Origin of the sequence: Pseudoalteromonas ostreae (genome assembly GCF_018069805.1) — a bacterium.
GTDB lineage: Bacteria > Pseudomonadota > Gammaproteobacteria > Enterobacterales > Alteromonadaceae > Pseudoalteromonas > Pseudoalteromonas ostreae.
This window is the reverse complement of the sequence record NZ_JAGPYN010000006.1, coordinates 1-115,343: the sequence shown is the minus strand read 5'-3', so window position 1 is coordinate 115,343 and position 115,343 is coordinate 1. Positions and strand designations below refer to the sequence as shown.

General features: G+C 40.0%; 91 protein-coding genes, 1 other RNA gene and 4 pseudogenes. 47 read left to right on the top strand and 49 right to left on the bottom strand.

Annotated elements, in window-relative coordinates; translation table 11 throughout:
- Nucleotides 1–173: 173 nt before the first annotated feature.
- Nucleotides 174–678 (top strand): annotated as a pseudogene (locus J7338_RS06680) (ACP phosphodiesterase).
- 532 nt (nucleotides 679–1,210) lie between these two features.
- Here the strand turns inward: J7338_RS06680 and J7338_RS06675 are convergent.
- From J7338_RS06675 to J7338_RS06645, 7 genes and pseudogenes are all read right to left on the bottom strand, one after another.
- Nucleotides 1,211–1,636: a hypothetical protein gene (locus tag J7338_RS06675; protein WP_210796313.1), complete on the bottom strand. Its 426-nt coding sequence runs from the start codon at nucleotides 1,634–1,636 to the stop codon at nucleotides 1,211–1,213.
- 17 nt (nucleotides 1,637–1,653) lie between these two features.
- Entirely contained in the window at nucleotides 1,654–2,433 is a 780-nt protein-coding gene (locus tag J7338_RS06670) for a hypothetical protein (RefSeq protein WP_210796312.1), read from the bottom strand.
- 252 nt (nucleotides 2,434–2,685) lie between these two features.
- A complete protein-coding gene (locus J7338_RS06665) occupies nucleotides 2,686–2,994 on the bottom strand; it encodes a hypothetical protein (RefSeq protein WP_210796311.1) in 309 nt (102 codons plus the stop codon).
- A gap of 381 nt (nucleotides 2,995–3,375) precedes the next feature.
- On the bottom strand, nucleotides 3,376–5,565 hold the full coding sequence (locus tag J7338_RS06660) for a TonB-dependent siderophore receptor (protein WP_228732931.1): 2,190 nt from the start codon (nucleotides 5,563–5,565) through the stop codon (nucleotides 3,376–3,378).
- A gap of 257 nt (nucleotides 5,566–5,822) precedes the next feature.
- Complete coding sequence (gene yghU, locus J7338_RS06655; protein ID WP_210796309.1) at nucleotides 5,823–6,665, bottom strand: glutathione-dependent disulfide-bond oxidoreductase; 843 nt, start codon at nucleotides 6,663–6,665, stop codon at nucleotides 5,823–5,825.
- A 235-nt stretch (nucleotides 6,666–6,900) separates the two neighbouring features.
- Nucleotides 6,901–7,497 carry a rhomboid family intramembrane serine protease gene (locus J7338_RS06650; RefSeq protein ID WP_210796308.1) on the bottom strand — a complete coding sequence of 199 codons (597 nt, stop codon included), beginning with the start codon at nucleotides 7,495–7,497 and terminating at the stop codon, nucleotides 6,901–6,903.
- Nucleotides 7,498–7,600: 103 nt separating this feature from the next.
- Nucleotides 7,601–7,873 (bottom strand): annotated as a pseudogene (locus tag J7338_RS06645) (type 1 glutamine amidotransferase family protein); the annotation flags it as partial.
- On the opposite strand from J7338_RS06645, the pseudogene J7338_RS20770 reads away from it, so the two are divergent.
- Nucleotides 7,873–8,037 (top strand): annotated as a pseudogene (locus J7338_RS20770) (LysR family transcriptional regulator); the annotation flags it as partial. The pseudogenes J7338_RS06645 and J7338_RS20770 overlap by 1 nt on opposite strands.
- An 8-nt stretch (nucleotides 8,038–8,045) precedes the next feature.
- Here the strand turns inward: J7338_RS20770 and J7338_RS06640 are convergent.
- From J7338_RS06640 to J7338_RS06620, 5 genes are all read right to left on the bottom strand, one after another.
- Nucleotides 8,046–8,780, bottom strand: coding sequence for a dienelactone hydrolase family protein (locus tag J7338_RS06640; protein WP_210796307.1), 735 nt, complete (start codon nucleotides 8,778–8,780; stop codon nucleotides 8,046–8,048).
- Between the two features lie 71 nt (nucleotides 8,781–8,851).
- Complete coding sequence (locus J7338_RS06635; protein WP_210796306.1) at nucleotides 8,852–10,177, bottom strand: glycerophosphodiester phosphodiesterase family protein; 1,326 nt, start codon at nucleotides 10,175–10,177, stop codon at nucleotides 8,852–8,854.
- Nucleotides 10,178–10,246: 69 nt separating this feature from the next.
- On the bottom strand, nucleotides 10,247–11,092 hold the full coding sequence (locus J7338_RS06630) for a DMT family transporter (protein WP_210796305.1): 846 nt from the start codon (nucleotides 11,090–11,092) through the stop codon (nucleotides 10,247–10,249).
- 88 nt (nucleotides 11,093–11,180) lie between these two features.
- Nucleotides 11,181–13,313: a M3 family metallopeptidase gene (locus tag J7338_RS06625; RefSeq protein ID WP_210796304.1), complete on the bottom strand. Its 2,133-nt coding sequence runs from the start codon at nucleotides 13,311–13,313 to the stop codon at nucleotides 11,181–11,183.
- A 250-nt stretch (nucleotides 13,314–13,563) separates the two neighbouring features.
- On the bottom strand, nucleotides 13,564–13,773 hold the full coding sequence (locus tag J7338_RS06620; RefSeq protein ID WP_210796303.1) for a hypothetical protein: 210 nt from the start codon (nucleotides 13,771–13,773) through the stop codon (nucleotides 13,564–13,566).
- 180 nt (nucleotides 13,774–13,953) lie between these two features.
- Between J7338_RS06620 and J7338_RS06615 the strand changes: the two genes are divergently transcribed.
- Nucleotides 13,954–14,826: a mechanosensitive ion channel family protein gene (locus tag J7338_RS06615; RefSeq protein WP_210796302.1), complete on the top strand. Its 873-nt coding sequence runs from the start codon at nucleotides 13,954–13,956 to the stop codon at nucleotides 14,824–14,826.
- An 86-nt stretch (nucleotides 14,827–14,912) separates the two neighbouring features.
- Here the strand turns inward: J7338_RS06615 and J7338_RS06610 are convergent, their stop codons facing one another.
- Nucleotides 14,913–15,464 carry an HdeD family acid-resistance protein gene (locus J7338_RS06610; RefSeq protein WP_228732930.1) on the bottom strand — a complete coding sequence of 184 codons (552 nt, stop codon included), beginning with the start codon at nucleotides 15,462–15,464 and terminating at the stop codon, nucleotides 14,913–14,915.
- 494 nt (nucleotides 15,465–15,958) lie between these two features.
- Between J7338_RS06610 and J7338_RS06605 the strand changes: the two genes are divergently transcribed.
- The 5 genes from J7338_RS06605 (at nucleotide 15,959) to yegD (ending at nucleotide 21,641) form a co-directional block, all read left to right on the top strand.
- On the top strand, nucleotides 15,959–18,187 hold the full coding sequence (locus J7338_RS06605; protein ID WP_210796301.1) for a TonB-dependent receptor: 2,229 nt from the start codon (nucleotides 15,959–15,961) through the stop codon (nucleotides 18,185–18,187).
- Nucleotides 18,188–18,308: 121 nt separating this feature from the next.
- Entirely contained in the window at nucleotides 18,309–18,608 is a 300-nt protein-coding gene (locus J7338_RS06600; protein WP_210796300.1) for a hypothetical protein, read from the top strand.
- Between the two features lie 61 nt (nucleotides 18,609–18,669).
- A complete protein-coding gene (locus J7338_RS06595; protein ID WP_210796299.1) occupies nucleotides 18,670–19,326 on the top strand; it encodes an HAD family hydrolase in 657 nt (218 codons plus the stop codon).
- Nucleotides 19,327–19,360: 34 nt separating this feature from the next.
- On the top strand, nucleotides 19,361–20,209 hold the full coding sequence (locus J7338_RS06590; protein ID WP_210796298.1) for a DNA ligase: 849 nt from the start codon (nucleotides 19,361–19,363) through the stop codon (nucleotides 20,207–20,209).
- 64 nt (nucleotides 20,210–20,273) lie between these two features.
- Nucleotides 20,274–21,641, top strand: a complete 1,368-nt coding sequence (gene yegD / locus J7338_RS06585; protein WP_210796297.1) for a molecular chaperone — start codon at nucleotides 20,274–20,276, stop codon at nucleotides 21,639–21,641.
- Nucleotides 21,642–21,647: 6 nt separating this feature from the next.
- Here yegD and J7338_RS06580 read toward each other — a convergent pair whose 3' ends face one another.
- The 3 genes from J7338_RS06580 to J7338_RS06570 are packed head-to-tail and all read right to left on the bottom strand — an operon-like array spanning nucleotide 21,648 to nucleotide 23,964.
- Entirely contained in the window at nucleotides 21,648–22,112 is a 465-nt protein-coding gene (locus tag J7338_RS06580; RefSeq protein ID WP_210796296.1) for a methylglyoxal synthase, read from the bottom strand.
- Nucleotides 22,113–22,129: 17 nt separating this feature from the next.
- Nucleotides 22,130–22,765 (bottom strand): LysE family translocator, encoded by a 636-nt coding sequence (locus J7338_RS06575; protein ID WP_210796295.1) that lies wholly within the window; start codon nucleotides 22,763–22,765, stop codon nucleotides 22,130–22,132.
- Nucleotides 22,766–22,770: 5 nt separating this feature from the next.
- Nucleotides 22,771–23,964, bottom strand: a complete 1,194-nt coding sequence (locus J7338_RS06570) for a multidrug effflux MFS transporter (RefSeq protein WP_210796294.1) — start codon at nucleotides 23,962–23,964, stop codon at nucleotides 22,771–22,773.
- A 160-nt stretch (nucleotides 23,965–24,124) separates the two neighbouring features.
- Here J7338_RS06570 and J7338_RS06565 point away from each other — a divergent pair, with 160 nt between their 5' ends.
- Nucleotides 24,125–24,598 (top strand): hotdog fold domain-containing protein, encoded by a 474-nt coding sequence (locus J7338_RS06565; protein ID WP_210796293.1) that lies wholly within the window; start codon nucleotides 24,125–24,127, stop codon nucleotides 24,596–24,598.
- A 16-nt stretch (nucleotides 24,599–24,614) separates the two neighbouring features.
- Here J7338_RS06565 and J7338_RS06560 read toward each other — a convergent pair whose 3' ends face one another.
- From J7338_RS06560 to J7338_RS06500, 13 genes are all read right to left on the bottom strand, one after another.
- On the bottom strand, nucleotides 24,615–25,106 hold the full coding sequence (locus J7338_RS06560) for a bactofilin family protein (protein WP_210796292.1): 492 nt from the start codon (nucleotides 25,104–25,106) through the stop codon (nucleotides 24,615–24,617).
- A complete protein-coding gene (locus J7338_RS06555; protein ID WP_210796291.1) occupies nucleotides 25,096–26,247 on the bottom strand; it encodes a M23 family metallopeptidase in 1,152 nt (383 codons plus the stop codon). The genes J7338_RS06560 and J7338_RS06555 overlap by 11 nt, the downstream gene beginning before the upstream one ends.
- A gap of 153 nt (nucleotides 26,248–26,400) precedes the next feature.
- Complete coding sequence (fahA, locus tag J7338_RS06550; RefSeq protein WP_210796290.1) at nucleotides 26,401–27,714, bottom strand: fumarylacetoacetase; 1,314 nt, start codon at nucleotides 27,712–27,714, stop codon at nucleotides 26,401–26,403.
- A gap of 153 nt (nucleotides 27,715–27,867) precedes the next feature.
- Nucleotides 27,868–28,914, bottom strand: a complete 1,047-nt coding sequence (gene hppD, locus J7338_RS06545; RefSeq protein ID WP_210796289.1) for a 4-hydroxyphenylpyruvate dioxygenase — start codon at nucleotides 28,912–28,914, stop codon at nucleotides 27,868–27,870.
- A gap of 474 nt (nucleotides 28,915–29,388) precedes the next feature.
- Nucleotides 29,389–30,819, bottom strand: a complete 1,431-nt coding sequence (locus tag J7338_RS06540) for a peptide MFS transporter (RefSeq protein ID WP_210796288.1) — start codon at nucleotides 30,817–30,819, stop codon at nucleotides 29,389–29,391.
- Between the two features lie 434 nt (nucleotides 30,820–31,253).
- Entirely contained in the window at nucleotides 31,254–32,468 is a 1,215-nt protein-coding gene (locus J7338_RS06535; protein WP_210796287.1) for a hemolysin-type calcium-binding protein, read from the bottom strand.
- A 313-nt stretch (nucleotides 32,469–32,781) separates the two neighbouring features.
- On the bottom strand, nucleotides 32,782–36,894 hold the full coding sequence (locus J7338_RS06530) for a poly-gamma-glutamate synthase PgsB (RefSeq protein ID WP_210796286.1): 4,113 nt from the start codon (nucleotides 36,892–36,894) through the stop codon (nucleotides 32,782–32,784).
- A gap of 1 nt (nucleotide 36,895) precedes the next feature.
- Nucleotides 36,896–41,131 carry a hypothetical protein gene (locus J7338_RS06525; RefSeq protein WP_210796285.1) on the bottom strand — a complete coding sequence of 1,412 codons (4,236 nt, stop codon included), beginning with the start codon at nucleotides 41,129–41,131 and terminating at the stop codon, nucleotides 36,896–36,898.
- A gap of 89 nt (nucleotides 41,132–41,220) precedes the next feature.
- The gene (locus J7338_RS06520; protein WP_210796284.1) at nucleotides 41,221–41,991 is read right to left on the bottom strand and encodes a hypothetical protein; all 771 of its coding nucleotides are present in this window, start codon (nucleotides 41,989–41,991) and stop codon (nucleotides 41,221–41,223) included.
- Nucleotides 41,975–44,248, bottom strand: coding sequence for a hypothetical protein (locus J7338_RS06515; RefSeq protein ID WP_210796283.1), 2,274 nt, complete (start codon nucleotides 44,246–44,248; stop codon nucleotides 41,975–41,977). Before J7338_RS06515 ends, J7338_RS06520 begins: the two co-directional genes overlap by 17 nt.
- Nucleotides 44,235–47,351: a poly-gamma-glutamate biosynthesis protein PgsC/CapC gene (locus J7338_RS06510; protein ID WP_210796282.1), complete on the bottom strand. Its 3,117-nt coding sequence runs from the start codon at nucleotides 47,349–47,351 to the stop codon at nucleotides 44,235–44,237. The genes J7338_RS06515 and J7338_RS06510 overlap by 14 nt, the downstream gene beginning before the upstream one ends.
- On the bottom strand, nucleotides 47,351–49,336 hold the full coding sequence (locus J7338_RS06505) for a hypothetical protein (RefSeq protein WP_210796281.1): 1,986 nt from the start codon (nucleotides 49,334–49,336) through the stop codon (nucleotides 47,351–47,353). Before J7338_RS06505 ends, J7338_RS06510 begins: the two co-directional genes overlap by 1 nt.
- Nucleotides 49,337–49,360: 24 nt before the next feature.
- A complete protein-coding gene (locus J7338_RS06500; protein WP_215909024.1) occupies nucleotides 49,361–51,586 on the bottom strand; it encodes a CapA family protein in 2,226 nt (741 codons plus the stop codon).
- Between the two features lie 251 nt (nucleotides 51,587–51,837).
- Here J7338_RS06500 and tyrR point away from each other — a divergent pair, with 251 nt between their 5' ends.
- Entirely contained in the window at nucleotides 51,838–53,394 is a 1,557-nt protein-coding gene (gene tyrR, locus J7338_RS06495) for a transcriptional regulator TyrR (RefSeq protein ID WP_210796280.1), read from the top strand.
- Between the two features lie 27 nt (nucleotides 53,395–53,421).
- Here tyrR and J7338_RS06490 read toward each other — a convergent pair whose 3' ends face one another.
- Complete coding sequence (locus J7338_RS06490) at nucleotides 53,422–53,910, bottom strand: hypothetical protein (protein ID WP_210796379.1); 489 nt, start codon at nucleotides 53,908–53,910, stop codon at nucleotides 53,422–53,424.
- 111 nt (nucleotides 53,911–54,021) lie between these two features.
- Between J7338_RS06490 and J7338_RS06485 the strand changes: the two genes are divergently transcribed.
- The gene (locus J7338_RS06485) at nucleotides 54,022–54,558 is read left to right on the top strand and encodes a thioesterase family protein (RefSeq protein ID WP_210796279.1); all 537 of its coding nucleotides are present in this window, start codon (nucleotides 54,022–54,024) and stop codon (nucleotides 54,556–54,558) included.
- A gap of 46 nt (nucleotides 54,559–54,604) precedes the next feature.
- On the opposite strand, the gene J7338_RS06480 is transcribed toward J7338_RS06485, so the two are convergent.
- Entirely contained in the window at nucleotides 54,605–55,258 is a 654-nt protein-coding gene (locus J7338_RS06480) for an OmpW/AlkL family protein (RefSeq protein WP_210796278.1), read from the bottom strand.
- Nucleotides 55,259–55,495: 237 nt separating this feature from the next.
- On the opposite strand from J7338_RS06480, the gene J7338_RS06475 reads away from it, so the two are divergent.
- From J7338_RS06475 to J7338_RS06465, 3 genes are all read left to right on the top strand, one after another.
- Complete coding sequence (locus tag J7338_RS06475) at nucleotides 55,496–56,914, top strand: MATE family efflux transporter (protein WP_210796277.1); 1,419 nt, start codon at nucleotides 55,496–55,498, stop codon at nucleotides 56,912–56,914.
- 281 nt (nucleotides 56,915–57,195) lie between these two features.
- On the top strand, nucleotides 57,196–58,383 hold the full coding sequence (gene dapE / locus J7338_RS06470) for a succinyl-diaminopimelate desuccinylase (protein ID WP_210796276.1): 1,188 nt from the start codon (nucleotides 57,196–57,198) through the stop codon (nucleotides 58,381–58,383).
- Between the two features lie 227 nt (nucleotides 58,384–58,610).
- Complete coding sequence (locus J7338_RS06465; RefSeq protein ID WP_210796275.1) at nucleotides 58,611–59,282, top strand: hypothetical protein; 672 nt, start codon at nucleotides 58,611–58,613, stop codon at nucleotides 59,280–59,282.
- A gap of 123 nt (nucleotides 59,283–59,405) precedes the next feature.
- Here J7338_RS06465 and J7338_RS06460 read toward each other — a convergent pair whose 3' ends face one another.
- The 3 genes from J7338_RS06460 to olsF all read right to left on the bottom strand — a co-directional run bounded on the left by J7338_RS06460 (nucleotide 59,406) and on the right by olsF (nucleotide 63,874).
- The gene (locus J7338_RS06460; RefSeq protein ID WP_210796274.1) at nucleotides 59,406–60,113 is read right to left on the bottom strand and encodes a response regulator; all 708 of its coding nucleotides are present in this window, start codon (nucleotides 60,111–60,113) and stop codon (nucleotides 59,406–59,408) included.
- A gap of 19 nt (nucleotides 60,114–60,132) precedes the next feature.
- Nucleotides 60,133–61,746: an ATP-binding protein gene (locus J7338_RS06455; protein WP_210796273.1), complete on the bottom strand. Its 1,614-nt coding sequence runs from the start codon at nucleotides 61,744–61,746 to the stop codon at nucleotides 60,133–60,135.
- A gap of 415 nt (nucleotides 61,747–62,161) precedes the next feature.
- Nucleotides 62,162–63,874, bottom strand: a complete 1,713-nt coding sequence (gene olsF, locus J7338_RS06450; protein WP_210796272.1) for a bifunctional ornithine lipid synthase OlsF — start codon at nucleotides 63,872–63,874, stop codon at nucleotides 62,162–62,164.
- 169 nt (nucleotides 63,875–64,043) lie between these two features.
- On the opposite strand from olsF, the gene J7338_RS06445 reads away from it, so the two are divergent.
- A complete protein-coding gene (locus J7338_RS06445; protein ID WP_210796271.1) occupies nucleotides 64,044–64,964 on the top strand; it encodes a 2-hydroxyacid dehydrogenase in 921 nt (306 codons plus the stop codon).
- 99 nt (nucleotides 64,965–65,063) lie between these two features.
- Entirely contained in the window at nucleotides 65,064–65,195 is a 132-nt protein-coding gene (locus tag J7338_RS20925) for a hypothetical protein (protein ID WP_257325490.1), read from the top strand.
- An 85-nt stretch (nucleotides 65,196–65,280) separates the two neighbouring features.
- On the opposite strand, the pseudogene J7338_RS20920 reads toward J7338_RS20925, so the two are convergent.
- The 3 genes and pseudogenes from J7338_RS20920 to J7338_RS06435 form a co-directional block, all read right to left on the bottom strand.
- Nucleotides 65,281–65,406, bottom strand: a pseudogene (locus tag J7338_RS20920) (Smr/MutS family protein); the annotation flags it as partial.
- 147 nt (nucleotides 65,407–65,553) lie between these two features.
- A complete protein-coding gene (locus J7338_RS20765) occupies nucleotides 65,554–65,799 on the bottom strand; it encodes a hypothetical protein (RefSeq protein ID WP_145237284.1) in 246 nt (81 codons plus the stop codon).
- A 99-nt stretch (nucleotides 65,800–65,898) separates the two neighbouring features.
- Nucleotides 65,899–66,339 (bottom strand): hypothetical protein, encoded by a 441-nt coding sequence (locus J7338_RS06435; protein ID WP_210796270.1) that lies wholly within the window; start codon nucleotides 66,337–66,339, stop codon nucleotides 65,899–65,901.
- A 109-nt stretch (nucleotides 66,340–66,448) separates the two neighbouring features.
- Here J7338_RS06435 and J7338_RS06430 point away from each other — a divergent pair, with 109 nt between their 5' ends.
- Nucleotides 66,449–66,832, top strand: a complete 384-nt coding sequence (locus J7338_RS06430) for a response regulator (protein ID WP_210796269.1) — start codon at nucleotides 66,449–66,451, stop codon at nucleotides 66,830–66,832.
- 92 nt (nucleotides 66,833–66,924) lie between these two features.
- Here J7338_RS06430 and rpsT read toward each other — a convergent pair whose 3' ends face one another.
- Nucleotides 66,925–67,185, bottom strand: a complete 261-nt coding sequence (gene rpsT, locus J7338_RS06425) for a 30S ribosomal protein S20 (protein ID WP_145237275.1) — start codon at nucleotides 67,183–67,185, stop codon at nucleotides 66,925–66,927.
- Between the two features lie 297 nt (nucleotides 67,186–67,482).
- Here rpsT and murJ point away from each other — a divergent pair, with 297 nt between their 5' ends.
- From murJ to J7338_RS06360, 13 genes are all read left to right on the top strand, one after another.
- Entirely contained in the window at nucleotides 67,483–69,021 is a 1,539-nt protein-coding gene (gene murJ / locus J7338_RS06420; RefSeq protein ID WP_338109878.1) for a murein biosynthesis integral membrane protein MurJ, read from the top strand.
- 109 nt (nucleotides 69,022–69,130) lie between these two features.
- Nucleotides 69,131–70,057 carry a bifunctional riboflavin kinase/FAD synthetase gene (gene ribF, locus J7338_RS06415; protein WP_210796268.1) on the top strand — a complete coding sequence of 309 codons (927 nt, stop codon included), beginning with the start codon at nucleotides 69,131–69,133 and terminating at the stop codon, nucleotides 70,055–70,057.
- A gap of 25 nt (nucleotides 70,058–70,082) precedes the next feature.
- Nucleotides 70,083–72,911 (top strand): isoleucine--tRNA ligase, encoded by a 2,829-nt coding sequence (ileS, locus tag J7338_RS06410; protein WP_210796267.1) that lies wholly within the window; start codon nucleotides 70,083–70,085, stop codon nucleotides 72,909–72,911.
- Nucleotides 72,912–72,920: 9 nt separating this feature from the next.
- A complete protein-coding gene (gene lspA, locus J7338_RS06405; RefSeq protein ID WP_145237265.1) occupies nucleotides 72,921–73,421 on the top strand; it encodes a signal peptidase II in 501 nt (166 codons plus the stop codon).
- Nucleotides 73,418–73,876: an FKBP-type peptidyl-prolyl cis-trans isomerase gene (fkpB, locus tag J7338_RS06400; protein WP_210796266.1), complete on the top strand. Its 459-nt coding sequence runs from the start codon at nucleotides 73,418–73,420 to the stop codon at nucleotides 73,874–73,876. The genes lspA and fkpB overlap by 4 nt, the downstream gene beginning before the upstream one ends.
- Complete coding sequence (gene ispH, locus J7338_RS06395; protein ID WP_210796265.1) at nucleotides 73,876–74,805, top strand: 4-hydroxy-3-methylbut-2-enyl diphosphate reductase; 930 nt, start codon at nucleotides 73,876–73,878, stop codon at nucleotides 74,803–74,805. Before fkpB ends, ispH begins: the two co-directional genes overlap by 1 nt.
- A 38-nt stretch (nucleotides 74,806–74,843) precedes the next feature.
- A complete protein-coding gene (locus J7338_RS06390; protein ID WP_210796264.1) occupies nucleotides 74,844–75,884 on the top strand; it encodes a sensor histidine kinase in 1,041 nt (346 codons plus the stop codon).
- Nucleotides 75,881–76,591, top strand: coding sequence for a LytR/AlgR family response regulator transcription factor (locus J7338_RS06385; RefSeq protein WP_210796263.1), 711 nt, complete (start codon nucleotides 75,881–75,883; stop codon nucleotides 76,589–76,591). The genes J7338_RS06390 and J7338_RS06385 overlap by 4 nt, the downstream gene beginning before the upstream one ends.
- Nucleotides 76,592–76,715: 124 nt before the next feature.
- The gene (gene pilV / locus J7338_RS06380; RefSeq protein ID WP_210796262.1) at nucleotides 76,716–77,279 is read left to right on the top strand and encodes a type IV pilus modification protein PilV; all 564 of its coding nucleotides are present in this window, start codon (nucleotides 76,716–76,718) and stop codon (nucleotides 77,277–77,279) included.
- 1 nt (nucleotide 77,280) lies between these two features.
- The gene (locus J7338_RS06375; RefSeq protein WP_210796261.1) at nucleotides 77,281–78,276 is read left to right on the top strand and encodes a PilW family protein; all 996 of its coding nucleotides are present in this window, start codon (nucleotides 77,281–77,283) and stop codon (nucleotides 78,274–78,276) included.
- A complete protein-coding gene (locus J7338_RS06370; RefSeq protein ID WP_210796260.1) occupies nucleotides 78,264–78,746 on the top strand; it encodes a pilus assembly PilX family protein in 483 nt (160 codons plus the stop codon). Before J7338_RS06375 ends, J7338_RS06370 begins: the two co-directional genes overlap by 13 nt.
- A gap of 10 nt (nucleotides 78,747–78,756) precedes the next feature.
- The gene (locus tag J7338_RS06365) at nucleotides 78,757–81,969 is read left to right on the top strand and encodes a pilus assembly protein (RefSeq protein WP_210796259.1); all 3,213 of its coding nucleotides are present in this window, start codon (nucleotides 78,757–78,759) and stop codon (nucleotides 81,967–81,969) included.
- Nucleotides 81,970–81,976: 7 nt separating this feature from the next.
- Nucleotides 81,977–82,393: a type IV pilin protein gene (locus tag J7338_RS06360; protein WP_210796258.1), complete on the top strand. Its 417-nt coding sequence runs from the start codon at nucleotides 81,977–81,979 to the stop codon at nucleotides 82,391–82,393.
- 22 nt (nucleotides 82,394–82,415) lie between these two features.
- Here J7338_RS06360 and J7338_RS06355 read toward each other — a convergent pair whose 3' ends face one another.
- Both J7338_RS06355 and J7338_RS06350 read right to left on the bottom strand, forming a co-directional pair.
- Entirely contained in the window at nucleotides 82,416–82,949 is a 534-nt protein-coding gene (locus J7338_RS06355) for a pilus assembly FimT family protein (protein ID WP_210796257.1), read from the bottom strand.
- A 73-nt stretch (nucleotides 82,950–83,022) separates the two neighbouring features.
- A complete protein-coding gene (locus tag J7338_RS06350) occupies nucleotides 83,023–83,568 on the bottom strand; it encodes a GspH/FimT family pseudopilin (protein ID WP_210796256.1) in 546 nt (181 codons plus the stop codon).
- 195 nt (nucleotides 83,569–83,763) lie between these two features.
- On the opposite strand from J7338_RS06350, the gene glnB reads away from it, so the two are divergent.
- Entirely contained in the window at nucleotides 83,764–84,102 is a 339-nt protein-coding gene (gene glnB / locus J7338_RS06345) for a nitrogen regulatory protein P-II (protein ID WP_169020616.1), read from the top strand.
- 86 nt (nucleotides 84,103–84,188) lie between these two features.
- On the opposite strand, the gene J7338_RS06340 is transcribed toward glnB, so the two are convergent.
- Entirely contained in the window at nucleotides 84,189–84,950 is a 762-nt protein-coding gene (locus J7338_RS06340; protein WP_210796255.1) for an outer membrane protein assembly factor BamD, read from the bottom strand.
- Nucleotides 84,951–85,091: 141 nt separating this feature from the next.
- Between J7338_RS06340 and rluD the strand changes: the two genes are divergently transcribed.
- From rluD to clpB, 3 genes are all read left to right on the top strand, one after another.
- A complete protein-coding gene (gene rluD, locus J7338_RS06335) occupies nucleotides 85,092–86,069 on the top strand; it encodes a 23S rRNA pseudouridine(1911/1915/1917) synthase RluD (RefSeq protein WP_145237221.1) in 978 nt (325 codons plus the stop codon).
- A gap of 9 nt (nucleotides 86,070–86,078) precedes the next feature.
- A complete protein-coding gene (gene pgeF / locus J7338_RS06330; protein ID WP_210796254.1) occupies nucleotides 86,079–86,804 on the top strand; it encodes a peptidoglycan editing factor PgeF in 726 nt (241 codons plus the stop codon).
- A gap of 97 nt (nucleotides 86,805–86,901) precedes the next feature.
- Nucleotides 86,902–89,478: an ATP-dependent chaperone ClpB gene (clpB, locus tag J7338_RS06325; protein WP_210796253.1), complete on the top strand. Its 2,577-nt coding sequence runs from the start codon at nucleotides 86,902–86,904 to the stop codon at nucleotides 89,476–89,478.
- Nucleotides 89,479–89,589: 111 nt separating this feature from the next.
- Here the strand turns inward: clpB and J7338_RS06320 are convergent, their stop codons facing one another.
- A complete protein-coding gene (locus J7338_RS06320) occupies nucleotides 89,590–91,137 on the bottom strand; it encodes a methyl-accepting chemotaxis protein (RefSeq protein ID WP_210796252.1) in 1,548 nt (515 codons plus the stop codon).
- Between the two features lie 478 nt (nucleotides 91,138–91,615).
- Here J7338_RS06320 and gshA point away from each other — a divergent pair, with 478 nt between their 5' ends.
- A complete protein-coding gene (gene gshA / locus J7338_RS06315; protein ID WP_210796251.1) occupies nucleotides 91,616–93,193 on the top strand; it encodes a glutamate--cysteine ligase in 1,578 nt (525 codons plus the stop codon).
- A 142-nt stretch (nucleotides 93,194–93,335) separates the two neighbouring features.
- Nucleotides 93,336–93,944 (top strand): transglycosylase SLT domain-containing protein, encoded by a 609-nt coding sequence (locus J7338_RS06310; protein WP_210796250.1) that lies wholly within the window; start codon nucleotides 93,336–93,338, stop codon nucleotides 93,942–93,944.
- A gap of 46 nt (nucleotides 93,945–93,990) precedes the next feature.
- On the opposite strand, the gene J7338_RS06305 is transcribed toward J7338_RS06310, so the two are convergent.
- The 3 genes from J7338_RS06305 to J7338_RS06295 form a co-directional block, all read right to left on the bottom strand.
- Nucleotides 93,991–94,827, bottom strand: a complete 837-nt coding sequence (locus tag J7338_RS06305) for a mechanosensitive ion channel family protein (RefSeq protein WP_210796249.1) — start codon at nucleotides 94,825–94,827, stop codon at nucleotides 93,991–93,993.
- A 136-nt stretch (nucleotides 94,828–94,963) separates the two neighbouring features.
- Complete coding sequence (locus tag J7338_RS06300) at nucleotides 94,964–96,232, bottom strand: HlyC/CorC family transporter (RefSeq protein ID WP_210796248.1); 1,269 nt, start codon at nucleotides 96,230–96,232, stop codon at nucleotides 94,964–94,966.
- Nucleotides 96,233–96,293: 61 nt separating this feature from the next.
- Complete coding sequence (locus J7338_RS06295; protein WP_210796247.1) at nucleotides 96,294–97,100, bottom strand: cytochrome C assembly family protein; 807 nt, start codon at nucleotides 97,098–97,100, stop codon at nucleotides 96,294–96,296.
- 271 nt (nucleotides 97,101–97,371) lie between these two features.
- Here J7338_RS06295 and ffh point away from each other — a divergent pair, with 271 nt between their 5' ends.
- The 6 genes from ffh (at nucleotide 97,372) to tyrA (ending at nucleotide 102,488) form a co-directional block, all read left to right on the top strand.
- Nucleotides 97,372–98,751, top strand: a complete 1,380-nt coding sequence (gene ffh / locus J7338_RS06290) for a signal recognition particle protein (protein ID WP_210796246.1) — start codon at nucleotides 97,372–97,374, stop codon at nucleotides 98,749–98,751.
- Between the two features lie 259 nt (nucleotides 98,752–99,010).
- A complete protein-coding gene (gene rpsP / locus J7338_RS06285) occupies nucleotides 99,011–99,259 on the top strand; it encodes a 30S ribosomal protein S16 (RefSeq protein ID WP_016708927.1) in 249 nt (82 codons plus the stop codon).
- A gap of 17 nt (nucleotides 99,260–99,276) precedes the next feature.
- Nucleotides 99,277–99,813 (top strand): ribosome maturation factor RimM, encoded by a 537-nt coding sequence (rimM, locus tag J7338_RS06280; protein WP_210796245.1) that lies wholly within the window; start codon nucleotides 99,277–99,279, stop codon nucleotides 99,811–99,813.
- Nucleotides 99,813–100,580 carry a tRNA (guanosine(37)-N1)-methyltransferase TrmD gene (gene trmD / locus J7338_RS06275; RefSeq protein ID WP_087530755.1) on the top strand — a complete coding sequence of 256 codons (768 nt, stop codon included), beginning with the start codon at nucleotides 99,813–99,815 and terminating at the stop codon, nucleotides 100,578–100,580. The genes rimM and trmD overlap by 1 nt, the downstream gene beginning before the upstream one ends.
- A 33-nt stretch (nucleotides 100,581–100,613) precedes the next feature.
- Nucleotides 100,614–100,973 carry a 50S ribosomal protein L19 gene (gene rplS / locus J7338_RS06270; protein WP_002962189.1) on the top strand — a complete coding sequence of 120 codons (360 nt, stop codon included), beginning with the start codon at nucleotides 100,614–100,616 and terminating at the stop codon, nucleotides 100,971–100,973.
- A gap of 384 nt (nucleotides 100,974–101,357) precedes the next feature.
- Nucleotides 101,358–102,488, top strand: coding sequence for a bifunctional chorismate mutase/prephenate dehydrogenase (gene tyrA / locus J7338_RS06265; protein ID WP_215909023.1), 1,131 nt, complete (start codon nucleotides 101,358–101,360; stop codon nucleotides 102,486–102,488).
- A gap of 70 nt (nucleotides 102,489–102,558) precedes the next feature.
- On the opposite strand, the gene J7338_RS06260 is transcribed toward tyrA, so the two are convergent.
- Entirely contained in the window at nucleotides 102,559–103,716 is a 1,158-nt protein-coding gene (locus J7338_RS06260) for a chorismate mutase (RefSeq protein WP_210796243.1), read from the bottom strand.
- A gap of 372 nt (nucleotides 103,717–104,088) precedes the next feature.
- On the opposite strand from J7338_RS06260, the gene J7338_RS06255 reads away from it, so the two are divergent.
- Nucleotides 104,089–107,097 carry a bifunctional diguanylate cyclase/phosphodiesterase gene (locus tag J7338_RS06255; protein ID WP_210796242.1) on the top strand — a complete coding sequence of 1,003 codons (3,009 nt, stop codon included), beginning with the start codon at nucleotides 104,089–104,091 and terminating at the stop codon, nucleotides 107,095–107,097.
- 70 nt (nucleotides 107,098–107,167) lie between these two features.
- Here the strand turns inward: J7338_RS06255 and J7338_RS06250 are convergent, their stop codons facing one another.
- Complete coding sequence (locus J7338_RS06250; RefSeq protein WP_210796241.1) at nucleotides 107,168–108,370, bottom strand: aromatic amino acid transport family protein; 1,203 nt, start codon at nucleotides 108,368–108,370, stop codon at nucleotides 107,168–107,170.
- A gap of 387 nt (nucleotides 108,371–108,757) precedes the next feature.
- On the opposite strand from J7338_RS06250, the gene J7338_RS06245 reads away from it, so the two are divergent.
- Nucleotides 108,758–109,660, top strand: a complete 903-nt coding sequence (locus tag J7338_RS06245; RefSeq protein ID WP_145237168.1) for a DMT family transporter — start codon at nucleotides 108,758–108,760, stop codon at nucleotides 109,658–109,660.
- Nucleotides 109,661–109,700: 40 nt separating this feature from the next.
- Here the strand turns inward: J7338_RS06245 and J7338_RS06240 are convergent, their stop codons facing one another.
- A complete protein-coding gene (locus tag J7338_RS06240) occupies nucleotides 109,701–110,579 on the bottom strand; it encodes a flagellar protein MotY (protein ID WP_210796240.1) in 879 nt (292 codons plus the stop codon).
- A 218-nt stretch (nucleotides 110,580–110,797) separates the two neighbouring features.
- On the opposite strand from J7338_RS06240, the gene rnt reads away from it, so the two are divergent.
- Entirely contained in the window at nucleotides 110,798–111,493 is a 696-nt protein-coding gene (gene rnt, locus J7338_RS06235) for a ribonuclease T (protein ID WP_210796239.1), read from the top strand.
- On the opposite strand, the gene J7338_RS06230 is transcribed toward rnt, so the two are convergent.
- Complete coding sequence (locus J7338_RS06230; RefSeq protein ID WP_210796238.1) at nucleotides 111,477–113,102, bottom strand: DUF342 domain-containing protein; 1,626 nt, start codon at nucleotides 113,100–113,102, stop codon at nucleotides 111,477–111,479. The two genes, rnt and J7338_RS06230, sit on opposite strands and share 17 nt — an antisense overlap.
- 284 nt (nucleotides 113,103–113,386) lie before the next feature.
- On the opposite strand from J7338_RS06230, the gene ssrA reads away from it, so the two are divergent.
- Nucleotides 113,387–113,743, top strand: a transfer-messenger RNA (tmRNA) gene (gene ssrA, locus J7338_RS06225).
- Nucleotides 113,744–114,587: 844 nt separating this feature from the next.
- Nucleotides 114,588–115,343 (top strand): hypothetical protein (locus J7338_RS06220; RefSeq protein WP_138621807.1); only part of this gene is annotated, 756 nt, incomplete at its 3' end.

Here is a 115,343-nt window from a genome sequence, read left to right as displayed (position 1 = left end):
TACTTGAAAAAATTATAACGCAGTTAGCGCTTTATTTAGCTCGCTAGAATGGTTAAATATTTAAGTCGATTGGTATAAAAGGTGGGCTTGTTCACTTTAATGATTTAACTCGCCTGTTAGGAGAAATGAGTGAAGAAGGTCTTAATGTTATGAAATATAAAAATAATATTACTTTGAACTACTTAGCTCATCTTTATTTAGCACAGCCTACAGTAGACTCGCACTTTGGCAGCTTGCTTGGTGGGCTTGGCGGCAATAGGCATGTAAAGCAATTGCCAATTACGGTAAAAAATGCACTAGATAACCACTATTTAGTCGACAAGTTTACAGATGCAACCCTTTAGTGAAAGAAGCTAAACAGTATTTTTCTTTAAGCAAATCAGTTATAGGCTTTTGGGTAAGCGTACACCCGTTATGCCGCCAAGAATGCAAAGTGTTGTAAAACATATGACGCAGAATGATTGGTTTAAAGAATACGAAACCGTCGAAGGGGTCGGGGTTGCACTTGATAATATTGCTGCGCGGATTCGCTTTACTAATACGTTTTCTGGCGCTGCTGCTGATATAGCCCGACATTACACTGAATTAGATGCTATGTTTTTAGCGTTTTTCCCTGAATTGATTAAGCATGTGAATAAGCTTGACCTAGAGGGCGCTCACCGGTTGAGCCATAAATAGCGTTTATGTAGGTTAGGCTTTAGTTTAAAAGATAAATAAAGTTAGCATAATAAGCTCAGTCCCCTATAGGCAAGTTGCGACTGATTATCGAGGTAGTATTCTGAGTGTGACTAACTTTTCTTCATTGCAGATTTAACTAGTATAAAACTAATGTAAAACATTAATGAAGACGCACCGAATAACAATAAAGAAACGGACCAACTGAATGGACCTGTTTCGCATCCTGTATTGTACTTGCAAGCAATTGAAAATGGATCTAAAATAAATTCATAGGATAACCACGTCATAAATAAAGAAGTAGAGAGTAATAAAGAGGCTACTAATAATTTTGATAATACTGAATTTAAAGCTTTTGGTTCAGATTGTTGCGGATTTTTTTTTATAATATGCAAAATATAAAAACATCCAAAAGAGAATATGGTAATTATTAAACTATATAGTACATTAATTACTATGGGACTAAGAATCGAAAGAAGAACACATACGGCAGCAATTAGTGTTATATAAATTAGTTCTGAACGCAAAACTTTAATTACTCGCGTGCGCTGCATGAAATAAGCAATTCGCTACTTTCCTCAGAAGAAATAACAAAATAAATATTCATCTTTTCACTGTCGTTAATTCTTGGAGAGCTTCTAACGCGAACTGTGTCTTTGTTCTTTTGTGAAACGATTAACTCGAAAGAGCTAATCCATGGCTTTTGTGGGGCTGTTTGAACAACTGTTGCTGCTTTTGCCATTACAGCAATTTGATTGTTTTTATAAAGTAGAGCATCTTTATTAATGTTAGTAGATAGCTCAACTAAATTACTTTTTAGGATATTAGAATCATTGTTTAAGTACCCTTCATTAATCAGTGTACAACCAATTTTATTTAAAGGAAAAGATTTCGAAAACGAATGACTACTAAATAGTAATAATGACAGCACTATAAAAGTATTAATTTTTTTTAAAAGCATGATTAAAGCCAATAATGTTAAGGGTAGAAGATCCCTTTTCCTGGTCGAATATCGTTTGCAATTTGCCAACGTAGAATTTTTTCTAGCTCCCAGCCTTTTCTACTTATTTCACCAATAGTTGCATCTTCTATTTCTCTTAAAATTAGACCAAGCTTTTCAGTAATACTAAAATGTTCATCTAATTTATCTAAAGAGTAAGCTACCGCAAGACCAATAAATATAGCTACAGCCAATGGCAGCGCAGCTATCGTAGTTGTTGTTCCTATTGCAACGGCTGCCACAGCCGCAGCTATACTGGATATACCTATTTTTATTAAGGATACGGCTATATCTGCAAGTAAGTTACTAAGTAATATTTCATCCTCTAGAACATGTTCAAGTATCACAAGAGGAACTGTAAAAAAGATAGTAAGTCTTGCGCCTGAACGAACATGTTTTACTATAGCTGAGGTTTTACCTATTGCCATGTCAACGACACGGGCATTTTGTGCTGTTTTAGTAAATATTGTTCTAAATTCAAGTTTTCCTTTGAAAATAATGTATTTTTCGCCTCGAATATACTTCTCATAAACTTGACCATTAACTCCAAGGTCACGAACCATTTGAATGAGAATTCTAGTATCTAAAGCTGCTGAAGCATTACCCGCGACAACTCGGCTGTTGGATATAGCACTATTTTTAGTGATTTTATCATGCATCTCTACAAGTTCATCGGCCTTTAATAGATAAAGTACATGATGATTTTTGCGTATGGCTTCGACTAATTTTTTATTATCCTTAACTTGTGAACTATTCATGTTTTATCCTTTTAACATTATGTATTGATGAATGTACCCAATGTAGAGTTAAAAATCAAGGGCCAGATAGTGAGCCGATTTATAAACTCTGAGGTTAGATGGCCATAATTTATAAAGCTTGAAAGCGGACGGCTAAGGTAAAAGTTTTATTTCAATTTAGGTCAAACTTTAGTCTTGTAATAATTCTGCGCTAACTGAATCGATTCTAACTGTAATACGTTAAAAATACACGGAAGGTGGCAAAAACCTGACTTAATCATCAGGCCCTTTGAGGGTAAACACTAAATGTTTGCGCATGTCTTTTAAAATAACGCCTTTTTTAAGCATTGCACCACTTAAACGTTTTTGCCACTTTAATAAGTCAGGCTCTGCCGCTGTTAACGCCTGCTGATTCTCAAACTGAAAACACATTAGTAAAGAGCCTGGAAATAAGTGATATTCCACGTCAAACCAGCATTGCAGCATGCCAGTGAGTTCATTACGGCCTTGCTCTTCTATTGCATCAGCAACATTCAGCACCAGTGCTTGTTGTTTTATTTGCACCGCAGAGAGTTTTTTCATCGTTTTAATCCAATTAGAGGCCAAAGATATAGCCAGAAGCGCAGATTATAACCGAGCTTGTCGACTGCCAACAACTTTGAATGGAGAGTTAGCCGAAACCATTTTGTTATTTGATGTAAAAGTGGCAATAAATACACTATCGTTATGAGTAACAATAGTGCCAGAGACTGAGCAGGCATTGCATCGTTGATGGTTTAGCTCAATGTTAGCTAAACAGGCGTTATATATGATCTGTACGTACGGTTCTGTAAGAGGGATGAGGAAAAAACCTCATCCTACTCGATGCAAGCTAGTGTGACCTATCCAACCACTTGAAAAATAATAAGTTAAAGCACTTTAAGTATTAAGCGCGCTTTTAAATTGAAGTTATTAGATGTTTAATTACAAACTGTAACGTATCCCTAATTGCCAACTCACAGGCTCTCCATGTAAAACATAACCATTCCAAGACGAAATGCTGTTGTAATAATGTTTATCTAGTAAGTTATTAATATTTAATGAAATACTGGTTTTATTATTTATTTCATAGCGAGCCATAAGATTGATAAGCGTGATAGATGATTGCTCAATTCTATGTGCTTCACTTTGTCTATTTGATAATGGTCTTTGTGGTGTAGCATAGAAGCTATTTTGCCAATTAACACCAACTCCAGCGGTAAAGCCTGCTAAATAATGATTAAAGTCATATGTCGTATAAATATTTAATAATTTGTTTGGTTCATCGGTATCAAGTTGATCACCTTCTTTAGATTGGGTTTTATGCTGAGAATAACCCGCACTTAGATTCCAGTTTGGGTTTATCGAACCTGTAAATTCTATTTCAAAGCCTTTTGTCGTGTCGCCTTCGCCTCTTTGGACATATGGGCGGTTACCATTAGGTGTTAAATATTTTTCAGAAAAATTGGGGTCAGGCTCAGCAAGACCATTTTCTACATTTTTATAAATGGCAGTAGTAAAATTAAGGGTGTCTTTGAGCAGTTCACCTTTTACGCCTATTTCGTAGCTTGCGCCAGTGCTTGGAGCAAGCATTTTATCATTTTCATCAAAGTAGGCTTGTGGTCTAAATGCCTCAGTGTAGCTCGCATATAAGCTGTAGCGCTCATTTATATCAACAACCAATCCAGCATAAGGTGTTATTTCATCTGTAACAGTTTCTTGGTACTGCATTTTTTTAAACTCACCTGTTATTGTATCGTAACTATCGCTATGATAATCCCAGCTGCTTATTCGAGCTCCCATGATGACTTTTACTAAATCATGCGGATTAATACGAACTGCGGCAAAACCACCATTTGATTTAGTGATACTAACATTCTGCTTAGCAAGATCTTTGAATGGGTAGCGAGGGACGTCACCAGTCCATTCATGGAAGTTGAGGTTTTGTAATGAAATTGTTGTTTGGTCGGCATCTTTACCATACGAAGTTCGTTCACGATTAAATTTGTTATAGCTAATAATTACTTCATGGGTGCGGTTGAATAATGTTATGGGACCCTGTAATGAAATATCAAATGTTGATTGTTGATCTTTCGAGCTGCTAATAACTGCGCTATAATCAAAACCCAAATCACTTGTCCCGTCAGGGTTTATGGGACTTTGTGGGTACACGAAAAATAGTTCGCCACCTTGCATTTCAATGGTGTTATACGTTGCAATTACATTCAATTGCCAGTCATTGTCAAAAGCGTGATCAAGGCCAATAAAATAAGTATATTCTTCTAACGGCCAGCCACTCCATTTAGCAGTCATTCCTGTATCACCACGCTTTCCATTATAGCGACTCCCATCAGAGAAAAAATAAGGCTGAGAATGTGAATTTATTGCCCCTTCAGATGCTGTATCTGCATACTCGACACCTAAACGAAGTAGGGTGTAATCGGTTAAATCGGCTTCAACAGTGGTGTAAATTGAGCTTTTCTGCTGTCCATAACGTTCAATATACGATTTTTTGTCATAATGTGCTGCTACAAACCGAGCGCGAATCGTACCGTCATCTACTAATGCACCAGAAAGATCAATGTCACCACGGTAATTGTCCCAGCGTCCTGCTGATAGGCCAAAATTTGCTTGAAAATCAGTGTTTGTGGCTCGTTTACGGACTAAGTTAACGGTGGCTGTGGGATCACCAGCTCCTGTAAGTAAACCATTTGCACCTCGGACAATTTCCACTCGTTCGTATGCAGCAGAGTCGCCATTTACGTTGGGTCTGCGGCCACCTGGAAACTGCTGAACACCGTCAATTTGGATCAAGTTAACGTTACCACCACGCACAGAAAAGCGAGGCCTATCTAAGCTAGCTGAGCGTCGTGCATAAAAACCTGTCGCATGTTCTAAAATCTTGTCTATATTGATGGTTTGCCAATCTTGCATCATCTGATTCGTTATAACTGTAATAGCTTGTGGCGTTTCTCGCTGTGAAAGAATCATTTTTAAGGCGGCTTTATTGGTTGATCCTGAGTAATCGTTAATACTAGTGCCAGTAACGTAGATGTGTTCAAGTTCTTGAACGCGCTGCTTATCAAATTCTTGGAAAGATTCATTAGATTTGTTTAGATTATGTTGATTATCCATATTTTGATCTGCAACACTATGAAATGTGGCTAGAATCATAGCCAAACAAGTTGAGAGTTTAAATTGACTGCAGGGATGATATTTTTTATGGGAGTGCACAATACGTCCTTAATTGCTTTAATAATGAAGATGAAAATCATTATCAATTAAGTGTTTGTGATATTCAAGTACCTAATTAAGGTTTTTATCAAGTAATTGTTTTTAAAACCTTGGTTGAAGCTCGTTGTGAAAATAGCAACGAGCAGTATGTATGTGAGTTAATCTAAATCTTTTTTGCTATGACGTTCGGCGAGTTGCTCGTCTTCAGCCCCCCAGACACAATTAACCTTTTTACCGCGTTTTACAGCGGGGCGGCGTTCGACTTGTTTAGCCCAGCGGATCACATGGGTATAAGATTCAACATCTAAAAACTCAGCAGCATCATATGAGTTGCTAAGGACTAAATTGCCGTACCATGGCCAAATAGCGATATCTGCTATTGAATACTCACTGCCAGCCATATAATCGTGGTCGCTTAAATGACGATTCAATACATCTAATTGACGTTTAACTTCCATGGTAAATCGGTCAATAGGGTATTGCATTTTGTGTGGTGCATAGGCATAGAAATGACCAAAACCACCGCCTAAATAAGGTGCTGATCCCATTTGCCAAAATAACCAATTACGGCATTCGGTTTTACTGGTGTGGTCGCTTGGCACTAGCGCATCAAACTTCTCTGCTAAGTATTGTAAAATAGCACCTGACTCAAACACCCGCGTTACAGGGGTCGTACTGTGATCCATCAACGCTGGAATTTTTGAATTAGGGTTAACACCCACAAAGCCTGAGCCAAATTGATCGCCATCGCCGATTTTAATTAAAAACGCATCATATTCGGCTTCAGTGATGCCAAGCTCTAATAGTTCTTCAAGCATGATGGTGACTTTTTGGCCATTAGGGGTTGCCAGTGAGTAAAGCTGCAGAGGGTGCTCACCAATGGGTAAATCTTGCTGGTGCGTAGCGCCTGCAATTGGGCGATTTATTTTTGCCCAGTCACCGCCACTTTCCGCGTCCCACTGCCATACTTTAGGCGGGGTATAGTTTTCGCTGTTACTCATTAAAACTCCTTAAACGTTAGTTACTTTAATTAAGGTTACGAACAACCCATCCTAGTTGATCATTTAGAGCAAGGGAAGCAAAGATAACTTTCATTGGTAATATGAAGATCATTTAGATGGGGTTATGAATGGCCTTATCCTCGTGGGTATAAAGCGCTAACCGAAGTTGAGAAAGCGCAAATTGATTTAATCCGAGATAATGACGGTTAATATTTTATCTTTAACCTTGCTCACTTTAAAGTTTGTAACTTGCGCTTTTCTTATCTTGTTTTGCTAAATAATAGCCAATAAGAATACCAGCGAGTGCGCCAAACAAGTGGCTTTCAAATGACACATGGGGACGCTGTGGCAAAACGCCCCAAATTAAACCACTATATAAAAATACCACCGCGACACTAATAGCAATGGCCTTAAATGACCGATGCATAATGCCGTAGCAAATTAAAAAGCCCCACAAGCCATAAAGTACACCGCTTAGGCCAACGTGAATATTAGCGCGACCAAATAGCCAAACCAGTAATCCTCCAACCACAGCAGTAAAGATAAATACAGCCCAAAACCGTTTGACGCTATATTGGCAGACTAGCCAGCCAAGCACTGCAAATGGGATTAAGTTACTAAGCAAATGTGCCCAGCTGCCATGTAAAAAAGGCGCGAAAAAAATACCCGTTAAGCCACTTAGACTACGAGGGTAAATACCTAATCCATTTAAGTTAACGCCCGGTAAGCTATTAATAATTTGCAGTAAAACACACAATAAAATAATACCAATAAGCGTAAAGCGTTTACTGACTAGAGGAGGAATGCTCAAAGAGCTTTTTTGGTTTGCCATACATTACTTAATTTTAAATATGTTTGACTGAGTATACCTATCCTGATGCTTAATTGAAAAGCCTTGCTGGGTTAAGCAAGGCTTTAGTTACAATATTAAAGAATTAGCCTAATTGGGTTAGCAGTTTTTGCGCTGCAAGCTCAGAGCTGGCAGGATTTTGACCGGTGAGCAATAAGCCATCGACTAATGCGAGCACACCCCAATCATCCGTTTTTTGGTAATCACCGCCTTTTTTGATTAGCTCATATTCTACCAACAATGGAATAATGTCAGTAAGTTACACTGCGGCTTCTTCACTATTGCTAAAGCCAGTTACTTTCTTACCTGCAACCAATGCGCTGCCATCTGAATTTTTAGTATTTAAAAACACGGCACTTATTGGAAATTGTACTCGATGACTATAAAAGTAAAGATATAGAACTTTACGGCGTATTTCCACTCGGCGGTGCCGATTCTAAGAAGCTGCGCTTATTTATCGATTATTTAAAAGATTATTTTATAAAAAGGCATACCGCATTGGGTATGCTTAAAAATGTCTAATTTATGGCTTACAAAGTACGGTTAAACAATGCAATGGCTTGCTGGTACATGGTGATTGCTAGTGCGCCGTCGTATCGCTCCCCCTCATCGCGCATAAAGGCATGTTGGGCGTTAACTTCTTGCCATTGGTAATTGATGCCAGTGGCAACTGCTTGCTGGTAGATTTTAGTACGGCCTTGTTGTGGCACATGGGGGTCTTGTTTTCCCCAAATAAAGTGTATTTCACCTTGAATATCAGCCATACGCTCAAACGAGTTATTACCGGCTTGTGCGGGGAGAGTATCGCTATGAATGTCGGTGGCATATAAGCAAAATGCGGCTTTTATGTGTGGGTTTAATGCGGCTCTATAAGCTAAGTGACCGCCAATACAGACACCCATAGTACCTACAGAGCCAGTGCAATAATCTTGTGTTTGTACAAAGTCGATCAACGCTTGGGTATCGCTATCGTGGGATTCAAGTGGTTTTGCCCACTTATCGTTATTACCTTTATCTTTACCCGCATCATCATAAGCAAGCACTGTCCCGATAGGGTTTAGCTCATGAAACACTTCTGGCACAAGTACTACAAAACCATGGCTTGCTAAAAGTGCAGCGCTGCGAGCAATAGGCGCAGTTTGCTGAAATATTTCAGAATAAAAAATAATCGCGGGAAATTGCCCTGACATTTCGGGGCGGTAAACCGTGGTGCGCATTAAACCTGTAGGGGTAGGCAAGTCAGCATGGTGGTGTTGGATGATCATAAAAGCGCTCAGTTAAATAATATATAAAATATATGGTAACTGAGCGCGATAAAATAAACACGCCACAAAGTTTAAATACTTGCAGGCATTTTATTACAGCTAGCATAGTAACTTACGGTTGCAGGCCAATCGGAAAATACCCCCATGACCCCCACTTCTTGTGCTAAAACATCAAGCACAGTGAACATGTCGCCATCGTTATCTATAACATCACTAATAGATTGATAATAATAACCGCCGCCTTCATTTAGAGGGCCAGAGCGTTCAAGGCTCCATGCAATAATATTAAGCCCTGCGGCTTTAGCATCTATAGCGTACTGTGAGGGTACAATATTACTGTCGTTATCTATGGTTAGCAGCATCCAAATAGGGGGCGCTATAATTTTAACGCCATCAGTAGCTAACTCAGCCATGCTTGGCTGCCATGTTGCTGCGTTATTAGGATCAAACCCTGCATTGCTGTCGCGGCCATCTAAATACACACTTTGCGCTGCAAATTCAGGATTAGTGTTAATCCAATACTCTACGTCGGCTAGGTTAAATGATTGCGGATAAACATGGTTTGCGGGTACGTCCATTTGCGTGTATTCATCCAGCATTTTTTGTGCATATTGCGCTTGAGTCATACCATTAAAAGGCATGCTCACTTGAGGCGATTTAAGCTCTGGAGTCATTTTTACACCCAGCTCTTTAAATAGCGTAATACTTTGTTTATGGGTCATGAGTGTACCAGAGGTGGCGTATAGATCAGTGCGCCAACTCGGTGTTCCATTCATATAATCGCTAACATTGGTAGCATTGGTGTTCGCGCCATCCATTTTACCCTCAAGGGTTAAAAATTCCGCCAGGCTAATATCGCTGGTGCAACATTTAGCTGCAGCAGGCGTGCCACTGTTAGGATCCGCAGGTGTAAATGGCTCACTACATTTAACAGCAAGTTCTGGGATTGCTAAAATATTAGTGGTGGTATGTAAATCACATTGTGAATGGCGGCATACCAGCTCTTTATCATTTGTAAATGTCACATCGCACTCGATAATACCTGCGGCCATACGAGCCGCTGCAATATAAGATTCTTTTGTGTGCTCAGGGTATTGCATAGGGGCACCGCGGTGACCAATTGAAAAATCAGTACGATAAAAAGGGCCATCTTTGCACGATTCTAATTTTGTTTTTAGTGCGCTGGTGGCCATATCGTCAATTAAGTAGTCTGGGCGAGTACCGAGTTGAATATTCGTACCTTGCGCTACTTCAACAATAACCGGGGTAGGAACTTTAACAATTTCAACCTCTGTATTGGTAACAACTACTTCTTTCTCGACTATCTCTACATCGTCGTCGCAGCCAGCGAGTGTAATTAATAATAAACAACTAGTTAGTAAATGTATGTGCTTCATTATTTTTCCTTAAAAATCAAAGTGGGCGCTACCATACTAATTATTAGTGACAATTTCACTACAGAGTAATTAATTCACTCTTTTAGCCATTATTTGGTTTACTACTAAGGCAAAAAGCATAACTCCCGCGCCAATGCTTAATCTGAGTATGTTCGCGTCCCTATTCCAAATAAGCACATTAACAACAATGCCCGCAGGAATAAGCAAGTTGTTCATCACCGCCAGTGCGCCCACATTGACAAGCGTGGCGCCTTTATTCCACATAAAATAGCCAACACCAGATGCCACAGTTCCTAAATAAATTAGTATGCCCCATTGTGTTGAGGTGCTTGGTAATTTGTTTGAGTTACCAAATAAGGCATAACAGCTACTTGCAATAATGAGTGCGCCAATAAAAAACCAGCCAAATACGGTTTTATCATCAAGCTGCTTATTGAGCATTAAGCGTTTGTAGGTTACTTGTCCTACAGCAAAGCTAATATTAGCGCCTTGAACCAGTAATAATCCGACTAAGAAGTTACTGTCTAAGTTTTCATAGCGAATAGTAATGGCACCCAACACGGCAATAAAAGCGACTATAAAAAATGGCGGATTAAAATATTTGTTGCACGCATCATTTAATAACGTGATGTAAAGCGGGGTCATTACGGTAAATAGCAGTACTTCAGGTACACTTAAGAACAAAAATGAGTGGTAGTAAAAGCTATACATAATGCCCAGTTGTACAGCGCCTATCAGCATGAGCTTGCAAGCAAGTGGGGGAGGTGTTCGTTTTAAAAACGGTAAAAATAACAGTGTGGCTAGGGCTACGCGAATTAATACACTAAACCACGCATCAACTTGACCGGCTAAATAGACGCCAATTAAACTAAATGAAAAAGCCCAAAGTAGGGTCGTTGCTAATAAGTAATACATCGTTTTTATAATTAATAATTCTAAAGTTTTACTATAACAAAAAAGCCCGCAACAATGTGCGGGCTTTTAGTGTTAGTGAGTTTTAAGCTTATTTAACTAAACCGCGACGCTTAAGTAGTGCGTCTGTCGTTGGCTTTTGACCACGGAACTCAATATAGCTTTGCATTAAGTCGCGGCTGTTACCTTTTGATAAAATCTCTTTGCGGAAGCTATCACCGTTGTCACGAGTTAAGCCGCCTTGCTTTGTCATATGCGCAAAGGCATCAGCTGCAAATACCTCAGTCCAAAGGTACGCGTAGTAACCTGCTGAATAGCCACCAGCAAAGGTGTGGCTAAAGTAGCAAGACTTATAACGCGGTGGTACAGGGTAGTAAGCAATGCCGTGTTTCTCTAACGCGTTATGCTCAAATTTTTGTACATCAGTTATTTTCTTATCAACACCAAATGAATGCCATTCCATATCAAGTAATGCTGCAGCTAAATACTCAGTGGTGCCAAAACCTTGGTTGAAGTTTTGTGACTTAAGTACTTTTGCTAGTAGCTCTTTTGGAATTGGCTCTCCTGTTTTGTAATGCTTCGCGTAGTTAGCAAGTACAGTTGGTTCAATGTTCCAATCTTCATTCGCTTGTGACGGGAACTCAACAAAGTCACGAGCTGTAGCAGTGCCAGCAAGGCTTGGGTATTTTACGTCTGAGAACAAACCGTGTGCCGCATGACCAAACTCATGGAACATAGTCGTAACTTCGTCAAAAGTCATTAGTGTTGGCTGACCGTCTGCAGGTTTAGGAATGTTTTGCGCGTTATAAATTACAGGTTTAGTGCCTTTTAAGCCACTTTGGCTAACATATGCACTCATCCAAGCACCACCACGTTTACCCTCACGAGCATAAGGGTCCATGTAGAATAAACCAATAGCACTACCATCGGCGTTGAACACTTCAAACGCCATTACATCTTCGTGATAAAGTGGTAAATCTTTACGCTCTTTGAAAGTAATGCCGTATAGTTTTTCCATCGCAAAGAATAAACCGTTATGGATCACTGATTGCATTTCAAAGTATGGCTTAACTAAAGCAGGATCTAGGTCGTACTTAGCTTGGCGCACTTTTTCAGAATAGAATGCCCAGTCCCATGGTTGTACAGCAAACGTTTCGCCTGATGCATCAATTACTTTTTGAATTTCAGCAGCTTCAGCTTTTGCTTTATTTACGGCTTTTGGTGCCAAGTCATCTAGTATGCCATAAACGTTTTCAGTGGTTTTAGCCATACGTGTGGTCATTACATATGAAGCCCAATCTTTGTAGCCAAGTAGTGCTGCTTTTTGAGCGCGCAAATTGGTTTCTTTGATAATGATAGGGCCATTGGTATTTTGTGCACGAGTCGTTGATGCTTTAAAAATACGTTCACGTAACTTACGGTTTTCTAGACTGCTGAGAATCGGCTGTTGCGTGGTGTTCACTAACGTGATCATGTAGCCTTCTTTACCTGCTTTTTTAGCGGCAGCGGCAAGGCTTGCTATTTCAGCATCAGAAAGTCCAGCAAGTTCGCTTTTATCGGTTACTAATACCACGTCCTCTTTAAACGATTTTAATACATTTTGTGAGAAGGCTGTTGATAACTTAGCAAGCTCTGCATTGATTTCACGCATTTTGGCTTTTTGTGCTTCATCTAATTTTGCACCAGCGTTAACAAACTTAGTGTAGTAAAACTCAACTAAGCGCTGGTCTTCGGCATTTAACTTCGCTTTATTGTCATTAATGGTTTCAACACGTGAAAATAATGCTTTGTTAAGATAAATGTCATCAGAATGCGCAGATAACACCGGGGCCATTTTTGCTGCAATACGTTGATACTCATTATTAGAGATCAAACCAGACAAGTTATAGAAAGCGGTTGAAACGCGATCAAGCAATTCGCCCGATAGTTCTAATTCAACTAGGGTGTTTTTAAATGTAGCTGGGGCTGGATTGTTAGCGATAGCCGCGATTTGCGTTTTTTGCTGGGCAATACCTGCATCAAATGCCGGTTCATAATCACTGGTACCAAATTTATCAAATTCTGGTGCCATATATTGTAATGGACTTGGTTTCATTAATACGTTGTCTACATTGACTGTTTGTACTTGAGTCGTTTGCTCTTTTGTATCTGCATCGTTTTGCGAACTACAAGCAGATAATAATAATGCACTAGCAATTGTAGTTGCTATAAGGGTCTTACGCATGAGAACTCCATAAAATAGGTGAGCCTTGAAAACAGGCGAGACATAAAACACCCATAACTTAGCAAATTTTCATGTATATACAACTAAGTTTATCGGTTTAAGGTGGGGATTGAGCGCAAAAAGCGTGTTTTTAGGTAAAGTAGTGTAAATCGAAAAATAGTAGCCTTAAACAATTAGGCGTATTAAAGCTACTACAGGTTGGTACTTAATTGGGAATTTTGGTTTATATTGCATGTGCGAAGTAGCAAAATTAGTTGTAACCTAAAACAAACTTTTTTTCGCTACCAAAGCTAGCCGGTAGCTGATGACCAAACTCTTTGTTAATGCAATTAAGAGTATGTTCTTGCTCTGCAAGTACAGACAAAATTTTATTGCGGTATCCAATACTTGATTCAAACAGTTGCAAATCAACTAAAGGTTGTAGCGTGGCTAATTTTTGATTTAAGGTCAGTTGTGACATTATTCGTTCCTCGTGCTTTATTTAAGCTTACAGTACTTATATAGCATTGCCTGTAAGAAAATGTTAATGATTTGTTCATAAAAAACATATTGAACTTTAACTTCTCCGTAAATGCCATTATGGCGTGCTAAACTTACTTAACCCTGAATAGCTATTTGTTTTATTGATTCTGGAAAAAGTATGACGTTAGAGTTAATCTCTCATTATTTATCGTATGTAATTTTTAGTTATAACAATATCGAAATTACTGTAGCTAAAGTTATTCAAGTGCCTTTGATACTCTTTGCTATGTGGTTTGTGGTTAAATGGATTGGTCGATTAATACGAAAAACTCTTCTCGCACGTAACATGAATCCTGATGCGGTGCATTTATTTACTCGTATTTATTTAGTGTTAAGTATCGCAATTTTAATATTTACCTCCCTTGAAGTGTTAAATATTCCGTTAACAGCATTTGCCTTTGTTTCTGGCGCTATAGCTATTGGTGTAGGATTCGGGGCACAAAATATCATTAATAACTTTATTAGTGGCTGGATTTTAATGTGGGAGCGGCCAATTCGTATTGGAGATTTCTTAGAAGTGGGCAACGCCAAAGGGGTGGTTGAAACGATTAATACCCGCTCCACACGCATTCGTCGCAACGATGGTGTGCACATGCTTATACCAAACAGTCAACTACTCGAAAACACAGTGACGAATTGGACCTTGATTGACCGCAATGCCCGTTCGTCAGTCAGTGTTGGTGTGGCATATGGATCAGATGCATTGCTAGTTGAAAAATTGATCAAACAAGTGTTGAGCGAGCATTCTGCAATACTCCCGACGCCGGCATCGTCAGTGTTATTTGATGATTTTGCTGAAAGCTCTTTAGTGTTTAATGCTATTTTTTGGGTCTGCGCAGAATCAGAAACCATGTTGCGCCAAGTTCGTAGTGATATTCGTTTTAGCGTGTATAAAATATTTGCTGAGCATAATGTCGTTATTTCTTTCCCACAACGGGATATACATATTGATGGTGAAATTGCATTAAGGCGGGGACGAGCAACGAAATAAATCCAGCGATACCGACTTGTAGGGTATCGTCTTGCAGAAGTAATTTGCTGCAACGAGTAGCAAATTACTTCGTTTTTATTGATGAGTTATTGCTGTTGTGCCATCTTTTTTAGCTTTAATGAAAATAATACAATTAAAGCACCAAATAGTACGGCGTAAGTGGCGACTAACCAAAGTAAAGTATGGATCCCTGCGCTAGGATTAAAGATTAAATATAAACCAAACAATACTGATATTGCCCCAGTAATAATTAATATCCACTCATTAGATATCTCCGCTCTTAATTTAAGCGCAATTAAAATTTCAACAGCGCCAATCGCTATGGCCCACGCAGCGACATAATAAAGTAATAGTATCGCGGTAACGTTTGGTGCAAATAGGGTAACTAGTCCTGCGATGATTGATAACACCCCACCGGCCAATAACCAGCGCCAATAGGGATTGTGTTGCTTAGAGTTCCAAGCAACCCATGTTCTTAGTATGCCATCAAATAAAAAATAGCCCGCAAAAAATAACAACAAAATATTGAGTGATGTCTCAGGGGCAAACCAAGTAATAACGCCAAAAATAATTGCAATGAGGCCGCGCACAAACAGTACTGACCAGTTCTTTGATAGTGTGGTGGTTAGATCCATCATTAACCCTTAATGATTAGCTCTGTCGTGTTTATATACATTAGCACAAGGTATGATTTATCAAAAAATATATCGATTAACTTTGCCGAAGCATTGTATAGCAGAATTAAATTTGGCTACGCTAGGTTTACTCAATGATCATTACAGCCAATTAGCGGCTCCCAATTGTGATGCTAAATACATTTTCAATGCGATTATTGACAGGACAAATGTCCGCATAAAATAAATATAATTGCATAAAATCTCTCAAGTTCGCTTATCGTGCCGTTATTTGTTGTAAAAAGTTTATATTCTTGTACATATTTATGCAGCAAAAGTGTCACACAATGCTATAATCTTCAGCGTTCGTTCAGCCTCTTTACTTCGTTTTGCACTCTCGACAAAGAGGTCCGCGCAGCTTAACTTAAGGCGCGAAAAATTGGCCGAGCCCGCCGAGTGAACTTGGCGCAACACATCAACCGTTGAATAAGAGTGCACTAAAAAGGTTAAACCCCGACATGAAAGCAATGAAAAGATCTACGTTAGCAACCCTAATCAATGCAACGTTGTTCTCTGCCGTAGCAGGTACTTCATTTACAACTCTTGCTGCTGATGAGCAAGCTCCAGTTGCAAAAAGCAAACAATTAGAAGTTATTCAAATCACTGCGCGTAAGCGTGTAGAAAACGCACAAGAAGTACCTGTTGCGGTTTCTGCTTTACAAGGTGATAGCTTAGATGCATACAGCTCAGCTGGTATGGATATTCGTTTTATGAACGCGAAAATCCCAAGCTTATCGATTGAATCTTCATTTGGTCGTTCTTTCCCACGCTTTTATGTTCGTGGCTTAGGTAATACCGATTTCGATTTAAACGCCTCACAACCAGTGTCACTAGTGGTTGATGAAGTTGTTCAAGAAAATGCAATTTTAAAAGGCTTCCCAGTATTTGATGTTGCACGCGTAGAAGTGTTGCGTGGTCCTCAAGGTACGCTATTTGGTCGTAACACGCCTGCGGGCTTAGTTAAGTTTGACACAGTTAAACCAAGCCAAGATTTTGATGGCTATGGTTCTGTATCTTATGGTAGCCGCGGTGCAGTTGATTTTGAAGGCGCGGTAGGTGGTGCATTAACAGACCGTTTATCAACACGCGTATCAGTACTTTGGCAAGACAAAGACAATTATATTGATAATCGTGCGCCAGGCTTTGAGCAAAAAAATGCTCTGGGTGGTTACACTGACCAAGCCGCACGTATTCAATTCTTGTATGAAGGCAATGATTTTACTGGTTTATTTAATTACCATGTGCGTGATATGGACGGTAAGCCAATTCCATTTTACGGTAATGCAATTAAGTCAGGCACAAATGACTTAATTGCAGGATTTGAAAATGACGTGGTATATCACGATTCGGCATCTCGCGCGACACAGCAAGTAGAGTCACAAGGTGCCAGTCTTAAGCTTGAGTGGGATTTAGCTAACCACACAGTGACTTCAATTTCTGGTTGGGAAAGTGCAGAAATTTATTCTCGTGCCGATATCGATGGCACGGAGCTTAGCTTGGCTGAAAGTGCTGATGGTATTCCAGATCAAGACCAATACACACAAGAGCTACGTTTATCGAGCAACTATACAGGTGATGTGAATTATCAAGTGGGCGTTTTTTACTTTGATGAAGCGTTGACTATTGAGAACTACAGCTACAATGCGGCTAATAACGGTTCATTAAACGGTTATGTTATTCAACAGCAAGACACTAAAGCGTGGGCTGTGTTCGGCTCAGTTGATTACACGGTTAATGATGATTTAAAACTAACCGCTGGCTTACGTTATTCTGATGACGAAAAAGAGTTTTCAGCAAATCGTGCATTTGGACCACTTTCGGGTGATTCAGGTGCTCCATTATCTATTGAGCGTGATGTAAGTGATGATCACGTTAGCTGGGATTTATCTGCTAACTACAAAATTAACGATGACGTAAACTGGTATGCTCGAATAGCTAATAGTTTCCGTGCACCGAGCCTTCAAGGTCGTATTTTATTTGGTAGCGAAGTAACTGTTGCTGATTCAGAAACTGTCACTTCGTATGAAACCGGTATTAAGTCGGATGTACTTGATGGGCAAGGTCGAGTGAATGCAACAGTATTCTACTATACAATGGATGACCAGCAGTTAACTGCTGTAGGCGGCGGTGCTAACTTCAATCGATTGCTAAATGCAGATAAAACAACTGGGTATGGTTTTGAGCTTGATACTGAATGGGTGTTAACTGATGAGTTAAATGCGACCTTTAACTTAAGCTATAATAAAACAGAGCTTAAAGATAACGACTTAGCCGTTGCAGTTTGTAAGCAGTGTACAGTTACAGATCCAATCAATGACAGTGGCTTAGCTGTACTGGATGGTAATAGCCTGCCGCATGCGCCTGAGTGGATCTCAAACTTAACGCTTCGTTATACTAAAGAGCTGGCTGGTGGCGACTTCTTCGCTTATACAGATATATCATACCGCAGCGAAATTGACTTCTTCTTGTATGAATCAGTTGAATTCGAAGGTAAATCACTATTAGAAACTGGCCTACGTGCTGGTTATAACTGGGCTGAAGGTGATTATGAGTATGAAGTATCTGCGTTTGTACGTAACTTATTTGACAAGCAACAAGTAATCGGTGCAATCGACTTCATTAATAACACGGGTATGGTAAATGAAGAGCGCTATATCGGTGCAGAATTTAAAGTGAAGTTTTACTAAATTCCATTTTAGTTAAGTAGATTAAAGCCCGCATTATTTGCGGGCTTTTTGTTTTACGCTAGTGAAAAGCCCTATTAGAGCTGCTAAAGTAGCGATAATTAAATTTAACAAGAGAAGAGCAATGGCTGGATTTTGGAACTACCGAGTGATTTTTTGTGATGCAACCAACGATGAAGCGGCGCAATATCAAATACATGAGGTTGAATATAACCTAAATGGTAAAGTAACGAATTGGTCTGAAACGGGCGCAGCGCCTTTTGGCAACACCTTAGATGCGTTACGAGATGACGCAGAGCGTTTAAAAACAGCATTTGAAAAACCAGTACTAAAAGTTGTTAGAAAAGAACGTGGCTACGAGTTGGTAGATGTTGAAACGGGTGAAGAAGCATTTGCAGAGCCACCAGCAGGTTTAACAGCATAAGTATTAACCCAAAAAGGTGCTATGAGCGCCTTTTTTGTTGCTAAAAAATAAAGGAATGAGGATGACATTAAAAGCAGTATTATTTGATATGGATGGCACTTTAGTTGATTCAGAAAGTGTCCACTTTAACTGTTGGAATGATGTTTTAGCACCGTTTGGCGTGCGCTATGAAGAAGATGATTTTTGCCAACGTTTTTCAGGTCGATCGACCTTAGATGCGGCAATTGAAGTGGTTGAGCAATATAACTTATCGGTTTCACCGCAGTGGTTAGCGCAGGCTAAATATGATGCATTCGAGCAATTTGTTACCACTAATTTACCTCCTTTAATGCCCTTTGCCCAAGAAGTATTAGAGGCAGTGAAGCAAAGCGATCTTAAGATGGCATTAGTGACGGGTAGCGCACGCCATGAGGCCTTACCTATCTTAAAAGGCTATGGCTTTTATGAATGGTTTGACTGCGTAGTGACTAAAGACGAGGTGCAAAATCCAAAACCTGCGGGGGACCCCTATTTACTTGCACTGACAACATTAGGGATTTCAGCAGAGCAAGCAATTGCTGTTGAAGATACACACACCGGCGTTACAGCTGCAACTAATGCAAACGTACCTGTGGTTGCAATACCGAATAAACACACCCTAGGCCACGATTTAAGTTTAGCTGTTTCTCGCATGGATAATTTACAGCAGCTATGGCAATGGGTACAAATTAAGCTATAGTTTAGTCTGCTTGGTGATAAACAAGGAGACCAATATGCTTAAAGGACTAACAGTATTATGGTTGCTGATCAGTACTTTTACTTGCTCAGCAACTGATACACAGATCACCGCAGATGCCCAACTTGCCAAGGTTTACCAACAAGATCAAACGCTTGCTATTGAAAACTATCTCGTTAGTGAGAAGTTTGATGGGGTCCGTGCGATTTGGACGGGAGCACAGTTGATAACCCGTAATGGCAATGCCATTCATGCGCCAGGCTGGTTTATTGCTGATTTACCTAATTTGAGGTTAGATGGTGAGTTGTGGACCAAGCGCGGTGATTTTGCAGACCTCAGTGGTATTGTGCGCACTTTACAGCCGCTGGATAGTGACTGGCAAAAAGTCACCTATCAGATATTTGACATGCCAGATCAACATAATCCCTTTGCAGTACGCTATGAAAATTACCTACGTTTAGTAAAAACATTAAATAAGCCTCACATCCAAGCAGTACAGCAGTATCAATTTACTACAGAGCAGGCATTATCTGCGTACTATGATAAAGTAACTCAGCAAGGTGGTGAAGGTGTAATGCTGCATTTAGCCTCGGCAATGCATAAAAGTGGCCGTTCTGATGCGCTGTTAAAGTTAAAACCTTATTTTGATAGTGAAGCGGTCGTCATTGCTCATCTTCCAGGAAAGGGCAAATTTACTGGCATGCTAGGGGCGTTAAAAGTAGTTACACCACAAGGAAAAGAGTTTTCAATTGGTACTGGCTTTAGTAACGCACAGCGCCAAAATCCACCCGCAATAGGAGCGACGGTGACATACCGATACCATGGTTTTACTAAAAACGGTTTACCACGATTTGCCAGTTTTTTACGTCAACGCGAACCTGATTAACATTTAAAAAAAGCCGTAAGTATGCTAAATTGCGCGGCCTTTTGATGTTAGTTGTGGTGAAGTAATGGTAGTTGGTTTTGATTATGGTAGTTCTAATTGCGCAATGGGTGTAATGAATGCTCAAAATACTGTTGAGCTAGTGCCCCTAGAGCAAGGTAAGTTTTACCTCCCTTCAACCTTATACACACATCACAGTGCTTTAGTTGTCGATTTTGTTGCTCAGCATCTAACAGGTACAAATTATGAAACTGACTTTAAAACCCAGCGCCAAGCCCTGCTTAATAGTATGGTGCGGATCAAGTCTGACTTAGATCTAGCCCCTAGTGATGAAAGTCTTTTTATTGGCCGTGAAGCAATTAACGAATATGTGCAATTTCCTGAAGAAGGTTATTTTGTTAAGTCCCCTAAATCGTTTTTTGGGGCAATAGGCTTAAAGCAAGGACAAATCAACTTCTTTGAAGATATTGCCACCGCGATGATTTTAAAAATCAAACAGCGAGCTGAAAAATCACTACAAAAAGAGTTAACACAAACGGTTATTGGCCGCCCGGTAAATTTCCAAGCCGTGGGTGGAGAGCAATCAAACCAACAAGCAATTGGTATTTTAGAGCGTGCAGCAAAACGAGCGGGCTTTAAAGATGTGGCTTTTTTATATGAACCACTCGCAGCGGGAATTGATTATGAAAGTGACTTAAATCACGATCAAAAAGTATTGGTTATTGATATTGGTGGTGGTACCAGTGACTGCTCATTTGTGCAAATGGGACCTAGCTTTCGTGATAGTAGTGACCGTGATCATGACTTTTTAGCGCATACAGGTAAACGTGTTGGCGGTAATGATTTAGACATTGCTTTAAGCTATCACGCATTAATGCCATTGCTTGGTTTAGGCAGTCAGTTTAAATCAGGTTTACCACTGCCTAATCAAGCATTTTGGCAAGCATGTAAAATTAACGATGTGAACTTACAAAGCCAGTTTTATAGTCAAAGCCATCACCGAGAGTTACTAACACAGTTACGTGAAGTACAAGCACCTGAGTTATTTCAACGACTGATCGATTTGCAGCAAAATAAGCAAGGTCATCAGCTGGTACAGCAAGGGGAGGCGGCAAAAATTGCGCTTTCGTCAGTGACTGAGTATGACTGTGAATTAGGGTTTTTAGCACCACAATTACATAAAGTGATATCACGCGCTGATTTAGCTGTGGCGGTTGATGATTCTATTATGCAAATAGTAAGTTTAGCAAAACAAGCGATTAAAGATGCGGGGAGCGTTCCTGATGTGATTTACCTTACCGGTGGCAGCGCGCAATCGCCACTAATAAAAGCTGCATTAGTCGAGCACTTAGGTGATATTAAAATGGTAAATGGCGATCACTTTGGTAGTGTAACCGCAGGACTCACTAAATGGGCAAGCATGCTTTATCGTTAAAGGGGCTTATAGTATGACTTGTCGGGTTGCGAGGTATTTTTCGTAATCTGGCAATGACCGTTTAAGCTCGTTATGCATCAAAGGCGAGCTTAAAATCATATCTGCGCTGACTTCATTACACGCCACTGGAATATTCCACACAGCTGCTAAGCGCAATAATGCTTTAACATCAGGATCATGAGGCTGAGAGGCGAGGGGATCCCAAAAGAAAATCAACATATGAATTTCATGTTCGGCAATTTTAGCGCCTAATTGCTGATCGCCACCCATTGGGCCGCTAAGCAATTTGATCACATCGAGCCCGGTATTTCTCTCTATTAAATGACCTGTAGTACTTGTGCCATACAAAGTGTGCTTACGGAGGTTATCACTATGTTTATTACACCACGCTAGCAATGCTGCTTTTTTACCATCGTGCGCAACTAAAGCAATGTTTTTTTGAGCTGGAAGGGTTTGTTGTTTTTGTTCCATACTAACTCTTTTTCTTTTTAGATGAGTAGATTAACCGCAAGAACTACAAATACTACACCTGTTATACGATCAATCCAAATTTGACTTTGCGGGTGTTCTCTAAAGTAGCCTGCAATTTTATCGCCAAAGTAAATATACGTGCAGTCAATCGGAAACGCAAAAAGTGGATACAGTAAGCCAAAGAAAGCTAATTGAAATGTAGTTGATGATGACAGGGTTGGATCAACAAACTGCGGAATAAACGCAATAAAAAATAACGCTACTTTAGGGTTAAGCACTTCAGTCATCATAGCCTGAAACATAACATTCGTTTTTTTCTTGGTGCTCATATGGGGTTTATCTTCGCTACTGCACTGAGGCTGGATAAATGTGCTTTTAAACATCATTATACCTAAATAACATAAGTAGGCAGCACCAGCGTATTGTACGCAGTTATAAGCCACTTCTGAGGCTTTTAGGATAGCCGTAAGACCGACTACGGCAAAGAAAGTATGCGCCACTGCGCCCAAAGCAAAACCACATGCGCTTTGTAAACCTGCTGCGCGGCCATTGGCAAAAGTTTGTGCCATTAAAAAAGCATTGGAAGGACCAGGCGCAACAGCGATTAAAAAACTCGCGGCTAAAAATGACAGTAAAAATTCAAAATTGATCATTGTTTTTATGTATTTTTAGGGTGATAAGCGTGCGCTTTATTACTGAGCAGTATAACCCATAGTGGCAGCAATAATAATAAGTGAAAAGCAATAAACTCGGGCGCATTGAAAGGAAGTACTTGGGTGAGCATAACCAACGCTCCTGCGCCGCTCATTTGCATTAAACCGATTAGCGCAGATGCTGTACCTGCTTGTTTAGCAAAATGTGACAATGCCATTCCAGCCGCTGAGCCTAAGCTAAGTGCAAAGCCTAGCGCAGCAATCAACACTGGCAGCATAAAAGCAAAGGCACTTTTAAACTGGCCGAGAATTAAAATCAGTACACCAGAGAAAATTAATAAACTCATACCTATGCGTAACGCTTTTTGACTATGGCGTTTGATATACAATGGTGCAATAAAGCTGGCTACAATGCTAACAATGGCATTGAGAGTAAACCAAAAAGTAAAATCGCTGACCGATCCACCTAACTCGGTCATGATCCATCCCGGTGCTAATGTTACAAAAGCTAAAATAGCCGACATTGCCACCATACAAATTAGGCTATTAAAAAGAAAAATAGGCGTGCGAATGATTGGTATAAAACGACGTAAATCGAGTATGTGGCCCTCATAGTGGCTATCCGTAGGGCGTGTTTCTTTAAAATATATGGCAGTGATCATTAGTCCAACACAAGCAAACCCCGCCAAAAATAAAAAGTTCATCCGCCAGCCAAATTGCACAGTCAGCCAAGCGCCTAAAATAGGTGCTAACGCAGGAATAAAACACACAATACCATTTAGGTAAGTGATCATTTGGCCGCTTTTAGCACTGCCGTAGGTATCACGAACAATCGCAAATGCAACCACAAAAGTGGCACAAGCCCCAAAACCTTGCAGTGCACGTGCAAGCATCAGAATGCTAAAACTAGGTGCTAAAAAAGCCAACATCCCAGCCAATCCATACAGTGTGATGCCAAATAGTGCGACTGGACGGCGGCCAAACTTGTCGGCTAAAGGACCTGCTATAAGCTGACCTAAGCCAACCGTCAGCATAAAAATAGCGACGGTAAGTTGCACTTGCTGCTCATCAATAGCCAATGCTTGCGCTATAGCAGGAAATGCGGGTAAATAAATATCAATCGCTAATGGGCAAAATATAACCAGAAGAGCGAGAATTAAAATAACACTAAGTTGATTGCGGCGATCGGTTGTTGGCATGAGTGCTCCTTTTGCCGCGTATTTTAGGTCTGCAAAGATAAAAAAGAAAGGGCATATGGCCGACCAGACCGAATATTATTAGTGAGATAAATAAATACGCTTCTATCATCTGGTCGGATGTGTTAATTTGATGTATCTGTCATTTTAATTAAGAAAAGTTATGAGTGATAAATCTGTTGTTTTGAAAACATGGTCAAAATTAAAAAATTTACCATTTGGCAATTGGTTATTTACTAAAGTAGTGTGTTTTAAAGCGCCTTATTTTGGCTCAGTTAAACCTACAATTTTAGCTGTAAAGGAAGGGCATTGTAGCGCAATGGTTAAAAACCGCCGTAATGTGCACAATCATATTGGGACTATTCACGCGATTGCACAATGTAATTTAGCTGAGTTATGCGCCGGTGTGATGGTTGATGCAACGGTGCCGTATAAAACTCATCGCTGGATCCCTAAAGGAATGACGGTAGAGTACTTAGCGAAGGTTGATACAGATGTCACAGCTGTGGCAGAAATTGCAATGCCAAAACAATGGCTAGATAAAGAGGATTTAGTGGTGCCAGTAAAGCTTTACAATATTCGCAGAGAATTGGTCTTCACTGCTGATATTACGATGTATGTTACGAAGAAAAAATAAAAGAAAAATAAAGCAATTATTTTTTATCTGTGGCTTGTTTGTTGAAAAACGACAAGTCATTATCACCTTCAGTGAGCGCAGATGTAAGCTCCGGTTTTGATTCAGCGTTACTGGTAATTAATTCGACTGTTTCAGCTTCATGGCGTTGTTTTAATTTACCTTCAATAATTGCACCAGCATCAATACTTAAAGTATCTTGATAAACATCCCCGTGTACTTGTGCCGAACGTTCAATAACCACTTTGCTGGCGTTCAGTGAGCCGATTACTTTACCTTTTACAATCACGCTTTCAGCAACCACTGAACCTTCAACACAACCGGTATTACCAATAACTAAATGATTAACACGTACATCACCATCTATGCGACCATCTAGCTGTACTTCACCTTGACTTACTAAGCTGCCCGTTAAGCGAACATCTTCAGAAATGATCGACGGAGTGTGGTTGGTTCTTTTTAGTTGAGGATTTGCAGAACTACTTACTGCTGATTTTTTTTTACCGAACACGTGAAAGCGCCTTTGTTATTTTAACCGGATTGACATGTTTGTCGTTAAGTAATACTTCATAGTGTAGGTGGGTGCCAGTACTTCTGCCAGTACTGCCCATTAATCCGATGACATCATTTTTAGCTACTGTTTGGCCTTTTTTAACGTTGATTTTATTTAAGTGACCAAACCGAGTTACAAAGCCGTTTTTATGTTTCAGTTCGATAAAGTTACCATAACCACCGTTGCGCCCTGCGCGTAATACAATGCCATCAGCGGGAGCAAATATTTCGGTTTTATGCCAACCAGCTAAATCAACGCCTTTATGATAAGCATGACGATTATTCACTGGATCTTTACGCAGTCCAAAACTACTTGAAATATAGTAATTTGCTGCAGGCAGGGTTTGTGGTAACTCACTGAGTAAATTTTCAAGCTTATTCAACGCCAACAGTTTATCGGCGATGATTAAAAACTCAGTCGGGATCTTTGATTCATCAAATAAATCCAGTGGACCACCTTGTGCGGTTTCTGTCATGTCACCATCAAAATTACGCGCCAAGGCACTATCAAGCCCTGCACCTTTGAGCATAGTTAAAATATCGTGCTGGCGGCGTTCTATTTGTTGCTCAATTTGTAGAAAGCTTTGTAGATAATGAGCGTCGAGCTGTGCAAAGCGTTGTTCAACTGAAAGTAAATTGGCTTGTGTGCTTTCAGGGGAAGGGTCGTCAACGAGCGGCTCATGAAAATCATTTTGTTGTTCTTTTGGGGCGATATTTTCAATTGTTGCAGCATCTTCTAGTGGATTGCTCATCGACTCAGGTAAAGAATCGATCATGCTTTGTAATAAAGCCTGTTTTTGTTCCAATTCAGCAAGTTGTGCGAGTTGTTTTTCGTATTGCTGTTGTTGCTGCTTTTTTTGCTGCTGCCACTGTTGTTGTTTTGATCGTTGGTTTTGTTCAATATCGGAGATTTTGTTGGTTTGTGAATAAATTTGCAGGGTAGATACGCTTAACCAAGCTAAAGCAATTAAAACAACTGCTATAGCTGAAACTTGTAACCAAGGCGCTAATATCACATGTTTAACCTCACCATTTTGGCGGATCAACAGTTGTCTAGCTGGAAATAATTTGTGATAAAAAGACTTAATAAATGCTGACATGGCTTATAAATACTGGCTATTAACCGAGTTAAGATAGCAATCTGAGCTGAAAAAGCCAGTAAAAAATTGTAATTGCATAGAATAAAAAGAAAAAAAGGTACTTATAAAAGCACCTTTGCTATTAACGTTCTGTTAAAAGTAGTGATGATTTAATCACTTAGCAGGAAGAACTGTTCCTTCAACGCTGCCGAAACCGATGCGAGCAAAACCGGCTTTTTCACACCAACCACGCATAATAACGTTGTCACCATCTTCTAAAAAGCTACGTTGCTCACCGTTATTAAGGGTGATTTTTTCTTTACCACCACGAGACAGTTCAAGTAATGACCCTGCTTCTTCGTGAGTCGGACCTGATTGTGTACCTGAGCCTAGCATATCACCTGGCATAAAGTTACAGCCATTTACAGTGTGGTGAGTAACCATTTGCGCGACTGTCCAGTATGAATGCTTGAAACTTGATTTAGAGACTAATGAAGGCGCAGCACCTTGTTCGCGCATTTTAGCGGTCTCAATTTGCACGTCCATTTTTATATCAAAGGCGCCAAGCTCACGGTTTTGGCTTGATTCTAAATAACCTAGTGGCTGAGGGTCATTTTCATCACGAGTCCATGATGTTCTATAAGGTGCTAATGCTTCGGTAGTGACAATCCACGGTGATACGGTTGATGCAAAGTTTTTCGCAAGGAATGGACCTAATGGTTGGTATTCCCATGCCTGTAAATCACGTGCTGACCAGTCATTGAATACACAAAAACCAAATACATGGTTTTCAGCGTTTTCGATAGCAATGGCATCACCTAATTCATTACCTTTACCTAAATAAATGCCTAGCTCTAACTCATAATCTAAACGTTTACACGGACCAAGCGATGGTACTTCAGCGTCTGGCGCTTTAGTTTGACCATTTGGGCGATGAAAGGTTTGACCTGACACATCAATTGATGAAGAACGGCCATGGTAACCAATGGGTACCCATTTATAGTTAGGCAGTAACGGGTTGTCAGGACGGAATAAGCTACCGACTGCTGTTGCATGATAGATAGATGTGTAAAAGTCAGTGTAATCGCCAATACGACATGGTAACGAAAACTCAATGTCTGCTTGGGCAATTAATGCGTCGCTTAACTTAGTTTGTTCAGCGGCGCCTTCGCGTAATGCTTTAGATAATGCTAAACGTAGCGCTGACCAATATCGCTGACCAAGGCCCATAAATTCATTTAATGTTGCTTGGCTTGCTGCTGCTACGGCTGTTTGTGCATCGCCTGAGAAAATAGCTAACTCGTTTACTTTGGCAAGGTCGATAACGTGGTCGCCAATGGCAACGGCACCGCGAAAAGCTTCGTTAGAATTCTTACGACGTACAGCTGCAAATGGTAGGTTTTGGATTGGGAAGTCACAATTTGCAACGTTCGCTGAGGCAACCCAGCTAGTTAAATTTATATCATGGGTTTCGTTAATTAAACTCATTACATTTCCTTTGGTTTAGTCTGTCGCGCTTTACAGTGGATATGGTGATGAATAGCGTGATTTAAACAGTGAAATTCAGATTGTTATTTATAATATTGATGAAACGACAAAAAGCAGCGAAGTACGCTGCTTTTTAAATTTACAATACGGTGCTTATAAAACGCCGCGGCGCTCTTGGTCGCGCTCGATTGATTCAAACAGTGCTTGGAAGTTACCTTCACCAAAACCGCCGTCATCAACGCGCTGGATCATCTCGATAAAGATTGGGCCAAATAAGTTTTTCGAGAAAATTTGCAATAAGTAGCAATTTTCACTTTGGCTATCGACTAAGATCTGATGTTCACGGATCTTTTCTTTATCTTCTGCAACCCAAGGTACACGATCGAAAATTGTATCGTAGTATTCAGGAATAATATCAAGCGTGGCAATGGTTGATTTATCAAGCTTATCTAGTGAGCTTACTAGGTCATCAGTTAAAAATGCTAAATGCTGCACGCCTGGGCCATTGTATTCACCAAGGTATTCATCGATTTGGTTGTTATCGTTGCCTTTACCTTCATTGATTGGAATCGAGAAGGTGCCGCACGGTGATTTAAGTGCATAAGAGATCAAGGCTGTTTTTTGGCCTTTGATATCAAAGTAACGCACTTCAGTAAAACCAAATACGTCTTTATAAAAGTTAGCCCATGTTTCCATAGTGCCTTTATAAACGTTATTAGTTAAATGGTCGATGCGGATAAAGCCTTTATCATCAACAATGTTTTGTTCGCTTAAGTCTTCAAAGTCTTGCTCATAGATTGAACCTTTGTCACCAAATTGCTCAATGAAATAAATTAAGCTGTCACCAATACCGTAAATTGCCGGGTATGGTAGGTCTTTATGAGTTGAATCAGTTGCTGGTTTTGCACCACGCTCTACTGCGGTGTCAAATGCCTGTTGAGCATTCTCAACACGCCAACCCATAGAACAAATTGCAGGACCATGACTTTTTGCAAACTCTGCAGAGAAACCATCACGTTCATTATTTAGTAAAAAGTGAATATCGTTTTGGTTGTAATAAACAATGTCTTTACCTTTAAATGTTTTGAGCTTTGAAAAACCAAAATCGGTAAATACTTTATCCATATAATCTGCATCAGGTGTAGCGTATTCAGTAAACTCGATACCTACCAAACCTAAAGGGTTAGTTACTTCACTCATTATAATTCTCCCGCAATAAACACTGCGTCTTGTTGTGTCTGATGCGCAGATAATTAACCATAACTAGTAAAAGGGGAAGAGCTCAAGGCTATTTAGCCAAATGGTTATTTGTAAATTAAATGGGACGATCATTTTAAAACGAATGAGCATAAATGCTTGGTTTTGATATTTGTATTCAAAGACCTCGTATTAAGTAACTCGGAATTTAATTAACTATTTGATAAATTTGTTTAATTTGTTTTTATTTGAGGAGGAAAGTAATTAAGTAAAGGAACTATTCACTCTTTATTAAATATACGTGTTGTAATGAATTGTTTACGATAGGGCTGTATTTGTTAAAAAACTCACCGTTTTCGCTAAACGAAGATTGATAAGCTCAACGAAATAGGCAGCAGTGGTTACTATCCCAATATAAATAGAGGAATTAAAATCCCCACAAGTATCATAGCTTGTGGGGAGATAATGAACACAGAGTTACGGTTTTTCAGCAACGACTTCAAGCTCTTCAGCTAAAATGTGTTCTTGCGTGTGTGGTTCGTGCTGACCTTCAGCACCGTGCATCCACTTAACGAGCTTATCGCTTAGTAAGTACATGATCACAGCAGAAAGAACAGCAGTAGCGCCTAAACCAATAAAAATGCCTAATGCGTTATCTAGCGCTTCTTCGCCTTCACCTAAGAATGAACCTACGAAACCAGCAATCTTATTCGCAACAGCAGTACATAGGAACCAAATGCCCATTAGCATTGATGCTAAACGCAGTGGTGCTAGTTTACTCACCATTGATAAACCGATAGGCGATAAACATAATTCACCCAAGGTATGGAATAAGTAAAATAATACTAACCACATCATGCTGATCTGTAGTGGCTCACCTTGACCTTGGGTCATAAGTGCTAAAATCATAGTGATAAAGCCAAGCGCTAAGAATATCAACGCAATGGCAAATTTAACTGGAGAATTAGGCTCTCGTTTATCAAGTTTCAACCATACTATGGCAACCATAGGCGCAAAAATAATGATGAAGATTGAGTTTAATGATTGGAACCAAGACGCTGGAATTTCAAAGTTGAACAACATACGGTCTGTGTAATCATTAGCGAATAAATTCATCAAGCCACCGGCTTGCTCAAAACCCATCCAAAATATGATACTAAATACACTCATAGTGAAAATAACTTTTATACGGTCAGTTTCCACTTTTGTGAGCGGCTCTTTGGTATTTGAAGTTGATTGTGATTGCGCTAATTTAGCGGCAGGAACAACACCAATATCACCTAAGTACTTATTACTAAGTACTACTTGCATCGCTACCGAAATTAGCATACCAATACCAGCAACAACGAAGCCATATTGCCAACCCATAGATGCCGCTGCGAAACCCGCAACAAGTGGACCAAGCGCACCACCTAAGTTGATACCCATATAGAATATTGTGAAGGCGCCATCACGACGTTGATCACCTTCTTTATATAAGTCGCCAACCATAGTTGAGATATTAGGTTTAAATAAACCGTTACCCATACATAATAATGCGAGGCCAACATAAAATACGTTTTCTTCTTGGCCGGCTAACATACCGTGGGGGATACCCATAGTAAAATGCCCCGCAGCCATTAGCAAGCCACCGATAATTATGGCTTTTCGTTGACCAAGTACATTATCGGCTAACCAACCACCAAATAATGGAGTGATATAAACTGCCATTGTGAACGTACCATAAAGGCTTAGTGCGTCTGCATTACTCCAACCAAAACCACCGTCTTGGACAATAGCAACAAGATAAAGTACTAAAATGGCACGCATGCCGTAATAACCAAATCGTTCCCACATTTCTGTGCCGAACAACAGAAATAATCCTTTAGGATGACCTAAAAAATCACCTGCTTTAGGTAATGAACTCATATTTACTTCCTAACTCAACGTTAATTATTGCGGCCTTATATTTTTTGCTTTGGTCGTTCATATGCTTTAACACAAGCAGAACGGGTGGCCATGAATATTATTATTAATGCAGCTAAGGTAATGGTTTGCTCATTAAGCTTTTACTTAGAGGGTAAGAGCACACCCTTATCCTAGCTGCAATTGCGGCTAAGTATACATATACGGGCAGTGCAGGGGAAGTGCTTGCGATAGTTAGCTTACTGATGGCTTAGAGCCTTAATTAAGAGGTGGCGCAATGCTCTACAGGACTTAAGGGCAATAAGCACAATGAAAAGACTCTTTCATTATTTTGTCTGGCAGGTAAATAAGATGGTACACAGAATGTGTCCACCGGCAATAAAAGCCGAGTAATAAAATTACTCGGCTTTTAAATAAATATTTATTCACTATGTAGATTAGTTACAGTAGTTACTATCGACAAACGTTAAATCATTAACATGCGAAGGGCCATTCATAACGAATGCCGCCGCCGCAGTATTTTGATCTAACATGTAGATTTTAGCATTCTCACCTTTTACACGTCCTGATACATAAATAGTGCCATCTGCAGCAATCGCGATACCAGATGCTTGATTAATGCCGTGCTCACCAATTAAAGACAACTCCATTGAACCTTGGTCAATAGTATAAAGTGCTTTACCGGTGAGAACGTAAAGAACATTATTATCAGCTGAATAAGCAATATCACCATCAGCAAACGAATCACCTGGAAAAGCCAATTTACCAAGTACAGTTTTATCACCTGTCGTTAGGTCAAAATCGTACATGTATGTTTTGCTTGTGGTACGTAGTGTAGTGCCATCAGCGTTCATCGCAGAGCGGTAAATCGGGTACGAAGTTGCTGATGTAACTAATGCCTGCTTATTCGTAGCAAGATCAAGTGATAAAATTTGCGATGCTTTAGTCGAGCTATTTAATTGTTCCATGAAATATAGAGCACCATTATGTGATGCAATATTTGATGCCGTGTTACTTAAACCTGTTACTTTAGAGTATGTGTTTGTGTCAGTATTAAAAAAGTAAACAAACCCTTCTTCATTTGTACCAAAGTTATTAATGCCGTATAAACCTGATGCACATTGACTAGTTACTTGAACATCATCAATTAATGCACCATATGAATCAGATTTACCTGCGCCGATAAATTTAAGCTCTGTCGATGTAGAGCTCGCTTTTACAGTGTACGTAAACTTTTGCCAGCCTTTGGTGCTTGAATTTAACGTATCGAGTAACTCACCATCCCAATATACTTCTGCCTTATTCGTATCTGCATCGCCATTTACACGTGCTGAATAATAAAAGCTCACTTCATAGTTGTGATCAGCGTCAGTATCCAATGTTTGAAAAACACTATAATTAGCTGTTGAATCTAATTCTAAATACTGACTGCCTTGTTGAGCATTGATGAGGCCAAGTCGATTGGTTTGGATTTCAAACTTAGCATTGTTTGAGCGTTGCCAACCAGATACTTGATTTAATAACCCCCATGTTCCATAAATTGTTGCAGTATTTTCAAAAGAACTATTTGTTACTAGGTTCGTTGATGCTGCTACAAAGCCTGAAGCAATTAATAAAGGTAATGTTGCAAGCTTAAACAATGAGTTTTTCATAGTACTTCTCCTACAAAGTAATCTTCTTTGTTTTTGTTAACATTGTTGTTAACAAGTAATGGTACTATTTTGCTATGTTTTGCGTGTTCGGTCAAATGTTGAGCATGCTTGTTTTTGCAATAATTCACAGCTTTGTTTGCCTTTGTTAAATAATTCATTAGCAAACATTGACTTGCTGCATGTAATTCTTTAAAAAAAATTTTACTTATTTTATAACTAAAATTTCAGTTGAAAATTAAGTTAATACATTCGTTTATGTAGGCATGTCTTAATTAGTAATTAAGGCTTTGTTGGTTTTTGCGGTGTAATTAACTTAGTTGTTATCTTTATTTGAAAATGTTAACCAACCGGGCTTTTGATTGCGATTTAGCTTTCCTAAGACCGTAATAGCTTTTTCAAGAGTTATACGCTGGGTTGCAATATCTTTATAAACTTGGCTGGCAATTTTTTTGCGTTTAACGGCAGCCCCGGCATCTAAAAATGACTCAGCCACTTGTATGGCAAATCTTTTTAATGAGCCTTGTTGTTGGTTATCGGTTTTATTGTTTAGCTGTTGTTGATGTTTATTCAAACGTTCATGAATATGCACAAGCTCAGCTTGGCTGTATTCATTTTGCGCATGATACATTTTTTTTATCTCTAATAACGCATTGCTTAAATAAGCATGTTCAAGCTGACTGAATGTACTGATCAGTGATAGGCGCGTTAAGGTTTTTTTGAACTGTTCAGCTGAGCAATTGCCATCTAAAAGCATACTAATGCTATCGTAAATCTTTTGCCATTTTTGCCAGCCGTAAACATAGCCTAAGCCAGCTCCTTTAATGTTTTGCATACCAATGATTACTTGGTGGCAGTGAGGCCTCGCAAGTGTTGCTAACATCAGCGTTAATTGATCGGGGGTTACCTTGGAGTTAGTAATTAATATGCATTTACTTTTGACTAATTCCAGTAATATTGTTTGTAAATTATGTTGATTCTTTTTTAAATCACTCAACAAAGGCTGCATGTGTTGATAGCTTAAATAGTGATTAAAAACATCTTGCAAACTTATCTGCTGCTGTTCACTTAATGTTTGTGTCTGTTCATTGAGCCAATCAGTAAATTGCTGTGCATTATTTAAGACGGTAAATTCTTTTGCCTGATAGCTACTTTTAAGTGCCTTGTTTATTATTTCGGCAACTGTATCAGCTTTTTTTATACAGTGTAGCTGAGTGCATAACGATTCTAATTCCTGTAAATCGTTATTGCTAATTATTCGCTCAAAGCGCTCAGCAAAAGCGTGTAAGTAATAGCTGTAAAAGCCATCAACATTGGTACCAATGACAACCATTTTATCAAATGGTAAATCTTCAGCGAGAATATGGGCAAACACTTTTGAACGTGCTACACGGTCGTTTCGGTTGTTGATCAAGGCGACGGTTTGTTTGCTAGGATCTTTACTTAGACTAAATAAATCTAAGCGTCGCCAGTTCTCTATGGTCGCTAAGCGTTCATTGGCTGACATACTATTAACGAATGACATGCTGAACTGTGCAAAAGGTACGGGGCTAAAGTGTTGTAAAACACCAATGTCAGGTATTATACGCTGTGCTGTTTCTTTAAATGCAAAGTCTTTTTCTAAGCCAATATATGCGGCCATCTTACATACTAAAGCAATATTATCTGGGTGTTCATCATATGGGTAAAGCGCTCTAATATCAGGAGTTATCTGATAACCATCGCCCCAATGTGCTTGAATTAAGGTACTGTTTTTTTGTGTAGCGTCTTTATCTAAAATAGGGAACATGGTTTGTTCGCTAGTAAACAGCTGACTTTTAGGGCCGATAAAGTTCGTCATTTCTCTAGCCACATCAATACCTGTTGGTCCTAATATATCTTCATGATCAGGATAGGCATTGGTAATGGTTGAAAAGCTATCTTGCATCCACTGCCTGAGTATTTTCACGTAGCGAGGTGTTAAGCCCATGCATTCCCATAAAAAGACATCGGCTTTGACATTTTTAGCAAAATGTAAAACATCACTTTGCTCCCAAATACTGGCTTTATCAAATGGGCGGAATAAAGGCACTTCAAATTGTTCACCATTGGAGCGAGCATAAATAAGGGTAGCTTCACAGCCCGTTGTTTTCGTTATTACTTTTAACGCAAGACTGCTGAACAGCGCGGCTTTTAAGCGTTCAGTGCCAGATTTACCTCGGGTGCCCCAACCACCAATACAGACTGGAATTGCTTGACGGTCGGTTTTTATGCGTCGGCTTATGCGAATATGACGTCCCCAAAAATAGACCATAAAACCAACTACAAAAAAGATAAGCTGACCTATACTGTTTTGATAGATTGAGTAAAGATACTCTTTAAAATTCAGCCAAATATTTACCAGTAATGGAGAAACACTTAGCTTGTTATAAAGCTTACTAATATTTGGCTCTACATCAAACGTACAACCGAGTTGTTCCCCATAGGCTTTAAATTCAAAACTAAAACCGCGCTTATTGAGTGCTGTCAGGTAATTGTTTTGCTCTATTTCGTTACCTTTGCGTTGCGTATCTAAACTATCAATATTAATACTTAGCCAAATATAACTACTAATGCGCTGAAATAATGACTTTGGTGGGGTAACTAATAAAATACCATCTGGCGTATAGGTCTTTGCTGGCTGTTTCAGATTGTCTTGGCTCAGTACTGAGAGTAAGAAATCAGGTAACGGTAAATGTGGCCGCGCTGAGTATTCATCAGTATCAAATAACGGTTCGCCAGGAACATTAGTAGTGCTTATCTCTGCTACGGAGCAACTAGGCACATGCATAAAGGCAGATGGTTTTCGGGCTTTGCTATGATTAAAGCTTTGACGTTTGTCTGTGCTTGGGTTACGCCATTCATGTATAAAACGCCACAACCTAAACGCATAACGATAACCACTGCGGATCTGCCAGGTTAGCTTGTTTTTACTAACATTGTAGCCTTCGCTTTGCTGGGCTTTACGACTGAGTAAGCGACCAAGTAACTCTTCATCTAATGCTTTATCATGCTGGTATAGGGCGGTAGAGTTTGGTAATACTTGCTCTAACTCAGCCATTAAATTTTGATGTTCAAATGCAACTAATTGCTCTGTGGTACGGCTGATAAAACGGCGAATAGCCAGCACCGGCTCGCTCTGCAATCGTTCATTTAAACAATTGATATAAGTTTTGAAAACGCTATTTGGTTGGTTTGTCTCTAATTGTTGATTGAGCATCATACGCGCTGTGAGCTCTAACGTTAAGCGTTTAATGGCAAAGCTTTCATTACCACTTAATAGTTGCCACCAGAGTTTAAATGCAAAGTTGTCAGTATCTAAACGCGGACTACTTAGTTGTTTAACTAACGTAAAGCGCACAGCATCGACGGTTTCTGTTTTTAATCGTTCGGTTAATAAATTTTGTAAAAAGCTGACAGAAAAATTACCTGCTTGCTCTATAACACTTTGCCTGACTCGTGGATAACTGTGTTCGGCTAACTGCATTAGCAGGTGTTCACATAAGTGACTCAATGTGCTTTGGCTAGTTAAAATTTTTGGTAATGCGGCTAAAATAAATAGCCGTTGCTCAGCATTAAGTTGGCACTCATCAGTATGTAGGATCAACTGCTGGATAAATGCGCGAATGTAGGTTGGCCGTTGATGGATCAAAATTTCTAATATATCTAAACGGGCTAAATATGGTGTTTTCACTTCTTCTAATGCTAATACTAAGGTTTCAATTAAATTTGCACTTAGCTCTGGATCGCCATCATGGTTATGCATCAGTTGTACTTGATTCGCCAGGGCACGGTATAGCGCATTTCTTACATGTTCATTATCGGTCTTGGTTAATAATTGTAAAAAGAAGCTCTCTAAGTCCAGAGTTTGCCACGCTTTTTCTATATCGTTAGAAGATTTTTTTAAATAGCGATTACTTAAGTCGCCAAGCTTGCCAATTAAAAACTTAAGAGTTTGTTCAATATCAGCGACTATATCTTGGTAACGGTTGATCACTGCGCCTTCGTCAAACCAACGATTAAAGGCAAGTTTATCTTGGCGTAGTTGTTCAGACGTGGCGCCTAGTTGCTGAGCGTAATCTAAAATATGGAATTCACGTTCGGCGCTGATTTCTGCATGACTGAGTCTTTCAATAAAAAGCAGATAACTGGCATCCAACTTTTGTAAACTTTGCTGTTTATGCTCTACACGATGACGTAAAAAAGCAATTGCTTGGCGCAATAGCCAAATATCCTGAACTTCGCCATCGGGCATATTTTGCAGCAATTCCCACTGCGCAAGTTCATCAACAAGTTGACGGTATTTTTGGCGATAAAGGTCCAGCCAAAAATTAGCAATATCAGCAAACAATAGATGTTCTAAGCGATCTTTTAATTCGCTAGAGGGAGTAACTTTCTTGGTGCTTGCCATATTAATTCTGCTCTAAAAAGTGATTGAGTTGCAGTGACTCAAAAATAATTTCGTCGTGAGAGAAAACACCCAAACCGGTGCCAGCTATATTGCCAGTCGAAAACTCAAGGCTGATGTTATGGTCATTTCTAAACCAATCTTGATCCCAACGTACTTTGATCCACCCTTGTGAAAAGTTACCTAATGGCAGCTGTTTTCGCCAACCGACACTGGTGATGTATTGCCATGTGCTATTAGGGCGATGTTTATCAGCAAACTTATAGTAACTGGTTAATCCGGCTTGGAAGATTTGCCCTTGATAATATTGATGCCAAGATGCGCCAAAACGCAAAATATCTAGGCTTGTCCAATCGGCATTGGACGTGCTGCCAGCGAGAAAATTAAAGTAACTATCAACCCACGGTTGATAGCGATATTGGTATTCGCCTCGCCAACCATGAGGGTGATCTTCGCGATAAAAATTATAAATGTCTGAATTGAGTTTAGGATCAAATAAAAAATCTTCAATATTAGCACTGCTGTAGCTGTAGAACGGACTTATTTGCCATTGATGACGATGACTTTCATCAATGCGCCAGATCTGACCAACCTGCACATAGGTATTAAATGCATATTGGTTATCAGTGCCTGCTTGGCTTGGTTGCCATGTGGTTTGCAAGGCGCTGTCGACGTACCAAGGACTGTCATGATCTTGCCAAGAATGATAGCCATCAATCGAAAATAGTTCGCTATCTTGTTTGCTCAAAGAGTAAGTAAGATCAAGACGATACCAATTCTCATCGTCACTTAATCGAAACCTAGCACCTACATCCATGCTATGACGAATAGGGACGTTTTCGCTAGATTCAAAAATACCTCGGCGGTCATAATTAATAAATGCTTGCCAGCTTAAGTCGTCTGGATGAAACTGTGCGACCTCAGTTTGCAGGGCACGCTGAGCAACGGGCAGTTGGTAAATTACGGTGTTTGCTAAGCTGTTTTGCTCGGCTTCAAAATTAGAGATTTTATGATTGCTTTCACTCAATTGCCAAGTATATAAGCGAACGTGCTTGATGGTGTCGGTGCTGACTTCTATTTTACCTGCTGGGTGGAAAAAGCTGCGTTCAAGGCGTTGTTTAAATTCACCAGCAATACTGCTTGGGAGCATTTGCTCGAGCTTAACTAAGCGATCGGCTGGTAATTGTGCGATTAAATGCTGCTCTGGCAGAACTGTGTAAAATAACAAGTTATTGCTAAGCGGTAAGTCATACCAGCGACTATTACGATACTCTTGTGCGCTGATTGTCATCATTTGTGATAAATAAGGATTAAGCCATTGCAATGAGAGTACATTATTAGTTAGCTCAGTTTTATTAAAGCCAAATACAGCTGGTTTATCAGATTGTATAGACCAAACTTTTTCTGATGTGGCTAATTTTATTGCAACGTTCGCGACATTCCCTTGGGATAAGTCAGCCACTGCCGATAACTCTGCAACCGAAAAATGAAAGTTTAAACGAATTTGTTCTGAGCGGGTTTGGCTCAAGTCAATATGTAAATCATGATGTGGGCGTAAGGCTAATCCTTGCGTAAAACCGTCTTGGCTACTGGTACGCAGCAATTGGTCGCTATAGCTACTCTCATCTTGAGAATCCACTTCAATGAGTTGCGTGCCAGCAAAGTCAGTATAGTCTTGTAGAGGAACCCACTGGCCATAACTTTGTATACGTGAAAATAACTGCGTGAGTTGTGGAGGTAAGCTCAGGGCATTTACTTTCGCTAAAACTTGCGTGTACTCATTGATGGTTAGCGTTTTATCCGCCAACTTAAATAAGGTGTTATTCAATAACGTCTGCATGTTGATATCGGTGTCATATAGCAACGCCATAAATGGTGTTTGCCAAAAATAGCGGGTTGCCATATTTTGATAATGATACGTCGTCGTCAATGGCTGCGAGAGTATTTTATAGGAAATAAATGTTTGTTGATCACTGTATAAGCGAACTGACTCACCCGCTTGTAATGTGAACAACGCGTCGCTGGAGATCGATAGTGGTTGAGCATCACTTCGCAATAGGGTTTGCGAGTTAATATCAGAGAAAATTGGTAGTACAGTGTGTTGTACTGATTTTGATGATTGCGCTGTCTGTTGCGCAAACAACCAACTCATTTTATATTGACCATTTTGAACACTAGTACTGCGCGCTCTTAGGGCAATCATGAGCGGTTGACTTTGTGCTTTGAATGTTACTTTTTGACCTTTATTAACCACTAGTGCTTGTATTAATCCGGTTGGGCTGGCAAGTGTTTGTGTGCCTGGGTAATTAAGTTCGTAGTTGGGCTGTTGAATATCTGCTTTGCTGTAATTGCGCCAATTTAATTTTGCAAAGCTTGTTTGCAGTGCAGTTTGGTCAGGTAAGTCATGACTTAACCATAATGCGAGTAGGTTTTTTTGTTGTTTGATTGCAAGCGCAATCAAAATGTTCCTACATGGTGCTAATAAATCTAAAGCATCGGCACATAAACCTTGCAGTTTATAGTCTTGCTCTAATGCTTGATATTGTTGTATCAACTGATTGCCAGCATAGGATTTGATAGCCACTTCTTGGCTGCTTTTGTAGAGCCCTTCAAGGTAGCTTTTGGCTAAAGAAGTGCGCCCTAGCGCCGTCAACACAGTGAGACGCAATTGCCACGCTTTAATTACAATATCTGTATTGGGCACATTGACTAATTTTTTAATTATTTGCAGTGCCTGAAGTGGCTGCTCTGCCATTAAATACTCAGCTTCACCGAGTTGATGTTGCCAATGTAGAGTATCTGTGGAAGTTATTGCCGCAGTTTTTGTTATCTGTGGTTTATAAGGGATCAGTGCGGCAGTAAACTCATCACCGATTTGGCTAATTTGTTGAGCCAATAAGTTATGAATAAGCTTACTTTTTTCTTTTAGCGTACCTGCTTGTGCAAAGAGCAATTCATTATTTGGTAAATCTAGTAATTGATCACTTTGCAGTACGTATTCAATTGGTTGGCGCTGTTGCTGAAGATTCTGAATGCTTAATTGAGTTGTTGTTAAAGGCACGTTTAACTCAAAGGCGGCAAAACTTTCGCTTTTTAGCAAGGTTAAATGCCATTTCAAGTTACCACTGCGAACTAACAATTGGCTATCGACATTGCTGCGCGCATACAGTGTTATCGTCGTTCTCACTCGCTGTTTATTATTTAGAGAAAATTGATGCTGTTGCGGGCCTAATTGATGTATTTGCGCATAGTGCTCTGATAGTACCGGGTAGCCAGTGTTATCAACCATCCGCAGTCCACTAAAGCTATCAAACTGCTTAAATTGACTATTAAAGTACGCTTTATCTTGCGACTTCGGAACAAGAAAATCGCGAGATGAAATCGTGCTAAGTAAATCTTGATAACGACGTTGCGAAAGTAATTCACCGCTTTGATAAGGTGTATTGTTTAGCTGTGATAAGTCGTGTTGCGAGTAGATAGCACGCAGCGTGCTGTCTAAATTATTAACCCAATATGGTTGAAACAAACGTTCTTGTTGCTTATCCATTGCTTGATCATCAAAAATTGCTCTGTGATTTTGCTCAAGTTTAATATAAGCGTCTGTTTCACTACGTATAGTTAGGTATTCACCTTTATCTATTGCTAAGTAATCGGTATTGGCCAAACCAATGTGTTGGTCACTATACTCACTGGCGCGACTGGCAATAACACCGATCACACTGATCGGTTGCTCATTTACATAGGTATAGACTTTGCCGTTAATATCTTTATTTAGTAAATCTTTGCGCACAGTTAGTTTTAATTTTTTAGCGTGTTGAAAGTACAGTTTTACTTTTTCGCCCGCTTTAAAGTGATAATAATGCTCAATATTTTGACCATATTGTAAACGGGTTACCGCTCGTGGTAGCTTTACGGCGCGACGGAAACTATCACGGTGACGGTTTGTTTCACCGACCATTGCCGTTAAGGTTGCACCTTCATCAAGGTGATTGGTGATTTTTAAAATGCGGTTATATGATGCAATGGGTAACTGACACTTTGCTTGTTCACAGATAAAATCGCGACTCACATTGAGTCTCTGCTGGGCAAGGTGGCTGATCCCCGAGCTGTAAATAAACGAATTAAACGTTGTACTATCCAGCTCCAGCCATTGACCTTTTGCCAGCCAAAGATAACGACTTTGTTTAGCTTCAAAATACATCGCTTGCTGAGATTTATCTAAATGCACGTGAGGTGTCACATTTAGCCACATAGGCGAACTTAAAATATTGTCATTACTGGCTAAGCCGTGTGGGCTCAGAGTAAGCAATAGGCTGAAAATAATAGCAGTTATAGCGTAATGCATATTTTAAATTGACTCATCAAAGTAGGATGTTGAACAAGTTGCGCGCGTAATGTATCACTTAATTCAATATGGAAAAATTCGCCATTACTTGGCAGAATTTTATTTAAAATATTCTTTGTGCCGCCAAGCTCTGTAACTTCTAACGGATATACATAACTGACAAGTTGTAATTTGTCAGTTAAACACTGGCTTATTTGCTGTAATTTAGCTGTAGCTGGCTTGGCACCATGACTGATTATTACATCACTATTACGTGCTTTTTTAGTGTGTCGTTTTTTTGGGTCAAAGCCGTGAATCTGATAAATAACAAATTGATCGACGGTATTGGCGTAGCTTTGAATGAACGCATTGGTAACACTGTGGTGGTATTTACCTAGATCACTTTTTTGTCCATCAGCTGCAAGTGTATTGCGATGTATGGTATTGGCTAAGAAAACCTGACAATCAGTGAATAGAGCCATTGCAATAAAGTAGCTGTGCTTGTCAAAATAGCGGTGCGGGGCATAGGCAATGCACTGACTGCCACTCGATTGGTATTTTATTTCTCCTGCTATAACGTGTTCATCTTTCGCAGCTAAAGTTAACGATGATGTCAGTGCTTTTCCTTGTGCCAAGTTTTTTTGCGTGCTTAGCCATTGTGCGAGCTGGGCTTTTGTAACCGCATAGGTATCACTTAGTGGTGTTGAACTTGCGTAATTTGCGCAAGTTAATAACAGTAATATTATCGCAAGTAACGGCTTAGCGGGCATCATCATTCCACCACCTTATTTTCACTTCTTCGTTAGCGTATTCTTCTAAGACTGTGATCCAGACGGTTTTATTACTTGTTATAGTTAAACTGTTGAGTGCACGAACATCAGCATTGAGCTGTTGAGTAATTGTCGGGTAAGCAAATAGTTGACTGTCTTTTGGGTGGATCAAAAAGGCATCACTTAAGCGGCTCGGCTGAAGCCCATATCGCTTGTTTGCAATACTATAATCATGAGTTAAGCCACGTTGGTATTTAGCACGTTGAGCAATATCGAGGATAATGCTCTGCCCAGCATGATGGCTATACGCTTTTAATACCACACTGTATGGGCGTTGCGTTGGATATGCTAATTTTAGTGGCGTATTTGCAGTAAGTTTATACAGTCGTTGTTTGAGCCACGGGCGTTGCCCTTGCCAGTTTTGATAAATATGTTGGGCATTTTTTTCAATATTTGCCAGTTGTTCAAAGTCAGTGTTTGTTAAATTTACTTCTCTGGCTGTTTTGTTGCTTAGTTGATAAACCACACTGGCTGGATCTGTACTTGGCGCATTAGCCGTTGCTTGCAGCAGTTGCTTATTTTGCAATGGTGCAAAATTAAAAGGGCTGGGCTCAGTAACTGGGGTAAAATATTTTGTTGGGCTATTGACCAATGCGACATTAGAGATCGGTAATTGTTTAAACAGTTCTCTTGATTGATAGAAACTGTCTTTAATTAGGATCTCTGGTGGCTCTTGGAAAACTCGAATATTGACGTAACGATCTTGTTCAGTAAAGTCGTAATGGTTATCAGCTTGTTGCTCATACCAAGCGGCAATATCATGGAAGTTTGGATCTTCAATACAGTGTGTATGGCATACCGTACGTTGATAGTTAAACTGGCTATTACGTGATTTGACACGCACAAGAGTCGGTTGCTCAGTTGTAATTGCCAATGCCGCAGCACGTTCGTTTAGACGTAAATAAAAGCTATTTGCTTTAGGGATTTTTTCTCGTTGTGTGGAATCTAGAATAACTCGATCAAATTCAGATAATTCATCGTTATAAGAAATAGTAAAGGTATCAATAGGCTGATTATTTTGATCATAAACAATCACAGTCGCATGACCTCGACTAGATGATCTGAGATCGATGTTAATATCGCTACTTCCTTCAAACGTGAAGCGAGCAGTTAATAAGTTACTTATTTGATAGTAACCATCTTGTGCGGTCGTTAACGGTTGTAGTGAGCTAAAAGACCAATTACTTAACAGTGGCTCGGTGCTGCATATGGTTACTAAGCCAATATCTAATGGTTCGGTAATAAAGCTCAGTGGCTGCGCTGTATTTGCGTGATAAAGCACAGTATGTGGTGCAGTAAACTGACTTAAATCATACCAAGTTAAATTGATTTCAGCTGATTTGTCCAGACTGAAAATAAGCGAATCTGGCTGTTTTAGTTCAATGCTCGCACACAGTGCCGCATCGGTGTAATAGTCATTTAAATTAAGTTGTTGCTGCGAAAAGTCATAAGTAACAACATTGTAGGGCAGTGTTTCATATAAAATGTCGGCTTTAAAATCGATCCCAGGAATACCTTGTGGAGCAAGTTTTAGCCATGAATAGGTAACTGCATTGTTTATTTCAGTGGTTGATAGCGCATTACCCCCAATACTGTGATATGCGCTGCTTCGTTCTCTTCTCTCTAATGGTAACTTGAGCCACGCGCTGTATTGATCATCATTATCGTTATGTGTTTTTGCATGGACTCGCACTACCACCCCCATAACTTGGCTATCTTCGCTAATTAACTTTAATGATACGCTGGTAACGTTCTTTAATTGTTCTGGGCTAAGATAAAAAGATTGCCCAGATGAGACCAGTAAAGCGTGGCGATTTTCAATAATTTGCTTTATTTGTTGCTCATTGTCGGTTGGTGTTAGTTTTGACGCATGGTGATAGATATGACTACTAATTACTTGTTTTTTTTCATTTAAGAATGCGTATTCAATGGCATAGTTTATCGGTTTATCTAAATCCTGTGGTTCAGAAAATATCGCATTTGATAATACTCGGATCGAGTGTGTTCTAGTGCTAGAAAACGAAAAAATCAATGGTTTTTCAGTGCTTAGCCATTGAACGTTAGAGCGAGTTTCTTCACCTGAACGGCTAGTTATGGGTTCAGCTGACTGTATCCACAGATAAAAATTAAACAGCGTAACACTGAGTCCAGCAAGTAATAGGATCAATATGAGTATTTTTAAGAGTCGTTTAATAAATAGCATACGATCCCTCAATCATCATTGTGTTAAAACGGTTTTGGTCAGTGAGACGGTTTGTTATCGGATTAAAAATTGCCAACAGCTTACCTTTTTGTCTGATCGCGAGGGCATACTCTTGGCGGCCTTCAAACTCAATTGTTTGTAATTCACAGTTAGCGAATGGCTTACATAGTTGTGCCAGTGCCGTTAAGCGTTGCGTGCTGGCATAATGTTCAATCGTTTTTAAAAAATGAGTTTGCTGTTGTGGACTTACAGCTTGCCAATTGGCAGGCGATAATGTGGTTATATTCATTATTTTAATTGTTGGTTGCGCTGAAATCGCGAGCAAGCGTTGTAAAAGACTTTGCTGGTTAACAGAAAATTGCTGTTTAAAATCTGATGCAAGCCATAGGGTTGCAAGTTCGCTGTGGGGAGCAAATATTTGATAGCCAGATTGCGGCGACGTACCAAGCTCTAAACCTCTTGTCGCGGTTTGGCCTTGCACAACGTGGTGATTAACGGCCAAATCTTGCAAACTGTGATTAAGTGTTTGTAAAAGATGCTGGTGGGCGTTATTTGATTGCGTATATTCAAAAGCCAGGGCGGTGGGTCTGAGCCATGATGGTGCACTGTGACTACGAATTTGTAAGTTTAAAATGGCATTATTTTGTGCAAACCGTAAATAGCTTTGATGAACCACATTAAATAATGAATCAACGTTATTGGGTAATAATACATTCGCTTGTGGATGCGCATACGGATGGGCTCCGGCGATCAGTAAATGCTCTGCTTGGCTATTGACAAATAGTTCAGTGGCAAACTTTAAAGTATTACTTTCAAATAATGGTCGCGGTACTTCAATATTAAGTTGGGTACTCGATGTCAGATTGATGACATAGAAACCTTGACCATAGGCTTTTGCTGCCCCATCTACGTAAGGGGCGATAAGTAAAAAGCGGCCTTGTTTGTTATTGAGTAATGTTAGCTGATAACCCATTAGCCTGGCTGTGGCATTAATTTGGTTTAGTTGATTAATGATATTTTCATCTACATCTTGATCTGTCAGCTTGGTTTTTAAACGATATAGAGGGTGTAATATTTCAAATTCCCACAAGGCGGCTTGATTTGCCGTTAATGGTTTATAAGCCCCACTGCCTTTAGCGGTAATGTTGTCAGCAAATAGAGCTACCACTTCATTCAGGCTCTGCGTTGCATAGCTAATTGCGTCGTCCTCGTTATTACTTTCATCACGAGACATGTTAGCTAATAACGTAGTGTAGTTCTCACTATTTAAAAACACTTCAAACAGCTGGCCATTAAAATTTGCTGCTGGTAAAGAGCTATTGGTTGCTTGACCAAAAAAAGTCTCTTGATGTCCTAACAGCTGTTGGATCAAACGTTGGCTGAGTGAGCTTGGTAACTGATTGTAAATCCAATACTGACTTGTTGCGCCGACAGGGGTTTTGATTAACAAACGATTTGTGCGATTGTTAACTTCCCGTACTTGAAATAGTTGCTCAAGCCCCAGAGCTTCAATAAAAGCTAAATAATAAGGACTTTGTTTATTATTATGAGTTAATTCTGTCGTTGGTGTAGCACTTGTACCAAATACTAAGGCGCGACTGTCAAAGTGTGAAAATATAAGCCCCGCAGAGTCGCTCGCTAAACTTTCTGAAGTGGGAAATGGTACCGTGACTATGAAATCTGTGCTTGGTTTTCGGGAAATAACAAATAACCCGCGTTGCGAGGTTTTTCTAGCATCACGAATGTAAATATACCTATCATCAAATTGCAATTGAAAATCAAGTTTAGCTAAGCGCTGTTTATTCAGCAGTAAGTTTTCTATTGAATTAGGGGCTTTATTAATTTCATAAATCGCTTGTTTAAAGTTATTTTTGTCCTGACTAGCTTGATAACTGCTGATGTCTAGTTGTCCTTTATTGCTCGTATAAAGGTAGCTTTTATATTCACTGATCTGTTGACCAAGAGCGCTGACTTTGTTTGTGCTTTGCAATTCTTTAATGTCAGTTGTAACAAATAAAGAAGGGATAAACATGATAATAAAGCCGATCACAATGGCTAACGCACCGCCTAGGATTGAAGTTTGAAAGGTGGCTCGGATCACTAAGCCTAGTGCGCTTTTTTGATATATTTTTAATGCTAAAAGCGTCGACAGCATATAACCAAAAGCAAAGGTATCAGTAACTTTTATTTCAGGGTAGTAGTGCACCACAAAATAATTTAAAAATAACTTATAGATAAAACCGATATTGAAGAAAAATAGCAATAATCTTGCACCTTCAATATTGGCATTACGTAACCGCGTAAAGTTTAATAGCGAAGCACCAATGATCAGTATAATGGCAGTTTCTGCAAAGGATGTGAGCAATTTAGTTGGCTGCATAAGCTGCAGCGCCAATAATGCGGGCAGCATAATACCATTAAATTCCCAGCCATATTTAATATTGGCACGCGACGCAATAAACGCAGTGATCACCAAAATAATATAGGCTTTTGGCGCCGCTATAATCGATGCGGCAACCGCTTCATACATAATTGCTAAATTGGCGATGCTAAAGTTAGTCATTGGCATGAGTGCAAAACGAACTAATAAGAAAGTAATTAGTAGCTGAACAATGGTGACTTTCATGCCGTACTTAAAGCCACCATTCCACATCACGTTGGCAGTGAGGGCGATAATAACTAACCCCAGGGAATAAAGCTGTGATGAATAATCAAAGGTTATATCCCAACCGCTGAGCACGTTAGCAATCAATGGCCAAAATAACGTATCCATGACAACACGTACAAGAATACTTATGAGTATGATGGCAAAAAAGCGGTCACGACCAAACATCTCGGCGTAGCCAAACTTGTGCATTATGTATTTGGCGCTAAAGAGCATTAGGCCATATACGACCACCGCTTCAATTAAGATAACAACGGCTGAGGTTGGGCTAACGATAAGTAATGGCACTAAATAACCAGGCACAACAAGCCCAGTAAGCGGAAAACCAAATCGTAAATTTAACAAACAAACAACAGTAATGCCTATCCATACAGTGGTGATAACCGATTGCCCTAAGCCACCACCCGATGGGAATAACTGCAAGATAAAGTCGCCCACTAGTTAGAAGGCTCCATCAAGTTGTGTGCATAAAACTGCTGTTGCTTAGATAATGAATCACACAGTTGTTTGCTGTTGGGCATTTGCTCAATAAAAAACGCAATATCAATAAACTCAAATAAAATACCTGAAACCTGAAATGGCTCGCCAGATGCGTTTTGTAGATGACTTGTATCTATTGCTCGAACATTGAGTATGTAGGTATTTTCATCAAGCTTAGCTTGAAGATAAATATCGCCTTTTTGCAAGGTCATAAAGCGTAATTTACCTTTCGCAGTTTCAGTATCTAAATCAGTAACTAAGCAGAGCAAATCTAATGCAGTCAAATCAAAAATAGAGAACCGATGTTGTGCAGCTAGTTTTTCTAATGATTTGTTTATTTGCACTACTTGGCCAAATAAATTAAATAATATGGTCGCAGAGCGAATATTATTAAAAACATGCTCTAAGGTCGTTAGCTTTTGTTCCATTTCCGCTATCGACGTTTTCACTTGCTGACTGAGCGGCTCTTGTAATTTCAATGTGAGTAGTTGAGATAGGGCGCTATCATTAGCATTATTTTGAGCTTCAATAATACGATAATGGAACAGTAGTTCACCCACTTGTCCGGCAAAAGTATTCACATTGCGCTCAAATGCTTGTTGGTTAAATTGTGCATCAGGCATTACTGTCATTGCCCAAAAGCCACGCACATCACCAGCATAGATCAATGGCACGATATATTGCAGCTCACCGTCGCTTAGCTCATTAAAAAACGGGCTTAAAATAGGTACTACAGCAAATTCTTTTAAAGCATCTGAATATGGCGCGCGCTTATAATCGCGACGCATTTCTTTAATATCGCTAAGGTGACAATTGACGGCTCTTATTTCAGTTAGTCGGTGATCGCCTTCTTTGCGCGCTAAAAATATCGATTTATTCAAAGCAAGCTGTTGAGTTACCAAGCGAATAATGGCATCCCAAGGCGAGCTTTGAGAAATAAATGACTTTGGTAAATAGCGCCCAGCCATTTTTTGTTGAATATTCCCGACTAGGTTCGTGAGCTCTCTGTCTTCGTTGAGTTTTCTAACCAGTATTACCCACGCTAGCGTGATAAAGGTAAAAATGGTCATCTGGCCAACGGGTAAAAATAAATGTTGAAACACTAAAGCAAAATATCCTAGGCCAAACCAACAGACACTTGTTAGTACTGCAATGGCTATACTATAACTAATTGATAATTTTTGAAAAGCGAACAGTAGTAGTAAAGAAATACTCAGCAGCAGCAGGGTGCTTTGCCATAGCGTCAGTAGCGATATACTACTTTGCTTATCAAGTGTATCGGCAATATAAGCCGTAAGTAATAAATAGTTTGATGTTTGTGTTAATTTAGGCGCATTAAGTCTTACCCCCAAGCCTGCATTGTGTTGACCGAGAATAATGATTTTGTTTTGTAACTGGCTGGCCATAATATCCATTGTTATCAGCCGCTCAGCTGAAAACTTTGGTAGTGCAGAGGGGGCTAAAGCAAAGTTAAGCAATACACTTTTACTACTATCAAGGTCGCTAAACAGTGCTGGCCAAATTGCCTGGCATGGGCTGTCAGTCACAGCGGCTAATTCAACATTGTAGCCTGACCAATCATTTATATGTGGTAGGCAGTAGTCATTTTTAGGATGTGGGTAAAAAACAGAGTTTTGTGGCATGCCCGTTAAGGTTTTATTTACTGTTAGTTGTTCATTAGCAAAAACTAATATTGCTTTTGGCTGGTAGCTTAATAATTGGTGTACTAGTTCATTATGTTCGCGACTTAAATGCTCACTTTCAATGATCACAACATTACTTTGCTGGCTTTGGGTAAGATTTGCTAAACGGCTATAGAAAAAGGCATTTGATGAATTAAACAGTGATAATGAATTTGAGATCACCACCATGATGAATAGGCAAATAGTAAGCCAAAAATCACGTTGGCGTTTAAGTAAAAAAAATTGTTGTTTAAAAGCCACGATTAGCTCCAAATAGAATAGAGATTAATTAAAGGTGCTATACGTTAGTTTAAACGTAACAGAAGACTTTGCATTTAAACGTAAAAAGTCAAATCCATGGATTTTATCCGTGCGCCACATCGCATCAGTAAAGTTTACTTTTTGTTGCCATGAAATCATTGCCATATCATCTAAGGCTAAGTTTGCTTCGTTACTATTGGGCGAAAAATGACGCAAGGTAACTTTAATTCCGCGCGGTGGTAACTGGTCAGGGCCAAGTGTTAGTTCATCTGAAGGCAGTGAAAAGTCATAGCTTAATGCTTGCCAGTCATGGCTGCCAGCAGGTTCAATATCGACTAATTGAGTAGAAAATTCAAGGCCATCCTCGGCGGTGGTGTAAACTATTTTAGCGTCTAGCTTTCCGGCGTTTTCAGCTTTACTGTAACCAAATAAGCTAAACTCCTTAAAGACATCAATTGAGCCATCATCATTAGGTAATTCCATCGCACGGATGGTTTGTCGAAATGGCAGCAGTGACGGTGTATTGTCAAACTGGGTACGAGCAGAGCATAAGCCTTGCGCACCTGAACGAGCACCACTTAAACAAGGCGTTACGCTGTCGCCGGTGTGATCCCAACGAGCAACTTCTAATTGTTCATCATCGTTATCCCAATCTTCAAAATCACCGAAAATCATTAAATCACGGCCTAAAGTGATATCACTTGGCGATCCGTTAATAATTTCAAGTTTAGATAAAAATGCTTTTGTTGATGGAGCAAAGTTGCGTAAATCTAGAATGCTTTGATTTGGGGTAACTGTAACTGTTTCCGTGTGCTGAGAAACAGTCGCTTGATCTGGACTGAAAAATACATCGGCATAGCCATTTCGTGGGATCAAGGTAATGTTATTATCAGAAAACTCAGCCAGACGTCGTAATAAATAATCACTCAAAAAACCATTGGTAAATTTAGGCTGATATCCTTCAACATAAATAGGGTAAGCAAAAGCCCGCTTCGTCATAGGAGATGCATCTTTGTCTACATTTACTAACACCGCAACGCCAAGCAGCGTTTCTAAGCGGTCTTGGTCAAACACAAAATTGCCTAAGCCTAAAATGGCAGGTACATCATTAAAAACTGCAAAGCCTTGGGCAATATGCGGATGATGGGCAACTAATAAATTGGTTTGTTGTTTGGATAAAGAATTAAACCTGCCTTTAATGTAACCGCTGGGTTGATAAGTGTATTCATCACCACCATGCATTTGGGCAATGACATAATCACTATTTTGCACTGCATCATTAAGATAGTTGGAGACTAATTCTGTTTCTGTTAAATCTGCGGCACCGCCTTTTGTGGCACCGGTAACATAGGTAATTGCATGTTCTTTACCTGTAATGGAGGTCGCTGAAAAAAGCCCTAACGTGAGTGTTCCCACATTCATGAACTTTGCTTGGTAAGCACTGGCGATGTTTTTCCCTGCGCCACTGTGAGCAAGGCCTGCGATATCAACTTCAAGCAAAGTATCATTGAGGCCATCTTCTAAAAAATCATACACATGATTATTTCCTAGTGCGACGTAATCAATACCAATGGCTTTGATCCCATCCAGCGTTTCAGGTAATGAAAAAAAGCTAAATTCTTTTGTTGGATGTGCTGCTTCAGGACTATTTGTTATCGGAGTCTCTAAGTTTACTGATGAAAAATTAGCCGCTTGGAAAAATGGCGCGACAAACTGTGTTAATGCTTGAGCATTTTCACTGGCTGTTGCTGGACGAATAAGTGCCCCTGCGACATCAGGGATCGCAGCCGTCATAGTCGCTAAAGAGGGATCTAAAAAACGTCGTGCAAACATAGTATCACCAGCAAACAGCAGGCTAATCGAATTACTACTTTTAGCTGTTAAGATAAGCTGTTGTTGAGCGTTATTAGCAGTAATTTTGATTGTAGCGACAGCAGGGAAGTAATTTTCATCAGCGATCATTAACCGATGGTTACCTGTTGTAATACCTGAGTAATTAATTTGTCCACTGGCATTTGTTTGATACTGCTGTCCTGCAAACGCAACCGTGATGCCAGCCACATTATTGGCTTGCTCATCGGTTATTGTGATAACACCATTAAATGTTTGTTTTAAATAATCATCACGCAGTTGTGTTTCGCTCTTTTGCGCCTGAGTTTCCCCTGTATCATAAGGGTCTTCAACCTTACAGGCAGTGATAATTAGAGCTAGGCAGATAATAAAAAAGAGTTTACATTTTTTGATTTTCAAATAGGCCTCGTTATCACTGTAGTTACATTTTTTAATACATTTTCATTATATGTTTTTTTTGCGGGAATGATATTAGCCAAATATTTGAATTATTCTATTATCATTCATACTAAATTATAGTCAGTTGCGACAAAAAGTCTTTTTCATAACGGATAATTTCACTTGTCCAAAAATCTTTACAATAGACTATCCTCCATTGTGGAGTTCGCGTATTATTCTTGGCATATAGATTTTCTCTTTTTGAGGGTGAAATGCGTTTAGATATCCATTGTGCAGACCGTATCGGTATTGCTCAAGAAATACTCAATATTTTAGTCAACTACCGCGTTGATTTAAAAGGTATTGAAGTTGATTCAATTAACTGTCGTATGTATGTGAGTTTTCCACCGATTGAATTTGAGCAGTTTCAAAAAATTATGCCTTCAATTCGATTAATTGATGGTGTGCAGGATGTACGTACCACCGCTTTTTTACCTTCTGAGCGCGAGCATAATGAGCTCAACACATTGTTGCGTGCGCTACCTGATGGGGTTATCTCAATTGATGCCAAAGGTTGGGTAAGGCTCTGCAACGATGCTGCATGTAAAGACTTACAGTTGACTGAAAAAGAAGTTATTGGCTCAAATATTAATAATTTATTGAAAGGCTTTAACTTTACCCGTTGGTTAGAAGGCAAAGAAGTACTGGGCCAAACAACTCGGGTTGAGGTGGCAGGAGAGGATTTTATTGCGGATATTTTGCCAATTGCTGTACCACAAGGCAATGAAGGCGATGTATTCGCAGGGGCGGTGATCAACATTAAATCACAAAGCCGCTTAGGTCAGCAGGTAAGTGCGTTTCGACGTTACGGACAAGAGAGTTTTGCGACAATTCATAATTTTAGCACCGCGATGCGTCGTGTGGTTCGTGAAGCGCGTAAAATGGCGCAACTTGAAGCTCCGATACTTATTACAGGTGAAACCGGCACAGGTAAAGAGTTATTGGCTCGTGCTTGCCACTATGCATCTAACCGTTCTGTGAAACCTTTTATCGCTTTATCGTGCGCTTCATTGCCTGATGATGTTGCTGAGTCTGAATTATTTGGTTATGCCGGTTATGAAGAAAATGCAGCGCCAAAACGCGGCGTATTAGAGCAAGCGGATGGTGGCACGGTATTTTTAGATGAAGTGGGTGAAATGTCTACCCAACTTCAAACCAAGTTACTGCGCTTTTTACAAGATGGCACATTTCGAAAAGTTGGCGATGAGAACGAAGTAAAAGTAAATGTACGTATTATCGCCGCCACGCAAAAAGATTTACCCGCGATGGTACAAGAGGGTACGTTTAGAGAAGATTTATACTATAGGATCAATGTACTGACTTTAGAGATTGCTCCACTACGTGATCGTAAAGCGGATGTTGGGCCACTTGCAGAGCATTTCATTCAAAAATATGCGCAGCAAAATGGTCATGCGACGCCAGAGTTATCTGCAGAATGTTTGTCGTTTTTACAAGATTACCCTTGGCCGGGCAATGTCCGCCAATTAGAAAATGCGATATACCGCGCTGTGTCGTTATTAGATGATAACGAGCTGCGTGTTGAGCATTTGCAATTACCTGCATTTACCCATGATTTAGGGTATTTGGAGTCTGATTTTGAGGGCTCGCTCGATCAAGCTGTAAAGCGTTTTGAGGCTACATTATTACGTAAGTTGTACCCTGCTTACCCAAGTTCGAGACAATTGGCTAAGCGTTTAGGGTTAAGTCATACCGCAGTTGCAAATAAGCTACGTGACTACGGCATTAATCGTAAAACGGTAAAAGTGTAAACTGACTTAAATCAACCGTGTTGGGTACTATTGCTTAGTACCCATATCTTTTGTTACACCGTTAATAGCGATAGTACCGATACCCTCTGGGCTGAACTTAATTAAGATACTGATGTTATTACGGGCAAAAAAGTAATCTTTGTTATCTAAACTGATAACATAGCCTCCTTTCACTGCGCCTTTATATTGACGTTTTTCAAGTTTGATCGTGTGTTCGCCAATTTCCCAGCTGAATCCTTCAATAAAGCCATTATTAAATTCTTGCACCCACACTTGTTGCTCGTCTTTTGCTAGAGTAATAGCAATGGAATAGGATTCAGGTAATTGCATATCATAGCTTTTTTTACCTATAGTAAACTTGCTATTTTGTTGCTGCCAAGCAAACCCAAATTGAAACGGCTTTTCAACCCCAGTTGGATAACGTACGTTGCCTTTGCCTAGGTAGTTAAAGTCGGCCATCGCACTGGTACTCATCAGTGCAAATATCATACTTAAATAAGAAACTGATTTTTTCATCATTTTGCTACTATTATTTATAATCAGAGAATTTTAGAGTAGAGCAGAATATTCTCCAATGCAATACGCTATGCTACACTCACAAAACTGTTAACTGGTAAGACCTTTATTGTGAACTTATATTTTCGTCTGTTATTATTATTTTTTAAAATCAAACGTAACCGTGATTATCAATCATTGCTAGAAACTGTAGATATAGATTACAAAGCGCTGCCGAGTGATTGTGATATTAATTTACACCTGACTAACTCTCGTTATTTAGCAATGATGGATTTAGCTCGCACTTGGATGACAGAACGAGTTGGCTTGCTTGACACGATTATGAAAAAACGTTGGTTTCCTATCGTTAACGCCACGGCTATTACTTATATTCGTGATATTAAACCAATGCAACGCTATACCATTAGCACGCGCTTAGTTGGTTGGGATCATAAGTATTTTTATATTGAGCAAAAGTTTCATTCTGAGCGTGGTTTGCATGCGATCGCCTATGTAAGAGGTGTGTTTAAGCGCAAGCGAGGTGTCGTCAGCGTAGAAGAAATGCTAGAGGCGGTAAACTTTGGCGGTGTTGCGCCTATTTTACCAGCGGAAATTATGCACTGGAAAGAAATGTTAGAGCAGAAAAAAATAACAAATCTTCCCAGCTGATTCTACATACCCAGATAAAAGGTCGTTAGGCCTTTTTAGAGTATGTTTAAAAAGCGTATTTAACCCCTAACATGGCAACTACGGGGTCAATTTTGACTGTTGAAGTAAGTGCTTGTTTACCATTGGCATAAACAGTTGCATCGGTTTCAATATCCATGACTGATATCATCGCATGTACGCCCCAGTTTTGATCTAGCATGTAATTAAAGCCCGCTTGCGCAACAAAACCAAATGAGTTATCAAGTTTTACTTCAACGTTATCGGTGCCAAGTACTGTTTTTAGTGCAGTTGATGGTTGCTCATCAAAAAATACTGTGTAGTTAATACCCACACCAACGAATGGGCGAAATGCTGAAGTGCTTTCTAAAAAGTGATATTGAGCGATCAGTGACGGCGGTAATTGCTTAATGTCTGCTATTTTATTGCCAGCTAAACCACCTGCGCCATTAACTTCATGAGAAAAGGGTGTTGCAGCAACCAATTCTAGAACCCACTGATCATTAAACGCGTAGTCAATTGTAATACCCAATTGTGTATCTGAGCTGCCTTTTAATCCCAAGCTCGGGTCTTCATTGATCACTGAACTACTATTGTCAGGGTTAACATTAATAGCACCGACATTAACACTTAAGTTTGCACTGGCGAAAGGAGACACGATTAAAAGTGAGGTGAGTAACGCTGCGCTAAGTTGTTTTTTCATGCTGTTCTCCGAGAACTACTTTTTGAATTAACGCTATTATCAGTCAAACAAAAAATAAAAAACTGTTCTAGATCAAGCTTTATAGCAGGGTATTAAGCGGCGTAGCGTTTATTTGATTTAGATTAAGGTTTACTTAATTGACGTTTAAAACCGATTGACAGCGCACTCTTTTTTATCGCTATTCATCAATAGGTCAGGAAAATAAGTTATAATTGCTGCTTAAAGCAAGGGTATACAATGAACGAAACCAACCATCTTTTTCTGTCTGGATCTATTAGCAAAGCACTGTTAAAACTTGCTGTTCCTATTATTCTTATCAACATCTTACAATCAGCCTATCAATTAACCGATGCGTTTTGGGTTGGTCGCTTAGGAGCGGCACAAGTTGCAGCGGTGTCAGTCAGTATGCCAGTGACTTTTTTAGTGATTGCGATTGGCTCTGGACTTGCGATGGCGGGAGCTATTTTGTCAGCGCAATATATGGGGGCTGGCCAACAAGATAAAGTAAACCATGTGGCCGCGCAAACAGTGTTAATGGTAACTGTGACAGCCATTTGTTTAGGAGTGATCGGTTATTTGCTCTCGCCTTATTTTTTACATTTACTAGGGGTTGAAGATGCCGTTTATAACGATGCTTTAAAATTTATGCATGTGTCATTTGTGGGTGTGGTATTTGTATTTATTTATGCCATGTTTCAAGCCTTAATGCGGGGTATTGGCCAAACCAAGGTGCCACTGATCATTGTTTCCGTAACAGTGCTACTAAATTTTGTACTGGATCCATTATTTATTTTTGGCTATGGCAGCTTTACAGGTCTTGGGGTGATGGGGGCTGCGTTGGCTACATTGGTGACACAAAGTTTGGCAGCCATTGCTGGCATTATTATTTTTCTGCGTGGTCGCCATGGTATTAAGCTAAAATTATCGAGTTTTATTCCTGATTATAGCTATATTAAACAAGCGTTTTTTTTAGGTGCACCAGGCTCTGTGGAGTTGTCAGCGCGTGCATTTGGTTTGATTATCATGTCTTTTTTAGTGGCTAGTTTTGGTACTCAAACCATTGCTTCTTATGGCGTTGGTTCAAATATATTACAGATGGTGATGATCCCTGCTATGGGACTCTCAATGGCTGTGTCGACCTTGGTCGGACAAAACATGGGCGCAGGTAACCCGCAACGAGCAGAGAAAATTACCAAGCTGGCGGCTCTTTGGGGATTATGTGGCTTGTCTTTTATAGGGGCGATTGCGTATATATTTGCACCTTACCTAGTGGCATTTTTTATCCCTGATGATCAAGGCGTGATAGCCAAAGGTGCGCAGTTTATTCGTATAATGTGCTTAACTTGGGGCGGAATAGGCGTGCAATTATGTGTGGTGGCTGCATTTAGAGCATCAGGGAACATGCTAAATGCGATGTTGTTGGCGCTGTTTTCTCAATGTGTAGTACAGTTTCCGGTGGCGTATATTTTGTCAAAACACACTCCCTTAGGCGATCACGGCATTTGGTACTCGTTTGCTGTCACCAATGTGATCGTCGCATCGCTATCGTATCTGTGGTTTTGCCGTGGTCGTTGGCAACAAACAAAATTGACCAAAGATGATAAAGATATCGCTAAAGTCAGCCAAGAGGCATTTATCGAAGATGGGGCACACTAATACCAATCGACTTAAATATTTAACCATTCTAGCGCACTAAATAAAGCGCTAACTGCGTTAGTAATTTTTCATGTACGACTGCATGGATGCAGAGGTAGAGCAATGCAGGAGCAATTGCCGAGAACAACTATATGTCAAAATTTCTGCCTTGTTACCAGTGTATTTTTCTGTCGCTATAAATGGTCAGTAACTTAAAACGATTGGTATAATCCGTGTTTTCATAAAGCGGTCATAAATTCAGGTTGTAATGAATACACTCTCTCTTAATAAGGGTGTTAATTATGACTTTAGCTATCCAATCTCACACCACGAATGAAGCAATCCACACTGATACTGTGGTCAGTTACCTTCAAAAGCTGATCCAATTTAAATCTGTTACGCCACAGCAAGCCGGGGCAATAGACTGGTTAGCAAAGCAGTTAACAGACCTTGGCTTTAACTGTGAACAGTTTACCTTTAATAATGTTACTAACTTAATAGCTAAAGTAAGCTTTGGTGATGGGCCACGCTATGCTTTTTCGGGGCATATTGATGTGGTCCCCGCATCTGGAGGGGCGTGGCGAGCAGAACCATTTTCAGGTGATATTATCGATGGCGCTATTTATGGCAGAGGCGCTGCTGATATGAAAGGGGGCGTTGCCGCCATGTTATGTGCCAGTCGTGCATTACTGGCTAACGTAGCTGCAAAAAAAGGTACTTTTTACTGGTTGATCACCTCTGATGAAGAAGGGGAGGCGGAATATGGTTCACTACTGATTGCAGAGCGTTTAGCGCAACAGGGCATCCAACTTGACGGCTGCATTGTCGGCGAGCCAACCAGTCATTTACATGTTGGTGATACAATCAAAAATGGCCGTCGAGGTGCACTCTCTGCGCGGTTAGTGATCAACGGCAAAGCAGGGCATGTTGCTTATCCAGAAAACACCATCAATGCAGCTCATCTAAGTGCAGAAGTAATCAAGCGCTTGACTAGCATAACTTGGCAGCGTGACGAGCCAAGTTCACATACGAGCTTGCAAGTAACCGGGATTAATATTGCTAATGTTGTCGATAACATGGTGCCAGCACGATGTGAAATGACATTTAATATTCGTTATAGCCATGATTACAAAAGCAGTGACATAAAAAATGAAATTCAATTCGCGTTAGGCGATTTACAAGCTTTGCTGAGTGTGGAATGGGAGCGTCCGTGTGAGCCTTTTTATACCAATCATCAAACGCGTCGCTGTTTATTGACTCAAGTTGAACAAGCTATTTTTAATGTGACAGGCAGCTATCCTTTATTAAGTACCAGTGGCGGAACTTCTGATGGGCGGTTTTTTGCCAATGATTACACCCAAGTGATTGAATGCGGGGTACGAAATAATACCATCCACCAAGTTAACGAGCATGTGCCTATTAATGACTTACTAAAAATTGAGAAAATATATACACAGCTTTTAGAGCAGGTATTTAGCCGTATCAGCTGACTATAACGCAAGGCCATCATTAAACTGTTCATTATAAACAGACAATTTCTGACAATGTCCGACAAGCGCTGAGAGATGTATCGTAAAGGATATGCTAACATTTTTTCAGTAAATTTCGCTATTCGAAATAAAATACTTAGTAATTGATTAATAAAAAATTATTAAAGTAATAAAAGCGTTTAGTGCGGTTTTTAGCGTTGATAAAATTAAACATTATGGAGATTGTTATGAGCACCAGTAATAAAGGATTTAGTATTGCACTGTTGTTTGGTGTGGCAGCTGCTTTGAGTGGATGTGGTGAAAGCACGGATGAATTAGATGATAAATTAACCCATCAAGCAAATATGTCTTTTATAAATTCATTGGATTATATGGCTGACTTTCATGTCAAAAAAAGGAGTATTAGCATCGGCTACAGTGGTTTATTCGATAGTGATAATATCGCTGCGGGCGATGTAGAGGCCAATGCTGTGGGTAGTCGCTATAACTACAGTTATAAAGTAATCAATAACATGATTAACTTGGGAGTTAAAGATAGTATCAATGCGAATAAAGAGGAACGCATAAATACAACCTTGAGTAATAACGACGATTTATGGGTAATTGCTTGGCAATCTTCAGGTAAGCGGGCTTTGTCTGTCATTGATAAAAAACAAAACAATACTGCAGATGTATTTAATGTGCGTTTATTTGCCAACGGCGAGTATGATGTGTCAATTGATGATAAAAAAGTATTAACTACAAAAAAGGGCAGTGTCACAGCGTTCTTAGCGGTGAGTAATTGTGCTAATGGCCTAAAAGTTGCCAATCAGGCTATCGATTTATGTGCGGGTAATTTTGGCGCTTCATATTTATTAGTTGTCGATAGTAATGGTAAACAAGTAATGGCTGAAGAATAACTTTAGATTAAAACTCCTCTGGTTAGTGTGAAATAGTTGCTGAGATAGATGTATTATCCACAGTTCAAGTCTCTCAAAGGCGCTACTCTCATGTTGGAGATATAGCGCCATATCCCCCTAGAACTACCACGCACTAACTACAAATAAGTAGCCTTTGGAACGGATAGTCTTAATTTTTATTGGGTTACGCGCATTATCACCGAGCTTCTTGCGTAACTGACTAATATGATTATCAACACCACGTTCAATTCCATCATAGTGATAACCTTTTATTTGTTCAACAATGTCACTACGTGACAGAATAACTCCTGCATTTTTAGCAAGCAGTAGCAGTAGGTCATATTCGCCGTCTGTGAGCTGGATATGTTGCGTTGCTAAACAGACAGTTCGGTTGTGCGTATTAATGATTAATTGCCCAAACGTTATAGACTCTTTCGTTTGTGGCTTTATGGCGAGTGGATCTGTGGGATGTCCACGTCTTAAAAAAGCTTTAATTTTTGCCAGTAGTAAGCGAGGTTTCACTGGCTTTAGTAAATAATCGTCGGCACCAATTTCAAGCCCTACAACCTGATCAATTTCTTCTTCTCGTGCAGTAAACATCAAAATATAGCCGCTGTATGACTGCCTTACTTCGCGGCATACCGTTAAGCCATCCTTGTTCGGTAACATAACGTCAAGCAGCACCAGAGCTGGCTGCCACTGAAGAATACGGGAGACCGCATGCTCGCCATTTGATTCTATTTCAACCTGATAGCCTTCAATCGTTAAATACTCTTGAATTGACTCAGCGAGCGGTAAATCATCTTCTACCACTAAAATCTTTGTTTTCATTTCTTGTTCTCTATGTGGATTATCGATGTGTGCGTTTGGCAGGCCAATTTAGTATGAAACATGCACCACCTAAGCTGGATGGCTCAACACTCGCGGTTCCTTCATGCCAGCCTAAAATTTGTTTAACGATTGCAAGGCCTAGTCCGGTTCCACCGACTTGCAAATTACGACTTTGATCTTCTCGATAGAATGGTTCAAATACCTTCTCAGCACAGGGTAAAGGAATACCATCACCGTTATCAGCAACACAAATCAGCCAGCCTTTTGCGGTTTGTTCATAGCTTACTTGAATATGGTTTCTTCCATACGCGATGGCATTGCGCATTAAATTACTTAATGCACGGCTCATATAAAACTTATCAATCATTGCATGGCAAACGCCTTGTTCAAGTAAAACAATCTCAGTATCAGGGTTGGCTTCTTGCCAACAGATTAACTCTTGTTTTATCCAATGATTAAGTTCAACGGTTGCAAATGTAAGAGTGGGTATTTCGCGCTCAAATCGAGCATGTGTAAGCATTTCCGACACTAATGAATTTAGTTCATTCAAAGATAATTCAATCCGCTCTAGTTGCCCTAGTTGATAGTCATTGGCTGTACTATTTCTAAGTAATTCAACATTGAATTCAATGCGTGCGATGGGAGTTCGCAATTCATGTGATACAGCATTGATCAGAGTTTTATGAGAAGAGATAAGGCGTTGTATTTTTTCGGCCATGGTATTAAACGTTTTGGACAAGTGGTTTAGATGGCTAAAACGAATTAGCTTAGCGCGAGCATCAAATTTACCTTGTCCAAGTAATATCGCCACTTTATTGAGCGATAACATAGAGCGCCAGCCAGGAATTAACCATATTATAATTGGTATAAGCAGAAAAAAGCCGAATATAAAATAAAAGATACTTAACATGTACACCACTTTGCCCTTTAGTTGAGGGCTAAAAGGGCCAAGTACAATTACTTTATCGCTATTTTTGATGCGCTGTACGGCAATGTCAGCGGGATAGCCAATAAAATCAGAATCCGCAGTTGATATGGTCACAATAGCTCCTGTTTTTAATTGGGCTATTTGTTGCTCTGTGTAAGTTAACTCACTCAATGTCATCAGTGCAACGGGATATGTAAAAGCATCACTGAGCGAATCAATTATCGACGGCCAGCTCTGCTGTGGGTGTTGCATCAGCATATTATTCAGTAGGTAAAAAGAGCCCATCATCCAACGTTGCGCTTCGTTGATCAGATGCTTAGGAACCGTATTGGGTTTTACAATTACTAATAGCTGTTCGTCATCTATTTTTCGATATGCTAAATCTGCTTGCGGATCACCCCAAATTTTATCCTCTGCGAGCCAAGATTGCTGCTCACTTGAAAAATCATTTTGTTGATAGTCTTGTAAAGTAAGTTCAAAGCCAAAATTAGCTTGTATGGTTTGTAAGTAGGCCATTCTCTGGTGTTTAGGTATGGATTGTAATTGTTGTGCAAGAAGATCCGTAGAGCCTGATGTTAAAAACTCTAAAGCCCATTTTTCAGTAGGGTACCGGACGTTACTTTCAAAATGAGGTATCACCAATAATTGAATGCTAACTACCGAAAAAATAATGATAAAAGATAAAAATAGCAGGGACCTTTTCATAGCTGTTCTGTCAACAATTTGTGTACAACCACTTTATCATATCTGCACATAAAAACTACTTTTGATAGCATACAGCGAACGCAAATTCACGTTACGGGTATATACCCAAACCACCTCAAGATGCGAGTTTCAGTTGGAATTAAAAGTGATTTAGGCAAGGCATTGATTGCAAGTAATAGTGGTTCTATTGTTAAAATCAATAACGCAGTATAAATCGCTTTTAAACCAACCCGTTGGGCGTTTCACAGGAACTTACTCCCATCGTTGTTACTTCTTAAAAGGGATTGCCATTGTTGCAAAGTAACGCCTTGATATTAAGCCCCTGTGAAACGCTGAATTCTGCATCTTGAGGTGGCTTGGGTATAGTAAATAAGCTAGATGGCTGGTCGTCCTTATTTTATACACCTTTGCGTTTTTAGTTCTTTCCTAAATATCTTTTTGCTTTGCTTTCTTTTACTTTTTCAAGATCAACAAGCACTAAGCCATCAATACAATTATTGAAATCAGGATCAACACTAAAACTTAAAAACTGTACGCCGCCAGGCTCACATAGTTCGGTGTATTGTTTAAATAAAGTGGGTACTTGGGCACCCATGTTTGCGAGCACATGTTTGAGCTCAACAAAGTCTTCTTTGACATCATCACCGCTAAATAGATTTGCGCATTGTATGAATTGCTGCTCTGTGAGTTTGAACTCATTATTAGGTGTAGCTATAACCTGCTTAGCGCCGTAATAATGCTGATAATAATGAACTAACATGGCTTTGGCAGGTTCTGGCAACGCGTTCGAGACACTGACTGCGCCGTAGAGATAGCGATACTGAGGATAATTTTTCACAAACGCGCCAATCCCATACCATAAATAATCAAGACTTTTACGACCCCAGTATTTAGGTTGTACAAAGCTGCGACCCAGTTCAATACCTGCAGCAAAGTAAGGAGTCATTGCATCACTGTAAGAAAATAAGCTATCAGTATATAAACCTTTGCGGCCGTGTTTATCAATAATGGCTTGAGCACAAGCAAGTCGGTATGCGCCAACCAATTCAAGTTGTGAGCCGTCCCATAAAACCAAGTGCTGATAATCCATATCGTACTTATCAATATCACGACGCTTACCACTGCCTTCACCAACAGTACGAAACGAAATCTCTCGTAACCGGCCAAGCTCTCTGAAAATCGCTGAGCTGCCTTGATATTGATAAAGGTATATCTGCATGCCGTCTTGAGTTGTGCCTAATAGCTCACACTGTTCGATGGCTTTTTTTAGTTCCTTACGGCATTCTGAGGAAGCGATGGGTGCTTGTGTTTTAAGCGGTAAGGTTTTCTTTGAGGTAAGTGCATAAAGCTGCTTACGGATCAGATTGACTACTTCTTTGTCTTTAAGGTTTTCAATTAAATAAGACTCTGGGGGTATCGATGCGCCAATTTCAAACTCTAATGATTTTTGTCGTTGTTTAAACATTTCTTTAACCAGTAGTAAACTCGCTAAAGGCTTGTAAATCATCGATGTGCCATAAAAAAGTGGGCTATTTTTGGCTTTAATAAAAATCGGTAAAATCGGCGCATTGGCTTTTTTTGCGATCCGTAAAAAACCACTATTCCACTTGCAATCTTTAATTCCGGTAGGGCTTAAACGCGATACTTCACCTGCTGGGAAAATGAGAATGGCTCCAGCTTCTTTAAGGTGCTGGTGGATATTATTGAGTTCTTGCTTTTTACTGGCTCCAGATAAATTATCGACCGGCAGTAATAATGAGTGCATTGGCGTAACTGACATTAACATGCGATTGGCAACGACCTTTAAATCCTTACGAACACTTGATAATACTTTAATTAATGCCAGTGCATCCAAAGAGCCAATAGGGTGGTTAGCAACAATAACTAACTTACCTTCGCTAGGAATATTCTCAATCTGCTTTGGCTTGTAGCGAGTATCAAAATCTAATTCATCCAACACTTGCTCAACAAACTCAATGCCTTGTAAATGCGGGTAGGCATCACCAAATGCAACAAATTCTTGTTCGTGAAGCAAATAACCTAACCCTTTTTTAACTAAACTTTTTACTTTAGGTGAGTTTTCTAATTGTGGTAGATTTGCTGCGATTACTTTATCAACACTGATCATAATTACCTCGTTTGCATATGGTGATCAATATATCGCCAGAGTAAAAGCTTGCCATGACAATTAGGTTGCAGTTGTGTGACTTTTTAAATAGCCGAGTAGTAATTCGATTAGATTAAATGTTTTAACAAAGGTTATACTCTTTACAAATCAACAACTCTATAGGCATAACATGAGCGTACTCGTTGCGATTAGTGGACGTGATTGCAGTAAAATTATGACTGCGTTAGCGACTAAATTACCCGATGTAAAAATTTCACAGTGGCCAGACTGTGATAACTTAGAGGATGTTGAATTTGTGCTTGCTTGGCTGGCACCTGCTGATATGTGGGCACAACTACCAAATTTAAAAGTAGTTTCTTCATTTGGCGCAGGGATCGATAGCATTGATTTAAACTTACTTCCTGACAATGTCGTTGTGACACGCATCGTTGATGAAAATTTAGCTCATGATATGGCAGAGTATGTGCTTACCCATATTTTAGCGCATAAGTTAAGGCTTAAAGATTATGTGATTAAGCAACAACAACGGCAATGGCTGCCAAAACGCGCTTATAGTCATAATCATGTTGTGATTTTAGGTTTTGGTGAGTTAGGACAAAGCTGCGCTAAACGTTTACTGGCTAATAATTTTACCGTAAGTGCATTTTCACAAAGCCCTAAAAATATAGCCGAGGTAAACTGTATTCATCAAGCAAGTGAGTTACCGAGTTTGTTAGCACAGGCTGATTATCTCGTGTGTTTATTACCACTAACCACGCAAACTAAGGGCTTTATTAATCGCAACTTATTAATGCAGCTACCAAGTCATGCCGTGCTCATCAATGTAGCGCGAGGCCAGCACGTCGTTGCAGACGATTTACTTTGGGCATTAGATAATCAAATTATAAGAGGAGCAACATTGGATGTTTTTGCACAAGAGCCATTAGCTGCCGAGCATCCTTTTTGGCATCATTCAGCGGTTACAATGACTCCTCATTGCGCAGCATTGTCTGATCTGGAAACTGTAACGCAGCAGATTGCTAATAATGTACAACGTATGAAAACAGGCCTTAAATTAAATAATCAGGTTGATAGAACAAAAGGTTATTAAAAGTTCAGCGATAATAGTGGCAGTACATCTTGTTAACATCTGTAATTTTAGTTAGTCTAGGTAGTTCAAAAAACACTAACAATAATAATAAGGTGTACAATGAAACAGCATCAAACAGGCGTTAAATTTAGTATTATCGTTATTTCAGTGGTCTTAATGGGTGTGTCTGCATGGTTTAACCAAGCTAATGCAAGTGAACAAGCCCCCGTTTTACAAAGCCAAACAGAGTAAATACAACCAAAAATTGATAACGGAGCCGGGTTAGCGTTTACTATGGCGCACCTGGTTCTCTTTCTTCTTCTCATCACTTTTTTAATTAACATCTGGGGTCTTTTTTTTTGATACCAGTGCCGTGGCGGATCACTACCACACGACAAGTAGGTTTTTGGCAATCAGTAATAAATTCAAATAAGGCTTGGCGTGCGTTTTTTAGTGTTTGGCTATGTAAGTCAAGCGTCGCATCAAGCTGGTATTTAGCTAATCGAAGATTTTAACTTAGTTCATTTTGCTGCCCAAGTTCTATTCGTGTAAAAAAATGCCCTGCCGAGCCAAGCGCGGTAGGGCACATAAAATTATCTAGGGAGAGATATTAATTTTGCGGCACATTTAATTGCCCAAAGGTATAAACCTTGAACAAGTAAAACGTGTTTATCAACACTAAACTCATGTTTGAAATAACACTCGACGACATTAAATCCAAGCTAAATGACAAAAACAGTAAAGCACAAGCGCTGATCGCCGCTACACGCAGTATTGTTAATTGATTGATAAAAAACGCCCCTAATCCTAGGGCTAACAGGATAATATTTAAAAGCCAATCTAGCTCGTTTAGCATGGTTGTATCGTTGTTCAAGTGTTGAAAAAAGGAGCGCCATTATGTTGATATTTTGCGCACCTTTCAACCAAGTAATTTTATATTTTCAGATTAGTTTTTTTAATCCAAAATTAATTTTTGTAATGCAGAAAAAAAGCCAGCTTGTTCAGTTACTCGATATTTTTGACAAGTATCTGGTTGCTTATTGTTTTGACATAAATAAAGGCTATTACGTGCTAAATCGGCATTTGGCTGTAAATTTGAGTCAAATAACATGGCGCCATAACCAAATAGTCCCGGCCAATATACACTCTGCGTTACTAAGCCTGACTTTTCATAGGTCAATAACTGTGGTTTGGGGATAATTAAAATAGCAAACACAATGACACCTGCCACGATAAGCCCTGTACGGTTTTTTTTTGTTTCAGCTAATTCACTACTCGCAGTTTGTGTTTGTGCGACGTTTGTCTGAGTAGGCGCTTTTCGCTTGTTAGTTGTTGTTGGTTTTTTTCGTTGAGGCGTTTTTCCTAGTAAGGATTGTTTTTTTATATTATTTGACATAAAGCAAATCTGGCCTTTTAAGCAGAGCTCTCTATAATGAGATTATTAAATTAGAAAAGTTATTAAGTATAGTAACTTAAACCTAGTTCATAACCTACGGGGATCAACAATGAATACGCAGCTTTCAATTTTAATAGTGGATGATGTGGGAACCGTGCGCAGTTTTCTCCATCAAACATTAATGCACTTAGGTATTGAAAATGTTAAAGAAGCATCGACAGCTGCGCAATGTATCAGTGCTTGCCAAGCGGCCGATTATAATATTATTTTTTTAGATATTGAGTTGCCAGATGGTGATGGTAAAGAGATTATCGCGCAGATCAGCGAAATAAACCCACAAACTAATGTCGTTATGGTATCGGCACACTCAACGGTTGAAAATGTTAAAGATGCAATCGATAAAGGGGCTAAAGGATTTGTGGTAAAACCATTTACACCGAAGAAAATTGCGGCGATGCTGAAAAAGTTTTATCCAGATTTAGACGTTGTTTAACGCAATAGCAGAGTTTAAATAATTTTAAGCGTCAAAGAAAAAATATAAAAAAACCGGCCAAGGCCGGTTTTTTATATTCTAGCAAAAACAAATTATAGCGCTTTGATCTTAGCTGCTATGCGGCTCTTATGACGAGCTGCTTTGTTTTTGTGAATTAGACCTTTAGTTGCATAACGGTCTAAAATAGGTGTAGCAACTGCGAAAGCTTGCTGTGCAGCTTCCTTGTCGCCCGCTTCAATAGCAACAACTACTTTTTTGAAGTATGTACGCATCATTGAACGACGGCTTGCGTTATGCTGACGGTTTTTTTCGCTAGTGATAGCGCGTTTTTTTGCAGACTTGATGTTAGCCAAGGTTTGCTCCTAACAATCTTAAAATAAGCTTAATTTAAAGGCCGTGGAATATGCCTTTTTTAATCGTGAATGTCAATAAAAATTTGACATGCCAAGAAAAACTGCTCCTATATAACGAACATCAATTTGCCGCTCTAGCACAGTTAATAACGCCATTGTAACAAAGGCGGTGAGTTCAGCCTAGTGCTTTAGAGCGATTTATAAAAAAGACTGTGGCATAATTGGTTTTATCGTTGGTTTTAAAGCAGGTTTAGTGTGGCAAAAGGATTATTTCGTTCCGGTATGATTGTAAGTGCAATGACAATGATATCGCGTGTTTTAGGATTAGTGCGAGATGCTGTTGTCGCAAATTTACTTGGCGCAGGTGCTGCCGCCGATGTTTTTTTATTCGCTAATCGCATTCCCAACTTTTTGCGCCGTTTATTTGCTGAAGGAGCATTTGCGCAAGCATTTGTGCCAGTTTTGTCGGAAATCAAACAGCAACAAGGAGACGACAAAGTCAGGCTGTTTGTTGCTCAAGCCGCTGGCACACTTGGTACTATTTTACTGGTTGTAACTATTATCGGTGTAATTGCATCGCCAGTTATTGCAGCACTGTTTGGTACTGGGTGGTTTATTGAGTGGTGGCAAGGTGGCCCAGACGGTGAAAAATTTGTATTAGCCAGTAGCTTGCTTAAACTCACGTTCCCTTATTTATTTTTTGTCAGCTTGGTTGCTCTGAGCGGCGCGGTAATGAATGTTTATAATCGCTTTGCTGTTGCTGCGTTTACACCAGTGTTGTTGAACATTTCGATTATTGGCTGTGCGATTTTCTTACATGATAAATTCTCAGTGGGTGCATATTCACTCGCCATTGGTGTATTTGTCGGTGGGGTGGTGCAGTTATTGTTTCAATTGCCGTTTCTATACCGAGCGAAAATGCTCAGTAAACCACGTTGGGCGTGGCAGGACGAAAATGTAAAAAAAGTCCGTAAGTTAATGCTACCAGCGTTGTTCGGGGTATCTATTAGTCAAATTAATCTACTGCTTGATACCATGATAGCATCATTGTTAATGACAGGGTCAATTGCTTGGTTATATTATTCTGACCGCCTAATCGAATTTCCACTGGGGTTATTTGGCATTGGTATCGCGACGGTTATTTTACCTGCGCTATCTAAATTACATAGCAGCGAAAAAAACAGCGATTTTCAGCACACCTTAGACTGGGGGGTGCGGTTTGTGATCTTTTTAGGCTTACCTGCGATGATTGGTTTGATGATCATTAGCCCGTTAATCATCTCTGTACTATTTGATCATGGTGCGTTTAGTCAAGGGGGGGTCGATCATGTTCAGGCCGTGAGTTTAGGGGTGATGGCTTACTCAGTTGGACTGGTCAGTTTTATGTTGATCAAAGTTTTAGCGCCGGGATTTTATGCACGTCAAGATACTAAAACGCCGGTGCGTATTGGCATTATTACGCTGGTGCTGAATATGGTGTTTAATATTATGTTAGCGCCGTTTATTGGTTATTTAGGATTGGCGCTTGCAACTTCAATGTCGGCCAGTTGTAATGCGTATCTGCTGTATCGTCAATTAAGTAAAGAGCAGGTTTATCAATTTTCGCGTTTTAGTTTACTGTTTACTTGCAAATGTGTTGCCGCCTCCTTAGTTATGGGGGGGATAGTTTGGTATGTCGCAACGCAATTTTTATGGCGTCAGTGGCATTTGAGTGAGCAGGTTGCTTTACTCACCGGCTTACTTGCGCTGGCTGGGGTTGTGTACTTTTTTGTTTTGTTTTTACTTGGTGTGCGGCTGAATACCATAAAAAACGTTGTTACCACACAATCAGACTAAAAAAATCAACTGAAACTCGCATCTTGAGGTGGTTTGGGTATAATCGGTGGTTCTGTAACCCAAGTGAAGTTTTACTCGGTACATAACGCTCATTAAGGCATTAGATGGCATGGAGTTAATTAGAGGTATTCATAATATTCGCACACAGCATGATGGTTGTGTGTTGACCATTGGTAATTTTGATGGCGTTCATCTGGGTCATGCAGAAGTACTTAATGGGTTACTCAATGATGCTAAAAAATATAACTTACCCAGCACAGTAATGTTATTTGAGCCTCAGCCGCAGGAATTTTTTGCGAAAGACAATGCGCCAGCTCGATTAACGCGATTGCGTGACAAGCTACGTTTGTTAGCTAAATTGGGCATAGAGCGCGTTATTTGCATTAGTTTTAATCAACAATTTGCCAATATGCAAGCTGAGCAGTTTGTAACAGAAATACTGATTAATAAACTTGGCGTAAAAGCGTTAACCGTGGGCGATGATTTTCGTTTTGGTAAAAGGCGTCAGGGAGATTTTAATTTACTAACTAAGATGGGCCAAGCGGCGCATATGGATGTAAAAAGCACTGCGAGTTTTCGGCAATTAAATGCTAGAGTAAGTAGCACCTTGATCCGTCAAGCACTCGCTGATGGTCAGTTAGTGCAAGCCAAAGCGATGCTCGGTCATGATTATGCAATATCAGGGCGAGTGATCCATGGTTGGAAGCGCGGCAGAGAGCTCGGCTTTCGCACCGCGAATATCGCATTAAAACGGCAAGTATGCCCAGTAAATGGGGTGTTTGCTGTGCAAGTAACGTTAAACAATAAAACAGTATATGGGGTTGCAAATATTGGCAATAAACCCACATTTAATGGAACACGCGCATTATTAGAAGTTCATTTGTTCGACTTTGCGCAAGATATTTATGGACAGTTTATGCATGTGGAGTTAATCAAAAAACTTCGCGATGAGAAAAAATTCGAGACATTAACACAATTGACGGCACAAATTGCAACTGACGTTGCTGCCGCAAAACAGTGTTTTGGTTTAAATTAGGTAGCCGATACGGAAACTAGGATTAATGAGCGACTACAAGCATACTTTGAATTTACCGGAAACGACGTTTCCAATGCGCGGCAATTTGGCACAACGTGAGCCGAAAATGCTTAAAACATGGTATGAAGACGATCTATATGGTCAAATTCGCAACGCCAAAAAAGGTAAAAAGACCTTTATTTTGCATGACGGCCCTCCGTATGCAAACGGCGATATCCATTTAGGCCATTCAGTAAATAAAATTCTAAAAGACATTATCGTTAAATCAAAAACCTTATCTGATTTTGATGCACCATATGTACCAGGCTGGGATTGTCATGGCCTACCAATTGAATTAATGGTAGAGAAAAAAGTGGGTAAGCCAGGCGTTAAAGTCACCACTGCCGAATTCCGCGAAAAATGCCGTGCTTATGCTAAAAAGCAAGTTGAAGGTCAAAAAGTTGATTTTAAGCGCTTAGGTGTATTCGCCGATTGGGATAAACCTTACTTAACCATGAACTTTGATTTTGAAGCTAATGCAATTCGTGTGCTTGGCCGCATCATCGAAAAAGGTCATTTACACAAAGGTGCTAAGCCTGTGCATTGGTGTACTGATTGTGGTTCTGCATTGGCAGAAGCTGAGGTTGAATACCAAGATAAGCAATCACCTGCGATTGATGTGCGTTTTCAGTTTGTAGATCAAGCGGCTGTTGTCAGCGCGTTTGATTTAAAAGCGGATCATCAAGGTAAGGGCACAGTAAGCACTGTGATCTGGACAACTACACCATGGACGCTACCCGCTAACCGCGCCGTTGCTGTGCATGCTGATTTAGAATACGCATTAGTACAAGTTGATGATGAAGGCGCACAACAGCGTTTAATCTTAGGCTCAGAGCTAGTTAAAGATGCCATGGATCGTTATGGCTTTAATCATTATCACGTATTGGGTTATGTAACGGGATCGGCACTTGAAAACTTACAAGTAGCGCATCCTTTTTATGACTTTAATGTGCCTGTAATTGTTGCTGAACATGTTACAACTGATTCAGGTACTGGTATCGTGCATACAGCCCCTGGTCACGGTCAAGAAGATTTCGTGGCAGGTTTACAATACGGCTTAGAAGTGGCTAACCCTGTGGGTGCAAACGGTGTTTATTTACCTGACACTGAGCTTTTTGCAGGTCAACATGTATTTAAAGCCAATGCGAGTGTCGTTGATGTGTTGACTGAGCGTAATGCGCTTATGCATCATCATGCCTTAACGCACAGCTACCCGCATTGTTGGCGCCATAAAACGCCAATTATTTTTCGTGCTACGCCGCAGTGGTTTGTGAGTATGGATCAGGCTAATTTGCGTCAAGATTCATTAAAAGAGATTAAAAACACCCAATGGTTGCCTGAATGGGGCGAAAGCCGCATTGCCAACATGGTTGAAGGTCGCCCAGATTGGTGTATTTCGCGTCAACGTACTTGGGGTGTGCCAATTGCTTTATTTGTTGATAAAGACACCGGTGCGCTTCACCCAGATACACAAGCATTGATTGAAAAAGCTGCGCTACTTGTTGAAAAGTCAGGTATTCAAGCATGGTATGACTTAGAGCCAGCGACTTTACTTGGTGAAGCTGATGCTCAGCAATACATGAAAGTACAAGATACTTTAGATGTATGGTTTGACTCGGGTGTGTCTCACGCCTGTGTGGTTGATGCTCGTGAAGATTTAGTTGGCCCTGCTGATTTATACCTTGAAGGCTCAGATCAGCACCGTGGTTGGTTTATGTCATCAATGATGACGTCAGTGGCAATTAATGGTCATGCGCCTTATCGTCAAGTGTTAACCCATGGTTTCACTGTGGATGAAAACGGCCGTAAAATGTCAAAATCATTAGGCAACGTTATTTCACCACAGAATGTGATGAATAAATTGGGCGCAGATATCTTACGCTTATGGGTTGCGTCAACTGATTATACAGCAGAAATGACCGTATCAGATGAAATCTTCAATCGCTCTGCGGATCGTTACCGTCGTATTCGTAATACTAGCCGTTACTTGCTCGCTAACTTAAGTGGTTTTGATCCTAAAACTGACCAAGTAGCTATTGATGATATGGTTGAGTTGGACCGTTGGATTGTGGGCCGTGCGGCGCAATTGCAAGATGAAATTTTGGCGGCTTACGAAAGTTACCAAATGCTCCAAGTAACGCAAAAGCTAATGAACTTCTGTACTGGTGAGCTTGGTTCATTCTATTTAGATGTGATCAAAGACCGTCAATACACAGCGAAAAGCGACAGTCATGCCCGTCGTTCATGTCAAACAGCGCTGTATCATATTGCCGAAGCTATGACGCGCTGGATGGCGCCAATTATGAGCTTTACCGCGCAAGAGATTTGGCAAGCACTGCCAGGTGAGCGTGACCAATATGTATTTACCTCGGTTTGGTATGATGGCTTAAAAGCGGTTGGCGAAGGCCAGTTTAGTAATGACGATTGGTTAACGATTCTAAACGTGCGTGATGAAGTAAACCGCGTGTTAGAAGGCGCACGTAAAGAAGATGTGATCGGTGCAACACTACAAGCCAATGTGAATATTTTTGCTAATACTGAGCTTGCAACTAAATTAGCAGCCTTAGGTGATGAATTACGCTTTGTATTGTTAACATCTAACGTTACTGTTAAAGCTGTTGATGAACAGCCTGAAGACTCTCAAGCTACAGAAATTGAAGGTTTGTATATCGCAGTATCTGCAACCGATGCACAAAAGTGCGAACGTTGTTGGCATTACTGTGATGATGTAGGTTCAAACCCTGCTCATGAAGATATTTGTGGTCGTTGTGTTAGCAACGTTGATGGCGAAGGTGAGACGCGCCAGTTCGCATAGGAGTATTAAGTGAGCAAACTAGCCCAAAAAAGTGGTTTAGTGTGGCTTTGGTTAAGTTTGCTACTTTTAGTAGCAGACTTTGCCAGTAAAACACTGGTTGTTAAAACCATGAATCTACGCGAATCAATTGATATATTACCATTTTTCAATCTAACCTATGTGCATAATTATGGCGCAGCTTTTAGTTTTTTAAGTGAAGCGGGTGGTTGGCAACGTTGGTTTTTAAGCGTCATCGCTATTTCAATCAGCGTATTATTGATCTGGTGGCTAAAACGTTTACCTGCCACTAATAAAATTTTATGCAGTGCTTATTCGTTAGTATTAGCGGGCGCAATTGGCAACTTATATGACCGTATCAGCCATGGTTATGTGATTGACTTTTTACACTTTTATTATGAAAGCTGGAATTTCCCTGCGTTTAATATTGCCGACAGTGCGATTTGTATTGGTGCCGCATTATTATTATTTGATGCCTTTACTGGCGAAAGTCCTAAGGAGCAAAAAGCATGAGCCAAGCAGTTATAGGTGAAAAATCAGAGGTTATTTTTCATTTCTCAATTAAGTTATCGGATGGCTCAGCGGCAGATTCAACCAAAGTGCATAATAAGCCTGCAAAATTAACTATGGGTGATGGTAGTCTAACGGCTAACTTTGAAAAATGCTTATTTGGTTTAGCGCCAGGTGACAGCAAATCATTTGAACTTGAGCCTGAAGATGCTTTTGGTCAACCAAACCCAGATAATATTTACTATGTAGAGCGTAGTAAATTTGGCCCAGAAACGCCGGCAAAAATTGGTTCTATTATTGCCTTTACTCAACCTGATGGCACCGAATTACCAGGGGTTGTACGTGAAGTGCAGGGTGAGTCTGTGACCATCGATTTTAATCATCCGCTTGCAGGTCAACGTTTAACTTTTGAAGTTGATATTTTAGAGGTTACCGATATTGCTAAGGTAAGTAATTAATGGAAATTTTATTGGCAAATCCGCGTGGTTTTTGTGCAGGAGTAGATCGTGCGATTAGTATCGTTGAGCGTGCGTTAGATATCTTTGAAAAACCAATCTATGTGCGTCATGAGGTTGTTCATAACCGCTACGTGGTAGATGGCTTGAAAAGGCGCGGGGCGGTGTTTGTTGAAGAATTAGATCAAGTGCCAGACGACAGCATTGTTATTTTTAGTGCTCATGGTGTGTCACAAGCTGTTCGCAGTGAAGCTAAGCGTCGAGATTTAAAAGTATTTGATGCAACATGTCCGTTGGTCACTAAAGTGCATATGGAAGTGACCCGCGCGAGTCGTAAAGGTATTGAGTGTATTTTAATTGGTCATCATGGTCACCCTGAGGTTGAAGGTACTATGGGGCAGTATGATAACGGTGCCGGTGGTATCTACTTAGTCGAAACTCCTGAAGACGTTATGAAACTGAGCGTTAAAAATCCTAATAACTTATTTTATTGTAGTCAAACTACATTATCGGTAGATGATACCGCTGATGTAATTGATGCCCTTAGAGTGAAATTTCCATCTATAGATGGCCCGCGTAAAGATGATATTTGTTACGCGACACAAAATCGTCAAGATGCAGTGCGTGATTTAGCTGATAAAGTTGATGTGTTATTGGTAGTTGGTGCTAAAAATAGTTCTAATTCTAATCGTTTACGAGAACTTGCAGATAAAATGGGCACAGTGGCTTATTTAATTGATGACGCCAGTAATGTAGAAGAGCAATGGTTTGCTAATGTAAATGCGGTTGGTGTTACCGCTGGTGCATCGGCACCTGAGGTGTTAGTACAGCAAGTGATAAGTCGTCTTAAGGAGCTTGGCGGTAAACAGGTTATTGAAAACCCCGGCGAAGTAGAGAATATCGTATTTGCTGTACCCGTTGAGCTGCGCTAACCTTAGCGTACTGACAGGACATTTTTAAGGAGCGCGCAATGAGCAAGGCGGTGCAAACCAACACTTTGCTTTTTGCGGCGTTGTTTAAAGAGCGTGGCGTACTTGCTACCTTAGTCGTTGCACAAGTTATCGCCACTATACTAGCGTTTGCTCCCGCGACTGCGGATGATATTTGGATCCGTCTGGGTGTAATAAGCTTGTTTTTACACCTCACTTTTTTATCTAGCCTAACATGGCTTTATTTACTGCGTAAACAGCTCCAACAGCTGAGACAAGCTCTACAGTTGAGTGCTTTAATACTCTCATTACTGTTTACCACGGCTATTTTTAGCCATTTGTTAATTGTGTTTACCGCTGATTTTATTGCCCAACAAAACAGTTATGAGTTTATATTAAGAAACCTCTTGGTAGTATTTTTAGTCACTGCATTATTCATTCAGTTTTTAACGATCCATTTTGAAAAAGAACAACAAACTAACGCCTTAGCTCGCGCTGAGCTAGATGCCTTACAGGCACGTATTCGCCCGCACTTTTTATATAATAGCCTCAATACCGCAGCAGAGCTTACCCATTATGATCCGCAGGCTGCTGAGCAAGCGATTTTAGCACTCGCGGCATTATCGCAAGCGGCAATGCGAGTGGGGAAAGAAACAGCGCTAAGTGATGAAATCGCACTAACTCAGCAATATATTTCGCTTGAAAGCTGGCGGTTTGCTGAACGTTTACAGGTCAACTGGCAATTACCAGAGCAGCTGCCAGATATAACTATTCCGTGCTTAACATTACAACCACTGCTAGAAAATGCTGTTTGTCACGGTGTTGAGCCTTCATTGACTGGCGCTATAATTTACGTCGAGTTACATATTAGTAAACGTTCGTTAGTCATTTTAGTTGAAAACCCAATCTCGTCGCAGCCGCAAAAACGGCCAGGTAACGGTATGGCACTGGATAACATTCGTCAACGTCTAGATCTTTATTATCAAGGTAGTGCTAAGCTGATAATGACAACGCGAGGTGATATTTTTCGGGTTAAGTTAGTACTGCCTTTGGCTATTAATAATGCCAAGGAGCAAGCATGAAGGTACTCATAGTTGATGATGAGCCATTAGCACGTGTTCGCTTACAGCGATTGCTTGCTCATTACCCGGACTATAGTCACATAGCACAAGCAAGTAATGGCAATGAGGCTTTGCAACAAGTGAAGCAGCAGGCTCCTGATATTGTATTTTTGGATGTAGATATGCCCGCTATGAGCGGTTTAGAAGTTGCAACACAATTGAATAAGTTGCCTGTCCCACCTGCTATTATTTTCGTCACCGCTCATCCCGAGCATGCCTTAGAGGCTTTACAACTCAGTGCTGCAGGTTATTTAGTAAAACCTGTGACGGAGAAAAATTTAGCAAAAACAATAGATCAATTAGGCCGTTTAACACGCGCTCACCTACAAAAACAACGTCCAGCGGCAATCAGTTATCAGCTTGCGGGAGTGACACGCAGAGTGGAATTAGAGGATGTGTGTTATATCATAGCTGAAGAGAAATACACGCGTTTGGTTTTTACTAACGGCGAGGCGCTGCTTGATCAAAGCTTAAAACAACTCGAGCAGGATTATCCAACACAGTTATTACGAATTCACCGCAAGATAGTGATCAATCAGTCTCGGCTAATCGCTCTAAAAAAAGCTGAAGATGGCCGTCATGTGGTTTTATTAGAAGGTTGCAGTTGTTTATTACCAGTAAGTAGACGCGCTTATAAAACAGTAAAAGAGCATCTTTCAGCACATTAAATTTTGCAGCAAAAAAGCATAGTTAACCATTCATCAACAAATATAACCGTTCATCCTAGCCCAGCTTGTATCTACATATTATTAGCATATCCTTATGATCAGGTAGTTTTATATTGGGTGCACAATGAGGTTCATCAAGCATACATCACAACATGGTTTTACGTTAATTGAGGTTCTAATCGCGTTTGTGATTTTAAGCTTTGGTTTGCTTGGAGCCGTTGCACTACAAGCAAAAGCCAAACAAGCCAGCTTTGACTCTATGCAACGAGCAGCAGCAGTTGCTTTAGGTAATGACATTATTCAACGGATGCGTGCAAATGATGGTATTGGGTTTGCAGCGCTTTATAACGGTAGTTTTTCAAGCTCGGACAAGCTTGAACAACAACGCCGTTGTTATTCAAATACTTGCTCTGCGGCAGAAATTGCAGCACTTGACCGCCAACAGTGGATGCGAGCAATTCAAGCTCGTGAAAATACAGGAGCATTAGATGATGCAACTGTTTGTATTAATAACCAACCCGATGCTGCAAGTGGCAGTAATGCTTTTACACTCCAAGTTGTCATTAGTTGGGAAGGACGTCAAGAGTTTACAGCCGTTGACGATACAGCCGCTATTAACTGTGGAGAAGCAAATAATAAGCGCAGAGTAGTCGTATTAAATAGCTTTTTGTATCTAAGGACCTCGTAAAATGAAACAACAAGGCTTTACTTTAGTTGAGATGATGGTGGCACTGTTTATAGGTGGACTTGTTCTAGGTGGGGTGATGTTTACTTATATTAGTATGAAAGTAACAACGCGTGACACTATGACTATTGGCGAGCTACAAGAAACAGGTCGCTTAGCGCTGAGCATTATGCAGCGTGATATAGAGCAAATAGGTTTTTGGGGTACGTTTTACGAAGATTCATTTTCAGCCGATAATACTGTTATTGCTAAAAGTGCGAGTAACCCTGCTGGGGATTGTACACAAGGGCTTAATAATAAAAGCTTTCCAGATAATACAGTAAATAGTAACTTCCGTTTAGTTTATGCGATCGAATCAGCAGGAGGAGCGCAATTAAACTGTATCCCTGATTCAAACGAAAATACAGATATTCTACAGGTTAAATTTTTAGAAGGCCTGGAAATAGACCCAGCAGATAATAGTAATAATGAAGATAATTATTATTTTATCGCAGAGCAGGAGTGGGGAGAATTTACACGAGGCCCTGTAAACCCCGATAATCCAAATGCGACAGTTTGGCGTTACCGCCATCATGTCTACTACATTGATGAACAAACTTATCAAGTTAATGGTCAAGGCTTAACAATTCCTGTTTTGATGCGCAAGCGACTTACCCCAAATGGTGGGATGATCACAGAGACCATTATGGAAGGTGTCGAAAGCATGCGTTTTTTATTTGGATTAGATACTAATGCAGATGGTCGAGTAGATACCTATCGTAGTGTGAATAATATGAGAGCGACAGATTGGGAAAATCGGCGAGCTATTTTAACAGTACAAGTATTTATATTAGTGCGTGCTTTACAACCTGATGCAAATTTGAAGCAATTGAACCAAACCTACACATTAGGTGAAGATGTAAATCAACGTGTTTTAAGGTTTGAGGATAGTTTCCGACGGGCATTATTTACGACTACAATCCGCTTGAATAATGTAGGGGGAAGTCAATGGCGTATTTAAAATTAGCCTCAAAGCAACAAGGTGTAGTCTTAATTGTTGCATTAATCATGGTGGTGGCAGTGACAGGAATAGCGGTAACGTTAATGAGCAGTGCAAGTGTAGATATTAAAATTACCAATGCAGCATTTGAGCGTGAAGAAGCTGAAAATATTTTGATGGGTAATGTGCAAAAAGTAATTGCAATGGAGGCTGCTGCTGATGGAGCAAGCAAATTGCTTTATACCCAAGCCCAGCTACCTGACGGAGCAATTGCTTTGACCACGATAGGTGATACAGAAAGTGAATTAAGTAATCTTAATAATGGCGCACTCGACTTGCCCTGCCCGCGAGACTTTAAGTATACCGCAGGCGTTTCTTGCAATATGGTGCAAATCAATTCAACCATTACCTATGGCTCTAAAAGTAAACATACATTAACGGTTACTACTGGAATTGCTCAGCAAATGGCAAGCCTTAATACTGGTGGTTAAGCGAGTAAATATGATCAAGTTTAAAAAGTTAGTTATGAATGTTTCACTCAGCATGGTAGTACTTTTGAGTATGCAAAGCTATGCTGAAGACATTGAATTATATGTAAATCATAATGTTGATTTAGATGAAAAACCGCGGGTTTTATTAATTTTTGACACCTCTGGGAGTATGGCGTTTTCATCTAAAACAGGTGGAAATTGTGGCCAGTATAATAATGGTGGTTGGAAGTTATGTAATGACAGTCGACTAGGGGTGGCTAAAAATGCAATGACTGAGTTGATAACAGGTAATTCTGACATTGATTTTGGTCTTATGCGCTATAACAGTACTGATGGCGGTTATATATTGAATGGTATTGGTAGTTCACACATTGCTATAAAAGCATCAATAGATAACCTACCTGCCGATGGTGGTACTCCATTAGCTGAAACTCTTTGGGAAGCATATTTGTATATAACAGGGAGAGGTTTGCACTATGCGCTAAATCTCAGCGAGAGCAGTAGAGATACAAATGTTGAAAGTAAAGTTTATGCGGGAAGAGAGCTAGTTCGTAAATGTAACAGCTGGGGGTGGAATTGCAGCTATGAATGGCAATACAACTACAACTATTCTTATATCTCCCCTTTTGCTGACAGTGTCGCCGAAGCTAAGCGTTGTGATCACTCTGTTAATATTATTTATATGACTGACGGTGACCCATCTGCGGGCAAAGATAATAATAGTGATGATGAAATAAGCGATGAACACAAAAAGTATTTTGGCAATGCCTTAGATAATGATGACTATATGTATGGTAATTACTTACATCAGTTAGCCAAAGTGATTCATGGTACAGGTACAACAAAGGTTGATTTGTACCCATTAACTAAAGATATTCATGAAACGGGCCGCTTATTTACAATTGGTTTTGGCTCAGGTATGAGTCAGCAAGGTCAGCAGTTATTAAAAGAAGCAGGAAACTTAGGCGGAGGGGGAACTTTCCCAGCAAGTACACCTGAACAGTTAGTTAAGGCATTAAATCAAGCTGTGTCATTTATACGTTCAGTTAATGATACATTCACTTCTCCCGCAGTGGCGAGTAACAATGTTGACCAGACTCGTAGTCGCGACGCTATTTATTACGCTATGTTTTACCCTGCACCTGGCGCTCGTTGGATTGGCAATTTAAAAAAATTAAAAGTGTCAGGAACACAAATTGTTGACTCAAAAGATAACCAAGCCCTCAACAAGGATGGGTTAATTAAAAAAGATGCACATACATTCTGGCTTGATAAAGACGCTGCAGCAGATGGGAACTCTGTTCAAAACGGGGGGGCAAATGCCGTATTAACTGAAGATGCAAGTGCTCGTAAGGTGCTTACTGATGCTAATACTGGTGGTTTAATTGATTTTGACTTTAAATCGATCAAGGCAGCATATTCAAATGAAACAGAAGCTGCTAAATATTTTGCAGTGAATGAGAGTGATCTCGAGGATACAATCGATTGGGCGCGAGGCATTGATGTAGATAATGCAAATGCAGGCAGTGGATCACGAGCAGATATTTTTGGTGATCCTTTACATTCAAAGCCTGTTGCTATTGATTATGGAAATGGTAATGTCCGTATTTTAATAGGAACAAATGCTGGGTTTTTACATATGTTTAAGGACTCAGGAAATACAGTGAATGAAAGTTGGGCTTTTATTCCTAGTAGTCTTTATAAAATTATCGATCCACTTAGAAAAAATACACAGGGAATTAAAAAGTATGGTGTGGATGGAGCTATTACTATTTATTTCGATGATGCCAATCGGGATGGTGTAGTAAATGGTAGTGATAAAGTTTGGGCTTTTTTTGGTATGCGCCGTGGTGGTACAAATTATTATGGAATGGATATCACTGATCCAGATGAGCCAAAGCTTATGTGGGGTGGGCCAATTCAAGGCGGAAGCGGTAGTTTTACTGAATTAGCGCAAAGCTGGTCAGCTCCGACAGTTTCCTTCATAAAAGCTTATGGTAAAGAGCCTGTGCTTATTTTTGGTGCTGGTTATGATACTAATAAAGATAACGTTGCACTTAGTGATGATACTAAAGGGCGTGGCATATATATCGTAAAAGCCTCAGATGGAAAGTTGATATGGGAGTTGACTCCAGCGAAGGGCTTTAAAGGCAAAAATAGTATTGCAGCTAATGTAACAACGCTAGATTCTGATTATGATGGTTATATTGATCGTATTTATGCTGCTGATACGAGGGGCAGCGTTTGGCGTATAGATATGCCGACAGAATCAATAGCGGATTGGACTCATTTTGAGTTTGCAAAGTTAAGTGGCGAAAATAATGCTTTAGATAGACGTTTTTTCTATAAGCCCATGATTGCGCGTACTATGTTTAGTAAGGTGACCAATACTCAATATAACGGTAAAACGTTTGTGACACGAAAAGATACACCATTTGATGCCGTGTTATTTGGCAGCGGAAATCGTTCTAATCCGCTTGGTACTAAAGCGCTTAACCAGCTTTATATGATCCGAGATACAAATACGTTAACCCAAACATTTAAAGGTTCTGATATACCTAAAACTATCACCGTATCTGATTTAATGAATGTAAATTCAGATCCATTTGGTAATGCATTGGATGATATCGATAAGTTTACAAAAGAAGAGATTAATTTAAGTAATAAGGCAGGTTGGTATTATGATTTGCCTGCAAGTGGTGAAAAGTCGCTTGCAGCGGCAACGGTTGTAGGTGGAGTGGCATACTTCACTTCATATACGCCATCATCAGCGACAGAAACAACTAATCAATGTTCACTAAGCGGTGGTAAAGGGTCTATGTATGCTTTTCACTTACATTATGGTACTAAAGTGTATGATCAATTGAGTTTCACGACTAGTAATGATGTGCCGGACACACCTCAATTATATTTTGGTGAAGGGCCAACGTGTACAGATAGTGATAATGATAAAAAATGTGACGATACAGGTGATGATGTAAAAACACAAAGTCAGTTTTTACTTATTGGTCCTGGTGTTAAACAGCCTACATGTCCAGAAAATTGTGAGATAAACCCAAACAACCCATTTACCCCCAAAGAAATAACAGGGGTAGGCATTACTTTAGATGCAGATGGCAAAATTAAGCTTGTTAGTGATGTCGTACCCATTGGCTTCGGTTTTAAAACACAGCAAACATTTATTTATAAACGAGAAATAAATGATAACAAAGTTGATAAGTGAGAAATAAATGATAACAAGTAAACAGCAGGGTTTTACGTTAATTGAACTAATGATTACAGTTGCAATACTTGGAATTATTGCTTCTATCGCACTCCCTAGCTACTTTGAGCATGTGAAACGTACTGCGCGCACGGAAGCGATAACTTCTCTTCTTGATGCAGCTAATAGGCAAGAACAGTTCTTTGTCGATAATCGAGAATATACAAATAATTTAGAAAATATTGGTGTAACGACACCAACTGAGCATGGTTTTTATACTATTGAGGTTGAAGTTGATAACGATGCAGGGACATTTAGCTTTACGGCAACTCCAGTTGCTGGTCCTCCATTAAAAGATGATGACTGTAAGACCCTTACTATTGATGATGCAGGGCTAAAAACCGCAACACCAAAAGCTAACTCTTCTATGTGTTGGGGTAAATAGTTTGTAACTGCTTTATTGTTGACTATTCTTGGCATTTTGAGGTGTTTTTAATTTTTGTTCTGCCCGTATAGCTTATAGATATAGCAAGCCCTTTATAGCTTGCTTGTTGATACTTAGGACAATATATAAATGTACCGTTGTGAAAGCCCATTGGTGTGCCGTTATACCGAAAAGTAATAAATGGTCGAGGGTAAGTGAGCATATCTTCAGAGTGTGTAGATTCTATGTAAAATAAAGCTTTATCTTTACCATCAAATTTACCCAGCTCGTTAGTATCAGTAAACACCGTTAGTTTTTTGTGCCAATTATCGCTATGGCATTGATTATTTTTAAGTGCACAAAAAGTTACGTTTACGTCATAAGATATTGCGTTTAAACGAGATAAGCCTATAGCTCTATTTACTTTTGCGATATGGTTGCCAAGGCGGATATTTATGAGTAACGGTTGATAATTAAATAAAACTAAGTGGCACATTATGGACATAATGCTTAACACTACCATAGTTTCAATCAATGTGGTTCCTAGTAGCTTTTCGCCGTTGTTTATATCCTTCATCCATGAAGTTCTCAATTATGACAAGTAGCTTAAGCTTAGTTGACCCTAAATTAGATGCAAGGATAGGGGAAGTTTAATCGCAAGTGTTTTCAGTATCTCCATTATAAAAAGCGGTGCCGGATTGAGTTACTGTTAATGCTTTATTGTTTTCATTATCTTTATTTGGGCAGTAGATGAATGTGCCTGGGTTCGAGGTAATACGACCACTTGCATCAAATACTAATGAGCTATCACCGGTAAACGTCAATTTGCTGCTTTGAGGTATTTCTTCCATCACCCTGAGTATTTTGTCCCCTCTGCGAGGGTTATGAATGCCATTACTGTTACTATCATAAAAGACGATGATAGAGCCGTTATTCCAATCATTTAAGCAGGTCACTTTTCTGTCTCTTTCTATTTGGGTTGTATCACCACTGCATACTACGATCAATGAATCGGTACTGGTGGCTTTGGCACGAGCAAAGCTGATGTTACGTTTTAACTCCAGTAAATAATTTTCAGCTCGGTTGTTTTCTAGCATGTCGGTACTATTCCAAAAAGCGATTGAGGCTAAAATTCCGACTATCGCAAGGGTGACCATCACCTCAAGTAGTGTAAAACCATGTTGTTGTTTGTTCATGTTCACCTCTAAGACTGGGTTGACACTGGGTAAATCGTGCACTTTGAGCAACTTACCTTAAGTATAGTTGTTCCTATTGGTATAATCATACCATTGCTGGCGATTAAATCACCGTAATTCAATTGCTTTGTTTGCTATGAAGTGCAGGATTGTCTAAAATCGACTCAATTAGAAATATAAGAGTAGCGACTAATAATGAAAAAAATTGAAGCAATAATTAAACCATTTAAACTTGATGATGTGCGTGAAGCATTGTCTGATGTAGGTATTACTGGTATGACCGTCAGTGAAGTGAAAGGTTTTGGCCGTCAAAAAGGCCATACTGAGTTGTATCGTGGCGCTGAATATATGGTTGATTTTTTACCAAAAGTAAAACTTGATATTGTCCTTGGTGATGACGATGTTGACCGTGCTATTGAGGTGATCGTTAAAACTGCACAAACAGGCAAAATTGGCGATGGTAAGATTTTCGTCACTGATGTTGAGCGTGTAGTGCGTATTCGTACTGCTGAAGAAGATGAAGAAGCGATTTAATTTCTTATCTGAGATTAAAAAATTAGGTAGTAAAAAGGCACTACTCATTATAAACAATGAGTAGTGCCTTTTTTGTATATGTTAATTTATTTCTTTTTATTTAACTCTCGGGTCATTTTAGCGTGTTTACTTAATTCTGGTAAACCAAGCTTTTTGTAGCTTTTTTCCATCATTTCAAGTGCTTCATTTAAATAACTACTTTGCGAATAATGTTCAACAACGTATTTACCGCGATTTGCTGCCGCTAAGTAAGCTTCACGCTCATAGTAGTAATCAGCAACTTTCAACTCGTAACGAGCCATTTTGTTGAGCAACCAAACTAAACGTCTTTTTGCTTCAGGGGCATAGCCACTGTCAGGGAAGCGATTAACTAAAGTTGATAAATCAGTAAAAGCAACACGGGTCCGATTAGCATCACGATCAGCCCTATCAACCCCAAAATACTCTTGGAATGCGTTTTTATCGGCTTTAATATTTACTAAACCACGCATGTAGTACATATAGTCTAAATCTTTGTGGTTTGGATTTAGGCGAATAAAACGGTCAATTGTTGCAAGCGCTTGTTCAGTATTACCCGCTTGATAATGGGCGTAGACTAAATCCATTTGAACTTGTTTTGACATAGGCCCAAACGGATAGCGTGAATCAATCGCACTCAAAAGCTCAATTGCACGCGCGTACAAGCCTGAATCAAGAGTTTGTTTGGCATCATCATACAACGCTTGCGCTGATTTATTAGGAACGCGTTGGATATCTTCTGCATCAGGTGCTGACGAACAGGCACCTAAACCAAGTAATGAAACTGTAAAAACAATGGCGAATGCACGTTTCCCTATTTTATTTATCATTTTATTTGTTACCTTCGATGTCTTCGGCTAGGCCAAGTGGGTAAAACCGAGTAAACTATGCTTATTATATAATGCTTTTATTAAAAGCGATTCTAACCCAGTCGAGCGCAGCTTGCACTGGTAAATTGGGTAAAGTTACTAATGTCAGAGCAAATTTCTCTTCAAGCCGAGGTGCCAACTGAGTTAGGCGGTAAACGTCTAGACCAAGTATTGGCACAATTGTTCCCTGATTATTCACGTTCACGTATAAAAACGTGGATTTTGGATGATAAAATCACCGTGGATGGTGAAATTTTAAACACTCCAAGAGAGAAACTCTTCGGCGGTGAAACAGTCAATGTTGAAACTAGCATTGAAGCCCCACGTGAATATCTAGCGCAAGATATCAAATTAAACATCGTTTATGAAGATGATGATATTTTAGTTATCAACAAACCTATGGGTTTAGTTGTGCACCCTGGCGCCGGTAATCCTGATGGCACAGTGCTCAATGCATTGTTGCATCATTATCCAGATATCATTAATGTTCCGCGCGCAGGTATTGTGCATCGCCTAGATAAAGATACGACCGGTTTGATGGTGGTAGCTAAAACAATTCAGGCGCAAACACATTTAGTTAAAGCATTACAAAAGCGTGAAAATTTCACGCGTGAATATGAAGCAATTTGTAATGGCACAATGACAGCGGGTGGCATGGTTGAAAAACCAATTGGCCGCCATCCTACGCAGCGTACACACATGGCTGTGCATGAGCAGGGTAAACCAGCAATTACGCATTTTCGTGTTGCTGAAAAATTCCGTGCGCATACGCGATTACGTCTTCGTTTAGAAACTGGCCGAACTCACCAAATTCGTGTGCATATGGCATTTATCAATCATCCATTGATTGGTGATAAAGCCTATGGCGGTCGTCCTCGTCCACCAAAAGGCGCAACACCTGAATTGTTCCAAATGTTACGTGAATTTAATCGTCAAGCATTGCACGCGGTAAAGCTAAGTATCGCACACCCAATTACGGGTGAAATGATGACTTGGCAGGCCCCAATTCCTGATGACATGGTTGCCATGACTCACGTACTTCGTGAAGACACCAAAGCTAATCCAAATATCGATTTTTAAGCTGCCTTCATGCTTTATCCTAATTGGACAGCGCCAACCAATGTAGGGGCACTCAGTACAACTCGTCAGGGCGGTGTATCGCATGCGCCTTTTACGAGTTTAAACTTAGGCCTACATGTGGGCGATGATCAGCAAGCGGTATTAACGAATCGCGCGCTTTTAGCTGCTCAGCTTCCTAAAGTACCGGTGTGGCTTAACCAGATCCATAGCAGTGATGTCGTTATTGTGGATGAGTATTCTGACCCTCAGGCTAATTATGATGCGGATGCACTGTATACTCGATTAAAAAATCACCCACTGGCAATTATGACCGCAGATTGCTTGCCGGTTTTGCTTACCAGTGAAAGTGGTGAAGAGGTGGCTGCTATACATGGTGGCTGGCGCGGTTTGCATGGGGGGATTATCGCTAATACTGTGCGTCACTTTAGCTGCCCGCCAGAGAAAATTATAGCATGGCTTGGTCCTGCCATAGGTGCTGCAAAGTTTGAGGTTGGCAGTGAAGTAAAAACACTTTTCTGTGAGCAATCAGCAACTCATCACACTGCATTTGCAGCGCAAGCGGATGGTAAATATTTAGCGGATATTTATCAGCTTGCAACCACCGACCTTATTAATCTAGGCATAAGAAATATTAGTGGTGGTGAGTACTGTACGGTTAGCAATAGTGAACAATTCTTTTCATATCGTCGAGATGGTCAAACAGGGCGTATGGCTTCTTTGATCTGGCGCAAGTAAGTGCTTATTCTTTGAGTATATTTTCTCCTAAGCCTTGATCAAAGTGCTGAGCATACCCATTAATTAAGTAATTAGTTTTTTTAATAGGTAACCCCTTATGCGTTTAGATCGATTTACCAGTAAATTTCAATCTGCGCTCTCTGACGCTCAGTCATTAGCGCTTGGGCGTGATCATCAATTTATTGAACCGGTACATTTAATGTATTCACTCTTGCAGCAAAGTGGCTCAAGTGTGCGTGCGTTATTAGCCCAAGCCAGTGTGAGTGCCGATGAACTTAATACCAAGTTATCGCAAGAGATAGAAAAGCTATTTAAAGTGGAAGGTGTTGGCGGCGACGTGCAGTTGTCAAATAACATGGTTTCACTGATCAACTTATGCGACAAGTATGCACAAAAGCGTAAAGATAAATATATATCGAGTGAGTTATTTGTATTAGCAGCGTGTGATGATAAAGGACCATTGGGTGATATCTTCCGCGCTTTAAATATGACTAGCGCTAAAATAGAAGCAGCAATACAAGCTATTCGCGGTGGTCAAAAAGTTGATGATCCAAATGCTGAAGATACCCGTCAAGCGCTGAAAAAGTTTACTATCGATTTAACTGAGCGTGCAGAGCAGGGAAAACTTGATCCTGTTATTGGCCGCGATGATGAAATTCGCCGCACTATTCAAGTATTACAACGGCGTACTAAAAATAACCCCGTGTTGATTGGTGAACCCGGTGTCGGAAAAACTGCGATTGCCGAAGGGCTCGCACAGCGTATTATTAATGGCGAAGTGCCTGAAGGCTTGAAAAACAAACGTGTGTTATCGCTTGATTTAGGAGCCTTGGTGGCCGGTGCAAAATACCGAGGTGAGTTTGAAGAACGTTTAAAATCAGTGCTTAATGAATTGGCTAAAGAAGAAGGCCAAGTAATTTTGTTTATTGACGAAATTCATACTATGGTGGGCGCTGGTAAATCTGATGGTGCAATGGATGCGGGTAATATGCTCAAACCTGCATTGGCTCGAGGTGAACTGCATTGTGTCGGTGCTACAACCCTTGATGAGTATCGTAAATATATTGAAAAAGATGCCGCTTTAGAACGTCGTTTTCAAAAGGTGCTGGTTGAAGAACCATCAGTAGAAGATACCATAGCGATACTTCGAGGCTTGAAAGAGCGTTACGAGTTACATCACTGTGTTGAAATTACCGATCCAGCCATTGTTGCTGCCGCACATTTATCACATCGCTATATTAGTGATCGCCAACTACCAGATAAAGCCATTGATTTAATTGATGAAGCGGGCTCGTCTATTCGTCTACAAATTGATTCAAAACCTGAATCATTAGATAAATTAGAGCGTCGTATTATCCAGCTAAAACTCGAAGATAATGCACTTGCTAAAGAGAAAGACGACGCCAGTCAAAAGCGTCGTTCTGAAATGCAGGAGCTGATCACCGATCTTGAAGCGCAATACCGTGAGCTTGATGAAGTATGGACAGCTGAGAAAGCCTCTTTGCAAGGTACTCAAGTAATTAAGGCTGAACTTGAACAAGCGCGATTAGATTTAGATGTTGCCCGCCGTGCCACTGACTTACAGCGCATGTCAGAGCTGCAATACGGCCGTATCCCAGAATTGGAACGTAAACTCGACTTAGCTTCACAAGCTGAAATGCAAGAAATGAGCTTACTGAAAAACCAAGTGGGTGAAGATGAAATTGCCGAGATACTTTCACGCTGGACGGGTATTCCGGTCTCTCGCATGCTCCAAGGTGAGCGTGAAAAACTGCTGCAAATGGAAGAACATTTACATCAAAAAGTTATTGGTCAGGATGAAGCGGTTATTGCTGTGGCCAATGCGATACGTCGCTCCCGTGCAGGGCTTGCTGATCCAAATAGGCCAATCGGTTCGTTTTTATTTTTAGGCCCAACAGGGGTCGGTAAAACTGAGCTGACTAAAGCATTAGCCGGATATATGTTTGATACCGAAAGCGCGATGATACGTATTGATATGTCGGAGTTTATGGAAAAGCACTCAGTTGCTCGCTTAGTTGGCGCGCCTCCGGGCTATGTTGGTTATGAAGAAGGTGGCTACTTAACAGAAGCTGTTCGTCGTCGTCCATATTCTGTAATTTTGCTTGATGAAATCGAAAAGGCACACCCTGATGTCTTTAATATTCTGCTGCAAGTGTTGGATGATGGTCGTTTAACGGATGGCCAAGGTCGTACTGTTGATTTTAAAAATACGGTGATCATCATGACCTCAAATTTAGGCTCAGATATTATTCAAGAGCAAACCGGGAACAACGATTATGCAGCGTTAAAAGAAAAAGTGATGGACGTTTTGGTTAATGAGTTTAGACCTGAATTTATTAATCGTATTGATGAAACCGTGGTATTCCATCCACTTGCTAATGAACATATTAAAGAGATTGCGGATATTCAATTAAGCAAGTTACGTGAGCGCCTAACAGGGATGGGTTACTTGTTACAAATAAGTGATGCCGCTCTTGATAGAATTGCAGCCAGTGGTTTTGACCCTGTCTATGGCGCACGGCCACTCAAACGCGCTATTCAACATACCATTGAAAACCCATTATCGCAGAAGTTACTCGCTAGTGAATATCAAAGTGGTGACATGATAGTTATTGATGCTGACGAAAATGGTTTAGTGTTCTCAGCACGCTAACTGATTAACTGAGTTTTAAGGCCAGTGAATATGCTGGCCTTAAAACTCGTTGCAATAAAAAGTTATAAAGTAAATATTAAAGATAAAGCCTTATCAATTAGCCCCGCTTAATTAAACCTTAAAAGTAAGTAATATATCGTTAACTTTACGTGAGCCTTCGACAAGCTGTGCTGCACCTTTAGCGACATTAAAGCTCAACGTTAAGTTCTCGTCACTGTAACCTTTTATTTGAGTAATGTTATCGCTAATATCGAGGCTGACAGTTTGCTGTTGCTCGGCAGCAGCAGATATTTGTGTTGCTAGTTGTGATATTTCACTTATTTGCGCGAAAATGCTATCCAGTTCAACTTGAGTATGTCCGGTGGTATTTACACATTCATCGGCTTGCGCCTTGGTGTTTTTCATGACCGTGGACCAGCTAAACAGGGTATCTTGTATTTCTTTAATTGAACTATGAATTTGTGCAGTAGCACGTTGAGTGCGAGAAGATAATGCACGCACTTCATCGGCAACCACCGCAAAACCTCGACCATGTTCACCAGCACGCGCCGCTTCAATCGCTGCATTTAATGCCAGTAAATTGGTTTGCTCTGCAATGCCTTCGATTTCAGTCATTACTTGACCTATTTTATCAGCCTCGGTTGCAAGAGAATTAGCGGTGCTTGCCGCTTGCTCAACTTGTAAAGCAAGATCAGATACCATGGCACTATTGTCTGCAATGTGCAGTTTTATATCAGTGCAGCTTTGGTAGGTAATATTTACCTTTTCAGCGGTATGATGAGTGTTGCTTGAAATTTCTCCTATGGTTGCGCTCATTTGTGACATAGCGGTGGCTATTTGACCAAGACGTTGCCCTTGAGCGGCAATGCCTTTTTCAGTGAGTGCTGATTGCTGATCTAGGTTAGCCGCAACACTAGTGAACGTGACAGTCGTATCTTTTACTCGCCCTAATACTGTACGTAATTTAGCATTAAGCATTTGCTGGTTATATTCGCTAATACTAAATGGATGATGGCCAATATAGACATAGCGAGATACAGAATCATTTACAGCCTTTAGTTGTTTCAGTGCTGTTGGTGTGATAACTAATTCATCATAATTTAATAGCATAATTAGCAAACTAAATAACGCAGTTATCAGTGCAACAGCAATAGACACAAAAGCTGCCAATAATGCTAAACCAAGTAAGCCAATAAGTAGGGCTGCACTTTGGCGAACAGCCACCCATTCACGCCAAGAAGACAATGATTTACCAGCATTTATTTTAGTGTATAGGCTTTGTGCTCGGCGTTTTAGTTGTTCGCTCGGTTTTGTTCGTACGGATTGATAGCCAACGAGTTGGCCGTGTTCAAAAATAGGCGTAACAAATGCATCAACCCAATAATAGCGGCCATCCTTGCAGCAGTTCTTGACCATACCGCGCCATGAGTGACCTTGTTTGAGTTTTTCCCACATTTCTTTAAATGCAGCTTTGGGCATATCAGGATGGCGAACAATATTATGATTTTTGCCAATGAGTTCTTCAAGGTTGAAGCCGGCAATGTTGCAAAATTCTTTATTAGCATAGGTGATCACTCCACGTATATCTGTAGTGGAGACGAGCTCTTGATGATCTGAAAAGGTGACTTCTTCGTTTATTAACTGCTGGCCCCGACGCATAGGTAGTCCTTAAACATGCTTTATTATTAGTAATGATTATAAAGTTCATACAAACGTAATGATAGCAGGTTCAGTGTTCACAGGTGTAAAATTGCTCTTAAATAACCTTTTAGTGATCTAAAACAAAGAATCTTGCATAAAGCTGCACATGTAATCGTGTAATTGCTGAATATATAAATAGATATCATTGTTCAGTGTGAGTAATGGAGCAATGAGTTGCACATCGCAAGCATTTAATTAGTCAGCATCTTGCATTACACTGGTGTCATTAAAGCAATTGTATATTAGCTTCTACAATGGCAAGATTAGTAAAAATTTGGGTGTCAGCTTAACTGCCCGCAGCAAGTTTGTTTTACAAACATACGGTGACCGTCTTGGTAAATAGTGGAAATTAGAGTTATGCCATTATTAAACCTTGAGTATTATCAATTTGCCCCCATTGACTTAGGATTAGGCCACGTGGCTCGAGGAAGCATTTTTGACTACACATGATTTAACTAAAGCGTTAGCGGCGCTAGCCCCAGAACAGCATAAATATGCAATAAAAGGCATTCAACGCGGTATTGAAAGAGAGGCGTTGCGGATCAAGCCAAACGGTGTGATTTCACAGCAAAGTCATCCAAAAGAGGTTGGTTGTGCGTTAACTAATGGGCATATAACCACTGATTTTGCTGAGTCTTTACTAGAGTTTATAACACCTGTTAGTGAATCTGCTGAAGAAACGTTAAGTCAGTTGCAAGATTTACAAAAGTTCACCCTATCGCAGATGGGGGATGAATTACTGTGGCCTATCAGTATGCCCTGTTTTATAGAGCATCAGGATGACATTATACTAGCGCAATATGGTGATTCTAATATTGGACGAATGAAAACGCTGTACCGAGAAGGGCTGAAAAATCGTTATGGCAGTATGATGCAAGCCATTGCTGGTGTGCACTTTAATATATCGTTTCCAGAGTCATTTTGGCTTAGTTTAAAAACGATTAAAGACGATACGGGCTCATTACAAGAGTTTATTTCGGCAGGTTATTTAGGTCTAATCCGTAACTTTAAGCGTGAGCTATGGCTGATCAGTTATTTATTTGGTGCATCGCCAGCGCTGTGTAATTCATTTTTACAAGGACGCAACACCGAGCTTCCTTTTAAAAAGTTAGGTAAAGGTACGCTTTATCTTGAAGTGGGCACAGCTTTACGCTTAGGTAACTTAGGTTATACCAACAGTGCTCAGTCATCATTAAAAGTACTGTATAACTCATTAGATGGGTATGTTGCAGGATTAAAAAGTGCGATACATTCACCATCAGATATTTATGATCAGCTTGCAGATTATAAAGATGCCCAGCCTAAACAATTAAATAAAAATGTATTGCAGATTGAAAATGAATTTTATTCACCAATTCGTCCCAAGCGCAATGCTAAAAGTGGGGAAACACCGACCGACGCACTGTTACGTGGCGGCATTGAATATATTGAAATCCGAGCTTTGGATGTAAATCCATTTGTAGCAACGGGAATCGATATTGAGCAAATTCATTTCTTAGATGTTTTTCTAACTTATTGCTTATTGAAAGATTCTCCAACTATGGATTGGGATTCGCAACAGCGTAGCACCGAAAATTTAGATACGGTTGTCAGCCAAGGCCGCGCCTCAAAAGTGATGCTAAATCGCTCTGGCAGTTCATGTAGTCTAGCAACGTGGGGAGCAGATATCTTCGCACAATTACAACAAGTTGCAGCCTATATGGATAATGCTTACGGTGTTAGCTATTACCGCGAAACGATTACCCGATTAAGCCAATGGATAGCAGATCCTGAATTAACGTATTCAGGACGCTATGTTAGACAACTGAAAAGATCCGGTACTGATAATGGTCACTTTGCCTTGTCGTTGGCAAAAAGTTACCAACAACAACATCAAGATACGCCATATAAAGTGTATTCAGACAGTTATTTAATACAACAAGCAGAGCAATCAGTTATTGCTGAGCGCGAGTTGAACGCCGCTGATAATCAAACATTTAATGCTTTTTTAGATGCTTACTTTGCTACTAAGTAAGTTTGCAGCTAAATAAGCAGGCAAAAAAAAACGCAGCCCAAGTTGGCTGCGTAAAGATTCTTCAGGGATAAACAATGCTAAACTGCGCATTCATGGTATAAGACTTATACTTTTATAAAAAGTTCAGCGAGCAACAAAAAAAATGAAAAAAAGTTTAATTATTTTATTGCTGGGAGCTGTGTTAACTGGTTGCGTAACAGCCCCTCCAAAGCAACCTAATGATATATGTAAGATTTTTGAAGAAAAAAGCGATTGGTACTATGACGCAAAAGATGCTCAAGAAAAATGGGGATCACCAAAGCATGTGCTAATGAGCATGATGTATCAAGAAAGCTCCTTTAAGCATGATGCCGCGCCACCAATGGAATATTTTTTATGGATAATTCCCACAGGGCGAGCAAGTTCAGCGTATGGCTACTCACAAGCAAAAACCCCCACTTGGTCTGATTATATTCGTGAAACGGGTAATAGTGGTGCTGATCGCGATGATTTTGATGACGCTATCGATTTTATGGGCTGGTTTGTTTATAAAACTCATAAAGTTAATGGTGTCTCAAAATGGGACGCCTACGCGCAATACCTAAATTACCACGAAGGTTGGGGCGGTTATAAACGCGGCACCTATAAAAAGAAAAAGTGGTTAATGGCAGTGGCTAATAAAGTGAAAAATCGTGCAAGTCGCTATGCGGCTCAGCTTAAACGCTGTGAAGACGATTTAGATAAAGGGTGGCTAGAAAGGCTATTTAGTTAATCTTACTATTTATAGAGCCCGCATTGCGGGCTTTATAGTGTGCGATTTACTTCCCTGGGAATTGATGAATATGCACATCGCGCTGTGGGAACGGAATGGTAATATTTTCTTTATCGAAGGCAATTTTAACGCGTTCATATAAACCAAAATACACCAGCCAGTAATTTTCAGAGCTTACCCATGCCCAAACCAGCATACCAATATGGCTATCACCATGTTGACTTACATGCACAACCGGTTGTTTTTCTTCATCTTTGAGTACTAAATCGTAGCTATTTAACACGCCCATTAGTACTTCTCGCGCTTTAAGCACATCATCACCGTAGCTAATGCCAAATTCGATATCAACGCGGCGCGTTGGTTCAGCAAATTTATTTTTTACGCAGCCATTAGAAAGCGCACCATTTGGGATGATAATTTTTTCATTATCATAAGTGAGTAATACGGTAACAAATATTTGAATTTCAACCACTTTACCCATATAGCCTTGGGCTTCAATAACATCACCAATCTTAAATGGTTTAAAAAATAAGATCAGCACGCCACCTGCAAAGTTAGCTAAACTACCTTGCAGTGCCATACCTACAGCTAATCCAGCTGCGCCAAGCATTGCAATAAACGAAGTTGTTTCTATACCGATCATTGATGCTACTGAGATCAGTAACAGTAACTTTAAAATGACAGATAAAAACGATACTAAGAAGTGCGTGAGTCCAGCTTCAAATTTTACCCGTACCATTGACTTTTCAGCCATATTTGCAACACGGCCAACAAACCACCAACCAACAATTAACACAAATATTGCCAGTAAAAATTTAGGACCATACAACATCACCATTTCGATGGCTTTGGTGTAAATGGTTTCGATAGAAATATCTTCCATTGTATTTTCCATATCTATAAAGTTATAAATATAATAGCCTAATAATTAACACGTTATAGAGAATAATGAACAAAAAACTTGTTGCGGGAATGATCTGAGGGAGTAGAGTAACCATAGGTTACTCTACATATGTTGCTTATACTTTACGTTTGTTCGCTTGAATGCGTACAAGTTTGATCATGTTCTCTTTTACTTCAACAACTTCAATCGGATAGCCTGCAATGCGCAAACTCAACTTGGCATCAGGAATGTCTTCTAAGTATTCGACAATTAAACCACTTAATGTTTTCGGCCCATCAAGAGGGAACTCCCAATCCATTTCTTTGTTTAGATCGCGTACGTTAGCACCGCCATCAACTAAAAATGAGCCATCATCTTGTGACACAACTTCTTCGCTTGGCGTACGAGTTTGTGTGGTAGTAAAATCACCGACTACTTCTTCTAGGATATCTTCTAAGGTCACAAGCCCTTGAATGTCACCATATTCATCAACGACTAAACCGATACGCTCTTTCGATTGCTGAAATTTAAATAGCTGAGTATTTAACGACGTACCCTCAGGAATAAAATAAATCTCACGAACTGCGCGAAGCAATGATGGTTTATCAAATTGTTCTTTCGTTAATAACCGCAGTGCATCGCGTGAGTGAATAAACCCTACCGCATCATCAATTTGGTCACGATAAAGTAGTACACGAGTGTGTTGTGCGTGGGTAAGCTGTTTACTAATAAGTTTCCAGTCATCGTTGATATCAATGGCAACAATTTCGTTACGCGGGATCATAATATCTTCAACAGTGACCTGCTCTAAATCTAAAATGGAGGTCAACATACTTTGGTGACGCGCGGGGATCAGCGCGCCAGATTCATTCAGCACCGTTTTTAATTCTTCTTTACTCATGCTGTGCTCATCTATTTGTGCCGCACTAATACCAAATAATCGTAATATCCCATTGGTCATCCAGTTAACAACGACGACAAATGGAAAGAGAATTTTTAATAACCCTTTGAGTATCACTGAACTAGGAAAGGCAACTCGCTCAGGGTAGAGGGCTGCAAGTGTTTTAGGGGTTACTTCAGCAAAAATTAATACCACCAGGGTTAATACACCTGTAGCAATGGCGATACCTAAATCACCATACAAACGGATACCGATAATGGTTGCAACCTGTGCTGCAGCAATATTTACCAAGTTATTACCGATAAGGATAAGGCCTATCAGTCTATCAGGACGGCTCAACAGTTTGTTGACACGTTTTGCTGCGCGATGGTTTTCTTTAGCGAGGTGACGTAAGCGGATTCTGTTAATTGACATAATGCCTGTTTCAGAACCAGAAAAGTATGCAGAACAAAGTATGAGTATTCCAAGTATCATAAACAAAACACTTGTAGAGATGCTGTCCAAAGAAGGATCCTTTTTTATTTAACCAACGTGTATTAAGCGGGAGTGGGCTGCCTGAGTCAAGTTAAAACTTATTCAGGACCACCTCTTGCACAAAACGACTGCCAAAATAAGCTAACGTTAAAACAAAAGCAGCAGCCATAATAGCCAGTACCACTGGTTTACCACGCCACCCTTGCTTTAAGTGACCAATTGTCACCGTTGCAAATATAGCCCAAGCAACTAACGATAAAACAGTTTTATGAATAAACTCTGTTGCAAACATGCCATCAAGGAAAACAAACCCAGACAACAGCGCCATTGTTAATAAAACAGTTCCTAAGGTTAATAAATGATAAAGCTGACGTTCAACCACCATTAATGGTGGGAGGTGGCTGTGCACTATAGCTAAATCTTTGCGTTTTAAGCGTTTGTCGATAAAGTAAAATTGTACACCATACAAGGTCGCAATAATTAATACGCAGTAAGCAAGCAATGAAAGTGAAATATGGGTAACTAACCCAATATCGACATCAATACTTTGCAATAAAATATGATGTGGAATAAATAAACTGGCTATTGTGAGTAAAGCGGCAAAGCCATAGACAACAGGCAGTAATAATGTGGCAGGGAACTTTAACGACACAGTGGTGACAGATACCACAATCACCCAGCAGGTTAACAGTGATACATTAACAATGCTTAAATCTTGGCCATCGGCACGAAACACTGAATTCACCAATAATAACATGTGCGCTAAAATTGCTACCGTGCTGAGGATTATCGTCAGCTTTTGGCTCGGACCTTGTTGGTGAAATAACCGAGACAGCACGTGAGACGTCGCTAAGATATAAAATAAACTGGCAATAATAGTTAAACTAATAATTAGCATAGTGCTTGGGCCACTCAATTTGAGTCAAATATTCCTTGTTAGAGTAAGGGCATTGTATTTTATAGCAAGGCAAATGCATAGAGTTTGTAAAAAGAAACTCAAACAGCGCACTTGAACACTGTATTGTGCGCCACCATTTACGGTATACTGCTTTTAATTAAAATTTTAATAATACTGATTATAGAAATCGCGCGATTTACGCCAAGTGTTAAACTTGCAGTAATAACCTAGATTGAAAAATTGGTATATCACGTTTGATCGGAACCTTTACATGTTTGAGAACCTCCAAGAACGATTAGGTAAAACCTTAAAGAATATCAGCGGCCGCGGGCGCCTTACAGAAGACAACATAAAAGATACGCTACGCGAAGTACGTATGGCCTTTTTAGAAGCCGACGTTGCCTTACCTGTTGTTCGCGAGTTTGTTAAACAAGTTAAAGAGCGCGCAGTAGGCATTGAAGTCACCAAAAGCCTAAGTCCAGGCCAAGTGTTCATTAAAATCGTTCGCGAAGAGCTTGAAAAAGCCATGGGCGAAGCAAACGAAGAGCTGAGCCTAAACGCACAACCGCCAGCGGTTGTAATGATGGCGGGTCTGCAAGGTGCTGGTAAAACGACCAGTGTTGCAAAGCTGGCTAAGTTCTTAAAAGAACGCAAAAAGAAATCAGTGTTAGTGGTCAGTGCCGACGTTTATCGCCCAGCGGCAATTAAACAGTTAGAAACACTGGCTGATGAAGTCGGTGTTGAGTTTTTCCCAAGTGACATTTCACAACAGCCAGTTGATATTGCAACTGCGGCTATTTCTCATGCGAAAAAGAAATTTATCGATGTTGTATTAGTTGATACTGCAGGTCGTTTGCATGTTGATAATGACATGATGGACGAGATTAAAAACCTTCATCATGCTATTAACCCAATCGAAACTTTGTTTGTGGTTGATGCCATGACAGGTCAAGATGCTGCCAATACTGCCAAAGCGTTTGATGAAGCATTGCCGCTAACAGGTGTGATACTAACCAAGACTGATGGTGATGCGCGCGGTGGTGCCGCCTTATCAATTCGTCATATTACCGGCAAACCTATTAAGTTTATGGGTGTTGGTGAGCGCACAGATGCGTTAGAACCTTTCCATCCAGATCGTATCGCGTCGCGCATACTTGGTATGGGTGATGTACTTTCATTGATCGAAGAAGTCGAAATGAAAGTCGATAAAGAGCAAGCTGCAAAAGTTGCTGAAAAAGTATTTAAAGGTGATGGCTTTACCCTAGACGATTTTGCAGAGCAGTTAAAGCAAATGAAGAACATGGGTGGCATGATGTCGATGCTCGATAAACTACCGGGTATGGCAAATTTACCTGATGCAGTGAAAGGGCAAATGGGTGATAAAACTTTTATCCAAATGGAAGCGATTATCAGTTCAATGACTAAAAAAGAACGTGCCCGCCCTGAAATCATTAAAGGCTCGCGTAAAAAGCGTATTGCTGCGGGTTCAGGTACGCAAGTACAAGAGATCAATAAATTGCTAAAACAGTTTACGCAAATGCAAAAAATGATGAAAAAAATGAAAGGTAAAGGCGGCATGATGAAAATGATGCGCGGCATGAAAGGCATGTTACCCCCTGGAATGATGGGTGGTGGTGGTCCTAAATTCTAATATTTTGGCTAACACTCGATGAGATCGTGATTTAGTTAACAAAAAAAGAGGCAAATAGTCTCTTTTTTTGTGGATAAATTATGCATTGAAAACGCTATATAGCCTGAATTAACGTGTAGATCATAGTTTAATCAACTTAACACTCATTTCGAGTCACTTCTTACTTGCATTGTTGCTAAAAACTCGTACAATTCCCCAGCTCCCCATACTGGGGAGTAAATCTTATTAATGAAAACAGTCAATCTATTTAGAGGACGGTATGGTAACTATTCGTTTGCAACGTGGTGGCGCTAAAAAACGCCCTTTCTATCAAATTGTGGTTGCGGATAGCCGTTTCTCGCGTGACGGTCGCTTCATCGAGAAAGTAGGCTTTTTTAACCCAATTGCTAGTGGTCAAGAAGAAAAAGTACGTTTAGATTTATCTCGTGTTGAACACTGGGTAGGTCAGGGCGCATCTCTTTCAGATCGCGTAAGTAAGTTAGTAAAAGACGCTCGTAAAGCGGCTTAATAGGCGTAAGTGTAACCATGAGTCAAGAGAACACCTCATCAATAATTGTCGTAGGAAAGCTCGGTGCCCCATATGGTATAAAGGGCTGGCTTAAGGTACATTCATTTACTGATGATCCCCAAGGGATCTTCGATTTCAGCCCGTGGTTGATAGGGCAGCAAGGTAAATGGCAGACCTTAGAAGTGGTCGACTGGCGTCGCCACAACAAAGGCTTTATCGCTAAATTTGCGCAAGTAAACGACCGAGACGAAGCAATGGCTTATACCCATGCAGAAATCTCAATGGATGCAGCGCAACTACCAGAACTGCCGCAAGGCGAGTTCTATTGGCGAGATCTCATTGGCATGTCAGTTGTAACCGATAAAGGTTATAACTTAGGCATCGTTGATGACCTGATGGAGACAGGCTCAAATGACGTATTAGTTGTGAAAGCAAATAATAAAGATGCATTTGGCCAAGCTGAGCGTTTAATTCCGTTTTTAACTGATTCAGTTATCAAAGAAGTTAAGCACGATGCGAGAGAAATTACCGTAGACTGGGATCCTGGCTTTTAATGAGTCAAACGAGTTCGTTGTGGGTAGGGGTTATCAGCCTCTTCCCGGACATGTTTGATGCTATTACACAGCAAGGTGTAACAGGTCGCGCAGTAAAAAGTGGTTTAATCGACTTTAACTGCTGGAATCCACGAGACTATGCAACTGATAAGCATAGAACCGTAGATGACCGTCCTTACGGGGGCGGACCCGGTATGTTAATGATGGTTGAACCATTGAAACAAGCCATTCTTGACGCAAAAAAAGCGGCAGGTGATGGTGCAAAAGTAATTTATATGTCCCCGCAAGGGCGCAAATTAGATCAGCAAGGGGCGAGCGAACTCGCAAACTCCGAAAAGCTGATTTTGATTGCCGGTCGCTATGAAGGTATAGACGAGAGAATAATAGAGTCATACGTTGACGAAGAATGGTCAATTGGTGATTTTATTTTGAGTGGTGGTGAACTACCTGCCATGACATTAATTGACGCAGTAGCGCGATTAGTGCCAGGTGTGTTAGGGCATAATCAGTCAGCAGAGCAAGATTCATTTTCGGATGGCTTGCTAGATTGTCCTCACTATACACGGCCAGAAACATTGGACGACAAACAGGTGCCTGCTGTATTACTCAGTGGAAACCACCAAGAGATAGCAAAATGGCGGCAAATGCAGTCATTAGGCAGAACTTGGTTACGACGTCCTGACTTGTTGCATAACCTAGCTCTGACTGAGGAGCAAGCGGTATTACTCGCAAAATTTCAGCAAGAGTACCAAAAAGCTTGTGGCTAGAAGACAGTTACACCTAGGAAAGTGAGAAACATAATGGCAAAAGTAAACCAAAATATTATTAAAGCGCTTGAAGATGAGCAGCTTAAAACAGACGTACCTGCATTTGGCCCTGGTGATACAGTGGTTGTACAGGTAAAAGTAAAAGAAGGTGCTAAAGAGCGTCTACAGGCCTTTGAAGGTGTTGTAATCGCTAAGCGTAATCGTGGTCTTCACTCAGCATTCACAGTTCGTAAAATCTCGAACGGTGAAGGTGTTGAGCGTGTATTCCAAACGCACAGCCCTCTTATCGATAGCGTAGCAGTTAAGCGTCGCGGTGCAGTTCGCCGTGCGAAACTTTACTATCTACGTGAGCGTTCTGGTAAATCTGCACGTATTAGAGAAAAACTTAACTAATACGCGCTGTTTATCAACGCAAAAAAAACGGGTTGCAACCTTCGGGCTGCAACCCGTTTTGGTTTTTATGGAAGAGAAGTTAGCGAGCGAGGTGAAAGAATAAAGTTAAAAGATTAAGATCAGTTCAACGTTAAAGTGATCACCATAGCTTGATTAGAGCACAGAGAAGTCCAGTAAAAAAATACCCATCCAAGAATTACTCATAAATCAAATACAACTCGGCCAATTTATAACTTATGACTTAGTAGTTAAAACTCAAATCTCATTCTTTTGCTTATTTAGCCTTTTAACAGTTTACTGATCCTGTTAATATTTATTGTATTGATTAGTTTACTTTTATGTAATTTTAAATGTACAAAATTGCATGTTTAGGTGGGGCACGTGATGGATATAAAAAAATTAGATAAGTTAAGAGAGGGCATTGATGAATGCGATGCTCAGTTGGTTGCCCTTTTGGCTAAACGTAATAGTATTACCGAACAGATCGGTGTAATCAAACAACAAACGGGTGCGCCACTGCATGCGCCTGACCGTGAAGCTACTTTATTAGCAGCTCGTCGCCAAGAAGCGCTAAATCAAGGGGTAAACCCTGAACTAGTCGAAGATATCCTAAGGCGCATGATGCGTGAAGCATACCAAAATCAACAGGCTAAATTAGCATGTAGCGCGCCACAGTTATCACCGATTGTGATTGTGGGTGGCCAAGGTGCGATGGGGCAGTTGTTTGCTCAGCAATTTATTCGCTCAGGATACGAAGTCAGAATACTCGACAAAGATCAGCAAAGTAACGCGCAAGAAATATTAGCCGGAGCAAAACTGGTAATGATCAGTGTGCCTATTAATGCCTTAGAAACAGTGGTCACAGCCTTGCCTAAGCTCGATAATGATTGTTTATTAGTTGATATTACTTCAGTTAAGCAAGCGCCGTTAAAAGTATTAAAAGCAGTGCATAGCGGTCCTGTAGTCGGTTTACATCCAATGTTTGGTCCTGATATTTCTCACTGGGTAAAGCAAACAGTAGTGGTTTGCGAAGGCCGTAACCATGAGATTGCCCAAGGTTTATTATCTCAACTGCAAGTGTGGGGCTGCCAACTTGTTGAACTCGATGCGCAAAAGCACGATGAAGCCATGCAAATTATTCAGGTTATGCGCCATTTAACCACTTTTGTATACGGCCAATTTTTAGCAAAACAAGGTCATACCCTCGAAGAACTCCGCAGTTGTTCGTCACCGATTTACCAATTAGAGTTGATGATGGTAGGGCGCTTATTCGCACAATCACCAGAGCTTTACTCTGACATTATGCTAGCGCAATTTGATAACGTAGAGTCATTACTTGCGCAATATCAAGACACGTTTGCAAGTACCTTGGCCAAATTAAAAGCGGGTGATAAGGCCGCTTTAATAGATTCATTTGCGGATGCTAAAGCGTATTTTTCAGATGCTACTGCGCATTTTTTAACACAAAGCCGCAGCCTGTTAAACAAAGCTAATGATGCGAAAGTACTTGATTGATAACCGCAGTGTGAAAAACAGATAATAAAAAAGGGCTAATTTTAGCCCTTTTTTATATTTTCCTTAGCGGTTAACTTTCTATACTAACAGCTTGCAGCGATTCACTTTGGTAACAGCCCAGTACGCGTACATATTGGGTGTGCTCTTTTAGCTCTTCTAAGGCTTGCTTAACATGGTTATCAGCAAGGTTTGCTTCTAAATCAACATAGAATACTTCTTCCCACGGGTTACCCGGCACAGGGCGTGATTCTAGTTTTACTAAGTTGATATTATGGTGTTTAAAAATCATCAGTGCATCAGCAAGCGAACCAGCTTGTTGCTTGGTGGCCATAATTAAACTGGTTTTAGTTGGGATCTGTTTTGATACATAAAGAGGTTTACGGGCAACTACAATAAAGCGGCTGTGATTTTCACGTTGATTGGCAAGCCCTGATTTAATAACTTCTAAACCCACATTTTTACCCGCTTGGGCTGAACCAATTGCTGCGCTATTAGGGGTATCTAATGCTAATTGCAGAGCGCTTGAGGTTGAATCGCAGGTTTCATGTTGAATATCGCCTAAGCCTTGTAAAAAGCGACTACATTGAGCGAATGGTTGCGGGTGAGCAAAAATCTTATTGAGTTGACTAAGCTCAATACCCGGTGTGACGAGTAAACAATGTTCAACACTGTGGGTTACTTCACCAACGATAGATACTTGTGCGTGTTGCAATAAATCAAACACCTCGTTAATACTGCCAGAGCTGGTGTTTTCAATGGGTAATAAGCCAAAATCAGCTTGACCATTTTCAACTTTACCAGTGATTTGCTCAAAGCTAGAGCAGCCCATTTCAACAAGTTTACCAGGGCGACGACTAAAGTATTTATGACAAGCAAGCTGACTGTAAGAACCTTGACCACCTAGATAAGCCACGCGATGCGTTTCACTCATAGCATCAGGGTTTAAGTTTTTTTGTAACATGGCTTGTTGGTTAAGGACTGAATCTTCTAAAATTGTTTGAAAAACATTATTCACATAATAGGCATCGAGGCCGAGTGACTTACCGTAGCCGATGAGTTTTTCTAACAAGGCAAGTTCACGGGCCTCATCACGTATCGGTTTATTATTAGCAATCTTATATTCTACAACGCCGTGGCTAATACGGCGACGTTTTGCTAATAGCACTAATAGATCAGAATCAATTTCATTGATATCATGTCTGAGTGAATTTAGTACATCATTTGTCATTTTTGGGTTCCTCATTCCAAAAATTACCTATACGGTGCATGCTTAGGTAATAAAAACAAAAAAGCCTCCCAGTTGGGAGGCTTTGCTATTCGGTTGATTTAATCTCGCAAACAGATAAGCCTCTTCTATCTAAAGAAGCTAAAAAACGAAAAATGCAATTGCGATAATATTATATTCATGAGCTTAATGTATGGAGAGTGGGCTATAAAGTCAACACTCTAGCGGGTTTTATCGCCGCTAAAAGGTAGTTTATTTTTGATATTGGGTTATTTCAGCGATTTTAACGAAAAATTTATAAATCTAAATAGGGATCTGGTATATTTATTTAGGTGAATTTAAATAAAAAATAATTATTAAAAATAAGGTTGTCCTGTGGTGTATAGACGCCCACCATCACGCTTTGGTGTAAATTCGTTGAGTATGAAACTTTCGTTACTAATTTCGGCAATTTGTTTAATTGCTGGGATCTGTGCGGCAGTATTGATGCTAAAATCAGAAGAAAAACAATTGGTATTTGAAGAACATGAAGTTCTCAAGCATTCCAGTGAACGTCTTATCCGTCAGTTTAATGCTCTGGTGAAAACCAAAATTAATATTGCGGAGCAAGCGAATAACGTAGTCTCTAGCCAATTATTTCATAATTCCTCGCAATTGCTCAGTAGCCAAAGTGCCCAGCTCAGCTTTGATCCCGATGGCAGTATTCGCAGTGCTTCTGATGATGGTCTATCTGCGGCTTTTATGCCACAAGATAAGTATTCGCCTTTTTATAAAAAGCTCATTAATGATTCCGAATCATTATGGAAAATTGTAGCGCCTACCTTGATCCAAGATTTCTTTAACTTTTATTTAATCACTACAGATAATTTTATCCGCATTGCACCACCTAATTGGGCCTTGAATGTTGCAGGCTCTCATCAGTTTATTGATAATCAAAGTTTCAATTATGCAAAAGAAGCACTTAATCCAACCAGAGAGGCTGTGTGGTCTAAAGTTTATTATGATAAAATTTGGCACAAATGGGTAGTGAGTGTGCTGGTGCCAGTTTATCTTGAAAATGAATTTTTAGGTGTTACTGGCAGCGATTTAGCACTCGATACGCTTATTTCACAACTACCTATCGGTGATAAGGAACAGCATTTATTTGTTTTTGATAGCCAAGGGCAATTACTTGCTCATCCAGATCTAAATAAATACCTTTACGAAACCTATGGTAAAGCAGGCAAACCATTACGCACTGATGATTTTGTCAATGGTGATTTACAAAAGCTGCTTAATCAAGCTATCAAAATGCATTTACCAGAATACGCAGATTCTTTTGTACAAGATGGTGAAACGCACATCATTAATATTCGCAAAGTTGAACATTTAGACTGGTATATAGGCATTTACAAAAAACGTTCATCAGCACTTTCAGCACTTGAAGAGCTTAAAGTGAAGTTTTTTGGGTTGTTTATTTTATATGCCATTTTAGTGGCGCTGTTATTACATCAAGCCTTGTATCAACTGGTATTGCGGCGTATTCATTCTTTAGTGTATGCGGTAACCAGCTTTGGCAAGGGGCACTTACAAATTGAATTTCCAAAAGAAAATAAAGATGAAATCGGTACATTAAATGGTTCTTTTCGTGATATGGCGATTGAAATTCGTAAGCTTATCGATGGTCTGCATCAGCGTATTACAGAAAAAGAGATTGCCGAAAAAGCCGCTAATCGATTATCAAAAGCGGTTGCTTTCTCAGGCACAGGCGTGGTGATCACCGATCAAAACTTTGTCATTGAATACGTGAATCCCAAAATGCTTGAAATGACTGGCTTTGATGAGACTCATTTTATGCAATCACCGCTATTAAGCATTATCGCCAAAGAAATGGCTATTTTGGTTGATGACATTGATATTGATTTACGCAGCCGAAATTATTGGCGTGGCGATACCTTACTCCAAGGTTTAGATAAAAAGCCAATCTGGGTGTCGCTCAGCATTTCACCTATTCGTGAAGAAGGTGGTTGTATCACCAGTTATGTTGCTTCTGCTCAAGATATTTCGTTTGTAAAAGAAAGCCAACGAAAGATGGAGCAATTAGCTTATTTCGACACCTTAACAGGGCTTGCTAATCGTACTTTCTTCAGAATGCAATTACGTAAATCCATGGCGCTTGCGGAGCGCGGCCATTATGCGTTTGCCTTGTTCTATTTTGATTTGGACGAGTTTAAGCGTATTAACGATACGCTTGGTCATGATGCAGGTGATCAGCTGCTTGTTGAAGTCGCTAACCGATTGAAAAAACGACTTCGCGCAGAAGACACAATTGCCCGTTTAGGCGGTGATGAATTTGCTGTGCTATTAAGCGGAATTGAACGCCAAGAGCATGCGATGGATGTAGCGAATACCATTCAACAAACCCTGAATGTGCCAATAATGCTTGGTAATAACGAGGTCATTATTAGTGCTAGTATTGGTATTACTATGGCCCCATATGATAGCAAAGAAGAAGATCAGCTACTAAAACATGCTGATTTAGCGATGTATGAAGCAAAAGCAAAAGGACGTAATACCTACCACTTTTATAGCCAAGAGCTGAACGCCGCTGCGAATGAGCGGCTGTTTATTGAAAATGAGCTACGTTTGGCCATTAAAGCGCAGCAGTTTGCTCTTTACTACCAACCGCAAGTAGATAGTCGCACCAGACATGTGGTGGGTTACGAAGCCTTGATCCGCTGGTTCCACCCAACAGAGGGAATGATCCCTCCGAGCAAGTTTATTCCAATTGCTGAAGCGACCGGTCTCATTGTTGAGTTAGGAGTTTGGGTATTACAAGAGGCCTGCGAGTTTGCCGCTCGATTAGCGGCGCAGGGGCGAGAGAATAATATTTCTATTAATCTTTCAGCACGACAGTTCAAAGATGCTAAGTTAGTACCTCTACTAGCATCGATCATAAAAAAAACCAGAGTACCAGCTAAATGCCTGCACCTTGAATTGACAGAAAGCATGTTAATGGGGAATGTAGAGGCGGCGATTGCACAGTTGCATCAGCTCAAAGCGCTTGGGGTGTCAATTTCTATTGATGACTTTGGTACAGGTTATTCATCATTGAGTTACTTAAAGCGTTTCCCTGTTGATATTTTAAAAGTTGATCGCTCGTTTGTGAAAGACATACCTGATGACCCAAATGACATGGAGATCACTGCGGCAATTATAGCGATGGCACAAAAGTTAAAATTAAATGTTGTCGCAGAAGGTGTTGAGACTATAGAGCAAGTGGAGTTTTTACAAAATAATAACTGCTTTATCGTGCAAGGCTATTATTATAGTGCGCCGATTGCAGAGAGCGAATTATCAAGCTTGTTTGAAAAACTTAATGAACGGGCTGAATCCTACCCATAATGCTGTTTTAGTTTGTATTGATAACAATAGAAAAGGCACCCTTAGGTGCCTTTCTTGTATTAAAGTGAGATTAACCAATTGCAGGGATCAAACCAGTCATTTGTAGCCCCTGAGCAGCGATAATAAGCATGCCACAAAGTGTGGCTAGCGCTAAGCCAATGTTACCAGAGCGCACAGTGTAGCCATTATGATCGTTGCTGCTACGCTGCTTATAAACCATCGCAACAGGTAAAAATACAGCCAGTACCACTAAAGCGATAGCCGCATAGCCTAAAGCCATAATAAAGCCTTGTGGGTAAAATAATGCAAAGCCTAATGGTGGAATAAAAGTGATGAGTGCAGTTTTGATCCTATCTTTATTACCATCACCTTTTTTAAAGGTATCGGCAAAGAAATCAAACAACCCTAGGCTCACTCCTAAAAATGAGGTTGCGAGCGCTAAATCTGCAAATAGGTTAACCGCACTAGCGACTGCTGAGTTGTTAGCAATACTGGCAATGCTTGCTACAAAACCAGGTAAGCCAGTGCTTTTAAGTAGCTCTACTTGGCTCATCATACCTTGACTTATTAATTGCCAAAAAATATAAATGACTAAGGGCAGAGCGGCACCGGTGATCATTACACGGCGTAAGGTTTTAATATCAAGGCCCACATATTTAACAATAGACGGAATAGAACCATGAAAACCAAACGAGGTAAATACCACCGGAATGGCTGATAAAATAAGGCCTTGTTCAATGGGCATTTCGAGTAAATGTTGGCCATGAACATACGGGGTTAACATATAAAATAAACTCGCTAATACCACAACCTTGACGCCAAATAGTACTCGGTTTAGCTTATCGACTTTACTGGTGCCTAAAGTAACAACAGTACCTATTACGACAGCTAAAATGATTGAGCCGACTTGTGGAGCGATATCGAGACTAAAACCATTGTTTATTTTTTCTTGTAGCTGTGCACCTCCGCCTGCAATATAGGCTGCACACAGCGCATAGAATAAAAACATCACCGAAAAATTAGCGACGTATTGTCCACGTTTACCGAACCATGATTTTGCTAACGTATTGAGCGTGGCATCACGATCGGCATGTTGATGAAGTTCAAGCATTAATAACGCGGTATAAGTCATTAACGCCCATGTTGAAATAATTAACGCTAATGCGGTTGTAAAGCCAAGCCCCGCAGAAGCGATTGGTAGCGCCAACATTCCTGCGCCGATAGTGGTACCAGCAACAATTAACATGCTGCCTATTGTTTTATTTTTAAGCATTTTTTGCCCCTGAAACATCGTGAGAGGCAGGCAAGATATAACTAGTTGGCACAAACTTAAATAGTTTTGTTACAAATCAAAGAAATTAAATGTAACTTATGATTTACAAGCCATCATTGTGAAGTCAGTTTTTGGTATAAAAACCACTCTAGCAGTTGACTTATTAACCAGTTCTGCTATTTCTATAAATTCACTTTATTATTAAGAATACTATTTATATGCAACAAGTTAACCGAGCTCTAACCATGCGCCCATGGCTGAATCTATCAGTTGTGCGCCCATTGCTGCGCTGCGGTTAAGTTGTTTTTTACTAACCGCGATTTCAAAGCGGTTAGTGCTGTATCTCCTTCCTCTTTGTTATCGCCACTTTGCTAAAAGGATCCGCTTGTGAGCGTTAAAGCATCATATTTTTTAATGGTCTTAATTTGGTCAACAACGCCTTTGGGAATTGTTTGGAGCAGTGAGTCTGTTACACCAACGCTCGCGGTATTGTTACGGATGTCGATAGGATTAGTGCTGGCTGCATTAGTTGTGGCGATTGCTAATATTCGTGTCCCTTGGCACCGTCGTGCGTGTTTTTTGTATGGTTATTCGAGTATCGGCATATATGGTGGCATGCTGTTGAGTTATATGGCAGCTAAAACAGTTCCATCAGGGCTGATATCATTAATGTTTGGTCTGGCACCAATTTTATCTGGTTTATTAGCACAGCGATTACTCAACGAGCCAAAATTCAGCGTTGTTAAACTAATTGCGTTAGCATTTGCGCTATTGGGGTTATTTTTGGTAAGTGAAAAACACATGCAAGGCTCATTGATGCAAATGCAGGGTTTAGCTTACGTATTTATGGCTGTGTGCTTTTTTAGTTTAAGTGGGGTGATGATCAAGCGAATAAAAATTGCTATTCATCCAATGGCGACCACATTTGGTGCATTAGTATTTGTTACACCCTTATTTTTTATTACTTGGTGGTTGTTCGATGGTGAGCTCAATACGAGTACGTGGACAGTAAAATCACTGTGGTCAATTGTGTATTTGGGCGTGTTTGGCTCATTGGTTGGTTCGCTTGCTTATTTTCATGTGTTACAAAAATTACCAGCTAGTACCGTGGCGCTAACCACCTTGATCACACCAAGCTTTGCGATTGGCTTAGGGGGCTGGTTAAATAATGAAGCAATTGATCAACAATTACTTATTGGCGCTGCCATTATATTACTGAGCTTAGCGGTGTTTCAGTTTGGTGATGGTTGGTTGAAAAAAAGAGCCACGTTTAAAAAGCTTAACCCTTAACAACAGTCGTCATATAGCTAAAAGGCATTACTTCTTTTAGCTACATTTTCTCAATTTGTATCACTAAGCGGCGGTTTTTATCGCGGCCCAAAATATTATCGTTAGTCGCTACGTGACGTTTTTCACCAAAGCCTTGCGTTTCAACTTTAGTTTCATCAACTCCTAGACTCACCATATATTCTTTGATCGCTTGGGCTCGTTTTTTAGACAGCTCTAGATTGTTCCAACGACCACCGTAACTATCTGTGTATGAGTCAATCGAAATAGCCGCAATCGTTGTGTCGTATTTTAAATACTCAGCAATTTTATCTAAGCGTTGCTGCGATGATTTAGTAAGCTTACTGGTATTTGGTTGATAATTCATAACCGTGAAGGAAATATCTTCAAAACTGTATGGCAGTAATTCATCGCGACATTGTAAAAATGCCCAATAGGCTTGTTTAAAATTAATATTCGATAAGCCAACGGCAATTTTATCGGCACTATTTTGCCAGTCTTGATAATAAAAAGTGGGTTGGTAACCTTTTTCAAGCTCGGTCAACATTTCCCATGCCGTTTTGTTACCCAGTTCGCCGTCAAATTTTCGTAGTAATTTCATATCAGCAATATCACGTGCGGGTAAACCAGCTCGCCAGATCGGCGGGACTGCTTTTAAACCCGCAATACTGTAATTATCAGGGCGGACAACCATATCTAAGTTAAATAGCAGATCTTTATTTTTGCTCGCTGTAGCGCTGAAAATAGCTTCACCATAATATGGAACTTCATGATTTAATTGGCATTGTAAGCGAGTTGTTGTTACAACTTGCCATTGTGAGTTATCTGCTGTGGCTGTGTACTGGCGTATTGCAGCGCTGGCCGTATCTGAAAGGCATGCAGTTGCAATGCTTAGACTGATAAACAGCATTGAAAGCTTCATTACGGGATCTCCAACAATATATTACGCCAATATCTTGGCTAAAGCTGCGTTTACAGAGGCTAACATCCATCAAGGTGTCGTTAGCTAGCTCTAAGTTCTAGTTAAGTAAAGCAAGTTATGTGCCTAAATGTAAGTGTTAATTTAATCTGTAAAGCGCTAGCCTAGCCACCATGATTTTTGACATAATAGCCAGCTTACTCTGGCAAACCAAGAATACTATGGCAAATACTGAACAAACTCTTTTCGCAAAACGCTTTCGTGGCTTTTTCCCGGTGGTTATTGATGTTGAAACTGCAGGCTTTAATAAAGTAACCGATGCACTGTTAGAAATTGCGGTGTCAGTATTAAAAATGGATGAAGAAGGCTTACTCAGTATTGATCATACTGTGCATTTTCATGTTGAGCCATTTGAAGGCGCAAACATTGAACAAGCAGCCATTGATTTTAATGGTATCGACCCTTTCTCACCATTACGTGGCGCAGTATCTGAAGAGGAAGCGATCAAAGAGATTTGTAAAGTGGTACGCAAAGCGCAAAAAGCAGCGGGGTGTCAGCGTTCTGTGGTTGTTGCTCATAATGCCGCGTTTGATCACGGTTTTTTAAATGCAGCTATCGAACGTAATAATATCAAGCGCACACCATTTCATCCTTTTGTAAGCTTTGATACGACCTCTTTGGCGGGCTTAGCGCTTGGCCAAACGGTACTGGCAAAAGCATGCCGTGCAGCGGGAATTGAATTTGACAACAAACAAGCGCATTCAGCATTGTATGATACCGAACGCACCGCAGAGCTATATTGCTTAATAGTTAATCGCTGGCAGCAACTAGGTGGCTGGCCGCTGGCCGAAGAAGTGCCTGAAGACATAGAGCCATGTGCCCAAAGCGAAGACTCAGCCGCTAAAACGACTGAGTAATTTTACCTTCGCTCATTTTCACTGAGTGGGGCGGATAAATACGCGAAAAATGTTTTGAATCTTTTGCGATTTTAAGCTCCACACCAGGATGCATTAACTCATTAATTTTTAAGCGACTTGTTGCTAAAAGTTGCGCGATCCTTTGCTTAACTAAATACTTTTTACGTTTAGTGTTTGCGATACGTATATCGATTTGTTGCTCACTTGCCCCAATCTTATCTAAAAATAATTGTCGTTTTGCTGATGCTGGAATTTTAACTGCTTTTTTACGTGCTTGCTTTAATGCTGCGGATTTAGTGGCTAACAGTTTTTCAAAATCGGCAATTTGCAATTGTTTTTGTCTCAAGTCATGCCAATACTGCGCGATGAAAACTCGGGTTTTTGTGCCCGATGGGGCACCTAGCTCTCCGGTTTCAATTCGCATGGCATCTAAAATATTGCCGCCAATAATTTTACCGCGTGGATCATTAGCTTTGCCAACTCGAATTAACCGACGAGCACTCAAGTCACAATGTAATGCTTGGCGTTCAATACATAAGTCTTGCTCACTTTGGATATGGCAATATTGGGCATAGCCAATTGAAATAGTCCGAGCGGCTTTAATTTTGCAAGTAAACGCTTCGTCATTTTCACGCTTTCGACCAATTGCACCGAGCATAATTGTAACCGCACTGGCACTTTCGATCTGGCCTGATTCAACAAATCCTAATACTGTGATATCACCACTGGCACGCACGTGCATACCATCTTTTATATCGCCACTGATAATTACGCTGCCGTCAAAATCAACATGACCGGTGCCAATATCAACATTATCAAAACACAACACGTCATCAACGCGCATGCCACGAGGGAGGGCGACAGGCACACCTTTACAATCTGCAATCAGTACATTGGGATTAGTTGGATCGAGTTTAGTGCCTTCAAATGGTTGTAATGGTAGATCCTTACCTGGTATGGCGGGCAGTACATCACCAAATACCGTATAACCATCTTCCCCAGGAGTAGCAGCAACACGCTGCATTAGAGGAGTGCCCGGTTTTACAGTGATGATCGCGCCTAAATTGCGCATATCGACCTTCCCACCTTCTTTTGCTTGTGGGCTCAATACACGATCTTGTGCTGTAGCGCACAAACGTACAAATTTAGCGTCGCTGCCTTCTTTTGGTCTACGACCATGGGCAACAATGGCTTTATAAGAGCCGCCAGCAGGCTGCGCAAATTGTTGGCCTAAAAAATTATCCAATGCACGGGAACTAACTCCTTGCAAAACACCGGCATCAACCAATGCTGCACGGGCTTTTTCAATAGACATCAGCGCTCCACCTTTAGCTGTGGTAAGGCTGGCTTCTGCAACCATGTTTTTTTCATCAACGTGAATTAACATCGATGCATCAAGAGCACGCGCAATGATCAAAGAGTCAGCTTGATAGTCTTTAGTTGGCGAGAAGAGTTTACCAATATTAGCACTTATTATCTCAAATTCAGCAAATTGGGACTGCTCAATCAACTCAATGAGTTGCGAGCTTGTCACTGGAAAACCACTATTTTTAGGGTGATCAAGCAGTGACACAAAACCCGTAGTAGAGTCATGTGTAAACAACGACATTTATAGATTTCCTATGTAATATGCCTGTTCTTATTATTTTTATTGGTTGTTGTTTAGCTAATACTAAATTCGGTATTTTCAAAACAGCAGCTATTTGAACACAACTTTCAGCATATGTTAAGTAAATGTTCCTGTTTGTATCCTCCAGGCTTGTGAATTAACATTTGCTTGGTCAATAATTGCGCGGTTAAATAACGAATAAAAATAAACTGGCAAAGACCCTTGAGTATCAGCGTGTTACTCAGTTATACTGCTTGCACGCTCTGAATGAGTTTACTAATTCAGGGGCTGATTAGGATTCGACGGAATTCAAGAAGCCCAAGGTGCATGTCGAGGTGCGGTTTGCCTCGTAAAAAAGCCGCAATTTAAAGTAATCGCAAACGACGATAACTACTCTCTAGCAGCTTAGGCTAGCTAGCGCTCCTTCCATGTATTCTTGTGGACTGGATTTTGGAGTGTCACCCTAACACCTGATCGCGACGGAAACCCTGGCCGGGGTTGAAGCGCTAAAACTAAGCGGCCTCGCCTTTATTTACCGTGTTTGTCCGGGACTTAAAGGTTAATTAAATGACAATACTAAACATGTAGTACCGACGGTCGAGGCTTTTCGGACGGGGGTTCAAATCCCCCCAGCTCCACCACTTTAAAACCGCTGAAAGCTAGTAAATACGTAGCTTTCAGCGGTTTTTTCACATCTACAACCCCCTATAACACTCTACAAAATACACAAGCTCTACACACCAGTAAATACGGGCTGTTTGGCTTAATTGTATATTTTATGTTTTCAGTGCTTTTTCACAAAAATACACAAAATATACACACAGTTTTTGTGTGATAAACCATTAAATAATTTTATATAACAGCCTTTTATTAGGAGTAGGTAGCACCACTTTAGATAGAATTTCGTACGAGCTAATAAATGGAGGTTTATTGATTGCCACCTCGTCATTAATTTTGATAAGGGTGAGTTTTTGAAAATACTTAAAGTAATTAGGCTAAGAATTTAAAACTCTAATTAATAAAGTAGTTAATTTCAAAACCCAAAATTTATCGCTTATAAAGCTTCTTATAATTAAACATTATTAAGATTTGTACAGGAAAGCCATCTCAGCTCACAATTGTTAAGAAGAGAGCAGTTTGAAAAACCTTTACCATGCTTTGAGTGAGATTTTAGCTGCAGCTTAGTAGCTCTTGATGCCACTAAAGCGAACTTCTGCTTGGAGCGAGAAGCGGTCATTGAGATTGGCTAAATATCGTAGTTAATTGATTTGTTAAACTGCTCTTTGCGCATATATTCATGAAAATGAGCGCCGCGCGCATATTGGTTAATTTAACTTTACCTAAAATAGTTAGAAAACTTAGTGATTGTAATACCTTAGGTAATTTGTTAAAACTATATAATGTAGAAAAATGAGCGTAGCGTCGGTAGAAATATGCGCGATGAGCGCACTATTAAATTGTTAGCACTATCAAAATGGAGTTTCGGTGTTTAATCAAATAGAAGTAAAAGAATTCCTGATTAAAATTGGCAAAAGATGGCTGTTTCCTGATCTATCAAACAAAATAACTTGGTTTGTTATTTCAGTTGGTGGAACCATCTTATTAACACCTGTTGTATTGAAACAATTATTTTATAATTGGCTCGTTGATACTATTAACTTAAATTCAGGTCAATATTTCACGTTAGCAGAGCTTCAATCGGATTCACCTGATTACATTATAGGAACAAGCCTTATGGTTTTGGGCTTGGTGCATAATATTGTGAATCGTTACTTTTTATACAAAACGGCTGTTACAGAGCAAAAAGAATTAGAAGCCTTAAATGAAGTGGATAGGGATTTGTTCAAAGAATTTCTATCAGTTTTCCCATCAGACTCCTTATCAATTGAATTGCTTAGAGATCATGATTTTGGTAATTCTTACCACGAAAACGGTACGACTCAATTAGATATATTTGTGAACACATGGAATACCGCAGAAAAAGAGTTCTTAGATGCCGCACTAGAAACTCCAAAAAAAGAGCTTTGGTCTAAATGTCGTAAGTTTGTTTATGAGCTAGCATGTGGTTCTCATTTTATTGGCTCAGGTCCAATATTGACATGTATTCCAAATGCATACCGTGGAACTGATGACTGGCCTCAACATGTTGATGATAAGCTTAAAATGTTAAATGATTTAGCTACTGAATGTTATGAATTACATAGAGACTTTGTGCTTCTATCTCGGCGTAAATTGAAGTGC

What these genes read in the sequence shown, in the direction of transcription:
- J7338_RS06590 (WP_210796298.1), top strand. Translation starts at nt 19,361, where the DNA reads ATGCTTAAAGGACTAACAGTATTATGGTTGCTGATCAGTACTTTTACT.
- glnB (WP_169020616.1), top strand. Translation starts at nt 83,764, where the DNA reads ATGAAAAAAATTGAAGCAATAATTAAACCATTTAAACTTGATGATGTG.
- J7338_RS06445 (WP_210796271.1), top strand. Translation starts at nt 64,044, where the DNA reads ATGAGCGTACTCGTTGCGATTAGTGGACGTGATTGCAGTAAAATTATG.
- ispH (WP_210796265.1), top strand. Translation starts at nt 73,876, where the DNA reads ATGGAAATTTTATTGGCAAATCCGCGTGGTTTTTGTGCAGGAGTAGAT.
- J7338_RS06250 (WP_210796241.1), bottom strand. Translation starts at nt 108,370, where the DNA reads ATGCTTAAAAATAAAACAATAGGCAGCATGTTAATTGTTGCTGGTACC.
- J7338_RS06535 (WP_210796287.1), bottom strand. Translation starts at nt 32,468, where the DNA reads ATGAAAAACTCATTGTTTAAGCTTGCAACATTACCTTTATTAATTGCT.
- J7338_RS06240 (WP_210796240.1), bottom strand. Translation starts at nt 110,579, where the DNA reads ATGAAGCTTTCAATGCTGTTTATCAGTCTAAGCATTGCAACTGCATGC.
- J7338_RS06630 (WP_210796305.1), bottom strand. Translation starts at nt 11,092, where the DNA reads ATGTATTACTTATTAGCAACGACCCTACTTTGGGCTTTTTCATTTAGT.
- J7338_RS06260 (WP_210796243.1), bottom strand. Translation starts at nt 103,716, where the DNA reads ATGACAAATGATGTACTAAATTCACTCAGACATGATATCAATGAAATT.
- J7338_RS06430 (WP_210796269.1), top strand. Translation starts at nt 66,449, where the DNA reads ATGAATACGCAGCTTTCAATTTTAATAGTGGATGATGTGGGAACCGTG.
- J7338_RS06295 (WP_210796247.1), bottom strand. Translation starts at nt 97,100, where the DNA reads ATGCTAATTATTAGTTTAACTATTATTGCCAGTTTATTTTATATCTTA.
- J7338_RS06320 (WP_210796252.1), bottom strand. Translation starts at nt 91,137, where the DNA reads ATGCGTCGGGGCCAGCAGTTAATAAACGAAGAAGTCACCTTTTCAGAT.
- J7338_RS06515 (WP_210796283.1), bottom strand. Translation starts at nt 44,248, where the DNA reads ATGCTATTTATTAAACGACTCTTAAAAATACTCATATTGATCCTATTA.
- J7338_RS06480 (WP_210796278.1), bottom strand. Translation starts at nt 55,258, where the DNA reads ATGAAAAAACAACTTAGCGCAGCGTTACTCACCTCACTTTTAATCGTG.
- J7338_RS06540 (WP_210796288.1), bottom strand. Translation starts at nt 30,819, where the DNA reads ATGAGTTCATTACCTAAAGCAGGTGATTTTTTAGGTCATCCTAAAGGA.
- ffh (WP_210796246.1), top strand. Translation starts at nt 97,372, where the DNA reads ATGTTTGAGAACCTCCAAGAACGATTAGGTAAAACCTTAAAGAATATC.
- trmD (WP_087530755.1), top strand. Translation starts at nt 99,813, where the DNA reads ATGAGTCAAACGAGTTCGTTGTGGGTAGGGGTTATCAGCCTCTTCCCG.
- J7338_RS06460 (WP_210796274.1), bottom strand. Translation starts at nt 60,113, where the DNA reads ATGAAAACAAAGATTTTAGTGGTAGAAGATGATTTACCGCTCGCTGAG.
- J7338_RS06435 (WP_210796270.1), bottom strand. Translation starts at nt 66,339, where the DNA reads ATGTCAAATAATATAAAAAAACAATCCTTACTAGGAAAAACGCCTCAA.
- J7338_RS06355 (WP_210796257.1), bottom strand. Translation starts at nt 82,949, where the DNA reads ATGAAGGATATAAACAACGGCGAAAAGCTACTAGGAACCACATTGATT.
- J7338_RS06370 (WP_210796260.1), top strand. Translation starts at nt 78,264, where the DNA reads ATGGCGTATTTAAAATTAGCCTCAAAGCAACAAGGTGTAGTCTTAATT.
- murJ (WP_338109878.1), top strand. Translation starts at nt 67,483, where the DNA reads ATGACAATGATATCGCGTGTTTTAGGATTAGTGCGAGATGCTGTTGTC.
- J7338_RS06375 (WP_210796261.1), top strand. Translation starts at nt 77,281, where the DNA reads ATGAAACAACAAGGCTTTACTTTAGTTGAGATGATGGTGGCACTGTTT.
- J7338_RS06565 (WP_210796293.1), top strand. Translation starts at nt 24,125, where the DNA reads ATGAGTGATAAATCTGTTGTTTTGAAAACATGGTCAAAATTAAAAAAT.
- J7338_RS06520 (WP_210796284.1), bottom strand. Translation starts at nt 41,991, where the DNA reads ATGATGATGCCCGCTAAGCCGTTACTTGCGATAATATTACTGTTATTA.
- tyrA (WP_215909023.1), top strand. Translation starts at nt 101,358, where the DNA reads ATGGATATAAAAAAATTAGATAAGTTAAGAGAGGGCATTGATGAATGC.
- hppD (WP_210796289.1), bottom strand. Translation starts at nt 28,914, where the DNA reads ATGAGTGAAGTAACTAACCCTTTAGGTTTGGTAGGTATCGAGTTTACT.
- J7338_RS20925 (WP_257325490.1), top strand. Translation starts at nt 65,064, where the DNA reads ATGAAACAGCATCAAACAGGCGTTAAATTTAGTATTATCGTTATTTCA.
- J7338_RS06580 (WP_210796296.1), bottom strand. Translation starts at nt 22,112, where the DNA reads ATGGAACAAAAACAACAAACCCTTCCAGCTCAAAAAAACATTGCTTTA.
- J7338_RS06640 (WP_210796307.1), bottom strand. Translation starts at nt 8,780, where the DNA reads ATGATCATCCAACACCACCATGCTGACTTGCCTACCCCTACAGGTTTA.
- J7338_RS06610 (WP_228732930.1), bottom strand. Translation starts at nt 15,464, where the DNA reads ATGATGGATCTAACCACCACACTATCAAAGAACTGGTCAGTACTGTTT.
- J7338_RS06605 (WP_210796301.1), top strand. Translation starts at nt 15,959, where the DNA reads ATGAAAGCAATGAAAAGATCTACGTTAGCAACCCTAATCAATGCAACG.
- J7338_RS06365 (WP_210796259.1), top strand. Translation starts at nt 78,757, where the DNA reads ATGATCAAGTTTAAAAAGTTAGTTATGAATGTTTCACTCAGCATGGTA.
- J7338_RS06675 (WP_210796313.1), bottom strand. Translation starts at nt 1,636, where the DNA reads ATGCTTTTAAAAAAAATTAATACTTTTATAGTGCTGTCATTATTACTA.
- J7338_RS06665 (WP_210796311.1), bottom strand. Translation starts at nt 2,994, where the DNA reads ATGAAAAAACTCTCTGCGGTGCAAATAAAACAACAAGCACTGGTGCTG.
- J7338_RS06530 (WP_210796286.1), bottom strand. Translation starts at nt 36,894, where the DNA reads ATGGCAAGCACCAAGAAAGTTACTCCCTCTAGCGAATTAAAAGATCGC.
- J7338_RS06350 (WP_210796256.1), bottom strand. Translation starts at nt 83,568, where the DNA reads ATGAACAAACAACAACATGGTTTTACACTACTTGAGGTGATGGTCACC.
- dapE (WP_210796276.1), top strand. Translation starts at nt 57,196, where the DNA reads ATGACTTTAGCTATCCAATCTCACACCACGAATGAAGCAATCCACACT.
- tyrR (WP_210796280.1), top strand. Translation starts at nt 51,838, where the DNA reads ATGCGTTTAGATATCCATTGTGCAGACCGTATCGGTATTGCTCAAGAA.
- fahA (WP_210796290.1), bottom strand. Translation starts at nt 27,714, where the DNA reads ATGAGTTTAATTAACGAAACCCATGATATAAATTTAACTAGCTGGGTT.
- pilV (WP_210796262.1), top strand. Translation starts at nt 76,716, where the DNA reads ATGAGGTTCATCAAGCATACATCACAACATGGTTTTACGTTAATTGAG.
- J7338_RS06305 (WP_210796249.1), bottom strand. Translation starts at nt 94,827, where the DNA reads ATGGAAGATATTTCTATCGAAACCATTTACACCAAAGCCATCGAAATG.
- J7338_RS20765 (WP_145237284.1), bottom strand. Translation starts at nt 65,799, where the DNA reads ATGCTAAACGAGCTAGATTGGCTTTTAAATATTATCCTGTTAGCCCTA.
- fkpB (WP_210796266.1), top strand. Translation starts at nt 73,418, where the DNA reads ATGAGCCAAGCAGTTATAGGTGAAAAATCAGAGGTTATTTTTCATTTC.
- rimM (WP_210796245.1), top strand. Translation starts at nt 99,277, where the DNA reads ATGAGTCAAGAGAACACCTCATCAATAATTGTCGTAGGAAAGCTCGGT.
- J7338_RS06660 (WP_228732931.1), bottom strand. Translation starts at nt 5,565, where the DNA reads ATGGATAATCAACATAATCTAAACAAATCTAATGAATCTTTCCAAGAA.
- J7338_RS06230 (WP_210796238.1), bottom strand. Translation starts at nt 113,102, where the DNA reads ATGTCGTTGTTTACACATGACTCTACTACGGGTTTTGTGTCACTGCTT.
- J7338_RS06595 (WP_210796299.1), top strand. Translation starts at nt 18,670, where the DNA reads ATGACATTAAAAGCAGTATTATTTGATATGGATGGCACTTTAGTTGAT.
- ribF (WP_210796268.1), top strand. Translation starts at nt 69,131, where the DNA reads ATGGAGTTAATTAGAGGTATTCATAATATTCGCACACAGCATGATGGT.
- J7338_RS06455 (WP_210796273.1), bottom strand. Translation starts at nt 61,746, where the DNA reads ATGAAAAGGTCCCTGCTATTTTTATCTTTTATCATTATTTTTTCGGTA.
- yghU (WP_210796309.1), bottom strand. Translation starts at nt 6,665, where the DNA reads ATGAGTAACAGCGAAAACTATACCCCGCCTAAAGTATGGCAGTGGGAC.
- ileS (WP_210796267.1), top strand. Translation starts at nt 70,083, where the DNA reads ATGAGCGACTACAAGCATACTTTGAATTTACCGGAAACGACGTTTCCA.
- clpB (WP_210796253.1), top strand. Translation starts at nt 86,902, where the DNA reads ATGCGTTTAGATCGATTTACCAGTAAATTTCAATCTGCGCTCTCTGAC.
- rplS (WP_002962189.1), top strand. Translation starts at nt 100,614, where the DNA reads ATGGCAAAAGTAAACCAAAATATTATTAAAGCGCTTGAAGATGAGCAG.
- J7338_RS06650 (WP_210796308.1), bottom strand. Translation starts at nt 7,497, where the DNA reads ATGGCAAACCAAAAAAGCTCTTTGAGCATTCCTCCTCTAGTCAGTAAA.
- rnt (WP_210796239.1), top strand. Translation starts at nt 110,798, where the DNA reads ATGGCAAATACTGAACAAACTCTTTTCGCAAAACGCTTTCGTGGCTTT.
- pgeF (WP_210796254.1), top strand. Translation starts at nt 86,079, where the DNA reads ATGCTTTATCCTAATTGGACAGCGCCAACCAATGTAGGGGCACTCAGT.
- J7338_RS06635 (WP_210796306.1), bottom strand. Translation starts at nt 10,177, where the DNA reads ATGAAGCACATACATTTACTAACTAGTTGTTTATTATTAATTACACTC.
- J7338_RS06360 (WP_210796258.1), top strand. Translation starts at nt 81,977, where the DNA reads ATGATAACAAGTAAACAGCAGGGTTTTACGTTAATTGAACTAATGATT.
- yegD (WP_210796297.1), top strand. Translation starts at nt 20,274, where the DNA reads ATGGTAGTTGGTTTTGATTATGGTAGTTCTAATTGCGCAATGGGTGTA.
- J7338_RS06475 (WP_210796277.1), top strand. Translation starts at nt 55,496, where the DNA reads ATGAACGAAACCAACCATCTTTTTCTGTCTGGATCTATTAGCAAAGCA.
- J7338_RS06340 (WP_210796255.1), bottom strand. Translation starts at nt 84,950, where the DNA reads ATGATAAATAAAATAGGGAAACGTGCATTCGCCATTGTTTTTACAGTT.
- olsF (WP_210796272.1), bottom strand. Translation starts at nt 63,874, where the DNA reads ATGATCAGTGTTGATAAAGTAATCGCAGCAAATCTACCACAATTAGAA.
- J7338_RS06620 (WP_210796303.1), bottom strand. Translation starts at nt 13,773, where the DNA reads ATGTCACAACTGACCTTAAATCAAAAATTAGCCACGCTACAACCTTTA.
- J7338_RS06465 (WP_210796275.1), top strand. Translation starts at nt 58,611, where the DNA reads ATGAGCACCAGTAATAAAGGATTTAGTATTGCACTGTTGTTTGGTGTG.
- J7338_RS06555 (WP_210796291.1), bottom strand. Translation starts at nt 26,247, where the DNA reads ATGTCAGCATTTATTAAGTCTTTTTATCACAAATTATTTCCAGCTAGA.
- J7338_RS06670 (WP_210796312.1), bottom strand. Translation starts at nt 2,433, where the DNA reads ATGAATAGTTCACAAGTTAAGGATAATAAAAAATTAGTCGAAGCCATA.
- J7338_RS06490 (WP_210796379.1), bottom strand. Translation starts at nt 53,910, where the DNA reads ATGAAAAAATCAGTTTCTTATTTAAGTATGATATTTGCACTGATGAGT.
- J7338_RS06575 (WP_210796295.1), bottom strand. Translation starts at nt 22,765, where the DNA reads ATGATCAATTTTGAATTTTTACTGTCATTTTTAGCCGCGAGTTTTTTA.
- J7338_RS06310 (WP_210796250.1), top strand. Translation starts at nt 93,336, where the DNA reads ATGAAAAAAAGTTTAATTATTTTATTGCTGGGAGCTGTGTTAACTGGT.
- J7338_RS06625 (WP_210796304.1), bottom strand. Translation starts at nt 13,313, where the DNA reads ATGCGTAAGACCCTTATAGCAACTACAATTGCTAGTGCATTATTATTA.
- J7338_RS06615 (WP_210796302.1), top strand. Translation starts at nt 13,954, where the DNA reads ATGACGTTAGAGTTAATCTCTCATTATTTATCGTATGTAATTTTTAGT.
- J7338_RS06385 (WP_210796263.1), top strand. Translation starts at nt 75,881, where the DNA reads ATGAAGGTACTCATAGTTGATGATGAGCCATTAGCACGTGTTCGCTTA.
- J7338_RS06600 (WP_210796300.1), top strand. Translation starts at nt 18,309, where the DNA reads ATGGCTGGATTTTGGAACTACCGAGTGATTTTTTGTGATGCAACCAAC.
- rpsP (WP_016708927.1), top strand. Translation starts at nt 99,011, where the DNA reads ATGGTAACTATTCGTTTGCAACGTGGTGGCGCTAAAAAACGCCCTTTC.
- rluD (WP_145237221.1), top strand. Translation starts at nt 85,092, where the DNA reads ATGTCAGAGCAAATTTCTCTTCAAGCCGAGGTGCCAACTGAGTTAGGC.
- J7338_RS06390 (WP_210796264.1), top strand. Translation starts at nt 74,844, where the DNA reads ATGAGCAAGGCGGTGCAAACCAACACTTTGCTTTTTGCGGCGTTGTTT.
- J7338_RS06570 (WP_210796294.1), bottom strand. Translation starts at nt 23,964, where the DNA reads ATGCCAACAACCGATCGCCGCAATCAACTTAGTGTTATTTTAATTCTC.